Below are 115343 nucleotides of genomic sequence, written 5' to 3'. Positions count from 1 at the left end.
CGGCGATATGGCCGTTCTGGCGTATCATAGGGGGTATCGCACTGTCCGGAGCATGACGCGTGCCGGTCGGAGACGCGTCACGCAAGACGATAGCCGTCATCGCCAGCAACTGTTACCGCAAACGCGTCAGCTATTGAGCATATTACGAACCGCGGATGTCCGCCTGCCGACTGTCGGTAAGCGCACGGCGGCGGGCAGGGAGCCCCCACCAGGGGGTCCCCGGTGAAAGATGATGCTCGTGATGGTAGCCGCCGAAATGGAAGCATGTGAGCAGCGACACAATCTGCGGGATCCGTGCGCTCCGCGCACGATGCGTGTCGGGGAAAGGCTCGTCGCTCTCACGGTGTGGCAGCCACGTACCGAACACGAACAACTGCCCCACCGCACCCAATGCAGGCACAGCCCAGAAGACGACGATATTGCCGAGCGGTGCGCCCAGCAGCAGCGTGTAGACCAGCGCGACCAGCGTGATGCGAACGATCTGTCCGTGCGAATAATACGTCCGAAAGAACTGGCCGAACCATCCGATCAGGCGGGGATCGCCGCCATGAAAATCGGGATCGCCTTCGGACCCGGCATGACGATGATGGAGGTGATGCTGGGGCAGCAGCGTCGCATAGGACAGGCAGGCGTAGAGCGCGAGGCACGTTGCCCCCGCCGCGCGGTTCAGTTGCGGATAACCGGGAGCCAATGCGCCGTGCATCGAGTCGTGCGCGACGATGAACAACCCCGTGCTGAGCCAGGTCTGGACGAGGACCATCGCGACCGCGATCGGAACCGTGCCGACGCTCCACCGCCAGAAGAAAATGCCGGTGACGTGGATCGCCAGCCAAGCGACGACGATCGCCGCGGCTAGCGACAGGCCGATGTGCGCTTGCCGTCGATCGGCAACGGCTCGAGGGAGCGAGGTGGTGCTCAACGGTCTGCCGGCGCCGATATGTCGGAAACGACGGTTGGCTTGCCCCGCGGCGGACCACGCCGCTGCGGATTGGCGTTCGCCCGCAACTGCGCCTTCAGCACCGCGGGCTTGCGCGCGAACAGGAAGCCGTGGCTGACGGTGCCGTCCTTGCCCTCGACGGCGTGGTGCAGACGATGCGCTTGCAACAACTGCTTGAAATACCCCTGTTTGGGGACCCAGCGAAACCCGCCGCGCTGATGGACGAGCATGTCGTGGACGAACGCGTAGATGCCACCATAGACGGTGATACCGAGCGCAGCCCACCACAACGGCTCCCACCACAAACCGACGACGAACAGGACGATCGGCACGACCGCGAAGACGACCGCATACAGGTCGTTTTTCTCGAACACGCCGCCGTGCTCCTCGTGGTGCGACTTGTGCCAGCCCCAGCCCCAGCCGTGCATGATGTATTTATGCGCCGCCCAGGCGAAGCATTCCATGAACAGGACCATGAACACGACGATGGCGAGCTTTTCGAACCATGCCATCAGCGGGCGCTCCGATGGCGCGAGGTCGACAGATACAATGATCTCAACATGATGCCTCTATACGCCCTCTGACGCCGCGACGCGAGCCATAGCGACGTTTCGGGCCTTCGCTCGATCGACGCCGTCTCGAACCGTCAGGATCGGAGATCGTGCGGGGGAGGGTAGAGTTCAATCCAGAGTATCAGCTTTTCCGTCAGCCCAGTCCTTGCCTTCGTCGCCGCCCCAGAGGAGCCAGGCGATGTATCCGGCGGATGGATCGCTGTCCGATCCCCATTCGTGGGACTTGCCCTTCTTGTCGACCTCGTGGCGCGCGAAGTAACTGTGCATCGACTTCACGTCTTCGGCGGACAGCGACTTCCGCGCAGCAAGCTGTTCGGCACGTTTGACGCCCACGTCCGTGCCCCCACGGCCGAATCCTTGCGCAGCTTGAGGCCCTTCTCAGCATTCGCCGCCATCTTGGCCGTGGGCTTGAACGTGTCGGTCATACGAACTTCCTGCTAGCGTTCTCGCGCCCGTCGCGCGGTTCCATGAACGGTTCGTCGTCCTCGTGGTTGCCCACGCTCGGATGCCGAGGTTAACTTCTGACTCAGGTCACCGTCGCCGCTGCCATAGCCAAGCGCCAAGTCCGGCGACACCGAGTGCTGCCGTGCCGACCATCGCGGTCTTGCGCCCCCGCTGTGGATCGCGGCGGCCGCCGTCGGGGCCGCTCGGTTGGGCAGGCGGGTCGAAGACCGCTCCGCGCGTGTCCTCTCCAGGCTCGGCCTTCGCGGACCACACGTCCATGAAACCGTTCATCATCGCTGCCATCAGATTGGGTGCCGCGAACTGGCCAAGCTTGAGCGCGATGGCCGGTGCGCCGATGACCACGGTATTACGCGGGTGGCGGGCAAGGCGGACCACGGCCTTTGCCACGGTCTCGGGCGCCAGCGCACCCGGTGGCAACGAGAGGCGTGCGCCGGTATAGTTGCCGGCATGATCGATGCCCGGCGTGTCGACGAAGGTCGGGTAGACGTCGCAGACGTGGATCCGCGGATGCTTCGATACCTCGCCGCGCAGTGCTTCGCTGAAGCCGCGCAGGCCGAACTTGCTCGCCGCATAGGCTGCGGCATACGGCGTCGCCACGAAGCCGCCGACCGAGATCATGTTGACCCAAGTCCCGTGGTCCTGCGCCAGGAAGAGCGGCAGGACTGCGTGCGCCTCGTTCATATGCGAGACCAGGTTCGCCTCGATCACGCGCGCATGATCCGGCATCGGCACATCGTGATACTTGCCGACGACGCCGACGCCGACGCAACTGAACCACAGATCGATCCCACCCAGTGCCGTATTGGCCTCGGAGGCGAAGGCCGCGACTGCGGCGGCGTCGGTCACGTCGATGACGCGGACTTCGGCGGAAGCACCGACCGTGCGACACCGTTCGGCAATGTCCCGAAGCCCGGCCTCGCCGCGTGCTGCGAGCACCAGTCGCGCCCCCTTTTTCGCGAATGCGATGGCGGTCGCGGCACCGATGCCGCTCGATGCGCCGGTGATGATGACGCGCAATCCGTCGTGTTTGGCCATGATGCTCTCCTTTCGTCCCGTCCCGTCTGGACGAATGGGACAAAAGCGCGTTCCGTCGCTGGCCTTCGCGCTGTCTCGCGGTTCGCATGCCGGGTAGAGAATGCTTGGGAAATCTGCGAGGAAACGAGTCGGTGCTATACCGAGTGAAGGCGGGTTTTCCTCGGCGCGGTAAGGGACGTTGGTGTTTGTAGGATGCTTTCGACGGTTGCGGCGCGTGACCTCGGCTTCGTTCCTGATGCTCGGGCTCGCTGGCTGCACCGCGCTGTCGCACGGTTTCCTCAATCCGCAGGGGCCGGTTGCGGGGCATGAGCGCGACCTGTTCGTCACGGTGTCGATCGTGCTGCTGTTCGTCGCGGGGCCGGTGTTGCTCCTGACACCGCTGTTCGCATGGCATTACCGGCTGTCCAACCGCGGCGACGCGTACCGCCCGAAGTGGAATTTTTCGTGGTGGGTCGAGGCGCTGATCTGGATTCCGCCGGCCGGCATCGTGATCGGGCTCGCCATATTGCTGTGGCACTGGACGCAGATCGACGATCCGTATCGGCGATTGCCGGGTGCTGCGCCGATCGAGGTGCAGGCGATCGCGCTCGATTGGAAATGGGTGTTCGTCTATCCCGACCTCGACGTTGCTGCGGTCGACCGGCTCGTCATTCCCGCCGGGCGCCCGGTGCATATCCGGCTGACCAGCGGCACCGTGATGCAGTCGATGCTGATCCCGCAGCTCGCGGGCCAGATCTATGCAATGGGCGGCATGACGACCGAGCTAAACATCCAGGCGCATCGACCAGGCCGGTTCCGTGGCGAGAACACGCAGTATAACGGCGCCGGGTTCCAGCATCAGAAGTTCGTTGTCGTTGCCGTGCCGTCGGCTGACTATGATTGCTGGGCCGCCGCGGCGCGTCGCGGCAAGCGCACGCTTGACGCGCAGACATGGCGGCGACTGTCGGCGCGGTCTATCATCGCGCTCCCCGTCGAGTTCGCACACGTCACGCCGAACCTGTTCGAGCGTGTGCTGGAGACGACCGGAGGCATGAGCCATTCTCCGACGAAAGCCGCTCGATGACCGTTTCCGCTCCCCTCTGGCCCGCCGTGCTCGGCCGGTTCGGCTGGCAGGACCTGCCGTTCGTGCGCGCGTGGGAGAACCCGACGATCAGCGAGCTCATCGGTGCGTTTGCGGGCGCGCTGGTGGTGGTCGGCGCGGTCGTCGTCGCGGCGCTGCTGACGCGGTACGGCAAGTGGCGGTATCTGTGGACCGAGTGGCTGACCAGCCTCGATCACAAGAAGATCGGCATCATGTATATCGTCGTCGCGTTCGTGATGCTGTCGCGGGCGCTGGTCGAGGCGGTGCTGATGCGGATGCAGCAGGCAGTCGCGATCGAGCACCCCGGCTTCCTATCGCCCGACCATTTCGGGCAGCTGTTCTCGACGCATGGCTCGATCATGATCTTCTTCATGGCGATGCCGTTCCTGACGGGGATGATCAACTACGTCCTGCCGTTCCAGCTCGGCGCGCGCGACATGGCGTTTCCCTGGGCCAATTCGATCGCGCTGTGGCTGACGATTGGTGCTGCGGGGCTGATGATGGCGAGCCTGGTCGTCGGCGAGTTCTCGACCGGGGGATGGAGCGGCTATCCGCCCTATACCGAGCGCGCGTTCAGTCCGGGCGTCGGCGTCGACTACTGGATCTGGGCGGTGACATTGGGGTCGATCGGCTCGACGATGGCGGGGATCAACATCGCCTGCACCGTCTACAAGCTGCGCGCGCCGGGGATGCGGTTCATGCGGATGCAGATGTTTTCGTGGACCAGCCTGTGCACGTCGATCCTCATGATTTTCGCGATGCCACCGCTGACCGTCGCCACGCTGCTGCTCGCGCTCGATCGCTATCTGGGGTTCCATTTCTTCACCAACGACCTGGGCGGCAACATGATGAACTATGCCAACATGTTCTGGCTGTTCGGTCATCCCGAGGTCTACATCCTGATCCTGCCTGCGTTCGGCGTGTATTCGGAAGTCGTGTCGACCTTCTCGACCAAGGATCTGTACGGCTACACGTCGCTGGTGATCGCGACGATGGCGATCGCGGTGCTGAGCTTCACCGTGTGGGTCCATCATTTCTTCACGATGGGGCAGTCGGCCAACGTCAACGCGGCGTTTGGGATTGCGACGATGACGATCGGGGTGCCGACGGGGGTCAAGATCTACGATTGGATCTGGACGATGTTTCGCGGTGAGGTGCGGTTCACCGTGCCGATGCTGTATGCGCTGGCGTTCATGATGACGTTCGTGCTGGGCGGTTTCACCGGTATCATCCTGGCGATGCCGCCGCTCGATTACCTCGTTCACAACACGCTGTTCCTGGTCGCGCATTTCCACAACATGCTGATCCCGGGGCTGCTCTACGGGATGCTGGCGGGCTATCATTACTGGTTTCCCAAGGCGTTTGGGTTCCGCCTCGACGAGCGCTGGGGGCGGATCGCGTTCGGGTGCTGGGTGGTCGGGTTCTACCTCGCCTTCTTCCCGCTGTACGTGCTGGGCGCGAGCGGGATGGCGCGGCGGACGCAGGCGATCTTCGAACCCTCGTTCCGGCCGTGGCTGTACGTCGCCTGCGTCGGTGCGTTCGTCCTGCTGGCGGCACTGACGTCGCTAGGCATCCAGTTGTGGGTCAGCATCCGCGACCGCGCCTCGACCCGCGTGGAGGCAGGCGACCCATGGGATGGCCGTGGGCTCGAATGGTCGGTGAGCGCACCGCCGCCCGAGTATAACTTCGCGGTCCTGCCACTGATCGACGGTCGTAACCCGTTCTACGACCACAAGCATGACGAGGGCCAACCCGATCCCTACGCCTCGCCGTCATCCTACGAGGACATCGTCGTGCCGCGGGGCAGCGCGACCAGCGTCGTGATCGGTCTCGCCGCCGCGGTCGCCGCGTTCGGCCTGATCTGGGAGATATGGGGGCTGGCCATCGTCGCGCTCCAGATCGTCGTCGCGGCGGTCGTGTTGCGGAGCTTCGGTCGAGACCAGCACCGGACCATTCCGGCCGCCGAGGTCGCGCGTGAGCATGAAAAATGGCTCGCACGCGTCCGGGCGACGCCCGCGATCCCCCGCCAGTTGGAGACCGCCGCCGTCAATCGCGGCCTTGCGGAGATCGTGGCGTGAGCGAACCCGAACTGGCGCATGCCGGCCTCAACCTTGGCGACACCGGTGAACTGACGAAGGACCAGGCGGAGAACGCGATCTTCGGTTTCTGGATATTCCTGATGAGCGACGCGGTGATCTTCGCGCTGCTGTTCGCCACATACGGCACGATGATCGCCAGCACCGTCGGTGGCCCGACGCCTGCGTCCGAGTTCAAGCTGCTGCCCGCGTTCGTCGAGACGCTGTTGCTGCTGACAAGCAGCGCGACGTTCGGCCGCGCGACGATCGCCATGAAGTATGATGAACCGCGCCGGGTGTTGTTCGGCTGGCTTGGCGCGACGCTCGGCCTCGGCCTCGTCTTCCTCGCGCTCGAGGCGAACGACTTCGCGACGATGTTCGCGCACGGGGCCTATCCGATGCGCAGTGGCTTCCTGTCGTCGTTCTTCGCGCTGGTCGGGCTGCACGGCCTTCACGTCGCGGTCGCGTGCTTCTGGCTGGTGGTGATGGTCGGCCAGATCTGCGCCTATGGCCTCGATGCGCGCGTGCGGATCAACCTGTTGCGGCTGGGGCTGTTCTGGCATCTGCTCGACATCGTCTGGATCGCGATCTTTTCGGTCGTATACCTGCAAGGGAACATCGGATGAGCGACCGGACCCGTGAACTGCGCACCTATGCGGTCGGCTATGCCCTGTCGCTCGTGCTGACCGCGGCGGCGTTTGCGATGGTCCGCTGGCCGTCCTTCGGCGCGCGCGCGATCTTCGGCACCGTGCTGGCGCTGGGCCTCGTGCAGATGGCGGTGCAATTCCGCTGCTTCCTCCACATCAGCCTCAAGCGCTCGTCACGGCACGACCTGCAACTGATCCTGTTCTCCACGCTCATCATCGCGCTGATGGTGTCGGGAACGCTGGTGATCCTGTTCAACCTGCGCGACCGGATGATGTGACACCAGCAGCCTTGCCCGACGACGGCGGTGAACCACCGCCGCCGGGCAAACCCCGTGGATCGACTCAGCTGATGTGAACGGCCTTCGTGATCAGATGCGCAGCAACGCCTTCCGGGCCGTCTTCGGAACCATGCCCACTGTCCTTCACGCCACCGAACGGGCTGTCGGGATAGCTGAGCCGGACGTTGTTGATGGCGATCATCCCCGCCTCGATCGCGTCGCCGAGCATGTTCTGGCGTCGCCCATTCTCAGTGAAGCAGTAGGCGGCAAGCCCGAACGGCAGGCGGTTCGCCTCGACGATCGCGTCCTCGTCGGTCTCGAAGCGGCTCAGCAATGCCACCGGGCCGAACGGCTCCTCGTTCATCGCCCGAGCCGACAGCGGCACGTCCGACAGCACGGTCGGCTGGAAGAAGAACCCACCTGCGCCACCGTAGTCGCCACCCGCGAGCAGCTTGGCACCGTGACTCGTCGCATCGCCGACCAGTTCGGCGATCGCGTCCGGTCGGCGGGCGTTGGCCATCGGTCCCATTTGGCTCGCCGAATCCATGCCGTCGCCGACCTTCAGCGAACGAGTGCGTTCCGCAAAGCCGGCGGCGAAGCGGTCGTAGATGCCGTCCTGCACCTGGAAGCGGGTCGGCGCGACACAGACCTGGCCCGCGTTGCGAAACTTGTGCGCGACCAGCGTGTCGAGCGTTTTCTCCAGGTCGCAGTCGTCGAACACCAGCACCGGCCCGTGCCCGCCAAGCTCCATCGTCGTCCGCATCATCGTGTCGGCCGCGAGCTTCATCAGCGCCTTGCCGACCGGCACCGAACCGGTGAAGCTCAGTTTGCGCGTGATCGGGGACGCGAGCAACTGCCGCGATACCATGTCCGGTACCCCGAACACGCATTGGGCGACGTCGCCCGGAAGTCCCGCGTCCTGGAAGCACCGCAGCACTTCGACCGCGCTACCGGCGGTTTCCTCGGACGGCTTGATGATGATCGAGCACCCCGCCGCCAGCGCCGGGGCGATCTTGCGCACGACGTTCATGATCGGGAAGTTCCACGCACAGAATGCCGCGACCGGGCCGACCGGCTGATGCAGGACCATGCTGCGAGTCCCCGACGGGCGGGGCAGGACGCGACCGTAGATGCGCTGCGCCTCGGCGGCATGGAAATCGAGCAACGCGGCCGCGAACGCGACCTCGCCTTTCGCCTCGGCCTGGATCTTGCCCTGTTCGAGCGTCGCGATCCGCGCAATATGGTCGCCTCGCTCTCGAAGCAGTTGCGCCGTCCGCGTCAAAATCGCGGCGCGCTTTTCCGGCGAGGTGGCACGCCATGCGATGAACCCGCGTTGCGTAGCCTCGAGTGCGCGATCCAGGTCCGCGGCGTTGGCCAGCGGCAGCGCCGCCTGGCCGGCGCCGGTCGCCGGATTGAGCACGTCGCGCGTGTCGCGGCCAGTGCCGTCGAGCCATTCGCCGGCGATATAAAGCCCGAGTTTCGTGTCATAGCCGGTAGTCATTGATCGTCTCCGTCGATGGCGAGTAGGAAAGCATCACGTCGAGCGTCCGCTTCGCAGGACTGGCGCAAGGCCCGGACCGTACCAGGGTGCTGCCATAGGTCGAGCGATCACGTGATACTGCGTGATCGCGGGCAGGGTACTCGGACTATGTCATGCTTATGCTTAAGAGCTTCAACCCGGATACCGGCTTTCCGGTGCGAGCATCAGGGGCGGTCACCATAGGCTGTACGTGCGCCGATCGTGGAACGGTCCCACCACGCGCGCGCCAGCAGGACGGCAATGCGGGCAGTCTCGGGCGTTCCATACCGGACGAGTATGGCAGGCCAGCCATGATAGTGATCAGTCTCCCAGAACGTCGCGGGATCGGTTTCGATCAGGACGGTCTTGTCTTCCACGGGGACGTGAAGGACGAAGCTGCCCGGCTCCGGAGCGGTCGTCGCAGCGATCATCTTGCCGCGAACCTTCAGCGCGGGTTTGCCGTACGTCGTTCCCAGTTCGACACCCGGCAGCGCAAGCCCGACCCCGACGACCGCGTCCCAGTCCTTCATCCTGGTCCCTTCTATGTTCTGCTTTCCGACTTCCGTTTCCTCCGCCAAGCCAGCGAGCGCTGGTTCAGCACGCTCAGCTCTACCTCACCTGCAATCGCTGCCTCGGCCAGATCGATAGCGCGGTCCAGTACCGCGCGTTCGGCATGCGCGTAGGCGGGGCGGCCCGTTATGCGGTCATACCACACGCCGTCGCACGCGTTGTCGAGGAAGATGCGCTGGAAGCAATGGTCCTCCTCGACCGGCCAGCGGCGGGTGCGGGCCATCCCCGGCAAGGTGTCGCGGGTCAGCGTCAACCACCGGGCTTCGGCGGTGGAACGGTCGTCTGCATCCATCCGGCAGGAACGATCGAAACCCGAGAAGGTCGCGCCGTCCGCTGCCGGACCGGACAGTTACCGCGCCACGACGGGAGGTGCTCCCGCGGGACGATCGAACGCGATCAGCGTCGGCGCATCCGCGACGAACCGGTCGAGCACCCCATCGGCGATCTTGATCGGCCCGTCGAACCGGGTGGCGCCAGGAATGCTCTGGACCGCCGCAGCTTCGGCCGCCAGCCGCTTGGCGTCCGCGAAATAGCGTCCCGCCGCGCTGCTGCCGTGGTCGGCGGCGTCGAGCCCGGCAGCCGTCAACTGGAGTGCACGCCCCCAAAGCTGCATCGCGTCCAGCCACGGCCGCGACTGCGCAGCGAAGCCCGGCTCGATCGTCCCGGACCGGATGATGTCGGGCGCGTTTGCGATCTCGTCCGCGTGTTTGGTCAGGTCGGCGATAGCCCCATGTCGTGCCGCCTCGTCGCCACCGGCAATCGCCTCGCGCACGCCGTCCAGCACCGCCTTCAATCGGGGTGCCTGTTCCTGCCACGGCTGGCTGCCGAACGTGGGCGCCATGTGCTGCGTATCGAAGAACGTCAGCAGCGCCGCGATCGCGCGCTCGTCGTCGCCGGCCAGTTCCTGCGCGGAGAAATGCCACGTCCGCTCTGCATCATACGCCTTGTCGTTCCAGCCGAACGCGGCGACCCCGGTCACCGCCGGGCGGCTCGGCGCTTCCTGGTTCATCGGGTTCGAGAGGATGCCGGTCAGCTCACCCGACAGCCCAGCCTCGCGCCGCGCATAGGGTGCCATCAGCAACCGACCCGTGGTCTGCGCGTAATCGTTGACCGGATAATTGTCCCACAACAGCGTCTTGCGGCCGAACGCCTTGGTCGCCGCCTTTGCGTCGGGGATCGAGATCGCCGGCGGTACGACATCGGTACCGGTCCACTGCACGACGATCCGCGGGTCGAGATGCTTGCGCAACGCCGCCTTGTACGGCGTTTCCTTCGCGTCGTAATATTCGGTCGGCACCATGATCAGCGCGCGTGCCGCAGGGTCCTTGGCCGCGAGGTTCGCTTGCACCGCATTCAGCAATTGCGATTGCGCAATGCCCGCTGCCTCAGCGCCCGACGGACCGAACGCAGCCTTGTCCTTCTCGCAGTTCCACTTGGTGTATTCGATATCATCCAGCGCGACGTAGAAGCTGCCGACGCCGATCGATCGCATCGCGTCGAACTTGCGTTCCAGCGCCTGCACGTCCGCGGGATCGGAGAAGCAGACCGACGGTCCTGGCGAAACCGCGTAGACGAAGTCGACATGGTTTCGCCGCGCGGCGGTCGCGAGCGTCCCTAGCGCCTTCATCGTCGGGGCGGGGTACGCCTCCCGCCAGCGATCGCGCGCATACGGGTCGTCCTTCGGACTGTAGACATAGGTGTTCGCCTTGACCGAAGCGAGGAAGTCGAGATGCTTGGTGCGGTCCGCCATCGACCACGGCGCGCCGTAGAATCCCTCGATCGTGCCCCGGATCGGCATGGCCGGATGATCCTGGATCACCATCGCCGGGATCGTCGATCGCCGGGCAAGCTGGCGAAACGTCTGCACGGCATGGAACAAGCCGTCCGCGTCGTTACCAGCTAAAGTGACGACACCGCCCGATGCCGAGGCCAGGCTCGCGATCGTGTAGCCCTCTGCATGGCTGTCGGCCGCCGCGCGACTGCGAGCGAGCGCATCACGAACGATCGGCGCGGTCCCGGTTCCGAGCACGACATACGTCCCGTCGATGACCGAAGGCAGGCGCCGTGCGGTCGTGATCGTCTCCACGCCCGACGCCGTCAGGATGCTGCGGACCAGCGCGATCGTGTCGGGATCGACGCCCGGTGCTGCGATCAGCGATACCGAACGTCCCAGCGCGATCATCCCGGTCCCGAGTTCGATCGAGGTCGGTGCCGGGAACACCGCAGGCATCGTGACCGGACCAGCCGAGGCCGATCCCGATGCCAGACCCACCAAACTGGCGGCAACCATCAGCGAGGGCGCTAGGCCGAACTTGCCAATATGTCGGGTCATTCTCGTCTCCGGTATTATAATGGTATTATCGAACGAAATACCGCAGCTGTCCGAATACGGCAAGCGAGTGCTACGGAAGCATGGTGGTGCCCACCTCAACCGCACAAACCATCCGCGTTCCACCTCCGTCAGACTGCCCCGGTTCCACAAGCGATCGTCGATCCAGCGGCATCTCGGCGACGTCACGAAGGAGTCGCCAAACCGGAGTATCGAAGCGGTTCTGGCGGGGGGGACGATCATGTCGGCACTGGCGATCTCACAGTATGGCATTGCCGCCGAACCGCCGATTTCCGTGCCGGTCGTGCAACCCGCCAAACGCATCGCGGTCTGCGATTTCAGTGCTGACGGTCGCGTTGTCGGTGCAGTGGCAGAGGTTCGATCTGCCTGGCTTTGCCCGCTCTTCTATAGTGTCTTGCCGGTGTCGGTAGTGCTGGTCGTCGTGGTGGCGGTTCTACGATTGTACCACGCCACGGCCAGGAATGTCGGCCGCGCCAAATTCAGGAGCGACACCGTCGCAGGCACGCATTCATACCGATGCCAGAGCGACATATAGTACCCAGAATCTGCGCCTTACGTTGCAAAACGGACGTAAACTTTTCCCGCAGCAATCCGCTGCCTGAAAAGGACGTCGCAATGACTTTGGAATTCTCTCCTGACAGCGATCGTCGGCCTGATACGGTCTCGATCCACACCATCGACAAAACTCCCCCACGGCACCCCTTCGATTTCGTCGACCTCGAAACGCAGTTCGATCCCGGGTTGGAGACGCTGTGGACGTACATGCGGCAACGGACACGGCCGAGCTTCAATCCCAAATTGCTCGGCGAATTTGCGCAGTGGCAGAACGACATCGTCGCGGCACGATCGTCGGGCGCGATGCCCGTGCGGTATCTGGTGCTCGGATCGCGCTTTCCCGGCGTTTTCTCGCTCGGTGGCGACCTGGATCTGTTCGCGGCGCATATCCGCAACCAGGACCGCGATGCCCTTGTCCGATACGGACGTGCGTGCGTCCATATTCTTCACCGCAACATGTTGAGCCTCGACCAACCAATCATCACGATCGGTCTGGTCGAAGGCGATGCCCTGGGAGGCGGGTTCGAGGCCTTGCTGTCGTTCAACGTCGTGATCGCCGAACGCGGAACGCATTTCGGACTCCCGGAAACCAATTTCGGCCTGTTTCCCGGGATGGGGGCGCACTGCTTCCTGTCGCGTCGGCTCGGAGCGGCACGCGCCGAGCAGATGATACTCAGCGGGCGATCCTATAGCGCCGAAGAACTCTACGACCTGGGTATCGTCCATGCCCTCGCCGATCCCGGGGAGGGCCGTGCCGAGGTCGAACGCTATATCCGCCAGAACCGGCGGCGGCACAGCGGGCACTGCGCGATCTATGAGGCATCGCGCTCGGTCAATCCGCTGCCGCTGAGCGAACTCGAAGCGGTCGTCGATCTCTGGGCGGATGCCGCTCTTCGACTGAGCGACGCCGACCTGAAGCTGATGCGCCGTCTCGTGGGAGCGCAGACGCGGTTGATGGACAAGGCCGCCTAGGTTCTGTTCAGGAACGCCGCATTGCTTTGACCCCCGCGCCGGCAAGCATGGTCGACACCATGTTTGCCGGCATGGGATGCGCCAGCAGAAATCCCTGTACCGCGTCGCAGCGGATGCGCCGGAGCTGGTCGAGTTGCGCCTGCGTCTCGACCCCTTCGGCCACCGTCCGCATCCCAAGTTTCGCTGCGAGCTCGATTACGGTCTGGACGATCGCCACCGATGCGGGGCTCTGCTCGAAATCGGCGATGAAGGATCGATCGATCTTCAGCGTCTGGAAGGGAAATTTGGTCAGGTAGCTCAGCGACGAATACCCCGTCCCGAAATCGTCCAGCGTCGTCCGTACCTTGAGACGGTTGATCGCGTTCAAGGCGGCAAGCGATGCTTCGATGTCTTCGAGCAGGACGGACTCGGTCACCTCGAGCTCGAGGCGGTCTGCGGCAAAGCCGCTCGCGGCGAGCGCGCCCATGATCGTCGTTGGCAGGTTCGCCGACCTTAACTGGATCGGGGATAGGTTGACCGCGATCGTCACGTCGGTCGGCCACCCGCTGGCGATGCGGCACGCCTCGCGGATAACCCAGCTGCCGATCGCCACGATCAGTCCATTGTCTTCGGCGATCGGAATGAATTCGGCCGGCGAGATCGCGCCGTAACGGCGGTTGGTCCAGCGCAGCAATGTTTCGCACGACAGCACCTGCTCGCCGGTCAGATCGAAGATCGGTTGGAACACCAGGTGGAACTCGCCGCGTTCCAGCGCGCCTTGCATTTCGGCGCCAAGATCACGCGTGCGCTCGATCTTCTCGTCCATCAGCGGTTCGTAGAACCGCATCTGGCCGCGGCCGCTGTCCTTGGCTCGGTATAAGGCGAGGTCCGCGTTCTTCAACAGTGTGTCCGCGTCGGTGCCGTCGGTAGGGGCGATCGCGATCCCGAGCGACGCCCCGACATGGAGTGTTCGCCCATCGTGATGCACGGGTTGCTCGACCAGATGGATGATCCGCTCGCCGGTGGCCGCAGCGTCAGCATCAGCGTCGGTGTAGCCGACGAGCTCGCAGATCACCGCGAACTCGTCGCCACCCAGACGCGCGACGATACCGGCCGCGCCGAAGGCCTCGTCCAGTCGCTGCGCTACCCCCGCAAGCAGGGCGTTGCCGGCCAGATGCCCGTATGAATCGTTGATCTCCTTGAACCGATCCAGATCGATCCAGTAGACGGCCAGTCGCTGATGACCGTTGTCGATCGCCTGCAAGCGGGCCTCGAACTGCTCCCGAAACGCAGTGCGGTTGGCCACCCCAGTAAGGTCGTCTCGACGGGCGACTGCGGCGTGATGCTCGGCCAGCGCCGCCTTTTCGCGCGAGACGAGCGTTGCCTTCAGGATGACGCCATAGGTCTGCAACGTGATATCCATCATCGCAACGACGAACAGCACGATCACGGTCGCGAGCACGATCTTGAGGGGCTGGAGCGATACGACCAGCCCGACCGTCAGCGGTAGGGAAGCAAAACACAGCTGCGACAAGGCGATCCACGGGCGGCCGGCGTTGCGCCCGGCGATGCCGGCCGCGTATCCGATCGTCGTCGTTACCGCGAGCAGTTGCAGGACACCGTCGTTGCTGTGCACGAGCGTAAGCAGACCGAACGTACCGAGCAGCGCGGAATACCCCAGTGCGCCGGCGCGATAGAGGAGCTCCTGCCGCTTCGCCCAGCGACCTTTGGCGCGTTCGATTTTCGGAACGTCCCGCCGGCGCCTGAGAGCGTCGACCACCCGAAATCCCGCAACCAGCGCTATCGCCGAGGCGCAAGCGATCATCGACCGGTTGCCACTGACGAAAGCGACGATCGCCATGATGCCGCTGCTGGTGATCGCACCGATCACCAGCGATTGCGGAGACGCATAGAGCGACTCGAGCAGGGTAGCGCGAACCGAAGCCGCGATCGCCTGATCGGAATGCCGGAGCTGCCTGAGGCGGGAAATTAAGCCACTCATACGACTGTCCATGGACGGCGGGGATATAAAAGAAACGAAAAAAAGTAGATTAATGGCCGTCGTAGGTCGCATTTTTTCGGGCAAAGACAACGGCGTGAGCGATAATGATCAAGGATAACGCGTCGACGGACCAAACAGCCATTTTGGGATGTCGATGCTATCCGTCTGGGTTGTTCCGGAGATCAATGGCGCGTCATACGGGTAGCTGACGCTGGCAAACACGGCGCTCAAAGCATTTCCAATGGACCCGGTTTCGGCAGTGGAAACGCCGCATCGAGCGTGGTGAGGTCCTGGGTCGATAGAGCGATTTCGGCAGCACGCCGGTTCTCGTGAACATGGGCGACGGTGCCGGCCTTGGGGATGACGATCACGCCTTCACGGTTCAGGACCCAGGCGAGGGCAAGCTGTGCCGCAGTCACGCCGATCTCCGCGGCGATCCGTACCAACGTCTGGTTTGAGACCAGTCGACCTTGTTCGACCGGACTATACGCCATCGCAGGCATCTTCGCGCGTCGAAGCCACGGGAGAAGGTCGTGTTCGGGGCCGCGCCGTGAGAGGTTGAACAGGATTTGATCGGTGGCGCAGGCGGATCCACCGGCTGCGACCAACTCGTCCATGTCGTCGGTATCGAGGTTGCTTACACCCCAATGGCGTATCTTGCCGGCCGCTTTCAATGCCTCCATCGCCTCGACCGTCTCCGCAAGCGGAACCGATCCACGCCAGTGCAGGAGATACAGATCCAGCCGGTCAGTGTTCAGCCGTTTCAGGCTGGCCTCGCACGCAAGATGAAGGCGTTTGCGCGATGCGTTCTGCGGGAAAGCCTTGCTCACCAGGAAGATCCGGTCGCGAACGTCGGATAGCGCCTCGGCTACCAGCGTTTCGGATGCGCCGTCGCCGTACATCTCCGCGGTGTCGATCAGGCTCATCCCGCATTCGACGCCAGCCCGCAGCGCGGCGATCTCCGCGTCGCGCTGGTCGGCACGTTCGCCCATCATCCAGGTGCCCTGTCCGAGGGCAGGTACCGTTTCGCCATTTGGCAGCATCACGGTCTTCATCGTCGATCTCGCGCAGGAGGCATGGGTCGGTTTAGATCAGCAAACGATCGGGGCGTCGCACGAGACCGGCCGCTATACGCGAACGGGTCTGTCAACGCCGGCAGGATCAGACCAGTTTCTCATGCTCCATGGCTTTCCAGACGGCGGGACGCGCTTTCATTCGTTCCGCAAATTCTGCTAGCTTCTTAGGCACTTCGATCTGGTTCTTGTCCGCCCACAGCAGCATCACGAACAGGTAGCAGTCCGCGACGCTGACCTTGTCGCCGAACAGATAATCGCCTTCGATGGTATCGGCGAGATATCCAAATCGTTTCACGATCACCTCGGCTGCTTTTGCTTTATCCTCCGCGCTGCCACCAGCAAAGAACGGTTTGAAACTCTTGTGGATTTCGGTCGAGATGAAGGCGAGCGCTACCAGCAGATGCGTATGCCCCATTGTACCGCTCGGCTTCAGCGCCGTGTCCTGATGCGCGATCCAGTCGAGGATCGCGATGTTCTCCGTCACCGTCTCACCAGAATCCAGCGTCAGGGCAGGGACGTATCCCTTTGGGTTAACCGTCGTGTAGTCGATGCCGCTCTCGGTACGCTTGGCCTTGAGGTCGACCTTCTCGTGTTCGAACGAAAGACCAGCCTCATGCAGCGCGATGTGATCTGCAAGGCTGCACGCGCCGGGGGAATAATACAGCTTCATCCGTCTTCTCCGCATTGATCCGCTTCAACGCGCAAGGTTGTCAATAGCTGCGGTCGGCGCTTGCGGTTCCCAGCAACGGGCCTTGGTCGAAATCGAAGCGACTGCATTGCAGCGTCGTCTGGCGATCCCATCTCCGTTCGATGAACGAAAACCTGATCCGTCTCGGCCTTCTCGACGAGGGCGACATCATCCTGGACGAGGCGGCGCTGTCGCTGGCGCTGCTCGATCACCCGGACGTCGATCCAACTCCCTACCGGACGCTGCTCGACGAAGTGGCTACCCGTCTCGATGTAGTCGGCCGGAACGCGAGCGGCGCGAGCGATCGTGCCGATGTACTGTCGCAAGTCCTTCATGAGGAATTCGGCTTTGTCGGTGACCGGGACACGTATGACGATCCGGCAAACGCAGACTTGATCCGTGTCGTCGATCGCCGCCGGGGACTGCCGGTCAGCCTGTCCATCCTCTATGTCGGCGCAGCACGTCGGATCGGCTGGGAAGCGGACGCGCTCGACGTCCCCGGGCATGTGCTGGTCATGGTCGGCGCGGAAGCTGCCCCGGTAATCGTCGATCCTTTTCGCGAAGGGATGCTGGTAGACCGCGAGGCGCTGGCCGCGCTCCTGCTGGCATCTACCTCGGGGCCCGCCGCCGCCGTCAGTCACATCGCAGCAATGCCGAACCGCGCCATTCTCGTCCGGCTGTTGCTGAACCAGGCGACGCGCGCTGAGCATAACGGGCAGGGCAGGCGCGCGCTCGAACTCTATACGCGAATGACGTTGATGGCGCCCGACTATGGGCATGCCTGGTGGGAGCGAGCGCGGTTGGAACTCGTCGACGGCGACGTAACCGCCGCGCGCGGAAGCCTGAGCGCCATGCTGGAAATTACACGGGATCCGGACCTTCGGCGGCGCGTGACGGATACGCTCAAGGCTTTGCCGGCGACGTAACGGGCCATCGACGTAACGGGCCGGCGACGTAACAGGCCAGGGGCGTAACGGCCGACCGCTTAACCGATCGGCTTAAGCGAACCGCCCTGGAGATAGGTCAGGGTGACGGGAACGACGGTGGTGCCGGCGCCGACACGGACCTGGACGGTCTTCGGATCCGGCTTGCGGGAGAACAGCATGTCGAACAGCGTCACGTGCGGGTTGCCCGATGCCCCGCCGCCATCGCTTCGATCGGTCTTGTTATTCCCGTTGAGATCGTGGCGGACGTCGACGGCATAGATGCCCGGCCGATCGACCGGCATGCAGATCGCGACCCGACCTTCGCGCGGGGTCGGAACCTCGATGCGTAACAGCGCCGTTTTCTTGTCGAAATAGGTCGAAGGCGAGCCCCCGAAGGTACGGACACGCACGGTTCCGGTCCGTGCCTTGAACCCTTCGACCACGACCAGCATGGCCGGATGGGCACTGCCCGCCATGCATTGCGCCGCGTCGGGACCGATCGGTTTCGAGGCGACGTTGGGCGTGATCGACAACGCCGCGAGATACAGGGCAATCATGGTTGATGGCTTTCGACTTTTACGGATTGGGATACAACGTCAGCGCGCGTCGCTGGCATCGGCGAACTTGCCGTTGCTTATGGTATCGGCGCGGCCTCAAAACCTTATCACGCATGGTTGCCACAGTTCCTGAGACGTCCCGCACCTTCGTTCATGACGAATTTCTCACGGAACATGGCCGCCGCTTGGACTGTATTTCAGGACTTACCGTACTGCTTTCAAGGATGCCGACATGCGCTTCATTCCCCTCCTTGCTCTTCCGCTCCTCGCGATGACGGCGTCTCCCGTATTGGCCAAGGGTTGCATCCGGGGCGCGGCCGCCGGCGGGGTCGGTGGGCATTTCGTGGGTAAAGGACACGCGGTCGCCGGCGCCGCCATTGGTTGCGTCGCCGCCCATCACCACTATGCCAAGCAGGCTCGCGCACAGAAAGCCGCCGTTCGCACGCACGGCTAATAACCGGAGATGCGGCGGACGGTGTACCGTCCGCCGCATCTCCGTCATGCGATCCGCAGTCCGTTAGTTAGGGCGTCGAGCAGCGCATCGACCTTGGGGCTGAGCTGCCGCCGCCGGGGCCAGACCAGATGCAGCGGCAACCCTGCCGTCGCCAGTTCGGGAAGGACCTCGACCAGGTCGCCACGCGCGAGCTCATCTTCGATCAGCCAGGTCGCGAGTTGCGCAATACCGAAACCGGCCTTGACCGCACCGACCTGGGCCTCCGCGCTGCCGAGGACGATGCGGCCATCCATGGCGCGCTCTTCGATACCGCCGGCCCCGACGGCAAAGCGCCACTTGATCGTGCTGCCATCACTGCGCCCGTAGAGAATGCAGTCGAACCGCGCGAGATCGTCCGCCGATGCCGGTGTCCCGCGCCGTTCCAGATAGGCGGGGGCGGCGCAGACTATGACGCGTTCGCTACCGAGATAGCGGTGGCCGAGATTGTCCGCCCAGGGTTCCGACGCGCCGATCCGGATTGCGACGTCGATGCCGTCCTCGACGAGGTCGATCTTGCGATCGGTGAAGGTGATGCTCGGGCGCACATTGGGGTGGCGTTCGGCAAAGGCGAGCAACAGCGGCATCGCCTGCATCCGTCCGAACGCAATCGGTACGTCAACCTTGAGCCGCCCAACGATCTCCGACCGGTGCGCCGCCAGCACCGCCTCGGCATCTGCCAGCTCTTCGAGCACGCGGACGCACGTCTCATAAAAGGCAGCGCCGACGTCGGTTAGCGTCAGCCGGCGGGTGGTACGTTCGAACAACCGGCTACCCAGCCGCGCCTCCAGGCGCGCAACGCTCTTGCTGACCGCGGAGTTGGTCAAGTTCAGCCGCACACCGGCCGCGGTGAAGCTGCCGGCGTCGGCGGTACAGACAAAAGCTTCGATGCCCTTGAGGCGTTCGGAGGGGATCATGCGAGTCCATTCTGGAATTATTGTCCCGCTATACGCGAAAACATGCCGCAGGACGTCGCTTTTCGTCGCGCGTAGAGACGGCAGCTACAGGAGTTTGCCAATGTCGTCCCCCGTTCGTCCCATAGCTGCCGTACCGCCCGGTGCAAAATCCGCGGGGCATGGCCTAGCCGTGCTGCTGCTGGCTATCTCAGCCTTCGTGATCGTCACGACCGAGTTCATCATCGTCGGCCTGCTCCCGAGCCTGTCGCGCGACCTCGGCATCTCGATTACCGTCGCCGGGCAGCTCGTGACGCTGTTCGCGTTCACCGTTATGCTCGCAGGGCCGTTCCTCACCGCGATGCTGTCGCACTTCGAGCGCAAGCGGCTGTTCGTCGTGATTCTCGTGATCTTTGCGGGCGCGAACGCACTCGCCGCGGCGGCGCCCAATATATGGGTGCTGGGTCTCGCACGCTTCCTCCCGGCTCTCGCGCTCCCGGTGTTCTGGGGCACGGCGAGCGAAACCGCGGGTGAACTCGCCGGTCCCGAGAAGGCGGGCAAGGCGGTCGCCAACGTCTATCTCGGTATCTCCGGCGCGATGGTGCTCGGCATTCCGCTCGGGACCCTGGCATCGACAGCATTCGGCTGGCGCGGGACGTTCTGGGGACTGTCGGGGCTGTCGCTGCTGATGGCGGTGCTGTTGCTCGTCGTGATGCCGACGCTGGCACGCCCCGCGCGCGTCAAGCTGGCCGAACAGGCACGCATCCTGAAGGATCTGTATTTCCTAGGCAACGTCGTGCTGTCGGTCATCGTCTTCACCGCGATGTTCACCGCCTATACCTATCTCGCCGACACGCTGGAGCAGATCGCGCATATCCCGGCGGGGCAGGTGGGCTGGTGGCTGATGGGCTTTGGCATCGTCGGTCTCGCAGGCAACTGGCTGGGCGGACAGTTCGTCGGTCGCGGACCGCTGCTGGTAACGGCGACCACGGCGCTGGTGCTGGCGGTCGGCATGGCGGCGACGACGTTGGTCGCCGGCTCGCACGCCTGGCTCGCGGTGGCGCTAGCCGTCTGGGGCATCGCCAACACCGCGCTCTACCCGATCTGCCAGGTTCGCGTGATGCAGTCGGCGAGCCACGCGCAGGCGCTGGCGGGGACGCTCAACGTGTCGATGGCGAACGCCGGCATCGGCTTGGGCGCGATCATCGGCGGCTCGGTGATCCAGCATCTCGGGCTCGGCGCGGTCGGTTATGTCGCCGCCGCGATCGCGATTCTCGCGGTGCTCGTCACGCCGGTGGTCAACCGGTTGAAGACCCGGAACACCACGTAACGATCGGGCTATGCAGGAATACTCCTCCCGCATTGATCCGTAATCCCGCCTTCACGCGTTCGACCTTTTCGTCATCAGGAACCCAGCCATGCCCAAAGTCTCGACCACGACCGACTATGCGGAGCGCGATGCCAGCATCGTCATCAACAGCTACACGACGGTGCTGCGCCGCCCCCGCGTGCCGCACGGGGTGTTCGCGACCTATTGGCGCGACGTCCATGGTCCGCTCTGTTCGCGCATTCCGGGGCTCAGCTGGTACGTCCAGAACCATCTGGACCGCGAGCAGGACGCGCATCTCTGGCCGGTGATCGACGGGATCGCACCGTTCGCGGACTATGAACTCGATGGCGGGGTCGAGATCGGCTTTGCCTCGAAGGCGGATCAGGACGTCTTCAACGCTGCGAGCCACATCCTGTTCGCCGACGAACAGAACATGTTCGCGGCGACCGTCGCCTATGCGCTGCCCGACGGATCGCGGACGCTCGTCGACCGGATCGCCAATCCGATCCCTAATGGTGACGACGGCTTCGACCGTATCCACGTCCACTTCGGCGCTGCGGGTCACGACGCAGAGGCGTTCGGTACGTTCATGACGAGCTTTGCCGAGACGCTCGCCGCGGACCCGGCGGTCTTGAAACTGCGGCTGCACCTGCCGGACCGCTACGACAATGCCGAGCCCGCACCGCCCGCGCCGAACGTCGATCATCTCGTACCCGCCGAGCGTGCCCTGATCGCGGTGGTCGAGCTGGCTTTCGAGAGCCCACTGGCACGCCGCGCTTTCTTCGAGTCGGAAACCTTTGCCGCGACGCAGGCCGGTCAGAAGGCAAACATCGCGCATGTCCAGGCGTTCGCGGTCAGCGGAATCTACACCTATGTTCGCGACAAGCAGCTAACGACCGCGGGTTTGCGCGGCAGCCGTCCGGCGCAACTGATCGAGCGGCTCGGCGCCAACAACCAGGTTGCGGACGATGTCCAGCGCCTGATCCGGACCGGCTCAATCTGACGCTTGGGACGATCGAATAGGCAGTTCAGGCGCGTGGCAGGTCGTCGTCGATCGGCGCGCCGATCGTGACGCGGAGGCCGGGATCGTTGTCGGCCTCCTCCATCGTGCCGGACAGCCGCGCAACCATCGACGTGAGCATCCGCGAACCGAACCCGGTCCCGGAACTCGCCTTGCCGCGACCACGATCTGCGACGATCAGCCGAAAGCGGTTGCGGTGTTGTTCGAGCGCGATCGTAATCGGTCCCGACGCGCCGGCGTAAGCATATTTGTTGGCGTTGATCACCAGTTCGGTCAGGATCAGGCCGACGCTGACCGCGCGGTCGGTGGAGATCAGGATCGGCGCGAGTTCGAGTTCGATCTGGCCACCCCATGATTGGTCCATCGTCGATCCAATCTCGGTGCACAGGTCGCCAATGTACCGTGCGAGGTCGACCGCCTGGACATGCTCGTCGGAATGCAGCCGACGGTGGACCATCGCCACCGCCGACAGCCTTCGCTGCGCCTCAGCGAGATGCGCGGTCAGCACGTCGTCGCCGACCGCCCGCGCCTGAAGGCCGAGGAATGCGGAGACCAGCTGCAGGCTGTTCTGGACGCGGTGGTGGACCTCCTTGATGAGATAGTCCTTTTGCAACAACAGGCTCTCATTGTCGGCGATGGTCGCGGTCAGTTCGCGGTTTACCTCGAACAGGCGGCGGTTCTGGCGCGCATCGAACATCGTCCGCTTCAGCCGCCCCGCCGCCTCGATCTCAAACAGGGTCCACGGTACCGATCGGCCACGGACCGCCTCGCTCCAGCTTTCGAACGACGCGCGAGGCGTCAACGGCATGTGAGGATCGACGTCCAACCCTTTATGCGGGTTACCGGCCCAGTTCATCACTTCGATCTGTTCGGCGCGAAACCAGATCAGGATCGTCGGCTCGTCGGTCGACATCGTCACCGCGAGGACGCCGCTCGCGAGGTCCTGGAAACCGGTGGCCTTGGGCAGTTGTTCTGACAGCCGGTCGGTCGAGAAGGGGAGCGCCCGGCCGAGATCGATGACGTGATCGGCCACCGTGCGAATGTCGTCGTGGCGCGGGGAGCGGCCCGCGACGAACAACTCGGTACCGCGCACCGCCGCGAAACTGTCGGCACCGAGCATCCGGCACATGTCGTCGCCCGCGGTCGCGAAGAAGCCGGCGAGCGAGATGTCGCTGCCGAGCCGAAGCACGACCGCGTCCTCGGCGGTCCGCAGCCGGATGCGCTCGCGGTAGAGTTCTGCGTCTTCTTTCGCGCGGATCTGGCGGGCAAGACTCCCGGCCAGCGCACGGCAGGCCATGCGGACATGCAGCGGCAGGAACTTCGGCGTCGGGTGATGACACGCGACTAGCCCCCACAGCGCGCCGTCGCGGACGATCGACACCGATGCCGACGCCGCGACGCCCATGTTGGCGAGATATTGCAGATGGATCGGCGATACGCTGCGCAGGGCAAGATCGCTCATGTCGAGCGGCGCGGTCCCCGCTGGGCGTAGCGGCGCAGGCTCATAAGCGATGTCGGGAATGATGCGAACGCGGTTCCTGACGTACAGCGCGCGGGCCTGTTTCGGGATATCGGATGCGGGAAAATGCTGGTTGAGGAAACTGCCGAGCGTCGGATCGCGGTCCTCGGCAAGGACGACCCCGGCGTCGTCATCGAGGAAGCGGTACAGCATCACCCGGTCGAACCCGGTCAACAGGCGAAACGTCCTGGCAGCGCGCACGCACAGTTCGCGTAAGCCGAACGCCTGTTCGAACGTCGCGGCGGCTTCTTCCATTGCGACCAGCACGTCGATCGGGGAGGGCATTGCTACGGGGGTGGGCTCGAGTTCGACGACGATCGTGTTCGTTACGCGGTGCGCAATCGCGTCGAACGGCGTTTCGAGACCGATCACGCGCGTCAGTACGACAGTGCTGGCGTTTGGCTTGGCGGCGAGATGCGCGGCGACGGGCTGCCCGAGAAGGTCGTCCAGGTCAGCGCCCAGCCAGTCCGGAGCCAGCAATGTCTCGATGTCGCCGGCCCCCGCTACCACCTTGAACGTGAAGGCGTCGGCTACGAGGACGAGGCCATGCGGCTGGATCGATCCGGGCCGATGGATCGGTTCGCGGTCGCAAGCGGAAACGTCTGGGCCGTGCGACTGTGCACCGCGGTCGATCGCCTCGGATAGAAAACCAGGCATGGCGGGTGCGATCCAGACGGAGGCGATCCGACACCGCAGCGGGCCGTATCGTTACGCCAACGATACAGAAGCGCTCGGTGACACCTTGTCAACGACTTGGATCAGTCCCCATCGCCTTTCGGCAGCATCACGCGATCATCGACGAAGCAGGTATCCATCGCCACGACCCGCGCTGCGCCGTTGCTACGCGCCTCGTCTGCCCGATACCGGCGCATCGTTCCGCTCAACATCGACAGTTCATCTGGGTGAGCCAGCTTTGGATATTACCCTGTTGTACGGCCCAGCAATCCGCAGCGGCTTCGCCTGGGCCGAAAATCTGATGCGCGCATTCGTGCGTGTACCAGAAGAGTTGCTGCGCACGCTGCAGGTCCAGGACGCGCGGGTGGAGAATGATACGACCTTTGTACGCGGCGGCAATGTCGTCATCGGCTGGATCATCGTATCGACCGACCCGCAGGTGGCGCGGTAGCCGGCGAGGCGGAGCGCACCCGGCAATACCACGGTCTGCGCGGCCGAGGGTTGTAGGATCACCGCGAGCAGCGACGCCGCAGCACCGGTCAGAAAGTTTTGAGCATGACTATCTGGGCTCCACGGGGCGCGAGGACGAGCAAGAGCAGCTTCCGACGGGGCGGCTGGCGTTCAGCGCGCGACCAGCGAACGTTTACCGAAAGCGCTCGGCCTGCCGATCCTTGATCCGATGCGAAACGCGCTGGTCCTGTGCTTCGGCCGCGACCGCCGACGCGATCGCGCAGGTTGTGCCGCGCTGGATCGCGACGTCCGTCCTTGGCATGTCCTGTATGGGAGCGAACACGCCGGACCGCAGTTCGGCACCAACGATAAATCTCGAAGTCTTGGTTAGTCTCCGCGATGCCGGTTCAATCGCGTTATCCAGAGCACGCGTCGGCAGCGGAGGGGGGATGGTCTCGAACTCTCTGGTCGGTGCGACTTACGCGCATCCATGAGGGCTCGGGTCCGCGATGTAGTTGCGTATCTGGCCTAACCTATGTTGGTCGTACAAGATAAACTTTGGTCTTTATAGAAGGATGCACATTGTGCGAATCTTAACAAGTATTATAGTTAACTGTTGAGACATGGATCGCTAATTTCGGGATGGTGCGGACTGTATGGCTAATCTTGACGATCCCTGCTCCACGTTGGAAACGCGATCTGCCGATCGCCGCGACGGCCAGATCGAGGCGCTTGGCAGGGCGAACTCGGCCGCTCAAGTCCGCGATCAACTCCTATGCTATCCAGGGGCGGTCCGGATGCCGGCCAATGGCGTCGAGCTTTACATCGTTCGCGATTTTCTGACGCTCGACGAATGCGCCGCATTGATCGCGCTTATCGATGGCGCTCGCGTGCCGTCGCCGGTCGTGGGCGATGCCCCAGTGTCGCCGCACCGTACCAGCGAGACGTGTTACCTCTATCCCGGCCCGGCGCCAGTGACTGCGGTCGAGACCAAGCTCGACCTGCTGACCGGGCTTGAGCCGCGCTACGGCGAGGCGTTGCAGGGGCAGCGCTACGCGGTCGGGCAGGAGTTCAAGCCGCATCACGATTTCTTCGACACCGGCCAGCCCTATTGGCTGGACCAAGTGACGATGGGCGGCCAGCGGACCTGGTCGGCGATGGCCTTCCTCAACGAACCCGAAGCAGGCGGCCGGACGAATTTCCCGACCGCGGGGCTGGCGATCACGCCGAAAGCGGGCAATCTGGTGATCTGGAACAACATGGACGAGTATGGCACGCCAAACCCCGGGTCGCTCCACCAGGGCATGCCGGTCGAGCAGGGCGTGAAGTACGTCCTGACGAAATGGTACCGCGAACGCCCCTGGTGCCAGTGAAGCGCCTGACCCGCTAATCCTTCCCAGCAAGGGGAAGGATAAGCCGTCAGCCCGGAACGGCGAACACACTCCGTAATGGCTTCGTTTCCGGCAGGATGTAAACGATCCCCACGGTCCCGGTGAACAACGGCTTCACCACGCCGTCGTAAAACCCCGGCGGCACGTTCACGCAGCCATATGAGATCCGGTTGTCGCTCGGCGTCGGCGAGGCGAGCCGACCGGCGCGATCGTCCACGCGGCGTCCCTTAATCACGCGGTGCAGCGACAGCGCGGCCTCATAGTCGATCCACAATATGTCCTGCTCGAAATCGCGCCCCAGCGACGCTTCGAACCGGCCCGCAGGCGTGGTCCGCTCAGGCGGCGTGATCGTCGCGAGCTTGCGCTGGCCGATGCCCGGTACGCTGTCGTCGCCGCGCGCCATCCCGAGCAACGCCGGCGCCGCACCGCGCAAGATGCCGGCGCCGTCGAACGCGAACACTTTGGCATTCACCTTGTCGATGATGACGAACGGCAACGCGTGATTGTCGTGCGACGCGGTCACCCAGTCCGCCGTATCGCGCGCCTCGGTGGAAACGGTATCCCCCTTGAACTGCGCGACGGTTGCGGTCTCGGAGCCAGGCCGAGCTGCCGCCGGCGACGCGACGACCATACCGAAGGCGAGCACGCCGAGCAGCCGGACGCATCGGCTCGGCGGCCGCGCCGCGCTTAGCCCTCGAGCGCGAGTCATCTCAGTTACGCGCCTGCTTGCGCGGATAGACCGGGACGACCGGCGGCGTGGGTTGCACGAACAGCGGCTGGACAGCTTGCACGGGTGGCGTGTCGGGCGTCTCGACGATGACGGTCCCCGGAAGCACGGGCGCCGGATAGGTCACGCCGCCCTCGACGATATCGACCGTCGGCCGCGTCGGAACGCGAACCGGGACAGGCGGCACATCGAGGAGCGGTCGCGTCGCATTGGGCAAGTCCGGCACTGGCGTAGGCGTCGGCATCGGGGTGGGTGCCGGTGCCGGCGCGAGTACTGGCGGCGGCGCTGGTACCGGGGCGGGCGCCGGCGCAGGTGTTGGAGCCGGAGCCGGAGCCGGAGCCGGAGCCGGAGCCGGAGCCGGCGCTGGAGCGGGAGCCGGAGCAGGTGCTGGTGCCGGAGCAGGCGCTGGTGCCGGAGCAGGCGCTGGTGCCGGAGCAGGCGCTGGTGCCGGAGCAGGCGCTGGTGCCGGGGCGGGCGCTGGTGCCGGGGCAGGCGCTGGTGCCGGAGCGGGTGCTGGTGCCGGAGCGGGTGCTGGTGCCGGAGCGGGTGCTGGTGCCGGAGCGGGTGCTGGTGCCGGAGCAGGCGCTGGAGCCGGGGCAGGTGCGGGTGCTGGAGCAGCAGCCGTAATCGTTCCGGTCGTCCGGAACCCGGCGACGCAGCACGAGCTCGCCAGCGCATACTGGTCCGCGTTCGCGCCTGTCAGCGTGTAGCCGCTGAAGCTCACGCCGATGCCTGTGCCTTCGCCGGTGCTGTCGAACGTCGCGGTCGCATCCGGCCCGGCGACCAGCGATACGCCGGTCGGCGTGCCCGAGGTGCCGTTGGTGTTGAACCCGCTCAGCACCGCCGTATTGGTGCCGTCCGCGACCTTCTGCGCGGTCGGGAACAGCAGCATGCGCTGGGTGATCGCCGCGCCTTCGGTCAGCACGAACTCGGTCGTGAAGTCGGTGGGCGTCGTGTACGAAACGGGGTTGTAGTTGATCGACACCGGCGCCGCGGTAACCGTGGTCGGCGGTGACAGCGCGGAGAACACGATCGTGCCGCCGTTGACGCCCGGCCCGGTGCCGTCCGCGCCGGCGATCAGCGTGAGCCCGACCGGCAGGCCCAGGCTCTGCGCAGGGATCGTCGTGCCGCGGGTCAGCGTGACCGCCGCGTCGATCAGCACGTCATGCCCGGCGCACAGCGCGATGTTGCCGTCAGTCGTCGTGATCGCGTGAAACACGTTCACGTTCTGCCCAGCGTTGAGCAGGATGCTGCCGTTGGTCGTCGTCAGGTCGGCGTTGACGTTCACGTCGCGACCGCAGCAGGCGACGATGTTGCCGTTGGTCGCGGTGATCGGCGCGTTGATATTGACGTCGCGAAACGCGTTCATCGTCAGCGTCGTCGGCACGCCCGAGGCGGTCCATGCGACCGCATCGTTGACGAAGATGTCGCCATTGCCGGTGGTCGTGTCGCCCGCCGCGGGGATCGTGCTGATCGTGATGCTGGTCGTCACGAGCTGCGCCGACAGCGTCGAGCCCGAGATGTTGCCGCCCGCGCCGATCACGTAATCCTGCGGATCGATCAGCCACATGCCGGTCATGCCGCCCGGTGCGAAGGTCGACACCTTGGCGCTGTCCTCAACGGTGACGGTCGCCGCCGACGTCTCGATGAAGCCGCCATCGCCGCCGACCGGTGCGCTCGCGTCGAGCTCGCCGCTGACGGTAACCGTGCCAGTCTTCATGTCGCCGAGCAGCAGGATGGTGCCGCCGCGGTTCTGCAACGTCCGCGCCTCGACGACGCCGGTGTTGTTGACCGCGGTGTGGAGCAGGTCGCCCGCACCCTGCGCGGTCATCACGACCTTGCCGCCGTCCGCGCGGATCAGCCCGCCGTTGCGGACCAGCGCGCCGACCGCGCCCTTGTCGACCGCGACGTTGAGCAGCCCGTCACCCGCGACGTCGAGCGTGATCGCCTCGCCGCCCGCCAGCACGACGGTGCCGAAGTTCGCCTTGATCGTCCCGCTGTTACCGACGTTCGCGCCGAGCAGCGCGACGTACCCGTTCTTCGCGGTGATCCGGCCGTCGTTCTGGACGCTCGCGCCGCTGGTCCCTGCGAAACTGTTCTGGCCCGCGAGGAAGTCGGCATCGGAGATGTTGAGCGTCGAGGCCACCAGCCCGCCGACGTTCACGTTCGCGGTCTGGCCGAACAGGATGCCGTTCGCGTTGACCAGGAACACCTTCCCGTTCGCCGACAGATTGCCGAGGATTACCGAAGGATCGGTGCCCAGCACGCGGTTCAGCGCGACCGAGCTGCTGGTCGGCTGGTCGAAGACGACGCTATTGCCCTTGCCGACCGAGAAGGACTGCCAGTTGATCGCCGCGCGGTCGCTGGTCTGCGTCACGGTCAGCGACTTGCTGCCGGCCGCGATGCTCGCCTGGCCCGCAACGACTTCACCCCCGGTCGGCAGCGTCTGCGCCTCGACCGGACGCGCCGCCATCGTGCCAGCAAGGCTGAACCCGATCAGCCACGCGAACCGCGCGAGCCCGGTCGTGCCGAACAGCCCGCCACGCCGCGTGCGCGTGACCGATGGGGCGGGGCGGCTGGTGTTTCTGAGCGAAGAGGGAATGGCGGTCATGGGCGGTATCCTTGGTGGCGGCGGATGGCCGCAAAATTGGAGGTGCCAGCAGCGTTAGGCGGCGCGATCAGAAGGTTTTCGAAACCTGGAACCAGGCGCGGCCCGACTTGTCGGGGGCGGACGTCGCGTCCTCGTCGCCGAGTTTGCGCGCATAGGTTGCCCGGGCGGCGATCCCGTACGGTCCCGCCCAGCTCAGGCCTGCGCCGTACGCGCTGCGCTTCGCGTGGTTGGAGCCCGTGAAATACGGGTGCTTGACGTAATCGACCTCGCCGACGTCGACGAACCCGAACAGCTGGAGCGCACCCGGCACGACCTGCGGCAGCGCCAGCCGCGCCTCGGCGGTGGCGACATAACCCTGGTCGCCATACGCCTCGCCCTCGGGATAGGCGCGCACGGCATAGGCGCCGCCCAGCTCCATCCGCTCGGAGATGTCGAGGTTGCTGAACGCGATCTGCCCGCGGGCGGAGGCGAACAGCGACAGTGGCCCGGCGATCGTCTGCAACCGCGCGAAGCTGAACTGCAGCTTCCCGTAGCTGCCGTCGGTGCGTGCGGTCAGCGCGTCGATCGAACGCTCGTACGCGCCGCGGATGTCTAGATTGCCGACCGAATAGCTGAGCGAATACGCACTCCAGCCGCCGCCCAGAAGCGTGTCGTGCTGGTCGCCGCTGAGTCCTGCGGTGATCACCTGCGCGCGACGATAGCTGGTGGTCTCGACGATGCCGATCTTGTCCTCGAACCATTTCACGTCGCTGCCGACGGTCACGTACAGATTGTTGTCGCGCGAACGGATAAGCGGATAGCTCGCATAGACGCTGGCCACGTCGGCATTGCCGCTGCCGTCGAGGCTGTCGAATTCCTTGCCGAGCGAGTATTCGAGATGCGCGAAGGCGACGCCCAGCGTGACCTGGCCGATCGGTGCCTGGTACGACGCGCGACCATAAGCGAGCCCAGAGAAAGACGTCAGCGCGCGCAGGCTCAGCACGTCGCCCGAGCCGGTCGGGTTGTTCCAGTTGACCGAACCGCCGACGCGGTAGGCGCCGGTGTAGCGGTTGCCGGCATTGTCGGCCTCGACGCTGCCGGTGATGCTCTGGCCGGGGGTGATGTCGACCAGCAGGTCCGACGTGCCGACCGCGGTGCCGGGGCTGAGTGTCGACCGTACCCGCACGCCGGGCAGGTCCGACAGCATCAGCAGGCGACGTTCGAGCGGCGCGACCGCGACCGGATCGCCGACGTCCAACCCATCGAGGATGCCGTTCGCGACACCGTCGGACAGCCGCGACTCATTCTTCACGCCAACCGCGCCGAAGCGCCCTTCGATCACCGCGATCGTGACCGCGCCGCTCTGCACGTCCTGCTCGGGGAGGTAGGCGTTCGCGACGAAATAGCCGCGGCTCGTGTAATAGTCGGTGATCCGCGCGGCCAGCGTCTTCATCCCGGACAGGTCGAGCTCGCTATTGGGAACGAACTCGGACGCGGCGATCAAATCAGCCTCGGGAAACAGCGTGGCGCCGGTCACGCGCAGCGACCGGACGAGCGTCTTCGGACCACCCGTGGCGGGAACGGCGACCGGCGTTTTGCGCTCGAATCCGAAGTCGGGCGCTGCCGTCTCATTCAGGGGTACAGGCGGGATCTGCTGGAGTTGTCCACCGGCCCCTACGGGAACCTGCGCCTGTGCCGATTGGGCAGAAATCAGCAAGGCAGCCGGGCTCACAGCCGCAAACGCGGCCGCCCGAAGGGTCGACTTGTACATGAACACCTCGAAAGTCACCGCGGACGGAAGGCACGGTTCTCCCATCCGCAGCAGCGGGAGCCATGTAGCGTCGATGTATGGAGAGCGCCCGAAGTGAGAGCGTTGCTTAGAAGACCAATGGCCCGACTATTGCCGATCCCATCACATCTGACTGTGAACTAGTATCAGGGCTTCAAGAACAGTCGCCGCGATATTTGTCCATTTGACCTATGCTGCCTAACTTGATCTATGTATACAATACAGATTAATTAAAAGTTAAGAGACGGGATATGTCGTGGTAAATTCTCGAACTTATGCCGGTACATGACGTGGCACGGCGAGTGATAACCGTTGCACTTCGATTCTAACAAAATCGTATCGATCGTCGGTTCCGATGATTCGACGGTCATATCGGGAGGAGGAACAGCAAATCGCGACGCCGGGCGCGGCGGGGATCTCGAATTCGGGATACGAACGATAATTTTCCAGGCGTATTTTTTCACTACGTCGAGCGGTGCTTTCCTTAAGTGCCGAAAACGCAATGCATTCTTGGCCATGGTGCGATCCGATATCTCAATTATTGTATGTAAGTGATGACCGTTATTAACCAATTGATGCGGATTTTGAGCGAGTGTCGGAACACAAGGAGTTCCCGATGCGACCCGATGCCAAGGCACTATTATCGAGACTGGGACAGCGCGATTTCCAGTATCGCCAGTTCGCCGATCCCATTGCCGACGTCGAGCCGTGGCCGTTGTTCGCCGCGTTGCTGGAGGACGAGCGTGTCGTCGGTCGAGCCGAACGTACGACGGAGGAAAGGGCACCTGCCAGGAGTTTCCTGAGCGATTACGATGACATGTCAGCCCGCAGCGAACCCGGCCAGCGACAGGGCGGCAGCCTGCGCGCGTTCCTGTCCGGCCTCTCCGACGACAATGCGGAGCGCCGTTGATGCCGTTGATCCTGTGTCATTCACCCGTCGGCGGCGTCGGAACTACGTTCCTGACCGCGCGTCTCGCGCTCGGCTTGGCCGCGCGGGGACACGACGTCTCCGCGATCGATTTCACGCATGCCGACGCGTTGAAGCTGTTCTTCGGCATGCTGCCTGCGCACGAAATTCCTGCGATGGCCGATGCCACGACCGAAGGCATCGTCGTCGATGGCGTCGAATTGCTGTCGGGCTATGCCGCCGTCCAGAGTGGCGCATTCGGTCGTCTGATCGCGCGTTCTGGCGCGTCGCCGTTCGATAGCGAGCGGATCGTTCTTGCCGATGTCGCGTCCGCGGATCTCGCGTTGAAGACCAGCCTGTTGCCGCACGCCGCGCTGCACCTGTGCACGCTCGTCCCGCAGCCGATGTCGCTCGCCGCCTTGACGAAGGTCCAGCCGGGGACGCCGACGATCGATCTCGAACAGACCGTGTTCGTGCTAAACCAGGTCGACGACACGCGTAAATTATCGCGCCATTCGCAGATATTCCTGCGCGCTTTGTTCGGCGACAAGCTGATCGCTACGGTTCGCCGCGACGAGGCGGTGAACGAAGCGCTGGCGTCGTTCCAGCCGATCGCGCGCTACGCCAAGCAAAGCGTGGTACTTCCCGATCTCGCCGCGATGACCATAGCGATCGAGGCACGTTGCGGCCTCGTCGCCGTCTCGGAGCCAGCGGAATGACGAGCGAATCGGTCCGCAGGGCGTTTCGCGCCGATACGCTCGGCATCGTCCTCGCCGCGCTGCTGACGCTGGTCGTCGTGACGGTACCGCTTGACCTGAAGTCGCAGTGGATCTTCGCTGGCGTATCGATTCTGGGCGCGATCGTGATCGGACGGTCGAAGTCGCGTCGCGGGACGCTCGTGCTCGCCTTGCTGTCGTTGGTCGTGTCGACGCGCTATCTGTTCTGGCGGACCACCGCGACGCTCGAATTCGAAAGCCCGCTCGGCACGTTGCTTGGCATGGGGCTGTACCTCGCCGAACTTTATGCGTGGGTCATCCTCGCGCTCGGCGTGCTCCAGACCGCGTGGCCGCTCGATCGCCAGTCGGTCGAGCCGGAGGGCGAGCCGCACGAATGGCCGACCGTCGACGTCTATATCCCGACCTATAACGAAAGCCTGGAGATCGTCCGGACGACGGTGCTGGCTTCGCTCGACATGGATTATCCGCGCGATCGCTATCACGTCTACCTGCTCGACGACGGCCGCCGCCCGGAATTCCGCGCGTTCGCGCGCTCGGTCGGATGCGGCTACATCACGCGCGCCGACAACAACCACGCCAAGGCGGGCAACCTCAACGCGGCGATGTCGAACACCGAAGGCTCGCTGATCGCGATCTTTGACTGCGATCACGTTCCGACGCGCGCGTTCCTGCAGATGACCGTCGGCTGGTTCCAGCGCGACAAGAAACTCGCGCTCGTCCAGACACCGCATCACTTCTATTCGCCCGATCCGGTCCAGCGCAATCTGGGCTCGGTCCGCGACCTGCCCGGCGAGGGTGATCTGTTCTACGGCGCGGTCCAACGCGGCAACGACCTGTGGGACGCCGCCTTCTTCTGCGGATCGTGCGCGATCATCCGCCGCGAAGCACTCGCCGACACCAACGGGTTCGCGTTCGAGACCGTCACGGAGGACGCGCATACCGCGCTTCGCCTGCAACGCATGGGCTGGTCGACCGCGTATCTCGGCATCCGTCTCTCGGCCGGACTCGCGACCGAGCGGCTCGTACTGCACATCGGACAGCGCATCCGCTGGGCGCGCGGAATGACGCAGATCCTGCGCATCGACAATCCGCTGTTCGGTCGCGGGCTCAGCCTGCAACAACGGTTTTGCTACCTCAACGCGATGCTGCATTTCCAGTTTCCACTGCCGCGCATCGCCTTTCTGACCAGTCCGCTCGCGTACCTCATCCTCGGCGAGAACATCATTCACGCCTCAGCCGGCATGATTTTCGCCTATGCTGCTGCACATCTGTATTGCGCGCAGGTTTCGGGCGGTCGATTGCAGGGAGGCGATCGCCGGCCGTTCTGGGGCGAAGTCTACGAGACGATCCTGGCGTTCCATTTGGTCAAACCGACCGTCGTCACGCTGTTCCGACCGCACGGTGGCAAGTTCAACGTCACTGATAAGGGATCGCTGCTCGACAAGACGCATTTCGATACCGCGACCGCGCGACCGCACCTGATCTGCATCGGGCTGGTATTGTTCGGCATCGCGTTCGGGTGCGTCAAATACTTCTTCTTCGCGCACCTGTTCAACATCCAGGGCGATACGCTGGTGCTGAACACGGTGTGGGCGGTGTTCAGCCTCGTCATCCTGCTCGCCGCCGTATCGGTCGCGCGCGAGACGCGTCAGGTCCGCGAATATATCCGCATTCCCGTCCAGTTGCCGGCGACGCTCTATTTCGCCGACGGCCACGTCGTCGATGCGGAGACGATCGATTTGTCGATGGGCGGGCTCGCGATCACCGCGCCTACCGGCGTGACGCTCGCGGGCCGCGAAGTCACGCACGTCGCGCTGCCGATGGGTGATGAAATCCTCACGCTCCCCGTCCAGACGCTACGCGTCGACAAGAACATGGCCACCATGCGGTTTCTGGAACTCGACATGCTTCAATTACGTCAACTCGTCCGCGCCGTCATGGGCCGCAACGATGCCTGGGAACCCGAGGCACCGCGGGCTCCGATCTCGACGCTGCGATCGCTCCGCGACATTCTGGTCGTCGATCTCGTCACGCTGAAGCGCTTGCTCAGCTTAAATCGCGCGGAACGCCGCCGCGAGCGGACCCGGCTGAAGGCCGCGACCGCCGCGCTGGCCGCCGCCGCGCTGGTGATGAGCGTCGGCCTGCCGCAGCCGGTCGCCGCGCAGGCGCCCACCGTACCGGTGTCCGCACCCGAAGCACCGGGCGGTATCCGCCAGGAGCGTCTCACGCTGCGCGACCTGCGGATCCGTAGTGCGATCCGGCTCGCGGGGACGCGCGGCGAGATCGCGATCCCGTTCGGCCTTCGCAGCAACGAAGTCGTGACCACGGCCAATCTGACGCTCACCCTCGCCTGGTCGCCCGCATTGCTGCCCGATCTCAGTCAGTTCGTCGTGATCCTGAACGGCGAAGTCGTTCGCACGGTTCGGCTCACGCCCGACGGTGCCGGCGGCCAGCAGCTCACGATGGCGGTCAACCCCGCGCTGTTCCTGCCGGGCGACAACCAGCTCAATTTGCGCCTGATCGGCCATTATACCCGCGATTGCGAGGACCCGTTCCACAGCTCGCTCTGGGCGAACGTCAGCAATACGCGCTCGGCGCTCGACCTGACGATCCAGCGCCTGCCGCTCGGGCCCGACCTAGCCCGGCTGCCGTCGCCGTTCTTCGATCGCGCGGACAATTTGCCGCTAAACTTGCCGTTCGTGTTTGGCTCTGCACCCTCCAACGGCGAACTCGAGGCAGCAGCCAGTGTCGCGTCCTGGTTTGGACGGGTGGCCAGCTATCGCGGGTTTGCGTTCAAGCCGAGCTACGGCCGCATCCCGCGCGGCAATGCGATCGTGTTCCTGCGTCCCGGCATGCGCGTCGGCAGCTACGTCCCCAATATCACCGGGGCATCGGCTCAGGTCATCCGCAACCCGTTCGACGGCTACGGCCAGCTGCTGCTGGTCATGGGCCGCGACGAGCGCGAGCTGAAGCTCGCCGCCGCTGCCCTTGCGACCGGACGCGGCACCATCGGTGGGGCAGGGGCGTCGTTCGACGGCGTCCGTATCCCGACCTATGCGCGCTATGCCGCGCCCCGCTGGCTCCGGTCGGATCGTGCGGTTAAGCTCGGCGAAATCATGGACCCCCGCGCGTTGCAGGGCGTCGGCCTGCCGCCGGGCCCGCTCACCGCGGCATTCCGGACCGCGCCGGACCTGTTCTTCTGGCCACGCGGCGGCGCGTCGCTCGACTTGCGCTATCGCTATCCGTCGGCGTCATGGCTCGATCGGCGCGCGTCGCGGCTCGATATCTCGATCAACAACCAGTATCTGCGGACGTTGCCGCTCGCGGGCGCGGCGTGGTGGAACGCGCTGATCGGTGGCCAGGACGGCGCGACGTCGAGCCAGGCGCACGCCAAGGTCGAACTGCCGAACTACAATCTGTTCGGGCAGAACGAGCTCATCTTCGATTACAACCTGATCCTCGCCAACAAAAAGAAGTGCGAGGCCACGCTGCCCGAGAACGTCCGCGTCGCGATCGACCCGGACAGCGCGATCGACCTCACGCATGCCTATCACGCGCAGCGCATGCCAAGCTTGGCGACGTTCGCGAACGCAGGTTATCCGTTCACGATCAGCCCCGACCTCGCCGAGACCGTCGTCGTCGTGCCGGCCTCTCCAGACCTAGGTATCGTCGAGGCGTTCCTGGCCATGATGGGCCGCTTCGGCGACTCGACCGGTGCCGCGACCACCGGCGTGACCGTCACCCAGGCGGCTGATAGCGACCGGCTGGAAGGTCGTGACGTGCTCGTCATCGGTATCCCACGGACCGCCGGCGCGAGCGCGTTGTTCGCCGGTGCGCCGGTACGGATTGAGAACGGCAGCCTGCGCGTGATCGAACGCAATCCGATCGAGCGCGTCTTCGGCCTGATCTCGCCATACGGCGCGAGCGACGTCGGCGAGACCAACGCGTTCCTGACCACCGCGGAGCGCTTCGACGGTTTTGTCAGCTTCCGGTCGCCCTATGATGCGGCACGCACGGTGGTGGCGGTGATGAGCACCAATACCGCGGACCTGCCCGAGCTTGTCCAGGGGCTCGCCGAACAGCGGATCAATGCGCAGGTCCAGGGTGATCTGTCGGTGACCAACGGCGAAGGCATGCGGAGCTTCGCGGTCGGGCAGACGTATTGGTCGGGCTCGCTGCCGGTGTGGATGCGGATCGCCTGGTGGTTCAGCGAGCGGCCGTTGCTGATGGCGCTGAGCGGGCTGCTGATCGCGCTGCTGCTCGCCGGACCGCTGTACCTGCTGCTAATGCGCCAGCAACGTCGCCGGCTCGATTCGGAGGACGCGGCATGAGCCGGTTGACCACGCTCGCGCTGCTGATGGCGGGGATCGCGTCACCGCTTCTGGTACAGCCCGTTGCCGCACAGGTTGCCGGGGTCGGCGCGCTTGTCCAACAAGGGCGGTATTGGCAGTCGCGAGGCCGAGCCGATCTCGCACGGACCGCGTATCGCCGTGCGCTCGCAATCGATCCGTCGAACGCGGAAGCTCGTCGTGCCTTGTCTACGTCGAGCGCACCGGCGCCGACACCTGCTGCACGACCGAACAGGACGCCTGTTCAGGCTCCCGCGAGTATGACCGGTCCCGCGCCCACGCCCGCGTCGCGAGCGGTTCCGGCCCCGGCTTCGGCTTCGGCACCGGCTTCGGCACGTAGAGCAACACCCACATCCTCGGACCGCGGTGGGGATTCGCGCGCAGCAGGCTTCCGCTCGCTCGAACAGGGTGATCTCGCGCAAGCGCAACGCCAGTTCGAGGCGGCGCTGGCCAACAACCGCAACGACGCCGACGCGGCAGGTGGCCTCGGCGTCGTCCGTTTGCGGCAGTCGCGCTTCGCTGAGTCCGCCGAACTCCTGTCCCGCGCCTCGGCACGCGGCAATCGGGCACGCTGGGCGGAAGCACTTGCGTCGGCGCAGTTCTATTCGGGGCTCGATGACGCTCGCGCGCAGCTCGCGGCTGGCGACGTCACCGGCGCACAAACCCAGGCCGAGGCGCTCGCGCGTACGAGCGTCAAGGATCGCGGCCCTGCGCTGGCGTTGCTCGCCGACATCTACGAACGCCAGGGTCGCTATGCAGATTCGGCGGATCTCGCACGTCAGGCGGGTTCGGCAGGTGGCAGCGCGGCGCAGCTCGAAAGCCGCGTGGTACGCAACGACGCGTTGCAGGCGGCGACGCACGGCGATCCGGCCAAGGCGGATGCCCTGTTCCAGCGCGGGTTGCTGCTCGATCCGGCGGACCCGTGGATCCGCTACGAATATGCGCGGTACATGATCGGGCAGGGACGTGCGCCTGAGGCGGAAGCGCTGATCCAGTCGATCCAGACGATCGGTACCGCCGACGCGCTGTACGCCGCAGCGATGCTGCACAACGAACGCGGTCGTCAGGCACAGGCGACATCGTTGCTGTCGCGGCTGACCGAAGCGCAGAAAACACCCGCGATCCGCCGCTTCGAGGCGCAGATCGCGGTGGACTCCGCTGTGGCGCGCGCCAAGGCGATCGCCGCGCAGGGCCGCGGCGGCGAGGCGATCGCGACGTTGCGCCAGATCGGCACGACCCCGACGCTGAGCGCCGCATCGCTCGCGGCAATTGCCGCTGGTTTGAACGATCTCGGCGATCAGGCCGGCGCCGTCCCGCTTGCCGAGCGCGCGCTAGCCGCAAGCCCTGCAACCGCGGCGGATTTCGAGCCGATCGTCCGCGTGCTGGCACGGACCGGACAGGATGCAGCGGTCGCGAGCGCGATCGACCGCGCGCGGACGGCGTCGGCCGGTTCCGCCTCCGGGGCGCCGGCGATTGCCCGGCTCGAGGGGATTGCGGCATCGTCGCAGGCGGACCGGATGCGGCTGGCTGGCCAGAACGCCCAGGCTTTCGACCTGCTGCAACAGGCGTGGACCGCGTCGCCGGGGAATACCGACGTGCTCGGTGCGCTCGGTCGATTGTACCAGTCGGGCAACATGCCATCGCAAGCCGCGCAGACGTATCAGATGGTGCTTGCGACCAATCCACGGGACAAGGGCGCGCTGATCGGTCTGATCGGCAGCGCAGGCGCCGGCGGCAATCACGACGTCGCCACCGCCACCATCGACCGCGCGCTCGCCGCCTACCCGGACGATTACGAGATCTACGCGGCCGCCGGCCAGATGGAGCAGGCGCGGGGCGACCGGGGGGCGGCAAAACGCTATCTGCGTCGCGCCGAAACGGCCTATGCCGCGCGCGCCGGCACCGGTGCCACACTGAGCGGGGCCAACCCGTTCGCCGCGGGCATGGGATCGGGCAATCCGTTCCGCCAGGCGGAACAGGCGCCCGTCATGCCAACGAACCCCTTCGCGTTGAGCGCAGGACCGATCCCGGTATCGACGCCAGGCACGTCGTCGACCCCGATGGCCTTCACCGTCGCGCCTGGATACGGCGCCGGCGCACCAGGCATGCCCGGACAGGGAAGCTATCCCGCGAGCGGCTATGCGGCGGTTGGTACGTCGACCAATGGCGGCGTGCCTCCAGCCGGCGTTGCGGGCGGCGATGCCACCCTCATCCGCCTGCGCAACGACATCGCCCGATTGAGCGACGACAGCGGTCCGCGTGCGGAAATGAAGCTCGGCTTCCGCGAGCGCTCGGGCGAGACCGGCTTGAGCGGATTGCGTGAACTGTCGGGTACCGCGACGCTTTCCACGGGTGTCGCCGGTGGTCGCGTATCCTTGTCGGCGACACCCGTGGTGATCGACTCCGGCCGCCCAACCGGCTCCTCGCTCGCTCGGTTCGGCCGTAACGCCACGCCGGAGGCGCAAGGCATCGTCAACGCCCTGCCATCCGTGCTGAGCCAGGCGGATACGCAGCACGCATCCGGCGTTGCGGTCGCCGCATCGTACGACAGCCCCGGCGTGCGGATTGATGTCGGATCGACGCCGATCGGGTTCGACAATACCGAAGTAACGTGGGGCTTCACCGGAAAACCCAAGATCTCGAACACGGTGTCGGCGCAAGGCTGGGTCAAGCGTGAGCCCGTCACCGACAGCGTCGTATCCTATGCCGGCACGCGCGATCCCGTCACCGGCGAACGCTGGGGTCAGGTGATGCGGACAGGCGGCGGTGCATCGCTGTCGTGGGACGACGAGGGAACCGGCGTCTATGCTGACGTCTCGGGCTATCGCTACACTGGCGAGAACGTCCGCCGGAACCGCGGGTACCAGGCGAACGCAGGTGGCTACCTGCCGCTCTACCGCGATGGGCATTCGACGCTGACCGGTGGTCTCAACCTTAACTGGCAGGCGTTCGACAACAACCAGAACTACTTCACCTACGGTCATGGTGGCTATTTCAGCCCGCAGAGCTTCCTCAGCATGAGTCTGCCGATCCGCTATGCGTATAACTCGACGCGGTGGGAGGGACGTCTGGGAGTCGCGCCGGGCTATCAGAGCTTCGAACAGGATCGAGCGCCAATCTATCCGACCGATCCGAACGCGCAGGCCGAACTCGATGCGTTGAAGGCGCGGAACACCGATGTCCGGTCCTATTATGACAGCCTGAGCAACACCGGTTTCGCCTTTTCGGCGGACGGATCGTTATTCTACCGCCTGAACCCGAACACCCGGATCGGCGCATCGGCCAGCGCCAACACGTTCGGAACCTATGACGACTACCGATCGACTTTCGAACTGCGCCAGTCCCTGGGGGGAACCAAATGAACGCGATGACTGAATGGTCCACCGACAACGCGACCGAAACTACCGCCGCCTCCCTATTGCTGGGCAGCATCGTCGCCGAAGTCGGCGGGGGCGCCACTACTGCCCAGCGGCGCGCGTTCTTCCGTTCGGTCGGCGCGCGGATCGCGGCGGCGCATCCAGTCGGCGATGCGGAGGACATCGTGGCGCTTGCCGCCTCTATCAACCGCCTGTGGCGCGAGCACGACTGCGGCGAAGTACGCTTCGAACTCGCCGATGACGGCCTGTTGATCACGCATACCGGCTTTGCCCGGCGGCTGTCCCCGGTCCTCGGCGGTGCGACCGAGCAGACGCTGCGGCCGCTTCTGGAGGGAGCGTATAACGCATGGTTGCATACCCTCGGCAGCGGCGCCAATTTAACGACACGCACCCTGTGGTGGAGCGATACGGAGGCACGACTGAAGCATGGACGTTGATCGTCGACACGTCATGGCGGGAATGGCCGGTCTCGCCATTGCCGGATGCAGCAAGGCACGCGCACCGGACGACCGCGCAACCCCCACCGACAACGGCGGAGCTGAGAACGTCGGGGCCGAGAACAGTACCGCGATCGAACCGACTACGTTGCCGGCGACGGGCGCGGCGAACGGTGTGAACTGGGCGACGTTCAGGCAACGGTTCATGGCCGACGATGGCCGGATCGTCGACAACGGCAATGGCGGCGTCAGCCACAGCGAAGGCCAGAGCTATGGCCTGCTGCTATCCCAGGCTGCTGGCGATCGCGCCGCGTTCGACAAGATCCTTGGCTGGACCGAAGCAAAGCTCGCCCGCCCGGATGTCGCGCTCTACGGCTGGCGTTACGATCCGCGTGCGGCCAATCCGGTGGCCGATCGCAACAACGCGACCGACGGCGACCTGCTCATCGCTTACGCTCTGGCGAAGGCGGCGAACCGGTGGCGCGATCCACGTTATGCGGTGCGGTCGCGGGCGGTCGTCGCGGCGATCTCCACCAGGCTCGTCAAGCCGGTCGGCGGGCGGATGCTGCTGCTGCCGGGGCTGGACGGTTTCTCGACGGCGGCGCGCACGACGATCAATCCGTGCTACTACGTCTGGCCTGCGCTCGACCTTTTCGCAAAGATGGGCAATGCGCAAGTATGGCGACGGGTCATCACCGATGGCGAGGCGTTGATCGCTGCAGCACGGTTCGGCGCACACCAACTGCCGACCGACTGGATCGACGTCTCGAACACCGGCGCGATCGCCCCCGCCGCGGACAAGCCGCCACGGTTCGGCTTCGATGCAATCCGGGTGCCGCTGTTCGCCAGCGTGTCGGGCCGGAGTACGCTGATAGAGCCGATCCGAACCTGGTGGCGATCGATGCCCGCTGAACAGATTCCCGCCTGGACCGACGTTGTGTCGGGGCAGTCCGCCGAATACCTGCTATCCGTCGGCGGCCGCGCGGTGGTGAGCCGCACACTCGGCACGCGGGCACCCGATACGCTTGCCACCGACTATTACGCGGCCGCGTTACAAGGCCTCGCCGCGGCCTTTCCCTGATCGTCTGCCTATCGCCTCGCGAAGATCAGCAGGACCAGCCGGTCGATCATGAAGACCACGATCACGGACATCCCGAGGATTGGGAATAATACACCGGCGAGGATCAGGATCGCGACCGCGCCCCTGATCCTTGTCGGGGGCACGCGGGCGGGCGCGGCAAGGCGGCCCTTTGGGCGGCGTTTCCACCACATCACGACCCCACTTATTACGAGCAGCACGATCGCGATGCAGGTCGCCAGCATCACGAGCTGGTTCGCAAGCCCGAAGTAATTGCCCATGTGCAACTGGACGCCGAGCTCGATCGCCTTCGCCGCCCAACCATAATCAGCGTAGCCGACTTCGCGGATCAGTTCGCCCGTCCAACGATCGAAGTACAGCGTACGCTGGCCCTGCGGCTGATCGGGATAGGTGTAGGCGGTGTAGACGCCGGACGGTCCGCTTGGGAGGAACAGGCGATAGGCACCGGTGACGTGGTGATCGCGCGTCACGAAGGTGGCGATCCGGTCGATCCCCGCAACCGCTGCATCGTCGCGCACCGCCATGGTCATCTCGTGACCCGCATGACCGGCATGCTCCGCGGACGCTCTGGATGTCGGCATCGGCGATTGCTCCATCGTCCATGGTGCTTCGCCGAGAGCAGTCTTCATCGGCACGCTCGCCGGCGCGTTGTGTGTGCGGTTCGCTGCCGGATAACCGATGCCGAGCGCCGCGGTGCCGCGGTTGAGCAGGTCGCCCTGGATGCCGGCCCAGGGGAGACCGGTCAGCAGCAGGAACGCGATGAACGCGGCCGACCAGAATCCGATCACCGCGTGCAGGTCGCGCCAGAACAAACGTCCACCGGCGCCGAGTCGGGGATAGAGAATGCCGCCGAGCCCGCCACGCCCGCGTGGCCACCACAGGTATAGCCCGGTCGCGATCAGGACGAGCGCCCAGCACGCCGCAAGCTCGACAATCCGGTCGCCGACCGTGCCGAGCGTCAGCGACCCATGCATCTCGTCGGCGAACCCTACGAGCGTGCGGGCGTAGATCGTCGAGCCAAGCACGCGGCCCGTCCCCGGATCGACCGCCACGCGGAGCGGCTCGCCGTGATCATGGGTAACGAAGACCATCGCCGAGCGATTGGCCGCGCCCGGCAAGTCGATCCGCGTCGCAGCTCCCGGATGAGACTTCAGCGCGGCATCGATCATCCGCGACGGCGGCACTTGGGTCGCATGGACCGCGACGAAGCGTTGCGCGGGATACAGCGCGTCGTCGATCTCGTCGTTGAACAGATAGATCGAGCCGGTGACCGCAAGGATCAGCAGGAAGGGCGCGACGATCAGGCCGGCATAGAAGTGCCAGCGCCACAGCGCGCGATAGGCTTTCGGGTCGACCGAACTGGTGAATGCCATCTGGAAACCCCTGCTCAGAAATGCGTGGAAAGCGCGATTTCGACGCTGCGTGGCGCGCCGATGTACACGTTGGTCGTCGGGTATCCCGAATACTCGCCGTAGAACGCGTCGGTCAGGTTGCGCCCACGGATCGAGACCGAGACTTGCGGTGCGACCTGATAGCTGACCGACGCGTCGACTGTCGTATGCCCGCGGACGAAATAGGTATTGGCGGTGTCGGTGTAGAAGCCCGACACGTGCCGGACGAACCCGCCAAGGGTCACCGGAACAGCCTTGAGCGTATAGAGCGCGGAGCTACTGACGGTGGTCGAAGGTGTGTTGATCGGTCGGTTGCCGGCTCGATCGATACGGACACCGGAGATCAGTTCGCTCAACTGGTCGTAGTTCGCGTCGGTATAGGCGGCGCCTGCAGACAGTGCGAGTGCGTCGGTGACCGCCGCAGCGATGTTGAACTCGACACCCTGCGACGATTGCTCGCCTCCCTGGATGGCCTGCTGCGGATCGTTCGGATCGCGGGTGAGGATGTCGGTCTGTTCGATTCGGTATGCGGAACCGGTCATCGTCAGCCGCTTGGCGAACGCGGAGGCCTTGAAACCGACCTCGTACGAGCGGCCCCTGGTCATCTTGTAGGTCGTGTTGACGATCGACTGGAGCAGTATCGACGATACCGGCGTGACCGCCGTCGTGTACTGGCCGTACACAGTGATACCGGGCGTCACGTCGTAGGTCGTGCCGATCCGCCACGAGAACGGATCATAGGTCGGCGTGCCGCGCGTGACTGCGCCGTTGGCGTTGAGGTTGGTGATGACGCGCGTCAGGTCGATGTGATCGTAGCGCGCGCCGCCGACCAGGAGCCAGCCTGGGGTCAGGTTCAGTGCGTCCTCGGCGAACACGGACGCGGTCTTGAGCTTCGAATCGTAGACGACGTTGGTCGTGGAATACGCCGCATCGCTGGTCGGGAAGACACCGACGATCGGGGTGAACGGATCGACGTTCGCGATCCGCAAGGCCGCGTTGCCACCAACCGGGCTTTGCTGGCGCGGGTTGATGAAGTTCGTGTCGTTATATTCGCCGCCAAGGCTGAACCTGTTGCGCAGTCCTGCGACCACGCTGTCGTTGGCAATTACCAACCGCTCGTTCCAGAACCGGTGGTCGTGGTAGATGCGCTGGACCGAGCGCGCGAAGCTGCCATTGGGGAAGGCGGCGGTGGGGGCGGCGAAGTTCTGATCGCCGCTGACCACGAAGTCGCGTTTGGCACGATACCAGGTGAAGTCGTTGGCGACCGACCAGCTACCCCCGATCGCATAGTCGATCCGCGACCGAAGCGTCGTATCACGCGCACCGGAATAGGCCCCGTACGGATTATAATTGCGGCGGCGCAGCGCCTTGTCGAGCACCATGCCGTTCTCGCTTCGGAGCGCGTCGCTCGGATCGCGAGCTACCGCGGCGGAGACGAAGGGCAGCCCTTGATAGCTGCCGTCGTATCGATCCTCGTAATGGTCGACTGCGAAGAGCATACTTAAGTCGGCCGACGGCTTGAACAGGATGCTGCCCGTCAGTCCGGCGGAGCGGGTCGCATTGTAGTCGACGTCGTACAGGCTGGCGGAATGCATGTAGCTCGCGTCCGCGCGGACCGCGACGGTGTCCGACAGTTTCAGGTTCACACCGCTGGCGGCGGTCACCGTTTCGAAGCTGCCGACGCTCAGCAATCCATCGAGATGGTCGCCATCGAACGTCGGCTTGCGCGTGACCTTGTTGATCACACCTGCCAGCGCGCCTTCGCCGTACAGGACCGATGCCGGCCCCTTGATCACTTCGATCCGGTCGAAATGCCAGACGTTGGTATCCCGCTGGACGACGGTCGAGGTGGAGATGCGGACGCCGTCCTGGAGGATCGACACGGTGCCCCCCGAAAAACCGCGCAACGTCACGACCGCGGGATTGCCGGGGACGTTTCCGGCGATGGCACCTACGACGCTGTTGAACGCTTCGCGGGCGGTGCGCAGGCCCTGCACCTGCATGTCCGCCTGCGTCAGCGTCTCGACCGTAGCGGGTGTCTCGCGCACCGACAGGCTGAGGCGGCTGGCGGTATCGGACTTGCGATCGAGCTTCGGTTGGTCGCGCTGGCCGGTGACGACGATCTCGGACTTTTTGTCCGCCGCATCGTCTTTATCGGACGCATGGGCGGCACCGGCGAACGCGACGGTCGATGCCGACGCGAGAAATATGGTTTTGAACATGCGAATCCCTGCTGGATCCGTCCGCACATCGAGGTGTCGGATCGGATGCCGTAACTCCCGCGGACATGCCGCGCGCGTAGAAGCCAGTCCCGCGACCTGGCGGACCAGCCGAAACATCGTGATCGCGCCCGGTCCAAAGACCGAGCGATCATGCGGCAGGGAAGGGCGGGGGGCCTCGCAAGGGTGGTCGCAGATGCGCATGTGCGACGACCGGCGCTGCGGTTCTCACGCGGAAGACGAGACGGATGATAAACCCTATCGCGATCGCGAGCAGCACCGGATCGGCAGCCGCCAGCGACGGCGCGGTCAGTCCGGAGAAGGCGCAGGGCATGTCCCGACCCTGATGATCGGACTTGTCCGAATGATGCGCCATGCCGGGCATAGCCATCGCCCCCTGCGCGCGAGCGGTGCCGCCGCAAATCTCGATCGACATACCGGTCACGGATATGACGGGCATGAACCCGGCTGGCACGAGGATCTTCATCGCCAACGCACAGGCAAGCACCCACGCCGCCAGGGCGCGATGATCCATGAGAAGGCGACGGAGACCAGCCACGTGAACAACCTACCCGCTGGCCATGACCCTGTCACGTGGACGAAACGTCTCTTCGCGCCAGATATCCGGGTTCACGGTAAAGGCCCTCGGCGATCGTTCGAGCGGATCGCCAAGGGCTGCTGCGCGACTAACGTCGCCGGGTCGCATCCAAAAAGGCGGCAGTCCAGACCAGGGGAGCGTTCCAGTTGATCGCGACTTCGTTCACTGTAAACGCGCGGTAGTCGTCGATCCAGCAGGTCTGTGGTGCGCAGCCCTTCATCGGACCGGGTTCGTTAGCCGCGGCGGAATTGGGACCGCCTGACAGGACGCCGGTGGGTGGCGCGGGGTAGCGCTTGTCCGCGGCAGCGGCCCAGAAGCGGTGATGCGGGTGCTGCACGGGACGCGTGCCGATGCCGGTGACGTAGGAGCGGTCGAGTGGGTTGCGACCGAGGATGTAGTCGAGGCTCGCCACGACAGCGTCGCGATAGACGGGCTTGCGGTCGATCTGCCACGCGACGCCAAGCACGATCGCGCGGTTCAGGATCGAACTGCTCGATCCCCAGGGGTAGTTAGTGCCACCGAAGGGTATGCCGTAGCCGTTGCGCTTGCCTTCGGCGACAAAACCGTCCGCGAGCGCGGTTATCCGGCTGCGGAGTTTGGCGCGGTCGTCCGCGGGTAGCGTGTCGGGCAGGGTTACAAGCGTCAGTGCGCCGGCCAGCTTTAGCGAGCCCCAGCCGATATCCGTTCCGAGATCGGTGAAGACGCCATCGCTGCGCAGGCGGTCGAGGAACGCGGGTTCACTGGTTGTGGCGTATAGTTGTGCGGCGGCGAAGGTAAATTCATCGTGAACTTCGGGGTCGCCGTAGCCGCCGCTGCCGGTGAAGTCGGAGCTGGTGAGGAGGTTCGGGTGGCGGAGCGCTGCGGCCCAGCCGCGGCGAGCCGCAGTCAGGCATTTGGTCGCGAAGGCCGGGTCGATCGTTCGCCAGATCCGCGCGCACTGCGCTGCGACGCCGACCATGTTCAGCGTCGCCGCGGTCGAGGGCGGGTACAGGAAGCGGGTCTGGCGGTCTTCGGCAGGCGCTGTCGGAAGCCCGGTCCAGTTCTCGTCGGCGATCTTGGTATGGACAAGTCCGCTCGCGTCGATCGTTTCGAACCGGGTGATGGTCTTCCCCGCGACGCCGGCGTCGGGTGCGACAGCCAGCTTCGTGCCGTCGGGTATCTGCATCGAGAGCAGGAACGCGACCTCGACGCGCGCTTCGTCGAGCAGGTCGTTTTTGCCGTTGGCGCGTTCGGGCAGCGCGAGGCGGCCATCGGCGAACGCGTTTGCGTCACCCAACGCGGGCAAGCGTTCGTAGAGATCGAGCAACGTCCAGGTCGAGACGCCGCCGTTGACGACGTATTTGCCGTGGTCGCCGGCATCGTACCAGCCGCCGGTCGCATCGATCCTGTAGCTGCAACCGGGCCATTTCACGCCCTTCTGGTCAACGCCGGCAAAGCAGGTGGCGATGTCGGGAGCATGGCCGGCAGGGCGGGCCAGGTCCTTACGTTCGACAAAGGCGGGCAGGATCGGCACGCCGCTTCGCTGTTGGTAGAAGAACGCCATCGCCGCGGTCGCCACGCGCAGGAATGGGCGATCGGCGATCGCGAAGGGGTGACTGGCGTCGCTGCCGACACGCAGGCGATAGCCGGTGCCGGGGGTCTGGAACGTCCCGAAGTCGATCCGGTGGACGCTTTCGCCCGAGGCTGCATCGGGCCCGACCGGTGTCGTCTGTCCCGACGCGACGGTCTTGCCGCGCGCATCGGTGAGCGTCCACGCGAGCGGCTTGCCCTGCGTGGACGGCAGGACGGCGATCTTGGGGCCGTGCGTCTCGAACCCGGCCTGGTCGATCCGGATCGGCGCAGGCGGCGCTTGCGTGGCGGCGGTCGTCAGCAGGACGGCGGCCGCACCCAGAAGGAGCCGGCTCAATCGCCGCACTTCGTCATCGGCACGGGTGCCGAGTCGATCTTCACGTCGGACATCGACAGGCCGAGCTTGCCGTCGGTGGCGATCACGAACGGCGCGGTGACGTGCGCCATGTCGATCCCCCGCTTGGCGAAGCATTGGAGCGGGACGATGACCTGCTGCCACTCGCCGGGCTTGCCCGCCGCGAGCGTCTTCGTGATCGGGACGGTGACTGCCTTCCCGTCGTTGCTGACCATGCCGAGGTTCACAGGTGCGCTGCCGGCGCGATCGACGCGGACGTCGACGACTAGGCTCAACTCGCCATTGCTCTCGCGGGTCAGGTCGAGCGGACCGGACGCCTCGACACGGGCGTCCGCGGGGCCACCCGCCCAGACGAGCGCGCGCGCGTCTTCCTGGCGACGACGGTCGACGGCGGAGGCGGTGAGGCGCTTGGTTGCGGTGGTCGCGTTGGCGCCGAGCAGGCGGACCTTCGACTGGTCTTGTTCGACCAAGGTGAGCGACCAGCCCTCCGGAACGCGGCCCTTGCCGAAGATCGTGCCATTCGACGATGCGGCCATGCCCGCGGGGCGCGCTTCGTCGAGCTTGGGGACGGCGCTCGGCTTGGCGTAGGTGAGGCCATAGCCGAACTGGAACAGCGGGTCGTAGCCGGGGTCGGAGCGGTTGAGGACATACTGGTCGGGTCGCTTGGGCCAGGAGAAGCTCAGCTTGCCGCGGAAGTCGTTGGCGACGCTGCCGTCCTTCTTGCGGAACAGCACGTCGGCCACGCCGCCGCCCTCGGTACCCGGCAGAAACGCGGCGACGAATGCGTCGGAGGCGTTCATTTCGGCGTTCACCCAGAGCGGACGCCCCGACAGGAATACTGCGACGACCGGCACGCCCGCGGCTTTCAGCTTGCGCAACAGCTCGAGGTCGGACTTGTCGTCGGGGCTGTATTCGAGGTTCGGGCGATCACCCTTGAACTCGGCATAGGGTTGTTCGCCGAACACGACGATCGCCGCGTCGGGTTTCTTAGCGAAGCTGCCGTCGGCCGACAGCGTTGCAGTGCCGCCCGCGGTCTTCACCGCCGTGCTGATGCCCGACCAGATCGTTTCGGCGTTCGGGAAATTGGCGTTGGTCAAGCCCGTGCCCTGCCAAGTCAGCGACCAGCCGCCTGCCTGCTGCGCGACGTCGTCGGCACCGACCCCTGCGACGAGGATGTTGGCCGAAGGCTTCAGCGGGAGCAGGCCGCCTTCGTTCTTGAGCAGCACCATCGATTCCCGCACCGCCCGGCGGGCGATGGCACGGTGGTCGGCGGCGCCGATCAGGGTCATCTTGCCGGCGAGCGCGCGCGACGACGGGCGGCCGCGATCGAACGTGCCGGCACGGATCTTCACGCGAAGGATGCGGCGAACGGCGTCGTCGAGGCGTGCGGCGGGGATCTCACCCGACTGTGCCTGCTTCAACGTGTTGTCGTAGAGCGTTTTCCACCCGCTGCCCGAATACATGAACATGTCGAGCCCGGCGTTGATAGCGGCGGCGCAACTCTCGTTCGAGCAGCCATCGACCTGGCCGTGCCCGTTCCAGTCGCCGACTACGAAGCCGTCGAAATGGAGCCGATCTTTCAGCACGCCGGTCAGCAGACTCTTGTTGCCGTGCATCTTGGCGCCGTTCCAGCTCGAGAAGCTGGCCATGACCGACTGCGTGCCGGCTTCGATCGCTGACGGATAGCCGCCGAGGTGAATGTCGCGCAAAGCGGTTTCGGGAATGCGCGCATCGCCCTGGTCGCGACCGCCGGTGCCGCCATCGCCGAGGAAGTGCTTGGTCGTCGCGATCACGCGGTCGGGCGCGAGGAACTCCTTCGTGCCGACCTTGCCCTGGACGCCTTCGATCACCGCGCCTGCGAAATCCGCCTGGATCGTCGGTTCTTCCGAATAGCTCTCATAGGTGCGGCCCCAGCGGTCGTCACGGACGACAGCGAGCGTGGGGGCAAAGGTCCAGTCGATGCCGGCGGCGGCGGTCTCGATCGCGGTGACGTGGCCGATCTCGCGCATCAGGTCGCGGTCGCGGGTCGCGCCGAGGCCGATATTGTGCGGGAAGAGCGTGGCGCCGGGGATGTTGTTGTTGCCGTGGACCGCGTCGGTGCCCCAGATCACCGGGATCGCGGGGCGCCCGTCGGTGCGCGCCATGGAGGCCTCATAGAATTGATCCGCGAGTTTGAGCCACTCGACGGGTGGTGCGAGGTCGTTGCCGCCAGGGCCCGAATTGCCGCCGTTGAGGATCGAGCCGAGCTTGTAGGTACGCAGATCCGACGGCTCGATGCTGGCGATGTCGACCTGGATCAACTGGCCGATCTTGTCGGCGACCGACATGCGCTTCAAGATCGCATCGATCCGCGCCTCGACCTTCGGATCGCGCGAGGGACGTGCGTTGGCGGTCGGCCAGATTTCCGGGTGCGCGACGGGTGAGAGGGACGCGGTCGGTGCCGCGACGGGCGTCGCCGCCGACTGCAGCAGAAGCGCGATCGTGAAGCTGGAAAAACTGGCTGACATCATACTCTCCCCGGACGGTGCGCTGACGCGACCCTGTTCTTGTGTCCTCGCTACCGGGTGAGGGCAGCGCGGTGCAAATCATTTGGCTATCGACGGACCCACATCTCGGGATGCGCGTCGATATAGCCGGACAATGCCGTAGCGATCCGGGCATCGTCGGCAGTCGACGGGTGCGAGTTGCACCCCGTCAACGCGAGACCGGTAACGGGTACGAACGCGACGTTGCGCTGCCCCTCGGCGTTCAGGCGCGCGGCGACCTTGCCGACTTCCGCGGCGATCTCGCCATTTACCATGTCGGTTGCCCACAGGACGACATGCGCGTCCGGATCCCGAGCCCGAAGACGTTTGACGAAGTCCACATAGCGCTGCTCATAGTCGGCGTGGAGCGCCTCGCGCGTCTTCCACGGTTCGCCTGGGTGAAGCGCGGTGGTGAAGTCGTTGGTACCGAGCGCGATGACGAACAGGCGAGGACGCCAGGCCGGATCGACGTAGCGCGTCGCCTTGTCGAACAGCGTGAAGGGATAGGCGGCGGGAAGCGTGTCGGCCGCCATGCCGTTGTAATTGCGGACGATCCCGCGGCCCGAGATCGCGTTGACCTGATAATCCGCGCCGTAACGCTGTGCGGTCAGCGCCGGCGTCGCCTTCGAAGTGTCGGTGGTCGCCCAGACTTCCTCCTGGGTGCAATCGCGCTTGGTCGAGAGGTTACCGTAGCCGACGGTATGGGAGTCGCCGATGAACTCTATCTGTCGCGCACGGGCAGGGGCCGCCAGCCCACGTGTTCCCGGCGCGGCGTAGAAGCCGCCGAAGACGGTCGATGCGGCCTGGCTTTCGCTGGCGATTTCCACGCGGATGCTGTGCCGGCCGTTCGATGCCGCGTCGATGCGGTAGAGGCCGGGCTTGGGCTTGAACAGCGACGTCGGGACCGACGCGTCGAGCGAGATACGCAACGCGACGTCGCCCTCGCCGATCCTCAGCAGCACCCCGCGCCCGCGAAAGTTCGCCTCGAAATAGGTGCCCGGCCATTGCCGTCGATAGCCGTCCGCCGTCCTCTCGACACGGCCGCCGATATGCGTCGGAAGCATCGCGCCCACCTTGCTCGATACCTGCGTGACGACGACCGGCGTTGCGATCGCCGAGGTCGACAGCAGCGCGGCGGCGAGCAGGCCCAAGGCGGTTCGCATAGCGTGTCCTTCGGTTCGGTGTGACGATGGGGCCAGCATCAGAGCGCTGCCATGACCACAGCATGCGTGCGGATCACATCCTGCGTCGCGGCGTCGCTGTCGAATACGCCGTACCAACCCTGCGGTTCGTGCGGCGGATCGCCCATATAGCCGAGGTCGCCGCGCTGGAACCGGTGGTCGGCATGCGGCGTACGCGCCTCGCCGTTCCAGGCCCAGAAGTTCGAGCCTGCGAGCGGCTCACCGGACTTGGCGTTTGCCTCGATCGCCGCGTAGATCTGGCGGTAGAACCGATCCTTGTAGACCGTCGCGATCGTTGGGTCGTAGGCGGTCTTCCCGTCGCGCGGATAGCCGAACTCCTCGATCACCAGCGGCTTGCCGAGCGTGGTGGCGAGCCGGATATGCGCGTTGATATAGGCGGCGACCTTCGCCGCGCCCGCATCATAGGTGCCGGCGAGATCGCCTGCATCCATCCACGTCCAGTTGTTCGGCCAGATATGCGCGGTAAGATAGTCGATCGACCGCGAACGATGTGCGGCGAGTACGACGTCATCGCGCTCGATCGAACCCTTCAGCCCTTCCGAGCCGGTCGAGACGAGGTGATTGGGATCAAGCGTCTTGATGTACCGCGCGGTCTCGTCGATCCAGCGGTAGAAGGCGGGCAGGTTGGGAACGGCGACCGCCGCGCTACCAGCCGGCCGTGGCTCGTTCGCCAGCTGCCACGCCATGATCGTCGGATCCGCGGCATACGCCGTGCCGGTGACGCTGTTGGTCCGAGAGACGACCGCGCGGATATAGTCGCGGTACATCGCCTGCGCTTGGCCGTTGGCATAGAACGGGGCGTTCCGGTCGGCGAACTCTGGCCAGGGGTGCGCGGGGTCGTTCATGTCGATGAACCGTCCGCCGTTGACCCACGACAGATACGTCATCATCCCGCCCGACCATTCCCAGAAGTTGGTCAGGTAGATCACGGCGGTCATGTCGCGCTTCGCCATTTCGGCGAGCATCCAGTCGAGTCCCTCGAGCAGATCCTCGTTGTAGGTCGCGGTCCGGTCGCGGAAGCCCGGGGTGATCGAGTTCTTCAGCGGCGAGACTTCTGCCGAGCCGAGGATGCGCAAGTTGCGGACGCCGAGCGCCTTGAGGCGGTCCAGTTCGCGTCCGAGGCGGGCGCGGTTGCCGTACGCGGTCTCGGCACCGAGCCAGGCGCCGTACCAGATGTTGGCGCCGGCATAGCGGTAGGGCTTGCCGCCACGCAGGAAGCCGGTGCCGTCGACGGTCACGAACGGCTTTGCTTGCGTTTTGCCGAGACTTCCGTCGCTCGCGCATGCCGCGACGAGCGCTACGCCTCCCAACAGCGCCGCACGCCGACCGATCATCGCCTTGTCCACTGCGTCCCCCCCGGTTTACGAGCGCTCGCGGACCGTTTGCCGTCGGATATTCCGCCGATCGTCACGGGCCACTGCGCCGTACCGCCATCTTTAGGTTTGCTTGCGGCGTCGCGCCATCGCGATTTATCATACTTCTGCCGAAAGGGGCGGCGCGAGCCCGGTTGCCGACGAGCAGCCGGCATTCCTTGCATCCCGATCATACCGGAACGCGTTGATGCACTGCCGCCTCGCCGGTCGAGGCCGGTCATCATCACTGCCCGGAGCTGCTTCATGTCCAAGACCATCATCGCCGACCTGTTCGCCGAGACGTTGCATCTTGCGGGCGTCGAGCGAATCTATGGCGTCGTCGGCGACAGCCTCAACGGCCTCACCGACAGCTTGCGGCGACAAGGCAAGATCGAGTGGATCCACGTCCGCAACGAGGAGGCTGCAGCGTTTGCCGCGGGAGCGGAGGCGCAGCTGACGGGCAAGCTCGCGGTTTGCGCTGGATCGTGCGGGCCGGGTAACATGCACCTCATCAACGGGCTTTACGACTGCAACCGGACCCGGGTGCCGGTGCTGGCGATCGCCGCGCAGGTACCGAGCGGGGAGGTGGGCTCGAACTATTTCCAGGAGACGCGGCCGGAAGCGCTGTTCCGCGAATGCAGCGTCTATTGCGAGACGATCTCCGATGCGGACCAGATGCCGCGAACGCTGGAGACCGCGATCCGGGCTGCGGTCGGGCACCGCGGGGTCTCGGTCGTCGCGATGCCGGGCGACGTCGCGCTGCGGTCGACGACGGGCACGCTCGCACGGTCGAAGGGTGCGCTCCTGCCGCCGCCTTCGGTGACGATACCGGCAGAGGCGGACATCGCCGAACTCGCCGCGCTGTTGAACGGCGCGGAGAAGGTGACGATCCTGGCGGGGCGGGGATGCCGCACGGCACATGCCGAACTCGTCAAGCTGGCGGGCGTGCTTCAGGCGCCGATCGTCCATGCGCTGGGTGGCAAGGAATTCGTCGAATACGATAACCCCTATGACGTCGGCATGACCGGGCTGATCGGCTTTGCGAGCGGCTACGACGCGATGATGGCGTGCGACGTGCTACTGATGCTGGGGACGGATTTCCCGTATCGGCAATTCTATCCGGAGAATGCGAAGGTCGCGCAGATCGATCTGATCCCGAAAAACCTAGGGCGGCGGACGGCGATCGATATTGGGCTTGTCGGTGATGTTGGCGCTACTCTTGCGGCCCTGACTCCGCGAGTGAGGACCGGGCGCGATGGCAGCTTCCTCAAGTCCGCGATTGAGAATTATGCGAAGTCGCGCGAGGGGCTGGACGATCTGGCGGACGGAACACCGGGCAGTGGCATCGTCCACCCGCAACACGTCGCGCGTGTCCTCAGCGAGCAGGCGGCGGACGATGCGGTGTTCGCCTGCGACGTCGGTACGCCGACGGTATGGGCTGCGCGCTATCTGAAGATGAACGGCCGGCGAAGGTTGATCGGCTCGTTCAACCACGGATCGATGGCGAACGCGCTGCCGCAGGCAATCGGTGTGCAGGCGGCTTATCCCGCGCGGCAGGTGGTGACGTTGTCGGGCGACGGCGGGCTGGCGATGCTGATGGGCGAATTGCTGACGGTCCGCCAGCTTGGCCTGCCGGTGAAGATCATTGTCTTCAACAACGGCACGCTGGGGTTCGTCGAGATGGAGATGAAGGCGGCGGGACTGGTCGAGACCGGCGTCGCGCTCGACAACCCCGATTTTGCGGCGATGGCGCGGGCGATCGGGATCCACGGCGTGCGCGTTACCGATCCGGGTGACGTCGAAGCAGGTATCCGCGAGGTACTGGCGCATCCGGGGCCGGCTCTGCTCGACGCCGTTACCGCGCGGACCGAATTGTCGATGCCGCCGAAGATCACGCTGGAGCAGATGAGGGGCTTTACGCTCTACATGGCGAAGGCGATCATCAGCGGGCGCGGCGACGAGGTGGTCGAGCTGGGCAAGACCAATGTCGGCTTGCTTAAACGCCTGTTCTGAGCGAGCCGAGATCGGTCGGTGCCGGGTCCGTCAGAGAGAAAGACGGACCCGCGCTGCACGATATTCGCGTTCGAGGCGATCGACGCGGTCGGCGACGCTCTCGACCTCGGTGACCGCGCCGATGCCCTGGCCCGAGCCCCAGATGTCCTTCCAAGCTTTGGGTTTGGAACCGTTGCCGCCGCCGAAGTCCATCGTCTTCAGGTCGCCCTCGGGGAGGTTGTCCGGGTCCATTCCCGCTGCCTGGATCGACGCGCGCAGATAGTTGCCGTGCACGCCGGTGAAGAGGTTGGAATAGATGATGTCGGAGGCTTTGCCGGCGACGATGCCGTCCTTGTACGCCTGATCAGCGTTCGCCTCGGTCGTTGCGATGAACGGCGAACCCATATAGCCGAAGTCCGCGCCCATCGCCTGGGCGGCGAGGACGGCGTCGCCGGTCGCGATCGAGCCCGACAACGCTAAAGGGCCGTCGAACCACTGGCGGATTTCCTGGACGATCGCGAACGGTGAGAGACGACCCGCATGACCGCCCGCGCCAGCCGCCACTGCGATCAAGCCGTCGGCACCTTTCTCGATCGCCTTGCGCGCAAACCGGTCGTCGATCACGTCGTGCAGCGTGATGCCGCCCCAGCCGTGCACCGCGGTATTGAGGTCCTCGCGCGCGCCGAGCGAGGTGATGACGATCGGCACCTGCCACTTCGCGCACGTTTCCAGGTCGCTTTCGAGACGATCGTTGGACTTGTGAACGATCTGGTTGACCGCGAACGGCGCCGCCGGGCGATCGGGGTTCGCGCGATTATGCGCGCTGAGTTCCTCGGTGATCCGGTGCAGCCACTCGTCGAGCATGGCCTGCGGTCGTGCGTTGAGCGCGGGAAACGAACCGACGATACCCGCCTTGCACTGCGCGATCACCAGATCGGGTCCGGAAATGATGAACAACGGCGAGCCGATAACGGGCAGGCGCAGGTTTTTTAGAATAGCGGGTACGGTCATATGGGTTTTCTAGCGCAACCCATTCGCGCACGCCAGAGCCACTTTTGCCCTCCACCCCGGTCGCAGATGCGGCGGTATGGAGGGCAGGGTGTCAGGCCATCTTGCCGATGACCTTGTCGAGCGTCAGCGGGTATTCGCGGATGCGGACGCCGCACGCGTTGTAGACGGCGTTGGCGATCGCGGCGCCGACACCGCAGAGGCCTAGCTCGCCGATGCCCTTGGCCTTCATCGGCGAGGACTTCTCGTCGAGTTCGTCCATGAAGAACACGTCCTGCATCGGGATGTCGGCATGCGCCGGCACGTGATATTCGGCGAGGTCGTGGTTGACGAAATAGCCGAACCGCTTGTCGACGATCGCGTCCTCCATCAGCGCCGCGCCGACGCCCATCGTCATCGCGCCGATAACCTGGCTGCGTGCCGATTTCGGGTTGAGGATACGACCGGCGGCGAATGCACCGCTCATCCGGCGAACGCGGATCTCGCCAGTCGCCGAATCAACGCCGACCTCGACGAAATGCGCGCCGAACGTGGCCTGCGCATAGGTCTTGGTCAGGTCGCCGAACTCGATCGAATCCTCTGCCGATAGGCCGGCATCGCCCGCTGCCTCGGACAGCGAAACGCTGCGGTTGCCCGACTTGACCTTGCCGTCCTCGAACACGACGTCGGTCGAGTTGAACCCGAGCTTCTGGGCCACCCGCGCGCGCAACTCCATGCAAGCCGCGTAGACACCCGCGGTCGAGCTGTTGCCGCCCCACTGGCCACCCGAGCCCGACGAGGTCGGGAAGCTGCTGTCGCCGAGCAGGACGATGACCTTGTCCATCGGCACGCCCATCAATTCCGCCGCGGTCTGCGCGATGATTGTGTAGCTGCCGGTGCCGATGTCCGTCATGTCGGTAGCGACCGTCACGACGCCCTTCTTGTCGATCCCGACGCGTGCGCCCGACTTCATCGTGACGTTGTCGCGGAATGCCGACGCCATGCCCATGCCGACCAGCCAACGACCGTCGCGAACCTGACCCGGAACGGGATTGCGCTTGTTCCAGCCGAAGCGTTCGGCGCCCGTTTTCAGGCAGCCGACCAGATCGCGCTGCGAGAATTGGCGCGTCGGCTTTTCCGGATCGACCTGCGTATCGTTGATGATCCGCAGCTGGACCGGGTCCATCTTCAGCTTCTCAGCAAGCTCATCCATCGCCGCTTCGAGCGCGAGCAGGCCGACCGCCTCACCCGGCGCACGCATCGCGTTGCCCTCGGGAAGATCGAGCACCGCGAGGCGCGTCGCAGTCATGCGATTGGCGCCGGCGTAGAGGAGCCGAGTCGCGTTCGGCGCGGTCTCTGGGCCACCGCCGGGGAGATCGCCCGACCAGCTCTCATGCGCGATCGCGGTGATCTTGCCGTCCTTCTGCGCTCCGATGCGGAGACGCTGGATCGTCGCGGGGCGATGCGTGGTGTTGTTCATGACCTGCGGACGCGCGAGGGCCAGCTTCACCGGACGCCCGCCGATCGCGCGCGAGCCGAGCGCCGCCATGACCGCATCGCTGCGGATCCAGAGCTTCGACCCGAAACCGCCGCCGACATAGGGCGACATCACGTGGATGTTTTCCTTCGGCATGCCCAAGGTCTCGCTCATGTCGCGGACCGCCCAGTTTATCATCTGGTTCGACGTCCACAGGGTCAGCTTATCACCCTGCCACGCGGCCGTCGTGGAATGCGGCTCCATCATCGTGTGGCTCTGATCGGGCGTGGTGTACTGCTCATCGAGCTTGACGGCGGCCTTGGCGAACGCACCCGCGAAATTGCCGACGGCGGTATCGGGGTTGCCGTCCTTGGGTTTGGTTGCCGATGCCTTGACCGCTGCCAGATCGAAGCTGCCAGCGGTTCGCGCGTAGGTCACACGCAACAACTTGGCGGCGGCACGGGCCTGTTCGAACGTCTCGGCGACGACGACGGCGACGGCCTGATCGTAATGCTGGACGTCGGGGCCGGCGAGCATCCGCGCGGTATGGGCCTTGGCCTTCGCAACCGTGCCGGCATTCTTATAGGTAACGACGGCGAGCACGCCGGGCGCAGCCTTCGCGTCGGCGTCGTCGATGCTATCGATCCGTCCCTTGGCGATCGCCGAACCCACGATGTAGCCGTAGGCCGCGTTCGGCGCGACGTCGTTGCGCTCATAGGCATAATGCGCGGTGCCGGTGGTCTTCAGCTTGCCATCGACACGGTCGAGCGGCTTGCCAAGCACCTTCATGCGGTCGGTCGGGTTCGCCGTGGCTGGGGTATCGAACTTCATGGCGATCAGGCCTTCGCTTCTTCGAACACGGCGCCGATGGTGCGTTCGACCAACGGCAGCTTGAACGCGTTCTGTGATGTGGTGCGGGCGCCGGCGAGGACTGCCGACGCGGTAGCCTTGGCGCCATTCGGCATCTGAGCCTCGGCGGCTTCGACGCGCCACGGCTTGTGCGCGAGGCCCCCGAAGGCGAGACGCCCACGACCACCCGGCTGGATCACGGCAGCGACCGAGATCAGCGCGAACGCGTAGGACGCACGGTCACGCACCTTCTGGTAGATATGCGTGCCACCGATCGGCTTCGGCAACGTGACGGCGGTGATCAGTTCACCCGGCGCAAGCGAGGTTTCGATGTTCGGCGTAGCACCGGGGAGGCGATGGAAGTCGGCAATCGGGATCGCCCGCGTCTGGCCGGCGGCGTTCACCGTCTCGACCGTCGCGTCGAGTACGCGCATCGCAACGGCCATGTCGCTCGGGTGCGTGGCAATGCATGCCTCGCTCGTGCCCATCACCGCGAGGTTGCGGTTGAACCCACCGATCGCCGCACAGCCGCTGCCGGGTTGACGCTTGTTGCAAGGCTTGGTGGTGTCGTAGAAATACGGGCACCGCGTGCGCTGGAGCAGATTGCCGGCGGTCGTCGCCTTGTTGCGAAGCTGGCCGGATGCGCCGGATACCAGCGCACGGCTGAGTACGCCGTAATCCTTCCGCACGCGCGCGTCGGCGGCGAGGTCGGTGTTACGGACGAGCGCGCCGACACGGAGACCGCCGTCGGAAGTCGCCGTGATCTTGTCGAGGCCGAGCCCGTTGACGTCGATCAGGTGCTGCGGCGTCTCGATCTGGAGCTTCATCAGGTCGAGCAGGTTGGTGCCGCCGGCGATGAACTTCGCGCCTGGCGTGCGGACCGCGGCGCTCGCGGCATCCTTCGTCGAGGTCGCGCGCTCGTAGGTAAAGGCCTTCATGCGGTGCGCTCCGTACCGGCGACGTCGTGGATCGCGTCGATGATGTTCGCATAGGCACCGCAGCGGCAGATGTTGCCGCTCATCCGCTCGCGCAGTTCGTCGGTTGTGACGGTTGGCTGTGCAGCGATGTCGCCGGTGACATGGCTGGGGATGCCCGCCTTGATTTCGCCGAGCGTCGCGACCGCCGAACAGATCTGGCCGGGGGTGCAATAGCCGCATTGATAGCCGTCATGCTTGACGAACGCCGCCTGCATCGCGTGGAGCTTCTCGGGCGTGCCGAGGCCTTCGATCGTCGTGATCTCTTCGCCTTCATGCATGACCGCGAGCGTCAGGCAGCTATTGATGCGGCGACCCTCGACGATGACCGTGCACGCGCCGCACTGGCCGTGGTCGCAGCCCTTCTTGGTACCGGTGAGCTTTAAATTCTCACGCAGCGCGTCGAGCAGCGTGGTGCGCGTGTCGACGTTGAGCTTGGTGGTCCGGCCATTGACCTTGAGCGTGACAGGCATGGTCGGCGGGGCCGATTGCGCGGTGCCCTGGGTCTGAGCCTGGGCAACGGGAGCCGCGGCCAACGTAGCCGACGCGACACCACCGGCAATCACGCCACGGCGCGACACCGGAAAACTTTCATCCTGATGCATAGTAAATCCCTGTATCTGCTAGCGTAACGGGCGAGCCGAGCCAAAGTTGCGCCGCTTCGCATTTGGTTCCGTGAATTCTAGATTATGATGGGTTTGGTAGGGTATTGTAATGCGGACGATTTCTTCGAGCGTATCGGTGCGGTTGTATCATCTCGACGATAGCGGCGAGGGTGGGGCGGCAACAACGCTCTTCTATGGTCCACTGAGCGAGGCAATGGCAATCGCCGCGCAGCAGGAGGAGGACGTCCAGGCTGGCCTGTATCTGGCGACGGAGAACGACGTCGTCGCGTATTTGGATCTTGAGGAGTAGCGCCGAGCGAGCGACCGGCGTTTGTGATGCGCTACCCGAATGTAACCACCGCGGCGGAGGCCGGGGTAGTTCTCATCACGGGTTCGGTTACGTCCCGGGCGTAAACCCATCATCGCGATCCGGCGGCGTCGGTGCATGCACTTCGGCGCAGATCGACCGCAACGCGCCTTTCATCCCTTCCTCGAAGGTCGGGTGGTAGAAGGGCAGATCGAGCACTTCGGTCGCGGTCCAGCCGCTCTGGATCGCCCATGCGATCAGATGCGCGCTGTGCTCGACCGCGGGCCCCGCCATCGTCGCACCGGTCAGCCGCCCGTCACGGCGGTCGGCATAGAACCGCACCAGTCCGGCGTTGCACGCCTCGACCTTCGCTCGTCCCTGGTCGTCATATGATGCGGTGCCGATGACGCTATCCGCATCGTCGTCCTTCGCAATCTCGCCGATCACCGCGACGTTGGGGTGCGTGAAGGTGATTGCGAACGGCACGCTCCGCTTCCCCGGCGTCACCTCGGGATAGCTGGCGGCGTTGCGCCCCGCGATCGTCCCCTCGGAAGACGCCTCGTGCAGCACCGCCCGGTCATGATCCGCGTCGCCCGCGATGAAGATGGGCGCGGTGCCGCACTGCATCGTTTCCGGGTCATAGTCCGGCATGCCGTGGTCATCGAGCGCGAGGCCGGTCGTCTCCAGCCCGATATCCTTGATCCGCGGGGGGCGGCCGGTCGCGACGAGCAGATAGTCGAACCGCTGTTCGCCGGACGCGGACCCCGTCCACGAGAGCATGACGCCATCGCCATCGCCAACGGGTGCCACCTCGAGTTCGACACCCAGCAGGATCGGCATCTCACGCGACAGGATCGCGTGATATGCTTCGGCCACGTGGCGGTCCTTCAAACCACCAACCGTCTCGCCCATGTCGAACACCATCGTCTCGACCCCGAGCCGCGCCATCGCCTGCGCGAGTTCGATCCCCAGCGCGCCCGCACCGACCACGCCAAGCGACTTGGGAAGGTCCTGGAGTTCGAAGATGCTCTCGTTGGTCAGCACGCGGTCGCGCACCGCGTCGAACATCTCGGGGATGGCAGGGCTCGATCCGGTCGCGATCACCACCGACTTCGCATGGACCTCACGGCCATCGCTGAGCGCCAGAATCGTCGCACCGGCAAATTTCGCACGCGCCTTGATCTTCACGTCCTCGGGCAGTTTGTCGATCGATGCCTCGACGCCCGCGACGAACGCATCGCGCTCTTTCCGTACGCGCTTCATCACTGCGACGCCGTCGACCTTGCCGGACGCCTCGACGCCGAACACCGCCGCGTGGTTCACTGCGTGCATCGCATTCCCCGCCGCGATCAACAGCTTGGAGGGCATACATCCTACGCTCGCGCATGTCGTGCCGCTGAAGCCTTCGTCGATCAGCAGCGTCTTGGCGCCGTTGCGACGCGCGCTGCGCTCGGCGGCAAGGCCGGCGGTACCGGCGCCGATGATCGCCACGTCGCAGGTCAGCTTGGTCATGAATGTCTCCGTTGCCGGAGAATTCCGGGGTCGCGCTCGACGAAACCTTCGATGCCGCCCAGCCGTTCCGCGATGCAGCACATTCCTACCCGAAGGACGCCTATGTTAACGCTCCACCACCTGAACTACTCGCGCTCGATCCGTGTGATCTGGCTGCTCGAAGAGCTCGGTATCGAATACGACCTCGTCAAATACGAGCGCGACGAGAATTTCCGTGCGCCGCCCGAGCTCAAGGCGATCCACCCGCTCGGCAAGGCGCCGGTGCTGGTCGACGACGCGCTCACGCTGGCCGAGAGCGCGCCGATCCTGTCGTACATCGACGCGCATTACGGCGACCGCCGCTTCTCGCCGCCGGTCGATAGCGATGCCGCCGCCGTGCACGACGAATGGCTGCAATATGTCGAAAGCTCGGCGTCGTTGCCGATCATGATGACGTCGCTCGGCAAGCGAATGGGCGGGTTGCCCGACGGCCTGGCCAAGTTCACCGGACCCGAGGTGACCAAGACGCTCGACTATATCGGCGCGGGGGTTGGCGATGGTCCGTATCTGATGGGCGAGCAGTTGATGCTGGCCGATATCCAGATGTGCTACATCTTGGCGATCGCGGAGAGCGCCGGATTGCTCAAGGAGCATCCCGACGTCGCGGCGTATCTGGATCGCCTGCGCGCGAGGCCGGCGTTCATCGCCGCGACTGAGATCGGTGGCCCGCTGATGCCCGCCCGCCGCTAAACGAAATCGGGGGGGTAACGGCTGCGTTACCCCCCGAAGCTGCGGCCACCAAAGCCGCCACCGAATCCACCGCGCGAGATGACCGAACTGCGCGACTGGACTCGGGCAGGGGCTCTCGCGGTGGTTGGCGTGAAGGCATCGGAGCCTACGCGCGTTCGGCCTGTGACATAGTCGCGATTGATGCGGCCACCTGCGCCGCCATAGTAATTACCGTTGCGGTCGCGGTACATCGGTGCGCCGCGATTGCCGAAGCCGCCGTTGAGCGCCTGCCCGACGAGGAAGCCGGTCAGCAGCGGCGTAAAGAAGCTCCCGCCGCTGCCGTTGTTGCGCGGCTCGCACTGCGCGGCGCCGTATTGCTCTTCGCAAGTCTGCCGATCCTGGAACCGTGGCGCGGTCTTCGCGGCATCGGCCTTGGCCTGCTCGAACGCGGTGTCGCATTGCACCGCCGACAGCGCGCCGGCCGCGCGGCACTCCTGTACCGATGCATAGCTCTGCGCCTCGACGGGTTTGCCGCCGACATCGCCGTCGCAGGCGGTCAATGAAATACCCGAGCCTGCGATCAGGCTGGTGAGGACGATAGATCTGGAACGCTTCATCGCTATGCCTCTCAGTTCGTCATGCACGCGGCGTTGAGGATGCCGACGCACAGCGAGATGCTCCCCATATAGGTCGCCGCGGCGATGTCGCCACGGACGATCCGGTCGTGGATGTCGCGCATCACCAGCCGCCGCACGACGAGCGCGGCGACGATCTGGATCACGCCCGCGACCAACGCCCAGATCGCGAATTCGAGCAGCGTGACGGTATGCGTTAGTGCCGACGCCAACGGAAGGACGTACCCGAGCAGCGCCGCGCCCAGCGTGATCGCGGCGGCGGTATTGCCTTCGCGGATCAGCGATTTCTCGTGATACGGCGTCGTCGCCTGAAATATGATCTTGAACACGATCGTGAACGCCCCCGCCGCGACGAACGCGATCAGGAAGGCGAGCACGCTGGCGCCGAAGCTGTATTGGTCGATCATGGCATTTCCCCCGGAGCCGTTCGTGGCGGATGCTAGGCCCTGAACTCGCCGAGTTCCAGTGCCACGCCCAGCATGATCTCGAACGAGACCTCGCCCGCCTCGTTCTCCATGTCGATCGCGAGCAGCAGTTCGCGGCCATCGTCGCCCGGCAGGTCGCGGCTGAACAGCATGCAGGTCTGGAAGATGCGGCGGTCGACGATGCCGTCGCGGTCGTCGTGCAATTCCTCCCAGAACGTCACCGGGTCCTGCTCGCTCGCTTCGGGACCGAACCACGAACGGCTATATTCCGGCAGCCCTTCGGCGGTGAAGGTGCGCGCCTTCAGGCGGCTCTTCCAAGCAGGACGCTCGGCAGCGGACGACGGGTAGGCACTGTCCCACGGTGCGAACAGCGTGACATCCGTGACGTCCTGCCCGTCGCGATCGTTCGACACCGCCTGGAACATGATGTCGTCGTCGGTATAGAACCGGTGGACGAAGCCGCCTTCGTTGAGGTCGACGAGCCCCTGTGCGACGATCACCAGCGTGTCGCGGTCGAACGGGAACAGCAGTTCCGATCCGAACCGCCGCCATGCCAGCGGATCGACCGTGACCGTGCGGCCTAGGGTGACATTGCGGACGACGGGCAGGGCGTTGCCGTCAAGCGCTGGCTTGCGGCCGAACAGGCGATCGAACATGCAATCCTCGCGTGTGTGTTGTTGGCGTGCCTCATAGGGCAAAGCCGGGGAGCTCGCAAAGCACGATCGAGTGTCGACATCCCTTCAACTCCATCATCCTGACGAAAGTCAGGACCCAGGGTAACGGAGGACGGGGCTTGTGGCTCTGGGTCCTGACTTTCGTCAGGATGACGGAAGGAAGAGGACGTGGGGAGGGTGGCAGGCGCTCGCGAAACGCCTATGTGTCTCCACGAGCGACAAGCACGGGAGTTCTTGCATTGACCGACATCTGGACCGTCCGCAGCCTGAAGGCCGCGCTCGACACGTCCGAGCCTGCGAAAGCCGGCGAATTCACCGCGCGGATCCTGGAAGGCGCGGACCCGGTATTGCTGGTGACGATGCACCATCACGGCGACCTCGAGCTGTTCGTAAACGTGAGCGAGGTGCAGATCGCCTGCTCGACCCTGCTGTGGCCGTGCGACGAGCAGGAGGACCAATTGGCGTTCAACACCTTCCTGCTGAAATCGCAGAAGCTGGTGCCGCTGTCGAACTTCGGGATCGGGACCGTCGATGGCCGCGATTATTACGAGCTGTTCGGCGAACTCGCGACGTCGAGCCGGCTCGATACCGTGATCATCGAACTGCGCACGCTCGCCGAGAATGCGATCGATGCGGCTACGGATTTGCGCCACGCGCAGGTTCCTGCCGCCTGAACTGATACAAACGGAGAGACTGGCATGGCCATCTGGAGCAAGCTTTTCACCCTCGGTCGTGCCGGCGCGCACGAAGCGGGTTCGGCGGTCGTCGACGCGAACGCGCTACGCATCCTCGACCAGGAAATTCGCGACGCCGACAAGGCGCAGGGCAAGGCGCGCGACGATCTCGCGGGGCTCGTCGCGCGTCGCCGCATCCTTGAAACCGAGGTCGAGAGCTTCCGCGCCCAGGCCGCGAAGTACGAGGCTTCGGCACGTATCGCGGTCGAGAAGGGCAACATGGATCTCGCGCGCCAGGTAGCGCAGCGGATCGCCGATCTCGAACAGGACATTGCGCTGAAGACCCCGCAGGTCGAGGACATGCGCGCCGCAGAGGAGCAGATCCACACTGCCGTCGCGCAGACCGACCGCAAGATCGAACAGCTTCGTCGCGAAGTGGATGTCGTGAAGGTCAACGAGTCGGTGCAGAAGGCGCAGGCCTCGGTCGCGTCGGGCAGCATGGGCGCGGGCAACAAGCTCGGCTCGGCAGCCGACAGCCTCGCGCGTATTCGCGAGCGGCAAGCAATCCGCGGCGAGCGGATCAAGGCGGCCGGCGAGTTGGAAGATCGTCGCACCGGCGCCGATCTCGACGAGAAGCTGCGGCTGGCGGGCATCGGGCCGGGCCAGTCCTCGGCGGACGACGTGCTTGCGCGCCTGACCGCACCAAAGACGCCGCAAGTCGGCCAGACGCTGCAGATCGAGCAGCGCGACGACAAGACGTCGGACTCCTGATGCGCCGGATCGCGGTAGACCCGCGCGGCGACTGGCGCGATCGGGCCGACGCGATCGGGTTCGTCTATCACGACACGGATGGCGAACCCTATTGGGATGAGGGCGCGGCGTATGCCTTCACGCTGGCGGAGATCGAGGACGACCTCGAACCGGCGGCGGAACAGCTGCACGCGATGTGCCTCGATCTGGTCGACGAGGTGGTCCGCGACCAGCAGCTGATGGAACGTCTCGCGATCCCGCGCGAGCAGTGGAACTACGTCGCGGAGACGTGGCGGACGCGCCAGCCTTCGCTCTACGGGCGGTTCGATTTCGCCTATGACGGCACCGGACCGGCCAAGCTCTACGAGTATAATGCCGACACGCCGACGTCGGTGTTCGAGTGCGCGACGTTCCAGTGGATGTGGCTCGAGGATCTGCTAGCCAGCGGTGCGTTGCCGGCGGGGACGGATCAGTTCAACAGCCTGTTCGACAAATTGCGCGAGCGGTTTCGCGCACTGTTCCCGAGCGGCGGTTTCGTCCATTTCGCGGCGGATGCGAGCGCGATCGAAGACCGCCAGACGGTGCGGTTCTTCGAGGACCTTGCATCGCAGGTCGGGATCGAACCGAAGTTCGTCGAGATGAAGGATATCGGCCTCGCCGCCGACGGGCGCTTCATCGACACCGACGGGTTCGAGGTGCAGGCCGCGTTCAAGCTGTATCCGTGGGAGTTCATGCTCCGCGAGCCCTATGCGCCGAACCTGTCACGCGCCGACGTGCGCTGGATCGAGCCGGCGTGGAAGTCGATCCTGTCGAACAAGGGCATCCTGCCGTTGTTGTGGGAGCGGCATCCCGAGCATCCGAACCTGCTGCCGGCGTTCTTCGACGACGATTCCGCCGCGAAGATCCTCGGCCCGAAATATGTGAGAAAACCGCTGTTCTCGCGCGAGGGCGCCAACGTCGAGGTGATCGGCGAAAGCGGCCACACGGTGCTCGATCAGGGCTATGGTGCCGAGGGTGCGATCCGCCAGGCCTATGCGCCTCCACCCGTGTTCGACGGGCGGCATCCGGTGATCGGCGCGTGGATGGTCGGCAACGAACCCGCGGGGATCGGCGTTCGGGAAGATGAAACGGTCGTGACGCGCAATCTCGCGCGGTTCGTGCCGCATATCATCGAGGCGAATGATGACTGACGCGCGTGAGCTGCCCCCGTTGCCGCCGATGGAACGGCTGGTCGAGCTGATGTTCGACGCGGCGCGGACGGGGCGCGACGAGATGATACCGGCGCTGTTGCAGGCGGGCGTCGATATCGAGGTGACCGACGCGAAGGGCTACACGCCGTTGGTGATCGCGAGCTACAACGGCCAGGCCGAAGCCACCGCGGCCTTGCTCGCGGCAGGCGCGCAGGTCGACGGCACCGCGGACGCGCGCGGCAACACCGCGTTGATGGGCGTCTGCTTCAAGGGCTATGCCGAGATCGCGCAGATCCTGATCGATGCTGGCGCGGACGTGAACCGGCGCAATGGCGTGGGACAGACCGCGTTGATGTTGGCGGCGCTGGTGGACCGGACGGCGATCATCGACCTGTTGCTGGAGCACGGCGCGGACCCAGCGATCGTCGATGCGGCGGGGAATAGCGTGCACTCGCTGGCGGTATCGCAAGGTAATGCGGCATTGGCGGCGCGGTTTTCAGCCTAGCAACCGAGAGCTTCCACCCCGGCGAAGGCCGGGGCCCAATTGGGAGGTCGCAGTAACGAAGGACGGCGCATTGTTATTGCCGTCCCCCAATTGGGCCCCGGCCTTCGCCGGGGTGGACGTCAGTGGTCGTCTAGGGGGTGTCGTCCGCCCCATGCGTCTTCGGTAACACCGCCCCGACGTGTGCCTCGCCCCGAGTCTCAGCCAGCCGCATCTGCCGCTCACGCTCGGCATAGCCCGCCCGCTGCGTCTCGTCCCGCGCGTCATGACACGCCGGGCAACTCACCCCCTCGACATACAGCGGCGACGACCGATCTGCGACGCTCACCGGCATCCGGCAGGCATGGCACAGCACATGACTTCCCAACGCAAGCCCATGTCCAACCGCAACCCGCTGATCGAATACGAAACACTCCCCTTCCCAAAGGCTCTCCGCCTCGGGCACGGTCTCCAGATACTTCAGGATGCCGCCCTTGAGGTGATACACCTCGTCGAGCCCCTCGGCCTTCAGGAACGCGGTCGACTTCTCGCAGCGGATGCCCCCGGTGCAGAACATCGCGATCTTCGGCGGCGGGCCGTCCCCGACCAGCTCGTCGCGGTGCTCGCGAAACCACGCGGGAAAGTCCCGGAACGTCCGCGTCTGTGGATCGACCGCGCCGGCGAACGTGCCGACTGCGACTTCGTAATCGTTCCGTGTATCGATCACGATCGTCCCCGGCTCGGCGATCAACGCGTTCCAGTCCGCCGGCTCGACATAATGCCCGACGCCCTCCAGCGGATCGATCGAAGGCTCGCCCATCGTCACGATCTCGCGCTTCAGCCGCACCTTCATCCGGTGGAACGGCATCTCCGCGGCGCGAGACTCCTTCACATCGAGATCGGCGCACCCCGGCAGTGCGCGGATATGCACGAGCACCGCGTCGATTCCTTCTTTGGACCCGGCGATCGTCCCGTTGATCCCCTCGGCGGCGAGCAGCAGCGTACCCTTCACCCCGTTCGAACAGCACACGAGCGCAAGCGGCGGCTGGATCGCGGCGATGTCGGCAAACGGCGTGAAGCGGTACAGCGCCACGACGCGGATGGGGAGGGTTTCGGTCATCGGTCTATCATGCAGGGGTGAGGCGCAGTCCTTTAGCGCAACTCGACTCCGCCGTCAGCCTGCGGTGACGATCATCCCGTCGACTACCGCGACCGGCCAAGGCGTCAGCCGCGTTCCCCCACAAGGTCCACCAACGCAGGCGCCGCTGTCGATCTCGAACAAAGCGGAGTGCCAACTGCATGCGATCAGGTCGCGACGCGGCGTGAGATACTCGTCGAGCACCTGGGCGAGCGGCAGGCCCATGTGCGGGCAGCGATCGACATAGCCGAACACGGCGTCATCCTTGCGCACGACGAAGCCGTGGAAACGGCCTGCCCGCATCTGGAGCACGAAGTTTCGCGCCTTGCCCTCGGCGATCGCATCGAGCGGCGCGAGCTTGATCCCGCTAGGCGTGGCGGTCAGCCGTTCGCCGTCGCTCATGCGCGGTCGGCGTCCGGCTGCCGGTCGGGATGCGCGGCGGCAAAGGCGGGGAGGGCGCGCGCCTTGTCGGCGGCGCTCATAAGATGCGGATAGGGCGAGAGATCGACCGCGAACCGCTCGGCCGAATAGACCTGCGGCACCAGATGACAGTCGGCGATCGTCGGCGTCGGACCGAACGCGAAGCCGTCGCCGTGCCGCGCGATCAGCGTCTCCAGCGCCGCGAATCCGTCGCCGATCCAGCGTACGATCCAGCGGTTTACCGCTGCCTCGTCCGCCCCGAACTCCGTCCGCAAGGCGTTCAGGATGCGGAGGTTGTTCACCGGATGAATGTCGCATGCGATCGTCGCGGCGATCGCGCGGACGATCGCCCGGTCGTTCGCACCGACAGGAAGCAACGGTGGGTCGGGATACACCTCGTCGATCCATTCCAGGATCGCAGGGCTCTGCGTCAGGACTGCATCGTCGGTTTCCAGTGTCGGAACGAGCCCCTGCGGATTGAGCGTCCGATACTCGGGCTCGCGTTGCGCGCCGGTGCGGAGATCGTGCGCAACCCGCTCGTAAGCGACGCCCTTCAGGGCCAGTGCGATCCGGACCCGGTAGGCCGTGGTCGAGCGCCAATAGCCGTGTAGCGTGAGGCTCACTTCGGGAGGACCGCCTTCGGGAAATCCGACCAGACCGCGTCGTAATCGAGCTGCGAATGTTCGAGCGCGTAGGCGGTCGGCGCGTACGGCCAGCAGCTCTCCAGCATGAATGCCATCGTGCCGTCGATCTTGTGGGGCTTCAGGTCCGCCGCGCTAGCGCCCTGCCAGCTCGCCAGGTCCGGCCCGTGGCCCGACATCAGGTTGTGCAGCGAGATCCCGCCGGGCGCGAACCCCTCGGCCTTCGCGTCGTAAGCACCGGTGATCAGGCCCATCGCTTCGGACATGACGTTGCGGTGGAACCATGGCGGGCGGAACGTACCCTCTGCGACCATCCAGCGCGGCGGGAAGATCACGAAATCGGCGTTCGCGCGGCCCGGCACGTCGCTTGGCGAGGTCAGCAGCGTGAAGATCGACGGGTCGGGATGATCGAAACTGACCGTGTTGATCGTGTTGAACTGCGACAGGTCATACCGCCAAGGCGCGAGGTTGCCGTGCCACGCGACGACGTCGAGCGGCGAGTGATCGAGCGTGGTAGTCCACAGCGATCCCATGAACTTCTGGACGACCTCGACCGGCTCGTCGCGGTCTTCGAACCACGCGACCGGCGTTTCGAAATCGCGGGGGTTGGCGAGACCATTGGCCCCGATCGGGCCGAGATCGGGCAGGCGGAACAGCGCACCGTGGTTCTCCGCGACATAGCCGCGTGCTTCGCCATCGGGCATTTCGGCGCGAAACCGGACACCGCGCGGGACGAGCGCGATCTGGCCGGGGGCGATGTCGATGCGGCCGAGTTCGGTCAGCAATCGCACCCGTCCTTTCTGCGGGACGAACAGCAATTCGCCGTCCGCATCCATGAACACTCGGTCGGTCATGTCGGTATTGGCGGCGTAGACGTGGAGCGCGACGCCTTCGAGATCGGCGGGATCGCGGTTGACGAGCATCGTCGTCATACCGTCGATCAGGTCGGTTTTCGAGGCGGGGGACTCGACGGGGTCCCAGCGCAGGCGGTTGGGCGCGAGCGGCGCGTCGGTGGTGCCGGGCGCGAACCGCTTGGCGCCGGCGTAGCGCTCGAACGGCGGATGCTCGGCGGTCGGGCGCATCCGGTAGAGCCAGCTGCGGCGGTTCTCGTGGCGGGGCGCAGTGAAGGCGGTGCCGGAGAGCTGCTCGGTATAAAGGCCGAACGCCGGTCGCTGCGGCGAATTGCGGCCGATCGGCAGGGCGCCGGGGATGGCCTCTGTGGAAACGTGATTTCCGAAGCCGGGCAAATACTCAGTCTGGCCGGCGGTCTCGCCTGCGGCATTGGTCGGCTGGTGAATTGTCATGGCTTCCTCTCCGTCACCTGTTCCGATCAACGCCCGAACCGCCGGCCGTTCAAACTCTTTCTGTTCCTCTCCCCGGGGAGATAGAGGAGACGTGCTCTTGCGCGGCGGAAGGGTGAGGGCACGTGCTGATGTTGTGCGTGCCCTCACCCTCGGCGCTGCGCGCCTTTCCCTCTCCCCGAGGGAGAGGGTTTAGAACTTACGCGTCGACCGTGATCACGCCGCGGCGGATCTGGTCGAGCTCGATGCTCTCGTACAGCGCCTGGAAATTGCCGTTGCCGAAGCCCTCATTCCCTTTGCGCTGGATGATCTCGAAGAAGATCGGCCCGAACATGTTCTCGGTGAAGATCTGCAGCAGCAACCCTTCCTCGCCGACATTGCCGTCGATCAGGATACGGTTGCGGCGAAGGCGTTCGAGGTCGTGGCCGTGGTTCGGCACGCGCTTGTCGACCAGCTCGTAATAGGTCTCGATCGTGTCCTGCAACTTGACGCCGCGCGCGCGCAGCTTCTCGACCGTCTCGAAGATATCGTCGGTGGTCAGCGCCAGATGCTGGATGCCTTCGCCGTTGTAATCCTTGATGAATTCCTCAATCTGGCTCTTGTCGTCCTGGCTCTCGTTCAGCGGGATGCGGATCGCGCGGTCGGGGGCGATCATCGCCTGGCTGAACAGGCCCGTCGCCTTGCCCTTGATGTCGAAATACTTCTGCTCTTCGAAGCCGAAGATCTGGCCGTAGAACTCCGCCCAGGTCCGCATCTGGCCGCGCTTCACATTGTGCGTGAGGTGGTCGAGCAGGTCGAGACCGACATTGTTCTCGGCCTCGGCTTCGGCCGCGCCCGGAACCTGGTTCCAGTCGTCGTACAGGCTGCCCGCCGCGCCATGCTTGTCGACGAGATACAGCAGCGATCCGCCGATCCCTTCAAGCACATAGCTGCCTTCGCCGAGCGCGCCCGTGCTGGCATCCGCCGCCTTGGCGCCACGCGACAGGGCCGCGTCGAACGCTGCCTTCGCGTCGTGGACGCGGAACGCCATCCCACTGGCCGACGGACCATGCGCCGCACGGAATTCCGCCGCATGGCCGCTTTCCTCGCGGTTGAGCAGCAGGTTGATGCGGCCCTGCTTGTAGCGCGTGACGGCCTTGGTCGGGTGGGTCGAGGCGGCGACGAAGCCGAACTGCTCGAACTGCGCGGCCATCCGGTCGGGATCGGGCGAGGTGAACTCGGCGAACTCGAACCCGTCGAGACCCATCGGGTTTACGTCCATATGATCAGACTGGGGCATATGGTCCATGACTCGATCCTTAGATTGGTATCCGTTGTTACCAATCTGGCGCCTTGATCAACTGGTGTCAATCGTTACGATCTCGCCATGTCTGACCGCGCACTCGTCCTGGACGATTTCATCCCGTATCGCCTGTCGATCACCTCGAACCTCGTCAGCGAAGCGGTCGCCGACACCTACGAGGCGCTGTTCGGCCTGACGATACCCGAGTGGCGGCTGGTGACCGTGGTGGCAGAGGCTGGCGGGATCACGCAGCAGCAGATCGGCCAGCAGACCCGCATGGACAAGGTCACGGTCAGCCGCGCGGCTATCGCTCTGGTCGAGCGCGGGTTGATGCAGCGGCACGCGAACCCGGAGGATCGCCGTTCGCATTTGCTGAAGCTGACCGAAGACGGCCACACGCTCTACGCGTCGGTAGCGCCGAAAGCGCTCGACCTCGAACGCCGCATCTTCGCCGGGTTCTCGGCCAAGGAAGTCGAGCAGTTCGTGGCGATGCTGCGGCGGATCGATGCGGTGACGATCGACCTCGTTCAGGAGTCCCACGGCGGTGTCGGCGACCAGAGGCCGCGCAGGTAATCGAGCAACGCGGTGGTCCCCGATGACACCGCCCCGCGTGCATGTACCGCGTAGATCCCAACGTCCGCAGACCCCGCCAACTCCGGTAAGACGCGGACGAGGCGGCCGCTCGCGAGATCCGCGCTGACGTCCCAAAGCGAGCGCAGTGCGATGCCGACACCCGCCAGCGTCAGTTCGCGAACGACCTCACTGGAATTGGTCGCGACGTAGCTCGGGCGGTCGATCGTGACGTCGCCGTCTGGTCCAGTCAGCCGCCACGGCATCTGGCCTTTCGCGGCGAGCAGCCGGTGTTTCGTGAGATCGGCCGTGTCGTTTGGCGCAATGTAGCTCGGGGCAGCACAGAGAACGCGGCGGCTGTCGGCGAGACGATAGCCGGTCAGGCTCGGCGGCACGGCAGGCGCGATTCGGATCGCGAGGTCGAGCCGGTCGCCGATCACGTCCGAGAAGCCGTCCGACAGATCGAGGTCGAGTTCGATCGCAGGGTGCGCATCGAGGAACGGCTTCAGACGCGGCGCGATGTGGAGACGACCGAACGAGGTCGGCGCGCTGACACGCAATGGCCCCGCCGGCGTCTCGGCGCGGTCCGAAACGCGCGCCTCGGCATCGCGGATAGCGGCGAGGATCTCCACCATGTCTCGGTGATACGCCGCGCCGCGGGCGGTGAGGTCGAGCCGCCGCGTCGTCCGGTTGAGCAACCGCACGCCCAGCCGCGCCTCCAGTCGCGCGATCCGTTTCGACACCATCGCGGGCGAGATGCCGAGCGATCGCCCCGCCGCACTCAGGCTGGCGGTGCGGACGACCTCGGCGAAGAGGACGATGTCGGGGTCCATTCGTTCTCCAGGCGATCAACAGCTTTCGGTTTATAGTGTCTAGTGGCGAAGGTGGCGGCCGTCTATCGTGCTGCCAGAGCATAGGAGAGCAGCATGGCAGAGATGATCGACACCTATCAGAATCGGGCGGGTCTGAAGATCGCCGCATCGCTGGTGGACTTCATCGAGACGCAGGCGCTGCCGGGCACGGGTCTTGAAGCCGCGGTGTTCTGGCAGGGCGTGTCTGACATCTACGCCAGGTTCGCGCCGGAGAACGCCGCGCTGCTCGCAGTCCGCGAGGACCTCCAGGCGAAGATCGATGTCTGGCACGAAGCCCGCGCCGGCAAGCCGATCGACCAGCCCGAGTATCAGGCGTTCCTCCGCGAGATCGGCTATCTGATCGACGAGCCAGCGCCGTTCGCAGTCGGCCCGACCAATGTCGACCCGGAGGTCGCCTCGCTCGCCGGCGCGCAGTTGGTGGTGCCGATCCTAAACGCGCGCTTCCTGCTGAACGCCGCGAACGCGCGGTGGGGGAGCCTGTACGACGCGCTCTACGGCACCGATGCGATTCCGGGCGCGGCGTCGGGCAAGGGGTATGACGCCTCCCGAGGTGCGCAGGTGATTGCCTGGGCGAAGGCGTTCCTCGACGATGCGGTGCCGTTGGCGAACGGATCGTGGACCGACTGGACAGGTGGCACGCCCGACCTTGTCCATCCAAGCCAGCTTGTCGGGTATGCGGGCGACAGCATTCTGTTGCGCCACAATGGCCTGCACATCGAACTGGTGATCGACTCTCAGCACCCGATCGGCCGCGACGACCCCGCGAACCTCGCCGACGTCGTCCTCGAATCCGCACTCAGCACGATCGCGGATCTCGAGGATTCGATCGCCGCGGTCGATGCCGAGGACAAGGTCGCCGCCTACGCCAACTGGCTCGGGCTGATGAAGGGCGACCTGATCGCCAGCTTCGACAAGGGCGGCCGCACGGTCACGCGGTCGCTCGAACCCGACAGGCAGTATACCGCCCCCGATGGCAGCGCGTTCACGCTCCCCGGCCGCAGCCTCATGTTCGTCCGCAATGTCGGTCACCTTATGACGACTCCCGCAATCCTGCTCGCCGACGGCAAAGAGGCGCCCGAGGGTATCCTCGACGGCATCGTCACGTCCCTGATCGCGCTGCACGACCTGAACGGCACCGGCCCTATCCGCAACAGTCGCGCGGGCTCGATCTATATCGTCAAGCCGAAGATGCACGGGCCCGACGAAGCGGCCTTCACCAATCGGCTGTTCGACGCGATCGAAGACCTGCTCGGTCTGGCGCGCCACACGATCAAGGTCGGCGTGATGGACGAGGAACGCCGTACCTCCGCCAATCTCGCCGCCTGCATCGCCGCGGTGAAGGACCGGGTGGTGTTCATCAACACCGGCTTCCTCGACCGCACTGGCGACGAGATGCACACCTCGATGCGCGCCGGTCCGATGATCCGCAAGGGCGACATGAAGGCCTCGTCGTGGATCAAGGCGTATGAGGATCGCAACGTCCAGATCGGGCTCGCCTGCGGGCTCAGCGGCAAGGCGCAGATCGGCAAGGGCATGTGGGCTGCGCCCGACCGGATGGCGGACATGCTCGAGCAGAAGATCGCGCATCCGATGACCGGCGCGAACACGGCGTGGGTGCCGTCGCCGACCGCCGCAACGCTGCACGCGACGCATTATCACCGCGTCGACGTGTTCGCGCGACAGGCGGAGCGCAAGGCCGAGCCGATCGCGCCGCTCGATGCGCTGCTGACGATCCCCGTCGCGACTGGCCACAACTGGCAGCCGGACGAGGTTCGCGAGGAGTTGGAGAACAACGCGCAGGGTATCCTCGGCTATGTCGTGCGCTGGGTCGATCAGGGCGTCGGCTGTTCGAAGGTGCCCGACATCCACGACATCGGCCTGATGGAAGACCGCGCGACGCTGCGGATCAGTTCGCAGCACATGGCGAATTGGCTGCTCCACGGCATCGCCACGCCCGACGAGGCGGATGCGGCGCTGCGGCGGATGGCGGCGAAGGTCGATGCGCAGAATGCGGGGGATCCGCTGTATCGGCCGATGGCGGGGCGTGAGAATGACAGCCTCGCCTTCCAAGCCGCCCGTGCCCTCGTGTTCGATGGCCTGACGCAGCCGAGCGGCTATACCGAGCCGCTGCTTCACGCGTATCGAGCGCGAGCCAAGGAAAGGGATGCCAATGCCGCTCTACGCGATCGAGGGTAAACGACCGACGCTCGCCGACGACGTCTGGGTGGCGCCGTCCGCCGACGTGATCGGCGACGCACGACTGGGGGAGGGGGCCAGCGTCTGGTTCGGGGCGGTCATCCGTGCGGACAACACACCGATCTTGGTCGGCGCGCGGACCAACATCCAGGAGGGCGCGATGCTGCACTCGGATCCCGGCGCGCCGTTGACGATCGGCGAGGGCTGCACGGTGGGCCATCATGCGATCCTTCATGGCTGCACGATCGGCAGCAACGTGCTGGTCGGGATGGGCGCGACGGTCCTCAACCATGCGGTGATCGGTGACGATTGCCTGATCGGCGCGAATGCGTTGGTGACCGAGGGGAAGGTGTTTCCGGCCGGCAGCCTGATCGTCGGTTCGCCAGCCAAGGCTGTGCGGGAATTATCGCCGGAAGCGATTGCCGGGCTGAGGATGTCGGCCGTGGCCTACGCAGCCAAACAGCGCGTCTATGCCGAGGGGCTGACGCTGGTCGACGAACAATCCGGGCCCGGGCAATAACACCCACCCCGGCCGTAACCGGGGTGCGTGCTGGCCAAAACCAAGATCCGCGCGCGCGCGTTTAGAAGGTCAGGCGACCGCCGAGCGAGACTTCGATTGCATGCGCGTTCTGGAGCAGGCCCCTGGTCAGGATGGGCGTTTGCACCGCGGTGCCGGCATAGGCAGCGGTGACGCGATCGATCGTCGTGTCACTGAAGTCGATATAGTTCGCACCCAGGTCGAACGCCATGCGCGGGGTCAGCTGGTAGCTGCCGCCGGCTGCATAGGTCCAGCGGTTCGCATCGGGCACGCGCGCGTCGCGCAGGCCGTTTTGGGTCGGAGTCTTCGCCCGCTGGATGCCGGCGCGCAGCGTCGCCTTCGGCGTGACGTCATAGTCGAATCCGCCCGCCAGGCTCCAGCTGTCGCGATAGCTTTCGGGAATCGCGGTGTTCAGCGGCGCGCCGAGATCGATCGTGTCGAACTTGCTCCAGTTATACGCGACGACCTGTGCGTTGAGCGTCAACTTGTCCGTGCCGCGGAAGCGGCCGGCAACGATCACTTGGCCGGGCGTGTTGAAGCTTGCCGTGGCGCCGTCGATCGAAACGTTCGAACTGGCCAGCGGGCCGACCAACCCGGTGATGTTCAGGCTGCCCTTCAGCTTATGACGGATGCTCGACTTGTAGCTGACGCCGACGGTCGCGAAATCATTGTGCAACTGGACGCCAGCGGTCCAGCCGAGATCCCAGCCATCGCCCTTCAGCTCCTGGAAGCCGTCCGGCTGCGCTGCCGACAGGTTGGGCAGCGCGTTGTTGAGGATCGCATCGGTGTATTCGATGTTGAGCGCGCCACCGACCCGCAGCCAGTCGGTGACCGCGATGCCGATCGAGGGCTGGATGTCGATCGTGCGCAGCCGCGTCTTGTCCGCAGTGTAGCGCGCCCAGCTATTCGCTTCGTAGTTGGTGGTGAAGCTGAACGGCGACGTCACCGCGACGCCGATCGCGATGCGGTCGGTAAGCGGATAGGCGATCGAACCCGAGGGAACGACGCCGTTGTTGATCGGATCGCTGGAAACGCGGTTGCCGCCGATCGGGGCGTAGCTGTTTCCGTTGGGCTGTCCCGTAGCCGAGAAGGTCGGGCGGCCGATCACGGTGCCGTTGTCGACCACATCGCCCTTCGGCCGGATCACGGTCGCCGCGATCGCGGCGCTGCCGTCGCGGATGCCGGCGATCGCCGCGGGGTTCCACCACAGCGACGCAGCGCCGGTGTCGGCGGCCTCACCCGAAAAGGCGCGGCCGGTGCCGCGCGCGGACTGCGACTGCAGATAGAAGGCGTTGGCGGAAGCGGCGCTCTCGAAGCCAAACGCGGAGACGAGCGCAGTGACGGCCAGCAACGGGGCCTTGGTACGAAACGACATGGGAAAGTCCTAAGCTAAGATACTGATTGTATGACCAGGCGGCGGCGCCTCAGCGCACGCGCGTCCAGGTCTGGGTCTTGCAGAGCGGGAAGAAGACGCAGCCGCGCAGCTTCAGCTGGTTCGCGCCGACGGGCGTGATCTTGCCGCTATAGGTCTTGCCGTCCTCGGCATTGTAGACCTGTCCGCTGCTCCAGACGCCGTCCTTGTCGGCCTTGAACCCGCTGAGCATCTGCATGCCCTGGATCGGGCGGTTGCGCAGCGCGGTGTTGGAGTTGTTGGCGTCCTTCATCGAAGGATTGGCACGCAGTGCGTCGGAGGTGAGGATCTTGCCGCAGATCGACGGGCCGCAACGGGCGATCTCGACGATGGCGTTGCGCGTTTCGGTCTTCCAGCGACCGATGACGGTCTCGGGCGTCGCGGCGGCGCCAGCGAGCAAGGCGGTGGCGATCAACAGGGACATCTTCTATCCTCTCCTAGTGTCGTTGGGTGCGCCGTATGCGTACGGTCACTGAATTTCTCGTCAGATCGTCGACGTTACCGCGACCCTGTTGCCGTATACGGCAGCTGTTTGTCTCGACTAGAATTGTACGAAGACAAGTCAAGTCTTCTTACTGATTCCGCGGGTGAAAAAGTGTTCACGAGCGTGGTGGGCCCCCGCGCGGGCGGGGGACCCAGGGTAACCAACGCGGCGCTGCTTGATCCTGGGCCCCCGCGTTCGCGGGGGAACAGGTCAGTTCCGGAGCGGCTTGCCTGTCTGCAGCATGTGAACGACCCGCGCCTGGGTCCGGGGATCCTTGACGCTCGCCATGAACGCCGCGCGCTCGAGGTCGAGCAACTGGTCCTCGGTCACGGTGTCGATCAGATCGGCCTCGCCACCTGTCAGCACCTCGGCGAGACGATCCGCGACGATGAGGTCGTAGTCGGTCGCCATGCCCTTCTTGTGGAAGTCCGCCACCGCCATGTTCAGCCCGGTCCGGCCGCTCTCGCCAGCCAGACGGAAGGTCGGCTTCTCCGGTGCCGCATAGCCATCGACCAGCGACAGCGCCTTGGCCTTCGCGTCCGCCAGCAGGCGGTCGCGGTTCATGGTGATGCCGTCGTCCTTGCGCAGGATCATCATCTCCTTCCCCTCCGCCGCCGACTTGGCGACCTGTGCGGTGGAGACCGCTTGGAACACCTTGGTCAGCACCGGCATCGGGCCCTTCGGCACCATGCCCGACTTGGTCCAGCGGTCGAGCATCTCGCCATTGCCACCCCAGCCGGGGACGAGACCGACGCCGCATTCGACGAGCCCCGCATAGGTCTCGGCATGCGCCTGCACCGCGTCGGAGTGGAGCAGGATCTCGCATCCACCGCCGAGCGCAAGCCCGGCCGGTGCGCTGACGACCGGGAAGGGCGCGTATTTGAGCGCCTTGTACGCCTGCTGCCCGCCCGCGACGCTGGCCTCGACCATGTCCCAAAGGCCAGCCCCGACCGCGAACATCGCGGCACCGAGGTTCGCGCCCGCCGAGAAGTTCGACGCTTCGTTATACACCACCAGCGCCTTGAAGCGCTCGCGAACCACCGGGATCGCTTCGTTGATCAATGCGACGACCTGGTCGTCGAGCGCGTTCATCTTGGTGTGGAATTCCAGCGCCGCGATACCGTCGCCGACATCCCAGAGCGACGCCGACAGGTTCGTCAGGATCGGCTGCGAGCGGAGCTTGATGTCCTCCAGCAGTTCGACACCGTCCGCGCGCGGCACGTCCGCATATTCACCCGTCGCGGTGAGATACTGACGCTGGCCGTTCTCGACACGGTAGAACGGACGATCGCCCGCAGTCTTCAGGATCGCAGGAACATCGCGAACTTCGTCGGCGAGGCGCGCAGCGAGCACGCCCGGCCCCATCCGGTCGATCAGCTCGAACGGCCCGTATTTCCAGTTATAGCCGAGCTTCATCGCGTCATCGATCGCGACGACATCGTCCGCCGCTTCGCCGACGAGCATCGCCGCGTAGGACAGCACGCTGCCGAGAATCGTCCACGCATAGGTGCCGATCTTGCCCGGCTCCGCGATCAGCGCGGCGAGGTCCTTGCCGGTCTTCCCAGGCAACTCCGCCGGCTTGGCCTCGGCGCGATACTCACCGGTCACGAGGTCGAGCGACAGCTTGGTCCGGGTCGCCTTGTCGAACCGGTAGAAACCACCCTTGCCCTTGCGGCCGGTGAACCCCTCCGCGATCATCTTGTCGACCAGCGGCAACGGACGGAGCGTATCGAAATACGGATCGCCCGCGGGCAGCGTGGAGGAGAGGCTCTTCGACAGCAACGGCATCAGGTCAACACCAACCAGATCGACGAGCCCAAAGATCCCAGTCTTCGGCACGCCCATCGGACGACCGCCGATCTGGTCGGCCTCCTCGACGGTCAGCCCCTGGTCCATCGCCGCGTTGATCGCGATCGCCAGCCAGTAGGTGCCGATGCGGTTGGCGATGAAGCCTGGCGTATCCTTCGCGCGGACGATCCGCTTGCCCATGAAGCGATCGACGAAATCCTCGACCTTCTCGGCGACCGCGATGTCGGTGTGCTCGCCGCGGACGATCTCGACCAGCCGCATGTAGCGCGGCGGGTTGAAGAAGTGCGTGATGAGGAAGTCGGCCTTGAACTGGTCCGAACGCCCCCCGACGAGGTTGCCGAGCGGGATCGTCGAGGTGTTCGACGACACCGCAGTGCCGGGACGCTTCAGCTCTTCCAGCTTGGCGTACAGCGCCTGCTTGATATCGAGCCGTTCGACGATCGCCTCGACGATCCAGTCGCACTCGGCGACGCGATCGAGATGATCGTCGATGTTGCCCGTCTCGACCAGCTTGGCCGCACGCTTCGACATGAAGGGGGCCGGGGTCGGTCTTGAGCATCTTGGCGACCGCGCCCTTGGCCACCGCATCGCGGTCGCCGCCCTCGGGCAGGTCACGCGGTACGATGTCGAGCAACAGCACGGGGATACCGGCATTGGCGACCTGTGCCGCAATGCCCGCACCCATGACGCCCGCGCCGATGACGCAGACCTTCTTGACCTGATCGACCATCATGCGCGCTCCAGCACCGTCGCGATGCCTTGACCGCCGCCAATGCACTGCGTTGCCAGCGCATAACGCCCACCCTCGCGCGACAGCAGCGCAGCCGCCTTGCCGACGATCCGCGCGCCAGTCGCGCCGAGCGGATGGCCGATCGCGATCGCACCGCCATCGAGGTTGATCGTTTCGTCCTTCAGCCCGAGATCGCGGATGCAGGCGATCGCCTGGCTCGCGAACGCCTCGTTGATCTCGACCACGTCGAGGTCGGCGACGGTGATCCCGGCGCGCTCCAGCGCCTTCTTCGACGCGCCGATCGGGCCGAGCCCCATCGTCTCGGGCGCGCAACCCGACACGCCGATCGACTTGATCCGCGCGAGGATCGTCAGCCCATGCTTCTTGGCGAACTCCTCCGAGGTGACCAGCACCGCGGACGCACCATCGGTCAGCGGCGAGGACGTACCCGCGGTCACCGAACCGTCCGCGCTGAACGCAGGCTTCAGGCCGGCGAGCGCTTCGGTCGTCGTGCCGGCACGGATCGTGCCGTCCTGGCTGACCGGGCCAGCCTTGGTCTGGATCGTCACGATCTCGTCGGACAAGCGGCCATCGGCACGCGCCGCGGCGGCCTTGTCCTGGCTCTTCACCGCGAACGCGTCCTGTTCGGCGCGCGTGATCTGGTAGTCGCGCGCGACGTTCTCCGCGGTCTCGCCCATGCCCATGTACGCCCCGGCGCTCTTCTTCGCGAGCGCGGGGTTGGGGAGGGGGTTGTAGCCGCCCATCGGCACGCGGCTCATCGATTCGAGGCCCGCGCAGATGAACGCCTCGCCCGCGCCGACCGCGATCTGGCCATAGGCGATGTGGATCGCGCTCATCGACGAGCCGCAGAACCGGTTGACCGTCATCCCACCGACCGAGATCGGCAGGTCGGCGATCTGCGCGATCAGCTTGGCGACGTTGAGGCCCTGCTCGCCCTCGGGAAACGCGCAGCCGAGGATGATGTCCTCGATCTCGGCGGGATCGACGCCGGTCTTGTCGAGCAATCCGCGAATCGTCTGTGCGGCGAGATCGTCCGGACGGACGCGGGCGAGATCGCCCTTGCCGGCGAGGTGGAACGGCGAACGGGCGTACCCGGCTATGACGACGTTGGTCACGATGATCCTCTCATATTGCGGTCGACCCGGTTAACGCTTGCGGGTTACCCTTAAGGTGCGATACCTCACCTTTACGTCAAGGTGAAGCGGCCGACAATATGGCTTACGCACACCAAGTAATGGAGAGCGAGATGCAGGACACTTCCGGGGGCAAGGCGATCGGCGTACCGTTGCAGGGCGAGCCACGCCTGCTGGGCGACATGCTCGATACGTCGGTCCGCCGGTTCGGGTCGCGCAACGTGCTCGACTTCATGGGGCGGACGCTGACCTATGCCGGGCTCGGCGAGTCGGTCGATCGGGCGGCGAAGGGGCTCCAGGACCTTGGTGTAGTAAAGGGCACGCGCGTGGCGCTCTGCCTGCCGAACACGCCCTATTACCCGATCCTGTTCTTCGCGATCCTCAAGGCCGGCGGCATCGTCGTCAACGTCAACCCGCTCTATGTCGAACGCGAGCTGGCGCATCTGCTCGAGGATTCGGGCGCGACGATCATCGCCACCTGCGACATCGCCGAAATCCACGCGCGCGTCCTGAAGGTCGCAGGCCAGATGGGCGTCAAGCACGTCATCACCTGTCCGATCGCGGGCGCACTGCCGACGGTGAAGTCGATCGCCTACCGCATCTTCAAGCGCGCCGAGATCGGACACGCCCCGAGCGACGCACGCCATTGCACGTTCGACTCGCTGCTGAAGGCGAAGGGCGCGCCTGCTGCTGTTGCCGTATCCCCGGACGAGGTTGCGGTGCTGCAATATACCGGCGGGACCACCGGCGAGCCCAAGGCTGCGATGCTCAGCCACGCCAATCTCGTCGCGAACGCCGATGCGATGGTGACGTTCGTCGGCGGCGAACAGCCGCATCAGGACCGCGTGCTCGGCGCGCTGCCGCTGTTCCACGTCTTCGCGCTGACCACCGTGCTGACCTATTCGATCCGCACCGGCGCCGAGATGATCCTGCTGCCGCGCTTCGAATTGCAGCAATTGCTCAAAACGATCGACCGCACCAAGCCGAGCTACTTCCCCGCGGTACCAACGATCTACGCGGCGATCACCACGGCCGCCGAGACGCAGAAGATCGACCTGTCCTCGATCCACGCGTGCATCTCGGGCGGTGCACCGCTCCCCGCCGAGGTCCGTGTGGCGTTCGAGACGGCGACCGGCGCGAAGCTCGTCGAAGGCTATGGCCTGTCCGAGGCCTCGCCGATCATCACTTGCAACCCGATCGGCGGGCTCAACAAGCCGGGCTCGGCGGGCTTGCCGTTCCCCGGGACGACGATCGAGATCCGCGACCGCGAGGACCCGACCCGGCTGCTCCCGATCGGCGAGAATGGCGAGATCTGCGCGCGCGGTCCCCAGATCACGCAAGGCTATTGGCACAAGCCCGCCGCCACCGCCGAGCTGTTCGCGGATGGCGCGCTGCGCACCGGCGATGTGGGGCACCTCGACGCGGACGGCTATCTGTTCATCGTCGACCGGATCAAGGACCTGATCCTCGCCGGCGGTTACAACGTCTATCCGCGCGTGATCGAGGAAGCGCTGTACGAACACCCGGCCGTATTCGAAGCGGTCGTCATCGGCGTGCCCGACAAATACCGCGGTCAGGCCCCCAAGGCGTTCGTCGTGCTGGCGGAAGGTGCGGTGGCTACCCCGCTCGAACTGCGCGATTTTCTCCGCGACAAGATCAGCAAGATCGAGCTTCCCCGCGAGGTCGAAATCCGCGACAGTCTCCCCAAGACGCTGATCGGCAAGCTATCCAAAAAGGAACTTGTCGCAGAAGAGGCCGCAAAGGCCGCAGCGTCGGAGGCGAGGGGAGTGGACGCGTGAACGACCGACAGGACGATCTGACCGGTATACAGGAGGTCTCGCGCATGCTCGGCGTGAGCGCACGGACGCTACGGTTCTATGAGGACAAGGGGCTGATCGAGCCCTGCCGGATCGGCACGACACGGGTCTACACGCGGCGCGAAGTCGCGCGGATGCAGCTGATTTTGCGTGGTAAACGTCTGGGTTTTACCTTGCGCGACATTGAGGAGTTCCTCGACCTCTACGACGCCGATCCCCAGCATGTGGAGCAGATGCGCGCGCTGGCGGAACGCTGTCGCCAGCGGATCGACCTGCTGGATGCGCAACGCGAGGCGATCGTCCAGACGCGCGATGAGCTGGAGAAGATCGAGCAGGAAGCGCTGGCTCGGATCCCCGCGGGCGACTGACCCTCTTCTTGCCCCCCTCCCTGAAAGGGAGGGGGTGGGGGTGGGTAGGCCTGCTTGAGCCCGAACCGTTGCGCAGCGCGGAGGCCGACCCACCCCCGACCCCTCCCTTTCAGGGAGGGGGGAGGAAGATCGACCCACTCTCACTCCTCGATTCAGCTTAAAGCCCCACCACACCCCCGTCCGTCTTCGTAATCACGATCGTCGAAGACCGCGGCCGCGACGGCGTCGCCACCGTGCCCGCCTGGTTCGCAGGCCAGCTGCTCGTGATATTGGTCGGCCCGCCACCTTCGCCCGGATGCTGGATGTTCACGAACAGCGACCGCCCGTCCGGCGTCGAGTAGATGCCGGTGATCTCGCACTCCTTCGGCCCGACCAGGAAGCGGCGCAGGGTCGCGCCCGGCGCCTTCCCGATCCGCGTCGTCACCGAGCCGGTCGCCGCGCCGACGGTGTTGGTCACCGTCCGCGTACCGCCGTCGTTGACCTTGCCCGGCACCGAGGCGAGCAGCATGCAGTTGGTGACGTCGGTATACGCACCGTCGTCGGTCTCGATCCACATCACCGGCGCGATCGTCCCCGACGCATTGCTCGGCAGGCCGAACCACAGGCCGTCCGGCGACGAGAAGTCGTTGGTCGCATCGAGCCCCGACAGGTTGATGTTGGTCGCGTCCAGATCCGAGCCGGCACCGAACGCATAGATATCCCATGCGAACGTCGTGGCTTCGGACGTGTCGTCCTTCTCGCGGAGGCGGATGATGTGCCCGTTGGCGTTACCCGTGGTCTGGCCGCCAGTGGTCTTCGGATCGACATATGCGCGGGGGTTTGACGCGTCCGCAGTCGCGACCGTCCGCGACGAGTTGTTGGTGAGCGTGCAATACATCTCACCCGTCGCGGGGTTGACCGCGGTCCACTCCGGACGGTCCATCCGCGTCGCACCGAGCGCATCTGCGGCAAGCCGGGTGTTGATCAACACATCAACCTGGCTCGAGAACGGATACGCGGCATTGGCCGAGGTAAGCGGCCCCTGTCCGAACACCAAAGGCAGCCACTGGCCGGTGCCATCTGCTGCGAGCTTAGCGACGTAAAGCGTTCCGGCGTCGAGATACTTGTCACCGATAGCGAGACGGTTCGTTGCCGTCGCGTCCGCCGCGGACCACGGCGTGGCCGACACGAACTTGTAGATATACTCGTTCTGCGCATCGTCGCCCATGTAGAACGCCGGCCGTTTGCCGGGGATCGTGCGGCCGATTTCGCAGCCCTCATGGTTCATGCGACCCAGCGCGGTCCGCTTGCGCGGCGTCGAGGCAGGATCGAACGGGTCGATCTCGACCACCCAGCCATATTGGAAGATTTCGTTGCGGAAATCGCCCGTGCCGTCGGCAGGTGCGCCGGCCTGCGCGGTGATGTTCCAGCGCGCATAGGCGGTGTTGGTCGCGTCGGCCGGCTGGACCGTCGACCACCCGTAGTTGCCGCCGGTGTTGCTTTCGCCCTTGCCGTAGCGCGCTAGCGAGGTGTTCGCCTTCACGCCCGCCGGGCCGCTAGCTGCGCGCCGCACGCCGTCGCCGACTTCGCGGCGGAAATACCCAACCCAGTTCTCTTCGTTCGTCAGGTAGGTGTTCCAAGGCATTGTGCCGTTTGCGCAATTGTTGATCGTGCCGCGGCCCGTGGTGGCGTCGGGCGAGTAGCGCGTCTTCAGGCTGTCCGCGCCGCGCACCGGCCCCGAAAAGCTCATCGGCGTCAGCGGGGTGATGCGGCGATTGAAGGACGAGGCAGTCGTGTAGCTCCAGGCGGCGGCGCGGTTGACCTCGATCACCGACACGCCGTGGCACTCCATCTCCTTCAGCGCTTCGGCTTCGGGGCGGACACCCGCGGTCGTGGTCGGGCCATTGGGATGCAGATAGGCCTGCGTGATGTTCTCATGGTTGAGCACGAGCAGACCGCGCGTGTTGCCGTTGGCATCCGGCGTACCCGTGGCGGGACATGCCGAAATAGCTCATGCCGTCATGATGATCGCCCGCGCGCTTCGAGAAAGTCGTGTCGGTACCGTTATTAGCATAGGCGCTCACGCCGCTGCCGATCGGATCACCGAGCCGGTACAACACCGTCACTGCATATCCGGCTGGGACTGCAACCACATCGGCAACGCTCTTCGCAACGGCAGTGAAGCCAAGCGAAGCGGCACCGACCGTTACGCTGGTCGTCGCGCTCGCCGTACCGCCAGCCGATACCGCCGTGAACTGGAAGCTCAGTACCGTCCCGGCAGCGGCGCCGGGGACGACGAACGTCGCGGTGGCGGTCGTAGCACCGGCGAGCGTGGCGGCGGGGCCTGCGGTCTGCGTCCAGGTCACGCTGTCGACCTGGCCGATCGCGGCGCCGGTCAGCGTTGCGACGCGACCGGCGGTCGAACTGCCGCCCGCGGTCGCCGTCACCGTGACGGGGCTCGATCCGTTGCCTTCGCTGTCGTCGTCACACCCGGTCAGCAGCATGCCGCCGAACACGGCTGCGGCAGTCGCGGACATGCCGCCCATCAACGTCTGGCGACGCGAATAGCGCGTGTCGATCAGGTCGTTGATATGCGGGTTGGCGGTCGGGTTGGTATCGATATCGCCGTCGGTATAGATGGTTTCGAACGTCATGCTTGGTCCCCCCGGGGAGTGTTGCGTGGTGTGTAACGATGCGGGAAAGTTAGAATTTCGCGCCCAGCTCGATGCCGTAGAAGCGCGGCTCGCCGGCGATGTAGGTCGGGATGCCGAAGCCCCCGCCGGTATTGCCCGCGTCGATCAGATAGCGCTTGTTGGTCGCGTTCCGGACGAACCCGCCGACGCTGTAGCGGCCCTGCGCGAACTCGAGACCGGCACGCACGTTGACCAGCGTGTAGCCCGGCGTGCTGATCGCAGGGTTGTTCGGCAGCTCGAAGAACACCTTGGTGCGGTAGTTGACGCTTGGCGTGGCATAGAGCGTCGCGCCGCCGACCGGCAGGCGAAGGATAACGCCACCCGACGCGGTCGTGTCGGGCTGAAGGCGGAACTGGTTGCCCGCGAACACGCCGTTCGCCGCTTCGTCGCCGATACCGCCGTCGATATAAGCAAATGTCCCGAATACCGAGAGATACGAGGCGAGCCTCAGATTGGCTTCGAGCTCTACGCCGAGGTTCTTCGCCGATCCGGCGCTCTGGGTAGTGGTCACGCCATTGTTCGTCACCGACACCTGGAAGCCATCATAGGTCTGGTAGAAGACCGATGCCGCGCCGCTGAACGGACCGACGCGCCCCTTGATGCCGCCTTCGTAGTTCCAGACGTTCTCCTGCGGCACGACCTGCAGGTTCGGCCCGACGCCGAACGCGGTCCGCTGTGCGGCAAGCTGGACTACCGGCGAGCGGCGTCCCTTGCTGATCGTCGCGTAGAGATTGACGGCATCGTTGAGCTTCAACAGCGCGTTGAAACGCGGCAGGATCGCCATGAAGCTCTTCTCGGCGACGAACTTGTTACCGTTCGTGTTGGCCGTGCCGAGCAGGCTCGATTGGATACCGAGCCCTGCCAGAAGCACCGAGTTCGGCTGAACCGACGAATAGCCCGACTGGCGATCCTCGATCAGGATGCGCGCGCCGGCCGTCAGCTCTAGCGCCGGCACCGGAATATAGGTCGCATCGGCAAACATCGAGTAGGTGTCGTTGTTGCCGTAGTTCGTGAACTCCGCCGCGTAAGGTATTGTGGTAGCACGACCACCGGTCAGCACTCCGGTAGCGCGGGTGGCGGGGATCGTGCCGTTCGCTGCAACACACCCGGTCCCGGTCGGGATGCCGGCACCGTTCAGCGCAGTGCGGATCGGCGCGTAGGCGGCGGCGACCGAGCAGGCGAGATACGTGCCCTCTTCGGTCGCGAACGGCACGCGCTGGAAGCCGTTCTCGAAGAACGCGTTCCAGCCGACAGAGGCGCGGTATTTCGGCCCTTCGAAGGCGAAGCGGCTCTCATGGCTCCACTGGTCGCCCTTGGCGTCTTCGGCGAACTCCAGATACGCAGCCGGGCCACCATCCGCGTCGAAGATCTCGAGCGCGTCGAACCGGCGATAGCCGTTGACCGTGGTGAAGGTGATCCCCGGCGACAGGTCCGCGGTGATCGTCAGGTTCGCGTCGTAGACGTTGCGGTCGAGGCCGAGCTTGCGTGCGCCGAGAAACTCCGCGCTGTACGGCGAGCCTGACAGTTCGGCATAGCCATAGTCGCCGGTCTGCCCGCCGGTCGGGGCATGTGCGCGGCTCTTGAACGCGGTGCCGGGATTGCGCTGTCCGTCATAGGTCAGGACTAGGTCGGCGGTGATGCTGTCGCTCGGGCGATAGCGCAGCGATCCGCGGATGCCGCGCTGGTCCTGGCCGTTCAGATCGTCCTGGTCGACGCCGCCCTGGTTCTGGTTCGGGACGTTCGCGTCGCCGGCGATGTTGCGGACATAGCCGTCGCGGTATTTGTAGGCGAAGGCGATGCGGCCGGCGAGGACGTCGTTGCCGGCATTCAGGAAGCCTGACACCTGCGTCCGGTCGAAATTGCCGTACGATCCGTTGATCGCGCCCGAGAAGCCGGCTTCCGGCTTGGCCGAGATCACGCTGATCGCGCCGACCGCGGCGGCCGTGCCGAACAGCGTCGCCTGCGGGCCCTTGACGACTTCGATCCGCTCCAGATCGAACAGATCCTGGTACGCCCCGCGCGAACGGCTGATGTCGATGCCGTTGTAATACAGCGTGACGCGTGCGCCCTGTTGCGACGATCCGTTGTCCGAGGTGATTCCGCGGATCACGAAGCCCGGGTTGTTCGCGCTCTGCTCCTGGACCTGGAGGCCGGGGATATACGCGGCGACTTCCGTCAGCGAATTGACGCCGATCGCGGCCATGCGCGCACCGGTCAGCGCAGTGACGGTAACGGGGACATCCTCGATCCGCTGTTCACGCTTCTGCGCGGTGACGACGATCTCGTCGTCCGATGCTGCAACGCGTGTTTCGGTCTGGGTGGTGGCTTGGGCGAGTGCCGCGGTCGAGCAGGTCGTGGCGAGCGTCGCAAGCGCGAGCCGCGTGAAGATACGTGTCATTAAGTCCCCCGTTTCGTTGCCGTCGCACTACGGGGGGGAGGTGACGTTTCGATGGCGTCTTCGTGAAAGCAAAATGACTATTCCGTAACGGCGCTGTCACATCGTTGCCGCCGCACTGTCTTCGATCGTGGCTAGCAGGCGGGCAGCACCCGTTACGAAAGTCCGACACGATGACGATCAACCGCCGCGATGCCCTGAAAAACGCTCTGAAACTGGCCGGCTCTGGCGCTACGCTCGCGCTGCCCGCGGTGGCAACGCACGCAGCGGGCGCGGCGAAAGCCCGCTTCGACCACGGCGTCGCGAGCGGCGATCCGTCGAGCGACGGCGCAATCCTCTGGACCCGCGCGACGCCGGTCGACGTCGCGCAGGCCGGCGACGTCGCGCTTACCTGGCACGTCGCGGAAAACGAAGGCGGCAAGCTGCTCCGCTCGGGCACCGTCAAGGCGCGCGCGGCACGCGACTTCACCGCCAAGGTCGAGGCGACCGGGCTCCAGCCGGGACGCGAATACCGCTATTGGTTCGACGCCGCCGACGGCACGCGCTCGCCGGTCGGCCGGTTCCGGACATTGCCGAAGGGCAAGGTGGCCGACGCCGTCATGGCCGTCGTCTCATGCCAGCTTTACGCAGGCGGCTTATTCAACGCCTATGATGCCATCGCCAAGCTCGACCGGCTTGACGCGGTGCTTCACCTTGGCGATTACATCTACGAATATGGCGCCGACGGGTACGGCGCGGACATCGCCAGGAAGATCGGCCGCCTGGTCGAACCGCGGCACGAGATCGTGAGCCTCGCCGACTACCGCATGCGGCACGCGCAGGTGAAACGCGACCTCGACATGAAGGCGGCGCACGCCCGCGCCGCCTTCATCTGCGTCTGGGACGATCACGAAGTCGCCAACGACGACTGGATGCACGGCGCCGAGAACCACGACCCCAAGACCGAAGGCGACTGGGACGCACGCAAGGCTGCCGCGATGCAGGCCTATTTCGAATGGATGCCGATCCGCGATCCGAAGCCCGGCCAGCCCTGGGCAGCGATCAACCGCAGCTTCGACTTCGGCGATCTCGCGACGCTGGTGATGGTCGAGACGCGACTGCTCGCGCGCAGCGAACAGGTCGCGGCGAAGGGCGAGGGGGTGATGCCCGCCGAGTACGTCCCGATGATGACAGAACGTGCGCGCACCGACCGCGAACTGCTCGGTCCCGCGCAGCTCGCCTGGGTCGAGAAGACGATGGCGACGTCGGTCGCGGCGGGCAAGCCGTGGCAGGTGCTCGGCAATCAGGTGGTCATGGCGAAGGTTGCCGGGCCCGACCTGGAACGCCAGCTCGGCCCCGTGAAATTCGCCGCGACGATGGCGAAGCTACCGGCGATGTGGCGGGACCGGCTGGGCGCCGCCATGGCCTCGTACCGCGCTGGCCTCCCGTTCAACTTCGATAGCTGGGACGGCTATCCGGCCGCACGCGAGCGACTGTACGCGGCGTTCCGTCGCGCCAAGTCGCGGCCGATCGTGCTCTCGGGCGACAGCCACGCCGCCTGGGCGAACGACCTGCACGATGCGTCCGGCGCGTTGGTCGCTGTCGAGTTCGGCTGTACCGGTATTTCCAGCCCATCCTACGGCTCGCTACTCCCCGGGATCGGTTCGTTGATCGCGGATGCCAACAAGGGTGAGGTCCGCTTCTGCGATCAGGACGGCAAGGGGTTTACGCTGCTGACGCTGACCCCGGACCACGCCACTGCGGACTCGGTGACGGTATCGACGATCCTGGCCAAGCCGTACACGCAGGCCACCGCGGCGCGTTTCCGTGCGATCGCCGGCCAGCCGAACCGCCCGCTGGACCGTATAGCCTGACTTGCCAACCAGTCGGCGGCGGCAAACCGCCGACTGGGTCGTCGAACGCGTACGGCCTGACGCGTTCGGCCGGCGTCGAGAACGCGCGGTCATTCGGTATCGTCCCTCGACCTCGCACACCGCAAATCAAACTTTTGCCGCCGGAAAGTTCAATCGCCTTTAATCTCCTACCAAGTACGGGGATATTCACCTCACCGAATGGAGGTGAGGATGCAGCGACACTTTTTGAAACCGGTGGTCGAATGCCCTGGCGTGGTCCTCGCGGGTATTCTTTACGGCAGGTCGCCGTGCGTGAGCGCGCGGCGCGAACCGTCCCCGATCGCGGTCGACCACTTCGTGACCGCCCCTGAGCTGGCTGCGGTCGACGGATTGCTAATCCTCACCGATCCAGCATCGCCGTCGCCGAATCAGCCGCCTGAAACGGACGCGATGCGCGCCGGTTATCGCGAACTTCGCTGACGTGCCGAAGGATCATCTCATGTTGCATGCAGCCGAGCTGCTCGATCTCTCCGCGACGATCGAGGAACTGCGCACGGCGCGGTCCGCCTGGCGGGCGGAGGCTGATGGCCGCCACAGCGTCGATCGGTTTCCATCGCTCACCGAGACGGGGCAAGCGGTCGACGATCTGGTCGCCGCACTGTTCCCCGGCCGTCTGGGTATGTTTACCGGACCGGTCGAACGCGAAGACGCCTTCGTCGAAACCAAGCTTCGACAAGCTCTGGCACGGCTGCAACGGCAGGTCGAAAGCGAGTTCAGCTATTGGCAGGAAGAGGCGGTACTGTCGTTCGACGTCAGCCATGCGTCGATGATCATCGGTCTGTTCACCGCCGAACTCGGGCCGATCCGCGAGCTGGTCGACGACGATGTCCGGGCAGCGTTCCTCGGCGATCCGGCCGCGCGCAGTGCCGACGAGATCCTGATCTGCTATCCCGGCGTCGTCGCGATCCTGTATCACCGGATCGCCCACGCCTTGTACGCGCTCGGTGCCCCGATCGTGGCGCGGATCATCTCCGAACTCGCGAACAACCGCACCGGGATCGATATCCATCCGGGCGCGACGATCGGTCGCCGCTTCTTCATCGATCACGGTACCGGGGTTGTGATCGGAGAGACCGCGATCGTCGGCGACCGGGTGCAGATCTACCAGCACGTCACGCTCGGAGCGCGCAGCCCGCTCGGTGTCACCGACGTGTCGGCGCGCGAACGGCTGGCCCGACATCCGATCGTCGAGGACGACGTGGTGATCTACGCCGGGGCGACGATTCTGGGTCGCGTGACGATCGGGCGCGGCGCGACGATCGGCGGCAATGTCTGGCTGCTGGAGGACGTGCCCGCGGGCAGCGTCGTCGCGCAGCCGACCGCGGTAATCCTGGCCGGCGATGCTGCCGACCAGCTGCACGAGACGCTGCGAGGCCGCGCCGCATGATGCGCTTTGCGTGTTGCCGACGCGAAGACGGCCCGCCCAAGCCTGTGATCGGTGTATTGTGCTGCAACGAGGTCGTCGACCGCCCGATCCAGGCGGTAGCTACGCGCTTCGTCGAGCCGTTGGTACGCTATGCAGGCGCCACCGTTTTGTTGGTGCCCGCGGTGGCGGATGCGATGGACACTCGGGCGCTGGCGGCGCGGCTCGATGGGCTATTGCTGACCGGATCGCGGTCGAACGTCGCCGCATCCCGATATGGCAAGTCCGACGCGGTCGACGATGCGCTGGATCTCGATCGCGACGCGGTGGCGCTCGAACTCGCGGGACGGATGATCGAGGCAGGACGGCCGGTGTTCGGTATCTGTCGCGGGTTGCAGGAGCTGAACGTGCTGTTCGGCGGCACGCTGACCGATACGCTGGACGGCGGCCATCACCGATCGACCGATGACGTGACCGCGTACGAGACACTGTTCGAGCATGTCCACGACGTCAGATTGCGATCGGGAGGGATGCTCGCGGCGGCGATCGCCGAGTCCAGCATCTCGGTTACGTCGGTCCACCGCCAGGGTATCGATCGGCTGGGGCAGGGGCTCAGCGTCGAGGCGCATGCGGTGTCGGACGGGCTGGTCGAGGCGTTCTCAGCGCGTCCATGCGGCGGCGATGTGCTGGCGGTGCAATGGCATCCCGAATGGGACGTTGCAGCCAGCGCATCCAGCCGCGCATTCTTTTCACTTATCGGCCAGTCGCTTGGGACCTATCGGGACCGATGACTGCGGTCGCTCGTTTGGCTCGCACGGAGATCGTCGCAGAACGATCCACTAACAGGGATATTATCATGACTGCCTATCGTACCGCGTTGACGCTCGCTGCCTCGACCCTCGCCTTTGCCAGCGCGCAAGCCGCTTATGCGCAGGACGTGCCGACGCAATCGGCGACCGCGCCGGCTGCCGATCCTGCCGCAGACTCCGCCGCGTTGCCCGACACGGGGGACGATATCATTGTCACGGGAACCCGCGCCGTTGGTCGGTCGCGGCTCGACAGCGCATCGCCGGTCGACGTGCTGAGCTCGGCCGCGATCCAGCGCCAGGGGACGACCGAACTGGGTGCAGCACTGTCGGCGATCGTGCCGTCGATCGACTTCCCGCGGCCGTCCGCCGTCGATGGCACCGACGCGATCCGCCCGGCGACGTTGCGCGGCCTTTCACCCGACCAGACTCTCGTGCTGGTCAACGGCGTGCGCGGGCATACCGCGGCGCTGCTCAACGTCGGTGGGTCGGTCGGGCGTGGCTCGGCTGCGGTCGATCTGAACACGATCCCGACCGTCGCACTCGACCGGATCGAAGTGCTGCGTGACGGCGCGTCCGCGCAATATGGCTCGGATGCGATCGCCGGCGTCGTCAACCTCCGTCTGCGCGAGGCTCGGTCGGGCGGCGGCATGACGGTCAATTACGGCTTCTACAATACCGACATCGACACCGCGCGAGGCAGCCGCAGCACGAACGGGGAGCATGCGCTGACCGTGTCCGGCTGGCAGGGCATCGGCTTTGGCGAGGATGGCTTCCTTACCGTCTCGGGCGAGTATCTCGATCGCCAGGCGACCAACCGAGCCGACTTCGACACGCGCCCGCTGTTCAACGCCCCCGCGACACCGAAGCGCGTGACCGGCCAGTTCGGCGATCCCAAGGTCGAGCAGTACAGCATCTTCGCCAATGCCGGCACGACGCTGGCCGGCACATGGAAGCTGTATGGCTGGCTCGGATATCAGGACCGCGATACGCGCAGCGCCGCGTTCCCGCGCCTGCCGCTGGATGCGACCTCGGCAACGCGGCTGACGCTTGCCGGTGTGCAGGACGGGTTCCTGCCGCTGATCAATACCAAGTCGCGCGACATCAACTCGGCGATCGGCATCAAGGGCGAGGTCGCCGACTGGAACGTCGACCTGAACGCCAGCTATGGCCGCAACAAGATCGGGTTCCGCACGCTGAATTCGGCCAACTACGCCTATGGGAGCGCGACGCCGAGGGACTTTTCCGATGGCGCGCTCATCTACGACCAGTACATCGTCGGCCTCGACGTCGATCGCAAATTCGACCTTCTGCAAGGCGTGAACGTCGCATTCGGCCTCGAAGGTCGCCGCGAAGGGTTCAAGATCGAGCCGGGCGAACAGGCATCCTACGGCTATCCGAGCGCCGGCACGGTTACCGGCGGCGCGCTGCTGACGGCACCACCAGGCGCACAGGGCTTTGGCGGGTTCTCGCCCGACAACGCGATCGAGCGCAGCCGCCGCAACGGCAGCGTCTATCTCGATATCGAGGCGCAGGTGACCGACAAGCTGCTGCTCGGCCTAGCCGGTCGCGGTGAGGATTATTCCGATTTCGGCTCGACCGGCACCGGCAAGATCTCCGCACGCTACGATTTCGCGCGCTGGTTCGCGCTACGCGCAACCGCATCGACCGGCTTCCGCGCGCCGGCGCTGCAACAGCAGTATTTCACATCGGTCGCGAGCGTCGTGCAGGACGGCGTTCCGATCCTCACGGGCACGTATCCGTCGGTATCCCCGGTCGCAGCCGCGCTCGGTGGCCTGCCGCTGGAGCCCGAGAAGTCGACCAACCTTTCGATCGGCACCGTGATCCGCGCGGGCGGGTTCGATCTGACCGTCGACGCCTACCGCATCCGGATCCGCAACCAGATCGGCTTGTCGGAGAACCTTGCGGGAGCAGGCAATCCGCAGGTCGCGGCCCTGCTCGCACCGTTCAACGTCAGTGCGGCGCGGTTCTTCATCAACGGGATCGCCTCGACCACCAAGGGCATCGACGCGGTCGCGCATTACCGCCTGCCGACCGACGCGGCGGGCATTTTCGACCTGACGATCGCCGGCAACGTCAACGACGTGAACGTAACGCGTGTACCGACCTCGACCTCGACGCTCAGCCCGGCACCCACGCTGTTCGCCCGCAACCGCATCGAGTCGCTGGAGAACGGTACGCCGGGCGAAAAGGTGACCGGTTCGATCGACTGGTCGCTCGACCAACTCGGCGCACTTGCTCGCGTGACCTATTACGGTGACGTGAACCAGCCCGGGACCACCGAGGCCGGCGACGTACGCAGCGGCAAGCACCTAATCACCGATCTCGAACTCCGCTATCAGGCGAAGAAGGGCGCGCAGATCGGGCTTGGCGTCAGCAACCTGTTCGACGTCTACCCCGACGCGACGAGCATCGCCAATAACACGACCGGGGTCATCGGTTACCCGTATTACTCGCCGTTCGGGTTCAACGGGCGCTACGTCTACGCACGTGCCGGCCTGAGCTGGTGATCAAGTCATAGTCGGGCGGCGCAAATTATACTCTGTTCGCCGAACATTGCGGATATCTCTATTCCCATCCGTTCAATGGGTATTACAAAGGGGTAACGTCGAGGCGAAGTGAAGCTCCCTAGACGGAACCTCGTGGTCCAGCCGAGCCCCCTCTGCTGGACCACTACTTGCGCGGCCCACATCTCCAAGGATCGAACGGCAGTCATCGAGTCTTTGCTGTGGCATTCGATCGACGTCCGCGCCAATAGCGGATCGCCGTCATCACGACCGCAACGACGATCGCAAGGACCACGACGCCCGCCAGCTTGTGCTTCGGCATGATGCTGTGGACCGCCTCTAGCAGCGTGTCGCCGAACAGATAGCCGATGCCCGTGAACATCACGCCCCAGATCGCCGCCGAGACCGCGTTGAGCACCATGAACGTGCGCGCGGGGACGTGCGACGTGCCGATCGCGATCGGGCTGATCGTGCGCAGGCCATAGAGGAAGCGGAAGCCGAGGATGAAGATCGTCGGGTAGCGCTCCAGCGTATCGAGTGCCTTCGCGAATGCCGGCCTGGCGGCGATCCTGCGCACGCGGGCGGTATCGCGGTAACGGCGCCCGGCAAGGAAGAAGAGCTGGTCCGCGGCAAACGATCCGGCGACCGCCGCCGCAGCGCTGCCCCAGAGCGGCAGCAAATGCTGATGCGCCAACACGCCACCGGTCACGACGGCGGTTTCACCCTCAATCCCCGCACCGAGGAATATCGCGGCAAGGCCGTATTCGGCGATAAACGTTTCGATCGACATCACCTAGTCTTGCCGGAGCGCGGACGCGTCCGCTAGTACCCGACAGGTGTTTACCGACCGAGATAGTCCATCTTGCCGATCGGGACGCCGCGCATCCGCAGCAACGTGTAGGTCGTCGTGACGTGGAGGTAGATTTCGGGAGCACGAACCCGAGCACATAGCTCTGCCCCGTAATGTCGAACGTCTGGCGAAGGCCTACGATCAGGTCGGGTCGAGCAGGAACGCCGCGAGTTGGTTCCAGGCCGGTTGCTTTGCCGCCAAGCCCACCGTGTGAAGCGGGCTGCTGGACGGGAGAGCGATGATCGCCGGTCCGTCGTAACCCGGTCCGAGCAGCTTCAGGCCCTGCTTGAGCGCGGTCCCGCCGTTGAAGGCGACCGCTCGGAGCTTCGGTAGCTGCGCCACGAGTGCCGCGATGTCGTTGCCTTGAACGTCGAGGATCGCCGCGTCGCTGCTCCCCGCCCGCCGAGCCGAGCCGATAACATCCCACAGCGCTACGCCGCTCACCCGCAATGCCGCCAGCCGATCCTCATAGTCCAGCGCAGCGAGATCGCAGCCGACGACCGGCGACATCAGATGCCAGAACTGGTTCTGCGGATGCGCGTAATACCGCTGTGCTGCCAGCGACCGGTCCCCGGGCAAACTGCCGAGCACCAGGATACGCGCATCGGGACCCATAATTGGCGGAAAGGAATGCTTGAGCGACATTAAGTTCTCTCGGCGTCGAATGACCACAAGGCTATGCGATCCGACGGTTATAACCTAGGACCGGCACGATTGATCGCACCATGCGCGGGACGATCACGGGAAGGACTGCCGACTTGGCACTAGACGGACATCTACCGGCACTCGCACGGACCGGTATCGACGGGCTCGACGACATTCTGAACGGAGGACTGACGCCGGACCGGATGTACCTGATCGAGGGCACGCCGGGTACGGGCAAGACCACGCTGGGGCTCGGTTTCCTCCTGGCCGGTGCTTCGGTCGGTGAGGCCGGGCTGTATATCACGCTCGCCGAGACCGAGGTTTCGAACTTCGCGCGGTGGCGCAGACTCACGGCTGGTCGCTGGACTCGCTGTCGTTGTTCGAAATGGTACCCGCCGACGGCTTTGGCGAAGATCACGAACAGACGTTGCTGCATCCCAGCGAGGTCGAGCTGGGCGAGACGATCCGCGACGTGATGGCCAAGGTCGACGAGCTTCGCCCGAAGCGCGTGGTGATCGACAGCCTGTCCGAGTTGCGCCTGCTCGCGCAGAGCCCGATCCGCTATCGGCGCCAGATCCTGGCGCTCAAGCACTTCTTCTCGACGCGGGCCTGCACCGTGCTGTTTCTCGACGACAAGAGCGGCTCGGGCAGCGACCTCCAGTTGCACAGCATCGCGCACGGCGTCGTTTCTCTGGAACAGACCTTGTCGGGGTTCGGTGCGCAACGCCGTCGCCTTCACGTCGTGAAGATGCGCGGCGTGCGGTATCGCGGCGGCTATCACGACTTCGAGATCGAGCGCGGCGGCCTGTGCGTGTATCCGCGCCTCATCGCGTCCGAGCACGTGATGAAATATTCGGACGATGCCGTGTCGACCGGTTCGATCGAACTCGACGCGCTGTTGGGTGGTGGCCTGATCCCCGGCACTGCCACGTTGCTGACCGGCCCCGCCGGCGTCGGCAAGACCACCGCGTCGGTCCAGTCGATGATCGCAGCGTTGAAGCGAGGCGAGCGGGCCGCGTATTTCCTGTTCGACGAGCGTCTGCCCACGCTGCTGAAGCGTAGCGCGTCGCTCGGCATGGACCTGATGCCGTTCGTCGAGAACGGACAGCTAGAACTGCGGGCGATCGATCCTGCCGAGATGTCGCCGGGGGAATTCTCGGGTGCGGTGCGCGCGGCGGTCGAACGGCACGGCGCGAAGATCGTCGTGATCGACAGCCTCAACGCCTACCTCCAGGCGATGCCGAACGAGCAGTTCTTGATTCTCCAGATGCATGAGATGCTGACGTATCTCGGCCAGAAGGGGATCGTCAGCCTGTTGATCCTCGGCCTGCACGGGATCACCGGCGACGTTCGGTCCGACGTCGATCTCAGCTATCTGTCCGATACGATCGTCCAGCTCCGCTATTTCGAAGCGCATGGAGAGGTGCGCCAGGCGATTTCGGTCATCAAGACCCGTACCGCACGGCACGAACGCACGATCCGGGAGTTTCAGATCGGTAGCAACGGATTGCTGGTCGGCGAGCCCCTGCGCGAATTCCAAGGCGTGCTGACCGGGGTCCCGACATTCTCGGGCGAAGGAAAGACGTTGATGGCCAGCCGGATGGGAATACGGGACATTCGCGGCTGACATGGACGATCGCGTCCTGATCCTGGCGCCGCGCGGGCGCGATGCGGCGATCGCGTCGGACTTGCTCGGCCGCAACGATATCGTCGCGTTCGTCTGTCGCGACCAGACCGAATTGGTGTTCGAGTTGAACAGGGGCGCTGCCGCTGTGATGCTGACCGAGGAAGCGTTGACCACCGAGGAGGTTGCGCCACTCGCGGAATGGGTAGCGGCGCAACCCAATTGGGCCGATATCCAGTTCGTCGTTCTCGCCAACGGCACCCGGACACCGCGTACCGAGCGTGCGACGCAACGCCTCGCGGATCTCGGCAATGTCCTGCTGCTTGAACGGCCGCTGCATGCCGAGGCTATGCTGGGCGCGATCCGGTCTGCGATCACGGCACGTCGTCGACAATATGAGTTGCGCGACGTCGCGGTAACGCTCGAACGCGCCGTGCTGGATCGGACCAGCGAACTGAGGACCGCTCGCGAGAGCCTCGAGATCGCGCTCGAAGCCGCGGGCATGGGAAGCTGGGATATCGACCTGGAAACGGGGGTCTCGCGTCGGACGCAGCGTCACGATGCGATCTACGGCTATCCCGAGGGGCGCTCGGAATGGAGCCTGGAGACGTTCCTCAGCCATGTCGACGTCAAGCAGCGTGGCATGGTGACGCAGGCTATGACCGAGGCGACGAAGACCGGCGCGATCGACGTCGAGTACCGCATCGATGCCGCCGACGGCGAGTCGCGCTGGCTCGTCGCCAAGGGGCGGGTCCAGTATGACGATGCCGGCAAGGCCACGCGGATGACCGGCGTCGTCTCGGACGTCACCGACCGCAAGGAAGCCGACGCGCAACTCGCGCAGGCGCAGAAGATGGACGCTATCGGGCAGCTGACCGGTGGCGTCGCGCATGATTTCAACAATTTGCTGACCCCGATCGTCGGCAGCCTCGATCTGTTGCGCAGGCGGCACAAGGACGACGAGCGCACGCAACGAATGATCGGCGGCGCGTTGCAGGCGGCGGAGCGCGCCGCGACGTTGACGCAGCGATTGCTCGCCTTCGCCCGTCGACAGGCTCTGCAACCCCGCGCGGTCGATATCGGCGCGTTGATCGACGGACTGGTCGACCTGATGCGGCGCTCGCTCGGACCCTCGATCGCCGTGACGATCGAAATCCCGCGTCATCTGTCGTCGGCACGCGTCGATCCCAATCAGCTCGAACTCGCGCTCCTCAACCTCGCGATCAACGCGCGCGACGCTATGCCCGGTGGCGGCAAGCTCACCCTGACGGTGAGCGAGATCGTCGTCGACGAGCGCAACGTCATCGGGCTCTCGCCGGACCGCTACGTCCGGATCGCAGCGATCGACACCGGCGTAGGCATGGACCGCGCGACGCTGGCGCGTGCGACCGAGCCGTTCTTTTCTACCAAGGGCGTCGGCAAGGGCACCGGGCTGGGGCTTTCGATGGTCCACGGCCTCGCTGCGCAATCGGGCGGCACGTTGCGCCTCACGAGCGAACCCGGCTCCGGCACGACGGTCGAGCTTTGGCTGCCGGCAACCGAGGAAGCGGCGGTCGATACCATCGAGAACACGGCCGAGCCCGTCACCGCACGCCGTGCTGCCAAGGTGCTGCTGGTCGACGACGAGGATCTCGTTCGTGCGGCAACCGCCGACATGCTGCGCGACATCGGCTATGTCGTGGTCGAGGTATCCTCCGCCAGCCAGGCCCTGTCGGCGATCCGGTCGGGCGTCGATGCCGACGTGCTGGTCAGCGATTATCTCATGCCCGGCATGACCGGGGGGCAGTTGATCAGTGAATTATGGTCGGCGGGCAATCGTATCCCAGCCTTGCTCGTGACTGGCTATGCCGCGGCGGGCGAGGACGTGCCCGAAGGCGTCATCCGTCTGTCGAAGCCGTTCCGCCAGACCGACCTTGCCGCGCGGGTCGACGAACTGCTGCGCCAGTCGCCACCCGGACGTCCGAAGCTGCGCGCGGTAGAGTGATATCGGACCGGGCGAACGCTGCCCGGCCCGATACTCTTTCGGACTTTAAAAGCCCTTCTTCAGCGACACGAAGAACTGCCGTGGCGAGCCGGCCAGCAGGGTCTGGTTGTCGCCACTCGCGGTAAAGCCGTTCGACCCGATCGTCGCGACGTACTTCTTGTTCGTCAGGTTGGTCACGTTGCCCTCGATGGCGACGCCGTGCAGCGCGCCTTCGCCGTCGAACCGGTAACCGATGCTGGCATCCACTAGCACGCGGGCCGGCACCGATTGGTCGTTGAGGTAGGTGAAGTAGCGCTTGCTCATGTAATCCGCGCCGACCCGGCCGGTGAAGCCCGACTGTTCGAGCACGATCTCGCCCTTGACCATGTGCTTGGGCGTGTCGACGACGGTATCGCCCTTGCGGACCTGGACGGAGCCCGAGGCGTCGGTGACGGTGTCCTGATATTCCGCGTTGGTGTAGGAATAGCTCGCGAACAGCGACAGCGGCCGGAACACGCGGTAGTTCGCCGAGACCTCGGCACCGTACGTCCGCACGCTGCCGGCGTTGTTGAGCGTCGGTGCGTTGCCGAGGATGCCGACGCCGTTCGCAAACGCGAGCAGGCGGTTCGAGAAGTCGACATAATAGCCGACCGCCGAAGCCTGGAACGGTCCGCTGTGAAGACGAACGCCGCCCTCCGCCGTCTTCGACCGCTCGGGCTTGAGGCGACCGCGGACGGCGTTGAAGCCGGCCTGCGTCGCCGCGAAAGGCCCGGTCGTCGCCGACGACACGAACGCCCGCATATTCTCGGTATAGTCCGCGAACACTTCCGCCGCCGGAGTCAGCTTGAACAGGATACCGGCCTGCGGCTGGAACCAGTCCTTCGCCGAGATACGACCGACCGACAGCGGCGAGGTCGTGTCGGGCAGCATCGTCGCGCTGTTGACGACATAGGCGCCCTTCCACCCGGCGTTGACGATCAGCCGATCGTTGATGAGCTTGAGCGTATCCTCGACATGATACTGCATCGTGTCGGTGCCGTATTTGCCGTCCCATTGCGTCGCGTACGAATTCTTCTGGAACTTCAGCACATCGCGGTTGGGCTCGGCGCTGTCGGTCATCCCGTAGAAACGCCGTGCCTGCGTGAAAGTGTTGGTCTCCAGCCAACCGCCGATCTCGAAGGTGTTCGCACCCGTCTCATAGGCGATGTTGCTGAGCGCCCCGCCGCGCTTGATGCTGTATTCGGTCGTCCGGAAGCCGAGTGGGCTGGCCGCGGTGATTGCGCTGCCGTCCTGGTTCAGCGCACCGACGGGGGTTGGCGAATACGGCGTGATCCATGACCCTTGCCCCTTGTTGTCGTGATAATAACCGGTCGTGGTCATCGTCAGTTCGGGCGTCAGGTTCGCGTCCAGCGTGACGCCGCCAAGATAATCGCGCCGCACGCCACCGGCATCGAAATAGGCGTCGTCGACCGTGCCGAACCCGGTCGGGAAGGTCGTTCCGGTGCCCGCCCAAGGCGCGACGAAGCCGACCGACGAGCCGTTGTTCGCGCGCGTGTACGTGCCGAGCGCCGCCTGGTTCTGGTAGGTTTTCCCGATCTGCAGCGCGAGCGGGTAATTGCCGGCGATGTTGTCGTTGCGTAGGCCACGGCGGCGGATGATGTCGTAGCTGAGATCCTGGTAATCCTGCTCGCGACGGTCGGAGAAGTTCACGAACGCGGACAGGCTGCCGAACGCGCCGAGATCCTTGACGATCTTGCCGTTCGCCTGATGCTGACGCTGGACGCCGTCGCCCTTCCACTTGTCGGTGGTGAGGTAGCCGTAGCTCAGATAGCCCTTCAGCCCGCCGCCGAGGTCGCCGCTGTCGAGCCGGGCAAATCCGCGGTACGTATTGTCTGAGCCATAGGTGCCGCCACCGGTAACGTTGGCGGTATCGCGCGGCTTGTCGCTGAAGAACTGGATCGTGCCGCCGAGATTGCTGGTCGAGGCGGTGCCGAGCGCGCCGGCGCCCTGCGCGACTTCGGTACGGGCGACGTTCTCCGAGATGATCGCGCGGCTGATGTGCAGGCCGTTGACGTTGCCATAGCTCATGTCGCCGAGCGGCACGCCGTCCAGCGTGAAGCCGAGCTGGTTCTGGTTGAAGCCGCGGAGCGAAATGCGGACCGCCCACTCATACGCGCCGAACGGATCGGAGGCCTGGAAATTGACGCCGGGAAGCTTCTGGATCGCCTTCAACGGGCTCGATCCCGGGGTGAGCCGCGCGAGATCGACCGCGCTGACGCTCTGCACCTGGCGGCTCTGGCCGAACCCGAGCACGACGATGTCGGCCGACGTCTCGGGTGCAGGATCGACCTGGACCTCCGCCGACGCGGCTACCGGAGTTTCCGGCCCGGACGCCGGCGTCGCCTGGGCAAAAGCGGCAGGCGTGGCGAGCGCCGCGAGTGCGACACCGGCGAAGAGCGACGATATGGTCTGCATGATGTCCCCTGAAGCGCGACGGCGCTCAGCGGCCCATTGCCGATCCCCGTGACGCGTCGGCGACAGATCGAAGACGATTCCGCGACCACGGCGATATTGTTACGCCAGTGACCCATCGCCCTCTCCCCCGGGGAGAGGGAAGGGGCCCGCGGCTACTCAACCGTGGGAAGGGTGAGGGCACACATAACACTCACGCAAGCCATCACCCCCGCATCACCCGCGCGATCGTCTTCGCCGCCGCCGCACCATAAGGCGGCTTCAACCCGGCAAGCTTGGCAACGTCCAACTTCGACTGCTTGTAGACCGCCCGCGCATGGCTGAACGTACGGAAGCCGTCGATCCCGTGATACGCGCCCATCCCCGACGGACCGCTGCCGCCGAACGGAAGGTCCTCCATCGACACATGAAAGATCACGTCGTCGAGCGTGACGCCGCCCGAGATGGTCCGGTCCATCACGCGGCGCCGTTCGGCCTCGTCACTGCCGAAATAATACAGCGCGAGCGGACGATTGCGGCGGTTCACCTGCGCGATCGCATCGTCGATCCCGTCGTAGCGGCGGATCGGCAGCACGGGGCCGAAGATCTCCTCCTGCATCACGATCATGTCGTCGGTCGCGTCGCGGACGATATGCAGCGGCATCTTCCGCGAATTGGCGCTCGCGAAATCCTCGTTGGCGGGGTTCACGACCTCGACCGTCGCACCCTTCGCGCGGGCGTCGGCGATCCAGTCGGTGAGGCGCTGGTGATGGCGATCGTTGATCACCGAGGTGTAGTCGGCGTTGGCGAGCAGGGACGGGTACATCGCGCTAGCCGCGGCCTTGATGCCGTCGACGACCTTGGCCTCGTCCGCCGAGGGGACGAGCATATAGTCGGGCGCGAGGCAGATCTGCCCCGCGTTCATCATCTTGCCGAGCGTCACGCGTTCGGTCGCGCGCGCGATATCCGCCGATGCACCGAGGATGACGGGCGACTTGCCGCCCAGTTCGAGCGTAACGGGGGTGAGATTGTCGGCTGCTGCGTGGAGGATATGTCGGCCGATCGCCGTCGCGCCGGTGAAGACGAGATGGTCGAACGGCAGCGCCGAGAAGTCCTTCCCGACATCCGCTCCGCCCGAGACGATCGCGAGTTCGTCCTGCGTGAAATACTTCGGCACGAGTTCCTCGAACAGCGCCGCGGTCGCTGGCGTGTATTCGCTCGTCTTCGCCATCGCCCGGTTGCCCGCGGCGAACACGCCCGCGAGCGGCGCGATCAGCAGGTTCACGGGGAAATTCCACGGCGCGATGATGCCGATCACGCCCTTGGGCTGATATTCGACCCACGCCTTCGCGCCGAGTAGTCCCAAGGGAAACTGTACCGCGCGGCGCTCGCGCCTCATCCAGCGGTCGAGATGCTTGGCGGCATGCGCGATCGGCGCAAGCGAGGCGCCGATATCGGTCATCATCGTCTGCTCACGGCTCCGATGTCCGAAATCCTCCGACACCGCATCGCAGAACCGCGCCGCGTTATCCCGCACCATCGCCGCCGCGCGCTTGAGCCGATCGAGGCGGACCGCCTTGGTGACCGGCATATCGGCCATGAACGCATCACGCTGGGCGGTTAGGATGGTGTGCATATCGGTCATCGGGGCATCCTTGGCAGATATTCGAATGGGCGGGGAGCCGCGTCAATTCTCGGCACGACGAGCAAGAGGAAAATTCCGAGCAGTGATATTTTGTTAGGTTGCAGACGGTCACCTGATGGAGATATTGAGTAAGTTGCACCCTGTGCGGCCAACCATTTCCTCGCTATCATCGCGCCGTGTTGACAAAACTCTCATCACTCCAATCAGGAACGCTCGGCGAACTTCTTGCGGTAGCGAAGTTGAACAGCCTCGGATATGCAGCGTACATGAGCCCCGAAGGTGCGCCCGGCCATGATATTATGGTTGTCGTGTCGGGACATGCAAAGTCGATCGAAGTCAAGACGCGGCAATTTCTGAAGCGTCCCTCGGAAATTACCCGTTGGCCAGTTAATATGGATGCAAAAGGCGGCGCGGACTTTTTCATATTCATTGAGCTCGATATCAGATCAATGTCGCCGAAATTCTACCTTTTGACGAACCTGCAAGCTCGCGAGACATTCAAAGATTATGTCGGGGGCGGAAACTGTGCTCCACCTCATGTTAGGCGGGTTGCCGCGGCGAATGATTTTTCGGCGCTGATCGGCGATTGACGGAGAGCCGGGCGGCGCGGTCCAAACCATCTACTCAAGCTCCCACCGGGAGATCCCGGAACGCCTGATCCTTGTCCACCCGGATTTCGCCGGGGAGGCCTAGGACGCGTTCGGCGATGATATTCTTGAGGATCTCGTCGGTGCCGCCGGCGATCCGCAAGCCCGGCGCCCACATCGTCGCGGCGTGGAAGGCGCCTTTCAGCGGAGTCAGCGCGGGGTCGGATATGATGCCGTATTGATCGCTCGCCTCGACCGCGGTGTTGCCGATCGCCTGGAGCTGGTTGGCAGCGACGATCTTGCCGATCGAGCTTTCGGGGCCGGGCACCTGCCCCTTCGACAGCGCGGTGATCGTCCGCATCCGGGTGTTGCGCAGGCCCTCCGATTGCACCCACCAGTCGGCGAGCGTCTGGCGGAACGCGGCGTCCTTCAGCAGCGGGCCGTCTGCGCCGTTGACTTGGGCCGCGAAGGCAAGGATGTCCTCGGGGCCGACCCCGCCGCTCGTGCCGATCGCGAGGCGTTCGTTCATCAGCGTGAACAGCGCGACCTTCCAGCCGCCATCTACGGGGCCGAGGCGTTGCGCGTCGGATATCCGGACGTCCTCGAACCAAACCTCGTTGAAGCTCGACCCGCCGGACATCTGGTGGATTGGGCGGATCTCGATCCCCGGCGCCTTCAGGTCGAGCCAGAACATCGTCAGGCCCTGGTGCTTGGGCACGTCGGGGTTGGTGCGGACCAGGACGATGCCGTAGTCGCTGTAATGCGCGCCCGAGGTCCAGACCTTCTGGCCGTTGATCACCCAGTCGTCGCCGTCCCTCACCGCGCGCGTCCGGATCGCGGCGACATCGGAGCCGCCGGCGGGTTCGGAGAACAGCTGCGACCAGATCTCGTCGCCGCGCACCGCGGGGCCGACGAACCGCCGCTTGGTCGCGTCGTCGGCATAGGCCATCACCGTCGGCACGCACATGCCGAGCCCGATCGTGAAATAGCTGCCGTCGACCGCGTGGCGCGCCTCTTCCTGGCCGAAGATCACGCTCTCGATCGGCGTGCCGCCGCCGCCACCCCATTCCTTGGGCCAGGTGATGCACGCATAGCCGCCGGCCGCTTTCCGCGCCTGCCATGCCTTCGCCTTGGTCATGTCGTCGTCATAGTGGCAGGCGTCATGCTCGGCGATATTCGCGTCGAGCCAGTCTCGCGCGGCTGCGCGGTAGGTGGCTTCGGCATCGCTGTCCTTGAAGTCCATACTTGCTCCGATCAGGCGGCGTTGCGCATTTCGAGATGGCCAACGAGGCGTTCGCGCCACGCTGCGGGGGCGCCGGCTACCAGCGCGAGCTGACGCGAGCGGCGGTAATAGAGATGGCAGTCGGACTCCCAGGTGAAGCCCATTCCGCCATGCGTCTGGATGTTCTCCTTCGACGCGAACCAGTATGCGTCGGATGCGGCGACGCGCGCGGTGGCCGCGGCTAGCGGGAGTTCGGCGGCGTCCGCGTTCAGCGCCCATGCGCCGTAATAGGCGTTCGAGCGCGCGAGTTCGTTCTTGACGTACATGTCGGCGAGCTTGTGCATGATCGCCTGATACCCGCCGATTTGCCGGCCGAATGCGTAGCGATCGAGCGCGTACCCCTTCGCCATGTCGAGGCACCGATCCGCCCCCCCGAGCTGCTCGAACGCGAGGAGGACGGCGGCGCGATCGAACACCGCCTGCGTCGCAGCGATGCCGTCGTCGGTGCCGAGTTTCTCGCAAGGCGCGTCGTCGAAGGTGAGGCGGGCGGCGCTGCGGGCCGGGTCGAGCGTTTCCAGCACCTCGATCGCAGCGCCTGCACCCTGCTCGACGAGGTAGAGGCCGTCGCGCGCGAGGACGACGATCAGGTCGGCGACGTCACCATCGGTCACGGGGATCTTCTCGCCGGTGAGCTTGCCACCGGAGACTGAGGTGCGGACGGAGCGTGCGGTGACCGGGCCGGCACCTTCGGACGTGGCGAACGCACCGATGACATCGCCCGCCGCGATCCGGGGAAGCCACCGAATCTTCTGCGCGTCGCTCCCGTACAACATGAGCGCTTCCGCCACGAAATAGACGGTCGAGGCGAACGGGATCGGCGCGCAGGCTCGCCCCAGTTCCTCGGCGATCGCGCAGAGTTCGATATGGCCGAGACCGAGACCGCCGAACTCTTCGGGGATTGCCGCGCCGAGCCAGCCTTGTGCAGCAACAGCTTTCCAAAGATCGACGTCATACGCCTTGGAGGCATCGTCGAGCACCGCGCGGACACGGTCGCTGCCGCAATGCGCGCCGAGAAACTTGCGCGCTTCGTCCTTGAGGAATTTCTGGTCGTCGGAATAATCGAAGTTCATGCGGACTCCCTCGGCTGGGCCCAATATTCGTCACGGAGCAGGCGCTTGTAGAGCTTCCCCGTCTCGTGCCGCGGCAACGTCTCACGAAAGTCAATCCGACGCGGCGCCTTGACGTGGCTGAGGTTCGCGCGGGCGAACGCGCTGAGTTCGGCGGCGAGTTGCGCGCGATCCTCGGTCGGGTCGGCGGGGCAGACGATGGCCACCACCTGCTCGCCCATCTCGTCGTCGGGCGCGCCGATCACCGCGACATCGGCGACTTTCGGATGGGTGACGAGGAGGTTCTCGATCTCGGCGGGGTAGATGTTCACGCCGCCCGAAATGATCATGAAGCTCTTGCGGTCGGTGAGGTAGAGATAGCCCTCTTCGTCGAGCCAGCCGACATCGCCGAGCGTCGTCCACCCCTGCGCGTTGGCGGCTTCGGCGGTCTTGGCGGGATCGTTGTGATATTCGAACGCGCCGCCGCCCGCGAAGTAGACGTCACCTTCCGCGCGAGGGGGCAATGCGTTGCCCTCCTCGTCGCAGATCATCGTCTGCGCGGTCAGGTTGCGGCCGACCGAACCCTTGTGCGTCAGCCATTCCGCGCTGGAGATCGCGCAGAACCCGTTGCCTTCGGTGCCGGCATAATATTCGCCGATGATCGGGCCCCACCAGTCGATCATCGCCTGCTTGACCGGGATCGGGCAGGGGGCCGCGGCATGCCACACAGCCTTCAGCGACGACACGTCGTACCGCTCGCGAATGTCGGGCGGGAGTTTTAGCAACCGGATGAAGTGCGTCGGCACCCATTGCGCGTGCGTGATCCGATAGCGCTCGATCGCGGCGAGCGCGGCCTCTGGGTCGAAATGCTCCATTGCGACGACGGTGCCGCCGACCTGATGCACCGCCATCGACCAGCGCAATGGCGCCGCGTGATACAGCGGCGCTGGCGAGAGATAGACCATCTCGGGCGTGAACCCGTACAACCCCTTGCCGAGCATCACGAGCGGCGAGACGTTGGTGCCGAACGGCTCGTCGGACAGCGCGTGCTTGACGCCCTTGGGCTTGCCGGTCGTGCCCGAGGAATAGAGCAGGATGCCGCCGGGCGAGGGGTCGGCGATCGGCGTGGCGGGCTTTGCGTCGCGCGCGGCTTCGTAAGACGCGTACCCGTCAATCGCGCCGTCGACCACGTAGCGCCGCACGTCGTCGAGCATCGGCACCAGCGTGGCGGCAACCTCCGCACAACCCTTGCTCGCGATCAGAACCCGGCAATCGCCGTCGCGGATGATGTACTCTGCCTCGCCTGCGGTCAGCTTCGACGACAGGCAGGTACAATACACGCCGGTGCGCTCTGCCGCCCAGATCACCTCCAGGTAACGCGCCGAATTGTCCATCAGCACCGCGATCCCATCGCCCCGCTTCAGCCCGAGCGACCGGAACAAATGCGCGCCCTGGTTCGCGCGTACACCGAGGTCGCCATACGTCACCGTCTCGCCCGTCGCCGCCATGATGTAGGCGGGCTTGTCGGGCGTCGTCAGCGCGTGCGCGACGGGATGCATCAGACGCGCTCGATGATGATCGCCGGTGCCATTCCGCCGCCCGCACACATCGTCACGAGCCCGCGCTTCAGGTCGCGGCGTTCGAGTTCGTCCAATATCGTCCCGATCAAGATCGCCCCGGTCGCGCCGATCGGGTGCCCCAGCGCGATCGAGCCGCCGTTGACGTTCACCTTGTCACGGTCGAGCTTCAGGTCGCGGATGAACTTCTCGGCGACCACGGCGAACGCCTCGTTGATCTCCCACAGGTCGATATCGTCGACCGTCAGCCCCGCCTTCGCCAGCACCTTCCGCGCGGCGGGGACGGGCGCGTTCAGCATCAGCGTCGGGTCGTCGCCCATGTTCGCCATCGCGACGATCCGCGCACGCGGTTTCAGCCCGTGCTTGGCGGCATACTCGGCGCTGGCGAGCAGGATCGCGGCGGCACCGTCGACCACGCCCGACGAATTGCCGGCATGATGGACGTGCGCGATCTCCAGATCGGGATAGCGGCGGTTGATCTGCTTGCGGTATGTCGTGCCCTTGTCGTCGAGCGGCACGTCGGCGATCCCGGCGAACGAGGGGCGCAGCGCGGCAAGGCCCTCTGCAGTCGTGTCCGGCCGAGGATATTCGTCCTTCTCCAGCACCAGTGCGCCGGTCGCGTCGGTGACGGGGACCAAGCTGCGATCGAACCGCCCTTCGGCGATCGCCACGGCGGCGCGGCGCTGGCTTTCGAGCCCGAGCGCTTCGAGGGTCTCGCGGTCGATCCCCTCGATACTGGCGATCGCGTCGGCGCAGATACCCTGGTTCGATTGCGGATGCGCCGCATCGAGCCTGGCGTTGCCCGAGCCGATCCCGAGCGGTCGCTTCCCCGCCGCCATGTCGTCCTGCATCATCGTCGTAGTCAGCGACATCATCTCGGTGCCGCCGGCGATGACGAGGTCTTCCATCCCGCTCATGATCTGCGCTGCGGCGAAGTTGACCGCGGTGATCCCGCCGCCACAGAAACGGTCGAGCGTCGTTCCGCTGGCCCTGACGTCATAGCCCGCATCAAGCGCCGCCATCCGCCCGAGATCGCCGCTCTGCTCGCCACGCTGCGTCGAGGTCGACCAGATGATGTCGTCGACGTCGGCGGTATCGAGCTTGTTTCGCTCGGCAATTGCCTTGAGAACGGTCGCGGCGAGGTGTTGCGGGTGCATGTGGGCGAGGGCGCCCTTGCCCGTCTTGCCGATCCCGCGCGGGGTACGGACGGCGTCGATGATCAATGCCTCGGCCACACTCTCTCTCCTGTTACACCCGCCGCTTTGGTGCGGTCGTGGTGTCTGATGCCGGATTGCGTCCGGCTTCGTTCCGACGTAACATTCGTTATGGAGAGTGGCTTGTCAAGCACGGTATCGGTTGAAAACGATGTTGCACCCCGCGCGGATCTGGCGCCGCGCGATTGGCTGGAGATCGGGCAGGCGCTGCTCAAGAGCGGTGGTCTTCGCGCGCTGAAACTCCGCAGCCTCGCACAGGCCGCCGGGGCGTCGACCGGCAGTTTCTATCATCATTTCAAGGATTTTGACGGCTATCACGCCGCGCTCGCATCGTATTTCGCGGAGGCGCAGATCGATCCGTTGCTGGCATCGCTGACCGCGTCCGATCTCGCGCCGGTCGAGCGGATCCGCGCGTTCGCCGAGCATGTCCGCGATCACGACATGTCGCAACTCGCGCTGGCGATGCGCGCCTGGGCGAAGAGCGACGCGCGGGCGGCGGCGGCGATCCGCGAGCATGACGACAAGGTGATGGCGTTCCTGGTCGCGCAACTGACCGCGCACGGGTTCGATTCCGTCGAGGCGGGAATTCGCGGCTATGCGCTGCTCGCCGTGGGCCTGAGCGAGGTGCATCCGGTCGAAGGGCTCGATCGCGGCGTGCTGCGGAACGGGTTGCTTACGCTACTGTGCGAGCGCTAGCGTATCGAGATAAGGCGACTCCGTAAAAAAAGCGGAGCGTTATGAGGAGGATGCGGGCATGCAGACGTATGACTACGTAATTATCGGCGCGGGCTCGGCCGGCTGCGTGCTGGCCGCGCGACTGACCGAGGACCCCGACGTGAGCGTGCTGCTGCTCGAGGCGGGCGGGCGCAACGACGGCGTGCTGGTGCGGATGCCCGCAGGCGTCGGCGAGCTGATCAAGAGCAAGAATGCGAGCAACTGGGGCTTTTCGACCGAGCCCGAGCCGCATCTCGACAACCGCCGCCTGTGGTGGCCGCGCGGCAAGGGGCTGGGCGGCAGTTCGTCGATCAACGGCATGATCTACACGCGGGGGCATCCGCAGGATTACGACGAGTGGCGACAGATGGGTTTGCCGGGCTGGTCGTTCGACGACGTGCTCCCGTATTTCAAACGATTGGAAGGGCATCATCGCGGCGACTGCGATCTGCACGGCGGCGGGGGGCCGCTGACGATCTCGGGCGGGGAGTCGGACAGCCCGTTCTACGATGCGCTGGTCGAGGCGGGGCGGCAGGCGGGCTATCCTGTGACCGAGGACTTCAATGGGGCGAGCCAGGAGGGCTTCGGCCGCTATGATCTGACTGTCGCGGACGGGAAGCGCTGGAGCACCGCGGCGGCGTATCTGCGGCCGGTGTTGTCGCGGCGTAATCTGACCTGCTTGACGGGCGCGCGGACGACGCGGATCCGGATCGACAAGAGGCGTGCAACCGGTGTCGATTACGTGCTCGACAAGGGCGCGCGGGCGGAGTCGGTGACGGCGACGCGCGAGGTGCTGTTGTGCGCGGGAGCGGTGCAATCGCCGCACATCCTCCAGTTGTCGGGGATCGGCGATCCGGACCGGCTGACCGCGGCGGGGGTGGGCGTCGTGCATGCATTGCCCGGTGTCGGGGAGAACCTGCAGGATCATCTGGACGTCGTGATGAACTGGAAATCGCGCGGGCTGCGCACCGGCTACACCATGACCAAGGGCGTCGGCATGCTTGGCGTCGGCCTCAATTACCTGTTGCGCGGCAAGGGGGCAGGGCGGCAGCAATTCCTCGAGGCCGGCGCGTTCGTGTCGTCGCGCGAAGGGCTTTCGCGGCCGGATGTGCAAATCCACGCGGTGCTCGCGATCATGCAGGACCACGGCAAGGTGAAGGCGACTGAGGACGGCTTTACGCTGCACCTGTGTCAGTTGCGGCCGGAGAGCCGGGGGCGGATCGGGCTGCGTTCGGCCGATCCGTTCGCCGATCCCGTGATCTTCGCGAACTACCTCGCGACCGCGGAGGACCGCCGCGTCATGCGCGCCTGTGTCGAAATCGGTCGCGATGTCGCGCGGCAGGCGGCGCTCGATCCGTACCGGGCGGGGGAATTGTCGCCCGGTGAGGATGTGCGCACCGACGATGAGATCGACGCCTGGGTAAGGCGGACGGCGGAGACGATCTACCACCCGGTCGGCACCTGCAAGATGGGCACCGCGGACGACAGTATGGCGGTGGTCGACGCGACGCTCGCGGCGCGCGGGTTGGAGGGACTGCGCGTGGTGGACGCATCGGTGATGCCGACGCTGATCGGCTCGAACACGAATGCGCCGACGATCATGATCGCGGAAAAGGCGGCGGACATGATCAAGGGGCGGCAGTTGGCGCGGGCGGCTTAGCAACCGCCCTCCCCCAAAACACCACCCCGGCGGAGGCCGGGGCCCAATTGGAAAGGTCGCCGTGACGACGCGCGATCCTCAGCCACCAGCGTCCCCCACTTGGGCCCCGGCCTCCGCCGGGGTGGGGGAATGGTTCGACGCGCGGGGAAATCTCCGCCATCGTGCGCCATCCCCCAATTTCCCGTGATCCTGACGAAAGTCAGGATCCAGAGCCGAGGACGACATCGCGTGTGATCCTGGGTCCTGACTTTCGTCAGGATGACGGGAGGATGGGGTTAGCGCTTAAGCTCGAGTTACCGAGGCGCCATCCGGATTGCGCCGTCCAGCCGCACATCCTCGCCATTGAAATACCCGCATTCGATCATCGTCAGCGCGAGTGCCGCAAATTCCTCCGGCCGCCCCAAGCGCTTCGGAAATGGCACCAACGCCGCCAGCGCATCGCGGACCTGCTGCGGGGCCGCCGCCAGCAACGGCGTGTCGAAGATCCCCGGCAGGATCGTGTTCACCCGTATCCCCTCGCTCATCAGGTCGCGCGCGATCGGCAGCGTCATCCCGACCACCCCCGCCTTCGAAGCGGAATAGGCGGCTTGCCCCATCTGGCCGTCCTCCGCCGCGGCGCTCGCGGTATTGACGATCGCGCCGCGTTCGCCGTCCTCGCCGGGCTCAAGCGTCAGCATCCCCGCCGCCGACTTGGCGAGACAACGGAACGTGCCGACCAGGTTGATCTGGATGATCCGGTCGAACGCGTCGAGCGGGAAGTGCTTGATCGAGCCATCCTGCTTCGACCGCCCAGCAGTCTTCGCCGCATTCCCCGTCCCCGCGCAATTGACCAGGATCCGCTCCTGGCCGTGCGCCGCGCGTGCCCCCGCAAACCCCGCATCGACGCTGTCGTCCGACGTCACGTCGACCTTGCAGAACACCCCGCCGATCTCCGCCGCCAGCGCTTCGCCCTTGTCCGCCTGGAGGTCGAAGATCGCCACCTTCGCGCCCTTGGCGGCCAGCGCGTGCGCGGTCGCCGCGCCCAATCCTGACGCGCCGCCGGTCACGACGGCAGCAGTGTTTGCGAGGTCCATGCATCTCTCCTGTCAAAGCCCCGGGATCCGCGCCCCGGTTGCAGAACATTAGTTATGCTCGTATTCGGGCGTTGCCAAGCCGGCATGTCGCTGAGGATCCGACGATGAGCCACGCCATGTTGCAGAACGCCAGTCCGCACTGGCTCCCGCGCCAGCTCAAGGGTGCGCTCGATCATATACCTGGCAGCAACGGGCTGCCGTTCGTCGGCAACACGTTCAAGCTGCTCGCCGATCCGATCGCGTTTTCCGAAGGCATGGCGGCGCGGTACGGCCCGGTCTATCGCAACCGCGCGCTGGGCGGCACGGGCGTCAACCTGCTCGGTCCCGACGCCAACGAACTGGTCCTGTTCGACCGCGACAAGGTCTTCTCGTCCGAACAGGGCTGGGGGCCGCTTCTCAACCTGCTGTTCCCGCGCGGCCTGATGTTGATGGATTTCGACAAGCATCGCGCAGATCGAAAAACACTGTCGGTCGCATTCAAGCCCGAGCCGATGCGGCATTACGCGACCGAACTGGACGCCGGGATCGAGGCCGCAGTCGGAAGCTGGAGCGGCCAGACGCTACGCTTCTACGACGCGGTCAAGAAACTCACGCTCGACCTCGCCGCGACCAGCTTCCTCGGCGTACCACTCGGCGCCGAAGCCGACAAGATCAACCAGGCGTTCGTCGACGAGGTACAGGCGAGCGTCTCACCGATCCGCAAACCCTGGCCGGGGACGCAGATGCGCAAGGGGGTCAGCGCCCGCGCCTATCTTATCGACTTTTTCGAGCGCGAGATCCCTGCGCGGCGGACCGGCAACGGCCAGGATTTCTTCTCGCAATTCTGCCGCGCGACCGATGACGACGGCGCGCCGTTGAGCGCGCTGGCGATCGCCGACCACATGAACTTCCTGATGATGGCGGCGCACGACACGATCACCTCGTCCGCGACGAGCTTGGTGATGCTGCTCGCGCGCAATCCGGATTGGCAGGAGGGGTTGCGCGAGGAGGTCGCCGCGCTCGACCCGGCCATGCCGCTGACCGAGCAACTCGATCGCCTCGTGCTCACCGAATATGCGTTCAAGGAATCGCTGCGGATGATGCCGCCGGTCCCGTCGATCCCTCGGCGC

The 115343-nt window shown here is 65.4% G+C and carries 98 protein-coding genes and 1 pseudogene (2 of these 99 running past the window's edge); 42 read left to right on the top strand and 57 right to left on the bottom strand.

The window, feature by feature from the left end:
- The 5 genes from QFZ54_RS05815 to QFZ54_RS05795 all read right to left on the bottom strand — a co-directional run.
- Window positions 1–28, bottom strand: partial view of a glycosyltransferase gene (locus QFZ54_RS05815; RefSeq protein WP_307085315.1) — the start only. It extends 1247 nt beyond the left edge of the window; only the first 28 of its 1275 coding nucleotides appear in the window; it begins with the start codon at window positions 26–28; its stop codon lies beyond the left edge, outside the window.
- A gap of 114 nt (window positions 29–142) precedes the next feature.
- Window positions 143–919, bottom strand: a complete 777-nt coding sequence (locus tag QFZ54_RS05810) for a fatty acid desaturase (RefSeq protein WP_307085313.1) — start codon at window positions 917–919, stop codon at window positions 143–145.
- Window positions 916–1449 carry a sterol desaturase family protein gene (locus QFZ54_RS05805; protein WP_307085311.1) on the bottom strand — a complete coding sequence of 178 codons (534 nt, stop codon included), beginning with the start codon at window positions 1447–1449 and terminating at the stop codon, window positions 916–918. Before QFZ54_RS05805 ends, QFZ54_RS05810 begins: the two co-directional genes overlap by 4 nt.
- Before the next feature lie 168 nt (window positions 1450–1617).
- Entirely contained in the window at window positions 1618–1842 is a 225-nt protein-coding gene (locus QFZ54_RS05800; protein WP_307085308.1) for a hypothetical protein, read from the bottom strand.
- 198 nt (window positions 1843–2040) lie between these two features.
- Window positions 2041–3009 carry an SDR family oxidoreductase gene (locus tag QFZ54_RS05795; protein ID WP_307085306.1) on the bottom strand — a complete coding sequence of 323 codons (969 nt, stop codon included), beginning with the start codon at window positions 3007–3009 and terminating at the stop codon, window positions 2041–2043.
- Window positions 3010–3223: 214 nt separating this feature from the next.
- Here QFZ54_RS05795 and QFZ54_RS05790 point away from each other — a divergent pair, with 214 nt between their 5' ends.
- The 4 genes from QFZ54_RS05790 to QFZ54_RS05775 are packed head-to-tail and all read left to right on the top strand — an operon-like array spanning window position 3224 to window position 7090.
- Window positions 3224–4072 (top strand): cytochrome ubiquinol oxidase subunit II, encoded by an 849-nt coding sequence (locus QFZ54_RS05790; protein WP_307085304.1) that lies wholly within the window; start codon window positions 3224–3226, stop codon window positions 4070–4072.
- On the top strand, window positions 4069–6168 hold the full coding sequence (locus QFZ54_RS05785) for a cbb3-type cytochrome c oxidase subunit I (RefSeq protein WP_307085302.1): 2100 nt from the start codon (window positions 4069–4071) through the stop codon (window positions 6166–6168). The genes QFZ54_RS05790 and QFZ54_RS05785 overlap by 4 nt, the downstream gene beginning before the upstream one ends.
- On the top strand, window positions 6165–6791 hold the full coding sequence (locus tag QFZ54_RS05780; protein WP_307085300.1) for a cytochrome c oxidase subunit 3: 627 nt from the start codon (window positions 6165–6167) through the stop codon (window positions 6789–6791). Before QFZ54_RS05785 ends, QFZ54_RS05780 begins: the two co-directional genes overlap by 4 nt.
- Window positions 6788–7090, top strand: coding sequence for a cytochrome o ubiquinol oxidase subunit IV (locus QFZ54_RS05775; RefSeq protein WP_307085297.1), 303 nt, complete (start codon window positions 6788–6790; stop codon window positions 7088–7090). Before QFZ54_RS05780 ends, QFZ54_RS05775 begins: the two co-directional genes overlap by 4 nt.
- A 64-nt stretch (window positions 7091–7154) precedes the next feature.
- On the opposite strand, the gene QFZ54_RS05770 is transcribed toward QFZ54_RS05775, so the two are convergent.
- From QFZ54_RS05770 to QFZ54_RS05755, 4 genes are all read right to left on the bottom strand, one after another.
- Window positions 7155–8591 carry an NAD-dependent succinate-semialdehyde dehydrogenase gene (locus tag QFZ54_RS05770; RefSeq protein ID WP_307085295.1) on the bottom strand — a complete coding sequence of 479 codons (1437 nt, stop codon included), beginning with the start codon at window positions 8589–8591 and terminating at the stop codon, window positions 7155–7157.
- 203 nt (window positions 8592–8794) lie between these two features.
- A complete protein-coding gene (locus tag QFZ54_RS05765) occupies window positions 8795–9139 on the bottom strand; it encodes an MmcQ/YjbR family DNA-binding protein (RefSeq protein ID WP_307085292.1) in 345 nt (114 codons plus the stop codon).
- Window positions 9140–9150: 11 nt separating this feature from the next.
- Window positions 9151–9471 (bottom strand): GCN5-related N-acetyltransferase, encoded by a 321-nt coding sequence (locus QFZ54_RS05760; RefSeq protein WP_307085291.1) that lies wholly within the window; start codon window positions 9469–9471, stop codon window positions 9151–9153.
- Between the two features lie 57 nt (window positions 9472–9528).
- Window positions 9529–11511 carry a beta-N-acetylglucosaminidase domain-containing protein gene (locus tag QFZ54_RS05755; RefSeq protein ID WP_307085287.1) on the bottom strand — a complete coding sequence of 661 codons (1983 nt, stop codon included), beginning with the start codon at window positions 11509–11511 and terminating at the stop codon, window positions 9529–9531.
- A gap of 19 nt (window positions 11512–11530) precedes the next feature.
- Here QFZ54_RS05755 and QFZ54_RS05750 point away from each other — a divergent pair, with 19 nt between their 5' ends.
- Window positions 11531–12064 (top strand): hypothetical protein, encoded by a 534-nt coding sequence (locus tag QFZ54_RS05750; RefSeq protein ID WP_307085284.1) that lies wholly within the window; start codon window positions 11531–11533, stop codon window positions 12062–12064.
- An 80-nt stretch (window positions 12065–12144) separates the two neighbouring features.
- The gene (locus QFZ54_RS05745; RefSeq protein ID WP_307085282.1) at window positions 12145–13056 is read left to right on the top strand and encodes a crotonase/enoyl-CoA hydratase family protein; all 912 of its coding nucleotides are present in this window, start codon (window positions 12145–12147) and stop codon (window positions 13054–13056) included.
- A gap of 7 nt (window positions 13057–13063) precedes the next feature.
- On the opposite strand, the gene QFZ54_RS05740 is transcribed toward QFZ54_RS05745, so the two are convergent.
- From QFZ54_RS05740 to QFZ54_RS05730, 3 genes are all read right to left on the bottom strand, one after another.
- Window positions 13064–15037: a putative bifunctional diguanylate cyclase/phosphodiesterase gene (locus QFZ54_RS05740; protein ID WP_307085280.1), complete on the bottom strand. Its 1974-nt coding sequence runs from the start codon at window positions 15035–15037 to the stop codon at window positions 13064–13066.
- 227 nt (window positions 15038–15264) lie between these two features.
- On the bottom strand, window positions 15265–16092 hold the full coding sequence (locus QFZ54_RS05735; protein ID WP_307085278.1) for an aldo/keto reductase: 828 nt from the start codon (window positions 16090–16092) through the stop codon (window positions 15265–15267).
- Between the two features lie 106 nt (window positions 16093–16198).
- Entirely contained in the window at window positions 16199–16783 is a 585-nt protein-coding gene (locus QFZ54_RS05730) for a glutathione S-transferase family protein (protein ID WP_307085277.1), read from the bottom strand.
- A gap of 140 nt (window positions 16784–16923) precedes the next feature.
- Here QFZ54_RS05730 and QFZ54_RS05725 point away from each other — a divergent pair, with 140 nt between their 5' ends.
- Entirely contained in the window at window positions 16924–17727 is an 804-nt protein-coding gene (locus QFZ54_RS05725) for a SirB1 family protein (protein ID WP_307085275.1), read from the top strand.
- A 59-nt stretch (window positions 17728–17786) separates the two neighbouring features.
- On the opposite strand, the gene QFZ54_RS05720 is transcribed toward QFZ54_RS05725, so the two are convergent.
- A complete protein-coding gene (locus tag QFZ54_RS05720; protein WP_307085273.1) occupies window positions 17787–18284 on the bottom strand; it encodes a DUF2141 domain-containing protein in 498 nt (165 codons plus the stop codon).
- Between the two features lie 232 nt (window positions 18285–18516).
- On the opposite strand from QFZ54_RS05720, the gene QFZ54_RS05715 reads away from it, so the two are divergent.
- Window positions 18517–18738 (top strand): hypothetical protein, encoded by a 222-nt coding sequence (locus QFZ54_RS05715; protein WP_307085271.1) that lies wholly within the window; start codon window positions 18517–18519, stop codon window positions 18736–18738.
- 44 nt (window positions 18739–18782) lie between these two features.
- On the opposite strand, the gene QFZ54_RS05710 is transcribed toward QFZ54_RS05715, so the two are convergent.
- Window positions 18783–19691: a LysR family transcriptional regulator gene (locus QFZ54_RS05710; protein WP_307085270.1), complete on the bottom strand. Its 909-nt coding sequence runs from the start codon at window positions 19689–19691 to the stop codon at window positions 18783–18785.
- Between the two features lie 100 nt (window positions 19692–19791).
- Between QFZ54_RS05710 and QFZ54_RS05705 the strand changes: the two genes are divergently transcribed.
- Both QFZ54_RS05705 and QFZ54_RS05700 read left to right on the top strand, forming a co-directional pair.
- A complete protein-coding gene (locus tag QFZ54_RS05705) occupies window positions 19792–20997 on the top strand; it encodes an MFS transporter (protein ID WP_307085268.1) in 1206 nt (401 codons plus the stop codon).
- Between the two features lie 88 nt (window positions 20998–21085).
- Window positions 21086–22000, top strand: a complete 915-nt coding sequence (locus tag QFZ54_RS05700; protein WP_307085266.1) for a hypothetical protein — start codon at window positions 21086–21088, stop codon at window positions 21998–22000.
- A 25-nt stretch (window positions 22001–22025) separates the two neighbouring features.
- Here the strand turns inward: QFZ54_RS05700 and QFZ54_RS05695 are convergent, their stop codons facing one another.
- Complete coding sequence (locus tag QFZ54_RS05695; RefSeq protein ID WP_307085264.1) at window positions 22026–24194, bottom strand: histidine kinase dimerization/phosphoacceptor domain -containing protein; 2169 nt, start codon at window positions 24192–24194, stop codon at window positions 22026–22028.
- On the opposite strand from QFZ54_RS05695, the gene QFZ54_RS05690 reads away from it, so the two are divergent.
- Window positions 24193–24663 (top strand): hypothetical protein, encoded by a 471-nt coding sequence (locus QFZ54_RS05690; protein WP_307085261.1) that lies wholly within the window; start codon window positions 24193–24195, stop codon window positions 24661–24663. The genes QFZ54_RS05695 and QFZ54_RS05690 overlap by 2 nt on opposite strands.
- A gap of 192 nt (window positions 24664–24855) precedes the next feature.
- On the opposite strand, the gene QFZ54_RS05685 is transcribed toward QFZ54_RS05690, so the two are convergent.
- Window positions 24856–25005: a hypothetical protein gene (locus QFZ54_RS05685; protein WP_307085259.1), complete on the bottom strand. Its 150-nt coding sequence runs from the start codon at window positions 25003–25005 to the stop codon at window positions 24856–24858.
- A gap of 313 nt (window positions 25006–25318) precedes the next feature.
- Between QFZ54_RS05685 and QFZ54_RS05680 the strand changes: the two genes are divergently transcribed.
- Window positions 25319–26035: a prolyl hydroxylase family protein gene (locus QFZ54_RS05680; protein WP_307085257.1), complete on the top strand. Its 717-nt coding sequence runs from the start codon at window positions 25319–25321 to the stop codon at window positions 26033–26035.
- A 46-nt stretch (window positions 26036–26081) separates the two neighbouring features.
- Here the strand turns inward: QFZ54_RS05680 and QFZ54_RS05675 are convergent, their stop codons facing one another.
- The 3 genes from QFZ54_RS05675 to QFZ54_RS05665 form a co-directional block, all read right to left on the bottom strand.
- Complete coding sequence (locus tag QFZ54_RS05675) at window positions 26082–26762, bottom strand: L,D-transpeptidase (RefSeq protein WP_307085255.1); 681 nt, start codon at window positions 26760–26762, stop codon at window positions 26082–26084.
- Between the two features lies 1 nt (window position 26763).
- Window positions 26764–29391 (bottom strand): two-partner secretion domain-containing protein, encoded by a 2628-nt coding sequence (locus tag QFZ54_RS05670; protein ID WP_307085253.1) that lies wholly within the window; start codon window positions 29389–29391, stop codon window positions 26764–26766.
- A gap of 67 nt (window positions 29392–29458) precedes the next feature.
- On the bottom strand, window positions 29459–31141 hold the full coding sequence (locus QFZ54_RS05665; RefSeq protein WP_307085252.1) for a ShlB/FhaC/HecB family hemolysin secretion/activation protein: 1683 nt from the start codon (window positions 31139–31141) through the stop codon (window positions 29459–29461).
- Between the two features lie 634 nt (window positions 31142–31775).
- Between QFZ54_RS05665 and QFZ54_RS05660 the strand changes: the two genes are divergently transcribed.
- The 6 genes from QFZ54_RS05660 to QFZ54_RS05635 are packed head-to-tail and all read left to right on the top strand — an operon-like array spanning window position 31776 to window position 42047.
- Entirely contained in the window at window positions 31776–32069 is a 294-nt protein-coding gene (locus tag QFZ54_RS05660; protein ID WP_307085249.1) for a hypothetical protein, read from the top strand.
- The gene (locus QFZ54_RS05655; protein WP_307085247.1) at window positions 32069–32785 is read left to right on the top strand and encodes a cellulose synthase operon protein YhjQ/BcsQ; all 717 of its coding nucleotides are present in this window, start codon (window positions 32069–32071) and stop codon (window positions 32783–32785) included. Before QFZ54_RS05660 ends, QFZ54_RS05655 begins: the two co-directional genes overlap by 1 nt.
- Complete coding sequence (gene bcsA / locus QFZ54_RS05650; RefSeq protein WP_307085245.1) at window positions 32782–37134, top strand: UDP-forming cellulose synthase catalytic subunit; 4353 nt, start codon at window positions 32782–32784, stop codon at window positions 37132–37134. The genes QFZ54_RS05655 and bcsA overlap by 4 nt, the downstream gene beginning before the upstream one ends.
- Complete coding sequence (locus tag QFZ54_RS05645; protein WP_307085243.1) at window positions 37131–40514, top strand: cellulose synthase subunit BcsC-related outer membrane protein; 3384 nt, start codon at window positions 37131–37133, stop codon at window positions 40512–40514. The genes bcsA and QFZ54_RS05645 overlap by 4 nt, the downstream gene beginning before the upstream one ends.
- A gap of 5 nt (window positions 40515–40519) precedes the next feature.
- Window positions 40520–40966, top strand: coding sequence for a cellulose biosynthesis protein BcsD (gene bcsD / locus QFZ54_RS05640; protein WP_307085241.1), 447 nt, complete (start codon window positions 40520–40522; stop codon window positions 40964–40966).
- Window positions 40956–42047, top strand: coding sequence for a glycosyl hydrolase family 8 (locus tag QFZ54_RS05635; RefSeq protein ID WP_307085239.1), 1092 nt, complete (start codon window positions 40956–40958; stop codon window positions 42045–42047). Before bcsD ends, QFZ54_RS05635 begins: the two co-directional genes overlap by 11 nt.
- 8 nt (window positions 42048–42055) lie before the next feature.
- On the opposite strand, the gene QFZ54_RS05630 is transcribed toward QFZ54_RS05635, so the two are convergent.
- The 7 genes from QFZ54_RS05630 to QFZ54_RS05600 all read right to left on the bottom strand — a co-directional run bounded on the left by QFZ54_RS05630 (window position 42056) and on the right by QFZ54_RS05600 (window position 53258).
- Entirely contained in the window at window positions 42056–43438 is a 1383-nt protein-coding gene (locus QFZ54_RS05630; RefSeq protein ID WP_307085237.1) for a PepSY-associated TM helix domain-containing protein, read from the bottom strand.
- A gap of 14 nt (window positions 43439–43452) precedes the next feature.
- Complete coding sequence (locus QFZ54_RS05625; protein ID WP_307085234.1) at window positions 43453–45678, bottom strand: TonB-dependent receptor; 2226 nt, start codon at window positions 45676–45678, stop codon at window positions 43453–43455.
- Window positions 45679–45826: 148 nt separating this feature from the next.
- The gene (locus QFZ54_RS05620) at window positions 45827–46210 is read right to left on the bottom strand and encodes a DUF2946 family protein (protein WP_307085232.1); all 384 of its coding nucleotides are present in this window, start codon (window positions 46208–46210) and stop codon (window positions 45827–45829) included.
- 151 nt (window positions 46211–46361) lie between these two features.
- The gene (locus QFZ54_RS05615; RefSeq protein ID WP_307085230.1) at window positions 46362–48179 is read right to left on the bottom strand and encodes a glycoside hydrolase family 9 protein; all 1818 of its coding nucleotides are present in this window, start codon (window positions 48177–48179) and stop codon (window positions 46362–46364) included.
- Window positions 48176–50704 (bottom strand): glycoside hydrolase family 3 protein, encoded by a 2529-nt coding sequence (locus QFZ54_RS05610; RefSeq protein WP_307085228.1) that lies wholly within the window; start codon window positions 50702–50704, stop codon window positions 48176–48178. The genes QFZ54_RS05615 and QFZ54_RS05610 overlap by 4 nt, the downstream gene beginning before the upstream one ends.
- 86 nt (window positions 50705–50790) lie before the next feature.
- Entirely contained in the window at window positions 50791–51885 is a 1095-nt protein-coding gene (locus QFZ54_RS05605; RefSeq protein WP_307085226.1) for an SGNH/GDSL hydrolase family protein, read from the bottom strand.
- Window positions 51886–51923: 38 nt separating this feature from the next.
- Entirely contained in the window at window positions 51924–53258 is a 1335-nt protein-coding gene (locus QFZ54_RS05600) for a glycoside hydrolase 5 family protein (RefSeq protein WP_307085224.1), read from the bottom strand.
- A 282-nt stretch (window positions 53259–53540) separates the two neighbouring features.
- Here QFZ54_RS05600 and poxB point away from each other — a divergent pair, with 282 nt between their 5' ends.
- Complete coding sequence (poxB, locus tag QFZ54_RS05595; RefSeq protein ID WP_307085222.1) at window positions 53541–55289, top strand: ubiquinone-dependent pyruvate dehydrogenase; 1749 nt, start codon at window positions 53541–53543, stop codon at window positions 55287–55289.
- Window positions 55290–55319: 30 nt separating this feature from the next.
- On the opposite strand, the gene QFZ54_RS05590 is transcribed toward poxB, so the two are convergent.
- The 4 genes from QFZ54_RS05590 to paoA all read right to left on the bottom strand — a co-directional run bounded on the left by QFZ54_RS05590 (window position 55320) and on the right by paoA (window position 60160).
- On the bottom strand, window positions 55320–56279 hold the full coding sequence (locus tag QFZ54_RS05590; RefSeq protein WP_307085220.1) for an NAD(P)H-dependent flavin oxidoreductase: 960 nt from the start codon (window positions 56277–56279) through the stop codon (window positions 55320–55322).
- A gap of 91 nt (window positions 56280–56370) precedes the next feature.
- Window positions 56371–58563, bottom strand: coding sequence for an aldehyde oxidoreductase molybdenum-binding subunit PaoC (gene paoC / locus QFZ54_RS05585; RefSeq protein ID WP_307085218.1), 2193 nt, complete (start codon window positions 58561–58563; stop codon window positions 56371–56373).
- Window positions 58564–58568: 5 nt separating this feature from the next.
- Window positions 58569–59519, bottom strand: coding sequence for an FAD binding domain-containing protein (locus QFZ54_RS05580; protein ID WP_307085217.1), 951 nt, complete (start codon window positions 59517–59519; stop codon window positions 58569–58571).
- A complete protein-coding gene (gene paoA / locus QFZ54_RS05575) occupies window positions 59516–60160 on the bottom strand; it encodes an aldehyde dehydrogenase iron-sulfur subunit PaoA (protein ID WP_307085215.1) in 645 nt (214 codons plus the stop codon). Before paoA ends, QFZ54_RS05580 begins: the two co-directional genes overlap by 4 nt.
- A 109-nt stretch (window positions 60161–60269) precedes the next feature.
- Here paoA and QFZ54_RS05570 point away from each other — a divergent pair, with 109 nt between their 5' ends.
- Window positions 60270–60470 (top strand): hypothetical protein, encoded by a 201-nt coding sequence (locus QFZ54_RS05570; protein WP_307085213.1) that lies wholly within the window; start codon window positions 60270–60272, stop codon window positions 60468–60470.
- Window positions 60471–60557: 87 nt separating this feature from the next.
- Here the strand turns inward: QFZ54_RS05570 and QFZ54_RS05565 are convergent, their stop codons facing one another.
- Window positions 60558–61979: a dihydrolipoyl dehydrogenase gene (locus QFZ54_RS05565; protein ID WP_307085211.1), complete on the bottom strand. Its 1422-nt coding sequence runs from the start codon at window positions 61977–61979 to the stop codon at window positions 60558–60560.
- Window positions 61980–62081: 102 nt separating this feature from the next.
- On the opposite strand from QFZ54_RS05565, the gene QFZ54_RS05560 reads away from it, so the two are divergent.
- Entirely contained in the window at window positions 62082–62708 is a 627-nt protein-coding gene (locus QFZ54_RS05560; protein ID WP_307085208.1) for a glutathione S-transferase family protein, read from the top strand.
- Window positions 62709–62734: 26 nt separating this feature from the next.
- On the opposite strand, the gene QFZ54_RS05555 is transcribed toward QFZ54_RS05560, so the two are convergent.
- The 3 genes from QFZ54_RS05555 to QFZ54_RS05545 are packed head-to-tail and all read right to left on the bottom strand — an operon-like array spanning window position 62735 to window position 64403.
- A complete protein-coding gene (locus tag QFZ54_RS05555; protein WP_307085207.1) occupies window positions 62735–63304 on the bottom strand; it encodes a DUF1190 domain-containing protein in 570 nt (189 codons plus the stop codon).
- Window positions 63305–63315: 11 nt separating this feature from the next.
- Window positions 63316–63729: a DUF350 domain-containing protein gene (locus QFZ54_RS05550; RefSeq protein ID WP_307085205.1), complete on the bottom strand. Its 414-nt coding sequence runs from the start codon at window positions 63727–63729 to the stop codon at window positions 63316–63318.
- A 32-nt stretch (window positions 63730–63761) separates the two neighbouring features.
- Window positions 63762–64403, bottom strand: coding sequence for a DUF2491 family protein (locus QFZ54_RS05545; protein ID WP_307085202.1), 642 nt, complete (start codon window positions 64401–64403; stop codon window positions 63762–63764).
- 257 nt (window positions 64404–64660) lie between these two features.
- On the opposite strand from QFZ54_RS05545, the gene QFZ54_RS05540 reads away from it, so the two are divergent.
- From QFZ54_RS05540 to QFZ54_RS05525, 4 genes are read left to right on the top strand one after another with little or no spacing between them, the layout of a single operon-like run.
- Window positions 64661–65095 carry a YjfI family protein gene (locus QFZ54_RS05540; protein WP_307085200.1) on the top strand — a complete coding sequence of 145 codons (435 nt, stop codon included), beginning with the start codon at window positions 64661–64663 and terminating at the stop codon, window positions 65093–65095.
- Window positions 65096–65119: 24 nt separating this feature from the next.
- Window positions 65120–65866: a PspA/IM30 family protein gene (locus QFZ54_RS05535; RefSeq protein WP_307085198.1), complete on the top strand. Its 747-nt coding sequence runs from the start codon at window positions 65120–65122 to the stop codon at window positions 65864–65866.
- Window positions 65866–67035, top strand: a complete 1170-nt coding sequence (locus QFZ54_RS05530; protein ID WP_307085196.1) for a glutathionylspermidine synthase family protein — start codon at window positions 65866–65868, stop codon at window positions 67033–67035. Before QFZ54_RS05535 ends, QFZ54_RS05530 begins: the two co-directional genes overlap by 1 nt.
- Window positions 67028–67540, top strand: coding sequence for an ankyrin repeat domain-containing protein (locus QFZ54_RS05525; protein WP_307085195.1), 513 nt, complete (start codon window positions 67028–67030; stop codon window positions 67538–67540). Before QFZ54_RS05530 ends, QFZ54_RS05525 begins: the two co-directional genes overlap by 8 nt.
- Window positions 67541–67670: 130 nt before the next feature.
- Here the strand turns inward: QFZ54_RS05525 and trhO are convergent, their stop codons facing one another.
- The 5 genes from trhO to hppD form a co-directional block, all read right to left on the bottom strand.
- On the bottom strand, window positions 67671–68636 hold the full coding sequence (gene trhO / locus QFZ54_RS05520) for an oxygen-dependent tRNA uridine(34) hydroxylase TrhO (RefSeq protein WP_307085193.1): 966 nt from the start codon (window positions 68634–68636) through the stop codon (window positions 67671–67673).
- A 54-nt stretch (window positions 68637–68690) separates the two neighbouring features.
- On the bottom strand, window positions 68691–69056 hold the full coding sequence (locus QFZ54_RS05515) for a Rieske (2Fe-2S) protein (RefSeq protein WP_307085191.1): 366 nt from the start codon (window positions 69054–69056) through the stop codon (window positions 68691–68693).
- Window positions 69053–69697 (bottom strand): maleylacetoacetate isomerase, encoded by a 645-nt coding sequence (gene maiA / locus QFZ54_RS05510; RefSeq protein WP_307085189.1) that lies wholly within the window; start codon window positions 69695–69697, stop codon window positions 69053–69055. Before maiA ends, QFZ54_RS05515 begins: the two co-directional genes overlap by 4 nt.
- On the bottom strand, window positions 69694–71019 hold the full coding sequence (hmgA, locus tag QFZ54_RS05505; RefSeq protein ID WP_307085187.1) for a homogentisate 1,2-dioxygenase: 1326 nt from the start codon (window positions 71017–71019) through the stop codon (window positions 69694–69696). The genes maiA and hmgA overlap by 4 nt, the downstream gene beginning before the upstream one ends.
- Before the next feature lie 196 nt (window positions 71020–71215).
- A complete protein-coding gene (gene hppD, locus QFZ54_RS05500; protein WP_373458452.1) occupies window positions 71216–72304 on the bottom strand; it encodes a 4-hydroxyphenylpyruvate dioxygenase in 1089 nt (362 codons plus the stop codon).
- A gap of 78 nt (window positions 72305–72382) precedes the next feature.
- Between hppD and QFZ54_RS05495 the strand changes: the two genes are divergently transcribed.
- Window positions 72383–72871, top strand: a complete 489-nt coding sequence (locus QFZ54_RS05495; protein WP_307085185.1) for a MarR family winged helix-turn-helix transcriptional regulator — start codon at window positions 72383–72385, stop codon at window positions 72869–72871.
- Here QFZ54_RS05495 and QFZ54_RS05490 read toward each other — a convergent pair.
- Entirely contained in the window at window positions 72826–73701 is an 876-nt protein-coding gene (locus QFZ54_RS05490; protein ID WP_307085183.1) for a LysR family transcriptional regulator, read from the bottom strand. The two genes, QFZ54_RS05495 and QFZ54_RS05490, sit on opposite strands and share 46 nt — an antisense overlap.
- Window positions 73702–73794: 93 nt before the next feature.
- Here QFZ54_RS05490 and QFZ54_RS05485 point away from each other — a divergent pair, with 93 nt between their 5' ends.
- A complete protein-coding gene (locus QFZ54_RS05485; protein WP_307085180.1) occupies window positions 73795–75936 on the top strand; it encodes a malate synthase G in 2142 nt (713 codons plus the stop codon).
- Complete coding sequence (locus QFZ54_RS05480) at window positions 75911–76456, top strand: gamma carbonic anhydrase family protein (RefSeq protein WP_307085178.1); 546 nt, start codon at window positions 75911–75913, stop codon at window positions 76454–76456. The genes QFZ54_RS05485 and QFZ54_RS05480 overlap by 26 nt, the downstream gene beginning before the upstream one ends.
- 61 nt (window positions 76457–76517) lie before the next feature.
- Here the strand turns inward: QFZ54_RS05480 and QFZ54_RS05475 are convergent, their stop codons facing one another.
- The 4 genes and pseudogenes from QFZ54_RS05475 to QFZ54_RS05460 all read right to left on the bottom strand — a co-directional run bounded on the left by QFZ54_RS05475 (window position 76518) and on the right by QFZ54_RS05460 (window position 82044).
- Window positions 76518–77849 (bottom strand): OmpP1/FadL family transporter, encoded by a 1332-nt coding sequence (locus tag QFZ54_RS05475; protein ID WP_307085176.1) that lies wholly within the window; start codon window positions 77847–77849, stop codon window positions 76518–76520.
- A gap of 49 nt (window positions 77850–77898) precedes the next feature.
- Entirely contained in the window at window positions 77899–78309 is a 411-nt protein-coding gene (locus QFZ54_RS05470; RefSeq protein ID WP_307085174.1) for a DUF2147 domain-containing protein, read from the bottom strand.
- 270 nt (window positions 78310–78579) lie between these two features.
- Window positions 78580–80908: pseudogene (locus QFZ54_RS05465) on the bottom strand (3-hydroxyacyl-CoA dehydrogenase NAD-binding domain-containing protein).
- Complete coding sequence (locus QFZ54_RS05460; RefSeq protein WP_307085172.1) at window positions 80908–82044, bottom strand: thiolase family protein; 1137 nt, start codon at window positions 82042–82044, stop codon at window positions 80908–80910. Before QFZ54_RS05460 ends, QFZ54_RS05465 begins: the two are co-directional and overlap by 1 nt.
- Before the next feature lie 131 nt (window positions 82045–82175).
- Here QFZ54_RS05460 and QFZ54_RS05455 point away from each other — a divergent pair, with 131 nt between their 5' ends.
- Both QFZ54_RS05455 and QFZ54_RS05450 read left to right on the top strand, forming a co-directional pair.
- Window positions 82176–83861 (top strand): long-chain-fatty-acid--CoA ligase, encoded by a 1686-nt coding sequence (locus QFZ54_RS05455; protein ID WP_307085170.1) that lies wholly within the window; start codon window positions 82176–82178, stop codon window positions 83859–83861.
- 17 nt (window positions 83862–83878) lie between these two features.
- Complete coding sequence (locus QFZ54_RS05450; protein WP_214654878.1) at window positions 83879–84247, top strand: MerR family transcriptional regulator; 369 nt, start codon at window positions 83879–83881, stop codon at window positions 84245–84247.
- A gap of 157 nt (window positions 84248–84404) precedes the next feature.
- Here the strand turns inward: QFZ54_RS05450 and QFZ54_RS05445 are convergent, their stop codons facing one another.
- The 3 genes from QFZ54_RS05445 to QFZ54_RS05435 are packed head-to-tail and all read right to left on the bottom strand — an operon-like array spanning window position 84405 to window position 89317.
- A complete protein-coding gene (locus tag QFZ54_RS05445; protein WP_307085167.1) occupies window positions 84405–86174 on the bottom strand; it encodes a PhoX family protein in 1770 nt (589 codons plus the stop codon).
- A complete protein-coding gene (locus QFZ54_RS05440; RefSeq protein WP_307085165.1) occupies window positions 86161–86880 on the bottom strand; it encodes an alkaline phosphatase PhoX in 720 nt (239 codons plus the stop codon). The genes QFZ54_RS05445 and QFZ54_RS05440 overlap by 14 nt, the downstream gene beginning before the upstream one ends.
- A gap of 49 nt (window positions 86881–86929) precedes the next feature.
- Window positions 86930–89317, bottom strand: coding sequence for a TonB-dependent receptor (locus QFZ54_RS05435; RefSeq protein ID WP_307085163.1), 2388 nt, complete (start codon window positions 89315–89317; stop codon window positions 86930–86932).
- A gap of 170 nt (window positions 89318–89487) precedes the next feature.
- Here QFZ54_RS05435 and QFZ54_RS05430 point away from each other — a divergent pair, with 170 nt between their 5' ends.
- The 5 genes from QFZ54_RS05430 (at window position 89488) to QFZ54_RS05410 (ending at window position 95906) form a co-directional block, all read left to right on the top strand.
- Window positions 89488–91167, top strand: coding sequence for an alkaline phosphatase D family protein (locus tag QFZ54_RS05430; protein WP_307085161.1), 1680 nt, complete (start codon window positions 89488–89490; stop codon window positions 91165–91167).
- A 210-nt stretch (window positions 91168–91377) separates the two neighbouring features.
- Entirely contained in the window at window positions 91378–91626 is a 249-nt protein-coding gene (locus QFZ54_RS05425; RefSeq protein WP_307085159.1) for a hypothetical protein, read from the top strand.
- A 19-nt stretch (window positions 91627–91645) separates the two neighbouring features.
- Window positions 91646–92593: a serine O-acetyltransferase EpsC gene (epsC, locus tag QFZ54_RS05420; protein ID WP_307085157.1), complete on the top strand. Its 948-nt coding sequence runs from the start codon at window positions 91646–91648 to the stop codon at window positions 92591–92593.
- On the top strand, window positions 92590–93360 hold the full coding sequence (locus QFZ54_RS05415) for a gamma-glutamyl-gamma-aminobutyrate hydrolase family protein (RefSeq protein WP_307085155.1): 771 nt from the start codon (window positions 92590–92592) through the stop codon (window positions 93358–93360). Before epsC ends, QFZ54_RS05415 begins: the two co-directional genes overlap by 4 nt.
- Before the next feature lie 65 nt (window positions 93361–93425).
- A complete protein-coding gene (locus tag QFZ54_RS05410; RefSeq protein WP_307085153.1) occupies window positions 93426–95906 on the top strand; it encodes a TonB-dependent receptor plug domain-containing protein in 2481 nt (826 codons plus the stop codon).
- A gap of 202 nt (window positions 95907–96108) precedes the next feature.
- Here the strand turns inward: QFZ54_RS05410 and QFZ54_RS05405 are convergent, their stop codons facing one another.
- The 3 genes from QFZ54_RS05405 to QFZ54_RS05395 form a co-directional block, all read right to left on the bottom strand.
- Window positions 96109–96693 carry a DedA family protein gene (locus QFZ54_RS05405; protein WP_307085151.1) on the bottom strand — a complete coding sequence of 195 codons (585 nt, stop codon included), beginning with the start codon at window positions 96691–96693 and terminating at the stop codon, window positions 96109–96111.
- Window positions 96694–96743: 50 nt separating this feature from the next.
- Window positions 96744–96827 (bottom strand): DUF1993 family protein, encoded by an 84-nt coding sequence (locus tag QFZ54_RS05400; protein ID WP_373458580.1) that lies wholly within the window; start codon window positions 96825–96827, stop codon window positions 96744–96746.
- Between the two features lie 67 nt (window positions 96828–96894).
- Window positions 96895–97398 (bottom strand): DNA-deoxyinosine glycosylase, encoded by a 504-nt coding sequence (locus QFZ54_RS05395; RefSeq protein ID WP_307085149.1) that lies wholly within the window; start codon window positions 97396–97398, stop codon window positions 96895–96897.
- Between the two features lie 113 nt (window positions 97399–97511).
- Here QFZ54_RS05395 and QFZ54_RS05390 point away from each other — a divergent pair, with 113 nt between their 5' ends.
- Genes QFZ54_RS05390 through QFZ54_RS05380 form a run of 3 tightly spaced genes read left to right on the top strand, consistent with a single transcriptional unit; the run spans window position 97512 to window position 101006 of the window.
- The gene (locus QFZ54_RS05390; RefSeq protein WP_307085147.1) at window positions 97512–97874 is read left to right on the top strand and encodes an ATPase domain-containing protein; all 363 of its coding nucleotides are present in this window, start codon (window positions 97512–97514) and stop codon (window positions 97872–97874) included.
- Window positions 97784–99025, top strand: a complete 1242-nt coding sequence (locus QFZ54_RS05385; RefSeq protein WP_307089282.1) for an ATPase domain-containing protein — start codon at window positions 97784–97786, stop codon at window positions 99023–99025. Before QFZ54_RS05390 ends, QFZ54_RS05385 begins: the two co-directional genes overlap by 91 nt.
- A 1-nt stretch (window position 99026) precedes the next feature.
- Entirely contained in the window at window positions 99027–101006 is a 1980-nt protein-coding gene (locus QFZ54_RS05380; RefSeq protein WP_307085145.1) for a PAS domain-containing hybrid sensor histidine kinase/response regulator, read from the top strand.
- A 45-nt stretch (window positions 101007–101051) separates the two neighbouring features.
- Here QFZ54_RS05380 and QFZ54_RS05375 read toward each other — a convergent pair whose 3' ends face one another.
- Entirely contained in the window at window positions 101052–103460 is a 2409-nt protein-coding gene (locus QFZ54_RS05375) for a TonB-dependent receptor (RefSeq protein ID WP_307085142.1), read from the bottom strand.
- 202 nt (window positions 103461–103662) lie between these two features.
- Window positions 103663–105081 carry a coniferyl aldehyde dehydrogenase gene (locus QFZ54_RS05370; RefSeq protein WP_307085140.1) on the bottom strand — a complete coding sequence of 473 codons (1419 nt, stop codon included), beginning with the start codon at window positions 105079–105081 and terminating at the stop codon, window positions 103663–103665.
- 179 nt (window positions 105082–105260) lie between these two features.
- Here QFZ54_RS05370 and QFZ54_RS05365 point away from each other — a divergent pair, with 179 nt between their 5' ends.
- Window positions 105261–105671 (top strand): hypothetical protein, encoded by a 411-nt coding sequence (locus tag QFZ54_RS05365; RefSeq protein ID WP_307085139.1) that lies wholly within the window; start codon window positions 105261–105263, stop codon window positions 105669–105671.
- A 34-nt stretch (window positions 105672–105705) separates the two neighbouring features.
- Here the strand turns inward: QFZ54_RS05365 and QFZ54_RS05360 are convergent, their stop codons facing one another.
- From QFZ54_RS05360 to QFZ54_RS05345, 4 genes are read right to left on the bottom strand one after another with little or no spacing between them, the layout of a single operon-like run.
- Entirely contained in the window at window positions 105706–106911 is a 1206-nt protein-coding gene (locus QFZ54_RS05360; protein WP_307085137.1) for an acyl-CoA dehydrogenase family protein, read from the bottom strand.
- Between the two features lie 11 nt (window positions 106912–106922).
- Window positions 106923–108020 (bottom strand): acyl-CoA dehydrogenase family protein, encoded by a 1098-nt coding sequence (locus tag QFZ54_RS05355; RefSeq protein WP_307085136.1) that lies wholly within the window; start codon window positions 108018–108020, stop codon window positions 106923–106925.
- The gene (locus QFZ54_RS05350; protein WP_307085134.1) at window positions 108017–109555 is read right to left on the bottom strand and encodes an acyl-CoA synthetase; all 1539 of its coding nucleotides are present in this window, start codon (window positions 109553–109555) and stop codon (window positions 108017–108019) included. Before QFZ54_RS05350 ends, QFZ54_RS05355 begins: the two co-directional genes overlap by 4 nt.
- Window positions 109555–110808, bottom strand: coding sequence for an acetyl-CoA C-acetyltransferase (locus QFZ54_RS05345; protein ID WP_307085132.1), 1254 nt, complete (start codon window positions 110806–110808; stop codon window positions 109555–109557). The genes QFZ54_RS05350 and QFZ54_RS05345 overlap by 1 nt, the downstream gene beginning before the upstream one ends.
- A 102-nt stretch (window positions 110809–110910) precedes the next feature.
- Here QFZ54_RS05345 and QFZ54_RS05340 point away from each other — a divergent pair, with 102 nt between their 5' ends.
- Both QFZ54_RS05340 and QFZ54_RS05335 read left to right on the top strand, forming a co-directional pair.
- Window positions 110911–111483, top strand: a complete 573-nt coding sequence (locus QFZ54_RS05340; protein WP_307085129.1) for a TetR/AcrR family transcriptional regulator — start codon at window positions 110911–110913, stop codon at window positions 111481–111483.
- Window positions 111484–111541: 58 nt separating this feature from the next.
- Window positions 111542–113161, top strand: coding sequence for a choline dehydrogenase (locus QFZ54_RS05335; RefSeq protein ID WP_307085127.1), 1620 nt, complete (start codon window positions 111542–111544; stop codon window positions 113159–113161).
- A 293-nt stretch (window positions 113162–113454) separates the two neighbouring features.
- On the opposite strand, the gene QFZ54_RS05330 is transcribed toward QFZ54_RS05335, so the two are convergent.
- The gene (locus tag QFZ54_RS05330; RefSeq protein WP_307085125.1) at window positions 113455–114234 is read right to left on the bottom strand and encodes an SDR family NAD(P)-dependent oxidoreductase; all 780 of its coding nucleotides are present in this window, start codon (window positions 114232–114234) and stop codon (window positions 113455–113457) included.
- A gap of 104 nt (window positions 114235–114338) precedes the next feature.
- Between QFZ54_RS05330 and QFZ54_RS05325 the strand changes: the two genes are divergently transcribed.
- On the top strand, window positions 114339–115343 hold the 5' portion of the coding sequence (locus QFZ54_RS05325) for a cytochrome P450 (protein WP_307085123.1). It continues 366 nt past the right edge of the window; the window shows 1005 of its 1371 coding nt (coding positions 1–1005); the start codon lies at window positions 114339–114341; its stop codon lies beyond the right edge, outside the window.

The organism is Sphingomonas faeni, from assembly GCF_030817315.1.
Lineage (GTDB): Bacteria > Pseudomonadota > Alphaproteobacteria > Sphingomonadales > Sphingomonadaceae > Sphingomonas > Sphingomonas faeni_C.
This window is presented reverse-complemented; position numbering and strand designations above follow the sequence as displayed.

What these genes read in the sequence shown, in the direction of transcription:
- hmgA (WP_307085187.1), bottom strand. Translation starts at nt 71,019, where the DNA reads ATGACAATTCACCAGCCGACCAATGCCGCAGGCGAGACCGCCGGCCAG.
- QFZ54_RS05710 (WP_307085270.1), bottom strand. Translation starts at nt 19,691, where the DNA reads ATGATCCCCTCCGAACGCCTCAAGGGCATCGAAGCTTTTGTCTGTACC.
- QFZ54_RS05720 (WP_307085273.1), bottom strand. Translation starts at nt 18,284, where the DNA reads ATGATTGCCCTGTATCTCGCGGCGTTGTCGATCACGCCCAACGTCGCC.
- paoA (WP_307085215.1), bottom strand. Translation starts at nt 60,160, where the DNA reads ATGCATCAGGATGAAAGTTTTCCGGTGTCGCGCCGTGGCGTGATTGCC.
- QFZ54_RS05765 (WP_307085292.1), bottom strand. Translation starts at nt 9,139, where the DNA reads ATGAAGGACTGGGACGCGGTCGTCGGGGTCGGGCTTGCGCTGCCGGGT.
- QFZ54_RS05435 (WP_307085163.1), bottom strand. Translation starts at nt 89,317, where the DNA reads ATGACACGTATCTTCACGCGGCTCGCGCTTGCGACGCTCGCCACGACC.
- QFZ54_RS05690 (WP_307085261.1), top strand. Translation starts at nt 24,193, where the DNA reads ATGGCGGGTGCGATCCAGACGGAGGCGATCCGACACCGCAGCGGGCCG.
- QFZ54_RS05605 (WP_307085226.1), bottom strand. Translation starts at nt 51,885, where the DNA reads ATGCGAACCGCCTTGGGCCTGCTCGCCGCCGCGCTGCTGTCGACCTCG.
- QFZ54_RS05760 (WP_307085291.1), bottom strand. Translation starts at nt 9,471, where the DNA reads ATGGATGCAGACGACCGTTCCACCGCCGAAGCCCGGTGGTTGACGCTG.
- QFZ54_RS05335 (WP_307085127.1), top strand. Translation starts at nt 111,542, where the DNA reads ATGCAGACGTATGACTACGTAATTATCGGCGCGGGCTCGGCCGGCTGC.
- QFZ54_RS05385 (WP_307089282.1), top strand. Translation starts at nt 97,784, where the DNA reads ATGGTACCCGCCGACGGCTTTGGCGAAGATCACGAACAGACGTTGCTG.
- QFZ54_RS05425 (WP_307085159.1), top strand. Translation starts at nt 91,378, where the DNA reads ATGCAGCGACACTTTTTGAAACCGGTGGTCGAATGCCCTGGCGTGGTC.
- QFZ54_RS05695 (WP_307085264.1), bottom strand. Translation starts at nt 24,194, where the DNA reads ATGCCTGGTTTTCTATCCGAGGCGATCGACCGCGGTGCACAGTCGCAC.
- QFZ54_RS05670 (WP_307085253.1), bottom strand. Translation starts at nt 29,391, where the DNA reads ATGACCGCCATTCCCTCTTCGCTCAGAAACACCAGCCGCCCCGCCCCA.
- QFZ54_RS05515 (WP_307085191.1), bottom strand. Translation starts at nt 69,056, where the DNA reads ATGAGCGACGGCGAACGGCTGACCGCCACGCCTAGCGGGATCAAGCTC.
- QFZ54_RS05805 (WP_307085311.1), bottom strand. Translation starts at nt 1,449, where the DNA reads ATGGCATGGTTCGAAAAGCTCGCCATCGTCGTGTTCATGGTCCTGTTC.
- QFZ54_RS05525 (WP_307085195.1), top strand. Translation starts at nt 67,028, where the DNA reads ATGACTGACGCGCGTGAGCTGCCCCCGTTGCCGCCGATGGAACGGCTG.
- trhO (WP_307085193.1), bottom strand. Translation starts at nt 68,636, where the DNA reads ATGACCGAAACCCTCCCCATCCGCGTCGTGGCGCTGTACCGCTTCACG.
- QFZ54_RS05725 (WP_307085275.1), top strand. Translation starts at nt 16,924, where the DNA reads ATGAACGAAAACCTGATCCGTCTCGGCCTTCTCGACGAGGGCGACATC.
- QFZ54_RS05580 (WP_307085217.1), bottom strand. Translation starts at nt 59,519, where the DNA reads ATGAAGGCCTTTACCTACGAGCGCGCGACCTCGACGAAGGATGCCGCG.
- QFZ54_RS05630 (WP_307085237.1), bottom strand. Translation starts at nt 43,438, where the DNA reads ATGGCATTCACCAGTTCGGTCGACCCGAAAGCCTATCGCGCGCTGTGG.
- QFZ54_RS05700 (WP_307085266.1), top strand. Translation starts at nt 21,086, where the DNA reads ATGCCCAAAGTCTCGACCACGACCGACTATGCGGAGCGCGATGCCAGC.
- QFZ54_RS05635 (WP_307085239.1), top strand. Translation starts at nt 40,956, where the DNA reads ATGGACGTTGATCGTCGACACGTCATGGCGGGAATGGCCGGTCTCGCC.
- QFZ54_RS05715 (WP_307085271.1), top strand. Translation starts at nt 18,517, where the DNA reads ATGCGCTTCATTCCCCTCCTTGCTCTTCCGCTCCTCGCGATGACGGCG.
- hppD (WP_373458452.1), bottom strand. Translation starts at nt 72,304, where the DNA reads ATGGACCATATGCCCCAGTCTGATCATATGGACGTAAACCCGATGGGT.
- QFZ54_RS05645 (WP_307085243.1), top strand. Translation starts at nt 37,131, where the DNA reads ATGAGCCGGTTGACCACGCTCGCGCTGCTGATGGCGGGGATCGCGTCA.
- QFZ54_RS05350 (WP_307085134.1), bottom strand. Translation starts at nt 109,555, where the DNA reads ATGCATCCCGTCGCGCACGCGCTGACGACGCCCGACAAGCCCGCCTAC.
- QFZ54_RS05785 (WP_307085302.1), top strand. Translation starts at nt 4,069, where the DNA reads ATGACCGTTTCCGCTCCCCTCTGGCCCGCCGTGCTCGGCCGGTTCGGC.
- QFZ54_RS05490 (WP_307085183.1), bottom strand. Translation starts at nt 73,701, where the DNA reads ATGGACCCCGACATCGTCCTCTTCGCCGAGGTCGTCCGCACCGCCAGC.
- QFZ54_RS05600 (WP_307085224.1), bottom strand. Translation starts at nt 53,258, where the DNA reads ATGATCGGTCGGCGTGCGGCGCTGTTGGGAGGCGTAGCGCTCGTCGCG.
- QFZ54_RS05565 (WP_307085211.1), bottom strand. Translation starts at nt 61,979, where the DNA reads ATGACCAAGCTGACCTGCGACGTGGCGATCATCGGCGCCGGTACCGCC.
- QFZ54_RS05330 (WP_307085125.1), bottom strand. Translation starts at nt 114,234, where the DNA reads ATGGACCTCGCAAACACTGCTGCCGTCGTGACCGGCGGCGCGTCAGGA.
- QFZ54_RS05625 (WP_307085234.1), bottom strand. Translation starts at nt 45,678, where the DNA reads ATGTTCAAAACCATATTTCTCGCGTCGGCATCGACCGTCGCGTTCGCC.
- QFZ54_RS05535 (WP_307085198.1), top strand. Translation starts at nt 65,120, where the DNA reads ATGGCCATCTGGAGCAAGCTTTTCACCCTCGGTCGTGCCGGCGCGCAC.
- QFZ54_RS05795 (WP_307085306.1), bottom strand. Translation starts at nt 3,009, where the DNA reads ATGGCCAAACACGACGGATTGCGCGTCATCATCACCGGCGCATCGAGC.
- epsC (WP_307085157.1), top strand. Translation starts at nt 91,646, where the DNA reads ATGTTGCATGCAGCCGAGCTGCTCGATCTCTCCGCGACGATCGAGGAA.
- QFZ54_RS05735 (WP_307085278.1), bottom strand. Translation starts at nt 16,092, where the DNA reads ATGAAGACCGTGATGCTGCCAAATGGCGAAACGGTACCTGCCCTCGGA.
- QFZ54_RS05530 (WP_307085196.1), top strand. Translation starts at nt 65,866, where the DNA reads ATGCGCCGGATCGCGGTAGACCCGCGCGGCGACTGGCGCGATCGGGCC.
- bcsA (WP_307085245.1), top strand. Translation starts at nt 32,782, where the DNA reads ATGACGAGCGAATCGGTCCGCAGGGCGTTTCGCGCCGATACGCTCGGC.
- QFZ54_RS05665 (WP_307085252.1), bottom strand. Translation starts at nt 31,141, where the DNA reads ATGTACAAGTCGACCCTTCGGGCGGCCGCGTTTGCGGCTGTGAGCCCG.
- QFZ54_RS05555 (WP_307085207.1), bottom strand. Translation starts at nt 63,304, where the DNA reads ATGAAGCGTTCCAGATCTATCGTCCTCACCAGCCTGATCGCAGGCTCG.
- QFZ54_RS05480 (WP_307085178.1), top strand. Translation starts at nt 75,911, where the DNA reads ATGCCGCTCTACGCGATCGAGGGTAAACGACCGACGCTCGCCGACGAC.
- QFZ54_RS05680 (WP_307085257.1), top strand. Translation starts at nt 25,319, where the DNA reads ATGGCTAATCTTGACGATCCCTGCTCCACGTTGGAAACGCGATCTGCC.
- QFZ54_RS05620 (WP_307085232.1), bottom strand. Translation starts at nt 46,210, where the DNA reads ATGGATCATCGCGCCCTGGCGGCGTGGGTGCTTGCCTGTGCGTTGGCG.
- QFZ54_RS05755 (WP_307085287.1), bottom strand. Translation starts at nt 11,511, where the DNA reads ATGACCCGACATATTGGCAAGTTCGGCCTAGCGCCCTCGCTGATGGTT.
- QFZ54_RS05370 (WP_307085140.1), bottom strand. Translation starts at nt 105,081, where the DNA reads ATGACCGATATGCACACCATCCTAACCGCCCAGCGTGATGCGTTCATG.
- QFZ54_RS05560 (WP_307085208.1), top strand. Translation starts at nt 62,082, where the DNA reads ATGTTAACGCTCCACCACCTGAACTACTCGCGCTCGATCCGTGTGATC.
- QFZ54_RS05545 (WP_307085202.1), bottom strand. Translation starts at nt 64,403, where the DNA reads ATGTTCGATCGCCTGTTCGGCCGCAAGCCAGCGCTTGACGGCAACGCC.
- QFZ54_RS05770 (WP_307085295.1), bottom strand. Translation starts at nt 8,591, where the DNA reads ATGACTACCGGCTATGACACGAAACTCGGGCTTTATATCGCCGGCGAA.
- QFZ54_RS05495 (WP_307085185.1), top strand. Translation starts at nt 72,383, where the DNA reads ATGTCTGACCGCGCACTCGTCCTGGACGATTTCATCCCGTATCGCCTG.
- QFZ54_RS05745 (WP_307085282.1), top strand. Translation starts at nt 12,145, where the DNA reads ATGACTTTGGAATTCTCTCCTGACAGCGATCGTCGGCCTGATACGGTC.
- QFZ54_RS05395 (WP_307085149.1), bottom strand. Translation starts at nt 97,398, where the DNA reads ATGTCGCTCAAGCATTCCTTTCCGCCAATTATGGGTCCCGATGCGCGT.
- QFZ54_RS05550 (WP_307085205.1), bottom strand. Translation starts at nt 63,729, where the DNA reads ATGATCGACCAATACAGCTTCGGCGCCAGCGTGCTCGCCTTCCTGATC.
- QFZ54_RS05775 (WP_307085297.1), top strand. Translation starts at nt 6,788, where the DNA reads ATGAGCGACCGGACCCGTGAACTGCGCACCTATGCGGTCGGCTATGCC.
- QFZ54_RS05675 (WP_307085255.1), bottom strand. Translation starts at nt 26,762, where the DNA reads ATGACTCGCGCTCGAGGGCTAAGCGCGGCGCGGCCGCCGAGCCGATGC.
- QFZ54_RS05730 (WP_307085277.1), bottom strand. Translation starts at nt 16,783, where the DNA reads ATGAAGCTGTATTATTCCCCCGGCGCGTGCAGCCTTGCAGATCACATC.
- QFZ54_RS05355 (WP_307085136.1), bottom strand. Translation starts at nt 108,020, where the DNA reads ATGAACTTCGATTATTCCGACGACCAGAAATTCCTCAAGGACGAAGCG.
- QFZ54_RS05570 (WP_307085213.1), top strand. Translation starts at nt 60,270, where the DNA reads ATGCGGACGATTTCTTCGAGCGTATCGGTGCGGTTGTATCATCTCGAC.
- QFZ54_RS05705 (WP_307085268.1), top strand. Translation starts at nt 19,792, where the DNA reads ATGTCGTCCCCCGTTCGTCCCATAGCTGCCGTACCGCCCGGTGCAAAA.
- QFZ54_RS05590 (WP_307085220.1), bottom strand. Translation starts at nt 56,279, where the DNA reads ATGACCGTACCCGCTATTCTAAAAAACCTGCGCCTGCCCGTTATCGGC.
- QFZ54_RS05655 (WP_307085247.1), top strand. Translation starts at nt 32,069, where the DNA reads ATGCCGTTGATCCTGTGTCATTCACCCGTCGGCGGCGTCGGAACTACG.
- QFZ54_RS05750 (WP_307085284.1), top strand. Translation starts at nt 11,531, where the DNA reads ATGGTATTATCGAACGAAATACCGCAGCTGTCCGAATACGGCAAGCGA.
- paoC (WP_307085218.1), bottom strand. Translation starts at nt 58,563, where the DNA reads ATGAAGTTCGATACCCCAGCCACGGCGAACCCGACCGACCGCATGAAG.
- QFZ54_RS05430 (WP_307085161.1), top strand. Translation starts at nt 89,488, where the DNA reads ATGACGATCAACCGCCGCGATGCCCTGAAAAACGCTCTGAAACTGGCC.
- QFZ54_RS05405 (WP_307085151.1), bottom strand. Translation starts at nt 96,693, where the DNA reads ATGTCGATCGAAACGTTTATCGCCGAATACGGCCTTGCCGCGATATTC.
- QFZ54_RS05380 (WP_307085145.1), top strand. Translation starts at nt 99,027, where the DNA reads ATGGACGATCGCGTCCTGATCCTGGCGCCGCGCGGGCGCGATGCGGCG.
- QFZ54_RS05470 (WP_307085174.1), bottom strand. Translation starts at nt 78,309, where the DNA reads ATGTCCCTGTTGATCGCCACCGCCTTGCTCGCTGGCGCCGCCGCGACG.
- QFZ54_RS05485 (WP_307085180.1), top strand. Translation starts at nt 73,795, where the DNA reads ATGGCAGAGATGATCGACACCTATCAGAATCGGGCGGGTCTGAAGATC.
- bcsD (WP_307085241.1), top strand. Translation starts at nt 40,520, where the DNA reads ATGACTGAATGGTCCACCGACAACGCGACCGAAACTACCGCCGCCTCC.
- QFZ54_RS05415 (WP_307085155.1), top strand. Translation starts at nt 92,590, where the DNA reads ATGATGCGCTTTGCGTGTTGCCGACGCGAAGACGGCCCGCCCAAGCCT.
- QFZ54_RS05475 (WP_307085176.1), bottom strand. Translation starts at nt 77,849, where the DNA reads ATGTCGTTTCGTACCAAGGCCCCGTTGCTGGCCGTCACTGCGCTCGTC.
- QFZ54_RS05660 (WP_307085249.1), top strand. Translation starts at nt 31,776, where the DNA reads ATGCGACCCGATGCCAAGGCACTATTATCGAGACTGGGACAGCGCGAT.
- QFZ54_RS05375 (WP_307085142.1), bottom strand. Translation starts at nt 103,460, where the DNA reads ATGCAGACCATATCGTCGCTCTTCGCCGGTGTCGCACTCGCGGCGCTC.
- QFZ54_RS05410 (WP_307085153.1), top strand. Translation starts at nt 93,426, where the DNA reads ATGACTGCCTATCGTACCGCGTTGACGCTCGCTGCCTCGACCCTCGCC.
- QFZ54_RS05440 (WP_307085165.1), bottom strand. Translation starts at nt 86,880, where the DNA reads ATGACGTTCGAAACCATCTATACCGACGGCGATATCGATACCAACCCG.
- QFZ54_RS05360 (WP_307085137.1), bottom strand. Translation starts at nt 106,911, where the DNA reads ATGGACTTCAAGGACAGCGATGCCGAAGCCACCTACCGCGCAGCCGCG.
- poxB (WP_307085222.1), top strand. Translation starts at nt 53,541, where the DNA reads ATGTCCAAGACCATCATCGCCGACCTGTTCGCCGAGACGTTGCATCTT.
- QFZ54_RS05610 (WP_307085228.1), bottom strand. Translation starts at nt 50,704, where the DNA reads ATGTCAGCCAGTTTTTCCAGCTTCACGATCGCGCTTCTGCTGCAGTCG.
- QFZ54_RS05455 (WP_307085170.1), top strand. Translation starts at nt 82,176, where the DNA reads ATGCAGGACACTTCCGGGGGCAAGGCGATCGGCGTACCGTTGCAGGGC.
- QFZ54_RS05740 (WP_307085280.1), bottom strand. Translation starts at nt 15,037, where the DNA reads ATGAGTGGCTTAATTTCCCGCCTCAGGCAGCTCCGGCATTCCGATCAG.